Below are 115,343 nucleotides of genomic sequence, written 5' to 3'. Positions count from 1 at the left end.
TCCGGCACGGTGGGCGACGGGAAGGCCAGCGACTGGACGACGCCGTCGTCGCCCTTCTTCGTCACCACCTTCCAGCGGACCAGATAGCCCTTCCCGCCCGCGACCTCGACCGCCGACTCCTTCAGCTCCTTGTGGGAGGTGATCCCGCCGTACGCCTTACGGTCGTTGTCCTCGTCGGTGCCGTAGGACTCCTCGGCGTTCTGCGCGATGTCCTCCTTGGCTATGCCCTTGGCGGAGGTGGCCTTGTAGCCCTCGGCGGTCCGGGAGAAGGCGCCGCCGCGCACACATTCGGTGGACGGGTCGCCCGGGCAGGGGTAGCGGGAGGTGGTGACGCCCGCGCCGCCGGAGCTGCTGCGCCCCGCCTGCCAGCCGGTGAGCACGGGCAGGCTGATGCCGTTGCCGGGGTCCGGGGCGGTGTCCGGGTCGTAGCTGGGCGGTGCGCTGGGGGCGTCGCTGGGCCCGTCCGAGGGGCTGTCCGGGCTGGGCAGGTCCGGGGCCGGGTCGCCGCCGTCCGGCGAGGCGGAGTCGCTGGGGGCGGCGGGCCCGGTCTGGGCGTTGCCACCACCGCCGTCGCCGCCGTCGCCCAGCAGCACGATGCCACCGACGATCGCGGCGACCACGACGCCCGCGGCGACCGAGACCGCCGCGATCCGCGGGCCGCGGCCCCGGCCGCCCTGCCGCCCCGGAAGGTAGGGCGGGGGCGGCGGGCCGAAGGCCGGGTCCGCGGCGCCCGAGGCGTCACGGGTGTACTCGGTCCAGGCGGAACCGTCCCACCACCGTTCCATGGCGGGGCCGTTACCTGCGTAGCCGGGATCGGGGTACCAGCCGGGGGGCGTGTTCATGGTCACACGGTCAGCCTATGGCCAGGGGTGCGGTCCGTACACCGCGGATGGCGGGACTGCGCACAGGACTACAACGGAGTGACGTACGCCCCGGCGATCCCGCCGTCCACGAGGAACTCGGCGGCGTTGACGAAGGAGGCGTCATCGCTGGCCAGGAAGGCCACGGCGGAGGCGATCTCCTCCGGTTCGGCGAACCGGCCCACCGGCACATGGACCAGCCGCCGCTGGGCCCGCTCCGGGTCCTTGGCGAACAGCTCCTTCAGCAGCGGGGTGTTGACCGGCCCCGGGCACAGCGCGTTGACCCGGATGCCCTCGCGGGCGAACTGCACGCCCAGTTCGCGGGACATGGCCAGCACTCCGCCCTTGGAGGCGGTGTAGCTGATCTGCGAGGTGGCGGCGCCCATCACGGCCACGAAGGAGGCGGTGTTGATGATGGAGCCCCTGCCCTGCTGCCGCATATAGGGCAGCGCGGCCTTGCAGCAGAGATAGACGGAGGTGAGGTTGACCTCCTGGACGCGCTTCCAGGCGTCGAGTCCGGTGGTGAGGATCGAGTCGTCGTCGGGCGGCGAGATTCCGGCGTTGTTGAAGGCGATGTCCACCGAACCGTAGGTGTCGAAGGCGGTCTTGAAGAGCGCCTCGACCTCCTCGGGGTCGGTCACGTCCACCCGGACGAAGAGCCCGCCGACCTCGTCGGCTGCGGCCTTGCCCGCCCTCTCGTCGATATCGGCGCAGACGACCTGCGCGCCCTCGGAGGCCAGGCGGCGCGCGGTGGCCAGGCCGATGCCGCTGCCCGCTCCGGTGACGACGGCGGTACGGCCCACCAGACGGCGGCACACGGGGGTCTCGGTCACGTCACTGCTCCTCGGTGCTGATGAAGACGTTCTTGGTCTCGGTGAAGGCGGTAAGGGCGTCGGGGCCCAGCTCCCGGCCCAGGCCGGACTGCTTGTAGCCGCCGAAGGGGGTGGCGTACCGCACGCTGCTGTGCGAGTTGACGGACAGGTTCCCGGCGGCGACGGCGCGCGAGACCCGGACCGCGCGGCCCACGTCGCGGGTCCAGATCGAGCCGGACAGGCCGTAGTCGGTGGCGTTGGCCAGCCGTACGGCGTCGGCCTCGTCCTCGAAGGGGAGGACGACGGCGACGGGGCCGAAGATCTCCTCCGCGGCGGCGCGGTCCCCGGGCCCGGTGGCCTCCAGCACGGTGGCCGGGTACCAGAACCCCTTGCCCTCGGGGGCCTCGCCACGGATCGCGGCGGGCGCGTCCTCGGGTACGTAGGACCGTACGCGCTCCCGCTGGGCGGCCGAGATCAGCGGGCCCATGGCGGTGGCGGGGTCGGCCGGGTCGCCGACCGCGAAGGAGGTCACGGCGGGCGCCAGCAGCTCCATGAACCGGTCGTAGACGCCGCGCTGGACCAGGATGCGGCTGCGGGCGCAGCAGTCCTGGCCGGTGTTGTCCAGGAAGGAGCCGGGGGCGGCGGCCGCGGCGCGCTCGATGTCGGCGTCGGCGAAGACGATGTTCGGGCTCTTGCCGCCGAGTTCGAGGGTCACCCGCTTCACGCCCGCCGCGCATTTGGCCATGATCGCCTTGCCGACGGCCGTGGAGCCGGTGAAGACGACCTTGGCCACGCCGGGGTGCTCGACCAGCGCGGCGCCCGCGACCGGCCCGGCCCCGGGCAGCACCTGGAAGAGCCCCTCGGGAAGGCCCGCCTCCAGGGCGAGTTCGGCCAGCCGGAGCGCGGTGAGCGGGGTGGTCTCGGCGGGTTTGAGGACCACGGCGTTTCCGGCGGCCAGGGCGGGCGCGGTGCCCCAGGCGGCGATGGGCATGGGGAAGTTCCACGGTGCGATGACCGCGACCACGCCGAGCGGCTCATGGAAGGTGACGTTCAGGCCACCGGCCACCGGGATCTGGGCGCCGTTCAGCCGCTCCGCTCCCCCGGCCGCGTAGTCCAGCAGATCGCGCACATTGCCCGCCTCCCAGCGGGCGTTGCCGATCGGATGGCCCGCCTCGCGGACCTCCAGCGCCGCGAGCTCCTCGATGTGGCCGTCCACGACGGCGGCGAAGCGGCGCAGCAGCCGGGCGCGGTCGGCGGGCGCGAGCGCGGCCCAGCCGCGCTGGGCCTCGGTGGCGCGGGCGACGGCGGCTGCCACGTCCTGCGGGGTGGCGGCGGGGACGGTGGCGATGACCTCCTCGGTGGCCGGATTGAGGACCTGGTGCTCGTGGGGGTGCTGGGGGGAGGGTTCGTTGCTCACTCGGTCGTTCCTCACATGCGCTCGAAGGACCGGAAGCGCTCCCAGTCCGTGACGGCGGTGTCGTAGGCGTCCTGCTCCACTCGCGCCATGTTGAGGTAGTGCTCGACCACCTCGTCGCCGAAGGCGGCCCGCGCTATGGGGCTGTTCCGCCACAGCTCGGCGGCGTCGCGCAGCGAGGTCGGGACGTGCTCGGCGTCGCCGGTGTAGGCGTTGCCGGTACAGACCTCGGGCAGCTCGAGCTCCTGCTCGACGCCGTGCAGCCCGGCGGCCACCATTCCGGCCACGGCCAGATACGGGTTGACGTCGCCGCCGGGGAGCCGGTTCTCCAGCCGGTGGGAGGGGCCGTGACCGATGACGCGCAGCGCGCAGGTGCGGTTGTCCGGGCCCCAGGCGACGGCGGTGGGCGCGAAGGAGCCGGGGCGGAACCGCTTGTAGGAGTTGATGTTCGGGGCGTAGAGCAGGGTGAAGTCGCGCATCGCCGCGATCTGTCCGGCGAGGAAGTGGCGCATGGTCTTCGACATGCCGTACGGGCCGTCGTCGTCGGCGAGCACGGGGTGCCCGGCCTCGTCGCGCAGCGAGAGGTGGATATGGCAGGAATTGCCCTCGCGCTCGTCGTACTTGGCCATGAAGGTGAGCGCCATGCCCTCCTGGGCCGCGATCTCCTTGGCGCCGGTCTTGTAGACGGCGTGCTGGTCGCAGGTGGTCAGGGCGTCGTCGTAGCGGAAGGCGATCTCGTGCTGGCCGAGGTTGCACTCCCCCTTGGCCGACTCGACGGTCATCCCGGCGGCGCCCATCTCGTTGCGGATGCGGCGCAGCAGCGGCTCGACCCGGCCGGTGCCGAGGACGGAGTAGTCGACGTTGTACTGGTTGGCGGGGGTCAGCCCGCGGTAGCCGGTGTTCCACGCCTGCTCATAGCTGTCCCGGAAGACCATGAACTCCAGCTCGGTGCCGGTGTACGCGGTCCAGCCGCGCTCGGCGAGCCGGTCGAGCTGGCGGCGCAGGATCTGGCGCGGGGAGGCGACCACGGGGCTGCCGTCGTGCCAGGCGAGGTCGGCGGTGAGGAGGGCGGTGCCGGGGTTCCAGGGGGTGCGGCGCAGGGTGGCGGTGTCGCCGTGCATGGCGAAGTCGCCGTAGCCGCGCTCCCAGGAGGACATGGCGTAGCCGTCGACGGTGTTCATCTCGGTGTCGACGGCGAGGAGGTAGTTGCAGCCCTCGGTGCCGTGTGCCAGGACGTCGTCGAGGAAGAAGCGGGCGGCGAACCGCTTGCCCTGGAGCCTTCCCTGCATATCGGTGAAGGCCAGGACGACGGTGTCGATCTCCCCGGCGGCGACCAGTCGGGTCAGCTCGTCGACCGAGAGCGGGGGCGTGCGGTCTGCCACGGTGGGGCCTCCTGCGTCGGAGAAGCGTCGGAGAATTCAGCGGGACGGAGGTGCGGAGCGGGGTTGGGGGGCGCGGGGTGGCCTTAAGGTAATACCGCAGACCATTGATTGGGAAGTAGGTGCGGACGGTTCGATGAGCGAGAGCGGGAGTGAGCACGGGAGCGCGGCGGACGACCGGCTGGCGCCGGTGCTGCGCCCGGTGCGGGCGGGGAACGGCTTCGAGGAGGCGCTGGAGCAGATACTCCAGGTGCTGCGGCTGGGGCTGGTCCCCGACGGCGGCCGGCTCCCGGCCGAGCGGGAGCTGGCCGACCGGCTGCGGATCAGCCGGGTGACCCTGCGCGAGGTGCTGAAGGTGCTCCAGGACCAGGGGCTGGTGGAGAGCCGCCGCGGCCGCTACGGCGGCACCTTCGTCCGGGCCAGGCCCGAGCCCGCCCAGGGCGGCGAGGACGAGCTGCGGCGCCGGGTGGCGGCGGTCGACGTGGAGGACACCCTTCGGTTCCGCGAGGTCCTGGAGGTGGGCGCGGCGGGGCTGTGCGCCGCGTACGGGCTCGGGGACGGGCAGGTACGGCGGCTGCGGGCGGCCCTGGACGCCACGCGGGACGCCCCGCTGGCCGACTACCGCCGCCTGGACACGATGCTCCATCTCACGCTCGCGGAGCTGGCGGGCTCACCGTCGCTGGCCGCCCAGTACGCGGCCGTCCGCGCGACCGTCAATGACCTGCTGGACTGCATCCCGCTGCTGGTGAAGAACCTCGAACACTCCCAGGCCCAGCACGGGGCGCTGGTCGAGGCGGTGCTGGACGGGGACGCGGACGGGGCGCGCGAGGTGATGCGGGAGCACTGCGAGGGCACGGCGGCGCTGCTGCGCGGCTTCCTGGTCCGGCCGGCCCGCGGCTGACCGGGCCCCGCGTGGCCCGTCCGCGCCCGGCCCGTCCGCACCCGGCCCGTCCGCCCGGGCGCGGGGCCCGGCGAGCACCGGCGCTTAACCACGGTTTTACGCAGAGGTCTTGCGCATCGCCGACCGGCAGACAAAGGTATGGCCCCACACCTTTGCCATCGCCCCCTCGTGTGGAGCAGGAGTCCCCCCATGGCCGACGGAACCGAGTCCGCCCGCACCGAATCCGCCCGCGCCTCCGTCGGCGGCGCCCCGCCGGGCGGCGCCCAGGCGCCGTCCCCCGAGGACGCGTATCTGGAGCGCCGCACCCTGCGGCGCGGCAGCGCGGGCCCGCTGCTGCTGACCGGCCTCGGCGTCGCCTATGTCGTCTCCGGCGACTTCTCGGGGTGGAACTTCGGCCTGTCGGAGGGCGGCTTCGGCGGGCTCGCCATCGCCGCCCTGCTGATGGGCCTGATGTACGCCTGCATGGTGTTCGCCCTGGCCGAGCTGGCCGCGATCCTCCCCACGGCGGGCGGCGGCTACGGCTTCGCGCGGCGCGCCCTCGGCCCCTGGGGCGGCTTTCTCACCGGTACGGCCATCCTCATCGAGTACGTCCTGGCCCCCGCCGCCATCTCCATCTTCATCGGCGACTACGTCGAGTCGCTCGGGCTCTTCGGCCTGGAGTCGGGCTGGCCGGTCTATCTGGCCTGCTTCGTCCTCTTCATCGGCATCCATCTGTGGGGCGTGGGCGAGGCCCTGCGGTTCAGCCTGGTCGTGACCGCCATCGCCGTGGCCGCGCTGCTGGTCTTCGCCATCGGCGCCCTCACCGACTTCGACGCGGGCTCGCTCAACGACATCCCGGTGGACCATTCGGCCGCCGGTGCCACGTCCTGGCTGCCGTTCGGGCTGCTCGGCATCTGGTCGTCGTTCCCCTTCGGGATGTGGTTCTTCCTGGGGGTGGAGGGGGTGCCGCTGGCGGCGGAGGAGACCCGGGATCCGGCCCGTACGCTGCCGAAGGCCATGGCCTGGTCCATGGGCATCCTGCTGGTCCTCGCCCTGCTCACCTTCCTCGCGGCCACGGGGGCTCGCGGTTCGGGCGCCGTGCAGGATGCGGGCAATCCGCTGGTCGAGGCGCTTCAGCCGGACGGCAAGGCCACCGTGCTCTCCCGCATCGTCAACTACGCGGGCCTCGCCGGGCTCGTCGCCTCCTTCTTCTCCCTGATCTTCGCCGGTTCGCGCCAGTTGTTCGCCCTCTCCCGGGCCGGTTATCTGCCCCGCTTCCTCTCCCTGACCAGCAGGCGCAAGGCCCCGTTCCTGGGTCTGCTGGTGCCGGGCGCCATCGGCTTCGCCCTCGCGGCCTGGACCGGCGACGGCGCCCGGATGCTCAACACCGCGGTCTTCGGCGCCACCATCTCGTACGCCCTGATGTCGCTCTCCCATATCGTCCTGCGCCGCCGCGAGCCGGGCCTGGACCGCCCCTACCGCACCCCGGGCGGCACGGTAACGTCGTCCATCGCCTTCGTCCTGGCCTGCTCCGCGCTGGTGGCCACCTTCCTGGTGGACAAGGACGCGGCCTTCATCGCGCTCGGCGTCTACGCGGTGGCGCTGGCCTACTTCGCCTTCTACAGTCGCCATCGCCTGGTCGCGGCCGCGCCGGAGGAGGAGTTCGCCGCGCTGGCGGAGGCCGAGGCGGAACTGTCCCGCGATTGAGCGCACATCGAGCGCACATTGAGCACACTTTGAGTGCACAGATCTTCGAAGAGCGGAGTCCCCGGTGTCCAAGCCCCTGATCGGCGTCAGCACCTATCTCGAATCCTCGGCGAGCTGGGGTGTCTGGAACCTCCCCGCCGCGCTGCTGCCCGCGGGCTACCACCGGCTCGTCCAGCGCGCGGGCGGCCTGGCGGCGATGCTGCCGCCGGACGAGGACCCGGCCGCCGCCGCGCGGATCGTCTCCCGCCTCGACGGGCTCGTCATCTCCGGCGGCCCGGATGTGGAGCCCGTGCGGTACGGGGCCGAGGTGGACCCGCGCACCGGGCCGCCCGCGCGGGAGCGGGACGCCTGGGAGCTGGCCCTGATCGACGCGGCCCTGGCGTCGGGCACTCCCCTGCTGGGCATCTGCCGCGGCCACCAGCTTCTGAACGTCTTCCTCGGCGGCACCCTCGTCCAGCACCTGGACGGCCACGCGGGCCGGCCCGGCGTCTTCGACCACCACGAGGTGAAGCCGGTCCCGGACACGCTCCTGGCCGAGATCCTCCCGGACCCGGTATCCGTCCCCACCTTCCACCACCAGGCCGTGGCCCAGCTCGGCGAGGGCCTGGTCCCCTCGGCCCACTCCGCGGACGACGGAACGGTGGAGGCGGTGGAACTGCCCGACGTGGAGGGGTTCGTGCTGGGCGTCCAGTGGCATCCGGAGGCGGGCGACGACGTACGGATCATGCGCGCCCTGGTGGAGGCGGCGGGAGGCTGAGAGGCGACCGGCGCGGCGCCTGGTCCCGGCCGTCGGTGCGGCCGGGGCCGGGCGAGCGGGTCAGCCGAGCTTGAGCAGCAGTTCGGTGAGTTCGCCCGGCATGGTGACCATGCAGTCGTGGCCGGTCTCCAACTCCCACACCTGTGCCGGGGAGCCGTTGGGCTGGATCGCGGGGACGGGCCGCCGGGTCATGCCCGGCGGCACATTGGCGACGCAGTGGATATGCGTCCGCGGGATCGTCTTCACGGCCGGGTTGTCCAGCCGGACCGGTTGCTGGAGGCAGCGCACCGACTGATCCGACAGCATCGAGCGCAGCCACGCCACGTCCGCCGGATCGGTGACCCCGAACAGATCCGCGGACGGCTCCATCCCGACCAGGGGCGGAATCCGCCAGCCGCTCTCGGACGCCAGGGCCTGGTCGATCATGCCCTGGGCAAAGGGCATGACATCGGCCGCGCTCTCGCCGTGCTCCGGGACCATCGCGTCGAGATAGACCAGATGCGAGATCCGGTCCGGGACCTGGTTGGCCGTGGACGAGATGACCAGCCCGGCATAGCTGTGCCCGACGAGCACCACATCGGTGAGGTCTTCCTCGGTGATCAGCCCGACGATGTCGTCGACATGTGTATCGAGCCCCACCTCGGGCCCGAGCAGATGTGCCGTGTCGCCGTAGCCGGTCAGCGTCGGCGCGACCACCCGGTGTCCGGCCGCCGCCAGCAACGGGACCGCCCGCTCCCAGCACTCGCCAGTGTGCCAAGCACCGTGCACCAGCAGATATGTCGACATATTTCCGCTCCATCCGCATCAAAAATAAACGGGACGCTGTCCCGGTTAAAAATATGGGACAGCGTCCCGCTTAGCAAGCGGGGACCGGTGCGGCGGTCAGGAGTTGATCTCGAACGGGTCGCCGTAGACCTTCCACTTCAGCGGAGGCGCCAGGTCGAAGTTCTTCTCGTTGAGGAACTTCCGCTGCTCGGTGTCGACGCGGCTGGTGTCGCTGTGCGCCTCCTCGCTCTTCATGGCCTCCTTACGGGCGTCGAGGAAGGCGTTGAGGTACGTGGTCTCGTTGCCGCCCTGCGCCGGGGACTTGGCCTTGGACAGGGCGGTCTTACGGATGCCGCCGAAGCTGTACTTGCTGTCGCCGGGGCCGTGCATCACGATCGCGTCGTAGTAGATGAACTGGCCGAGCGCGCCCACCCCGTCGCTCTTGCCCTGCTTGACGGCCGGGTTGAAGTAGACGCGGTCGCGCTCATGCTCCTGGGCGTCCTGGAACGCCTTGTCGGCGGCGGCCTTCTTCCAGTCCTTGGTGAAGTTCGGGTCCAGGCCGTCGTGGGAGTCGGTGCCGTCGACGTCGCGCAGCGCGGGGAGGTACTTGGCCAGGACGTTGCCGGGCTTCTGCTCGGTGTAGTACTCGACGAGGTCCAGCATGTCGCCGGTGCCGGAGCAGAATCCGATGATGCCCGCGGTGTAGCCGCGACCGTCGCCTATGTCCTCGATGTACTTGAACTGGGCGCGCCAGTCGAGCGAGGAGTTCTCGGCACTGGAGACCAGCTTCATGGCGATTTCCTTCTTCGCCGGGTCGTCCAGGTTGCTCGCCGCGGTGGCCTTGTGCGCCGAGTGGCGGTGCGTGTGCGCCGGCGACGGCAGGTGGTCGGACGCCTGCCCGACTCCGACACCGGTGAAGACGAGCGCGGCCGGTACGGCGACGGCCACCGCCGCGAGACCGATCCTCCGGGGCATGGGGGACATGGGGACTCCGTTCCCTGTCGACTGTGGGGGAAGTGCGCGCGGCCGCCCCAGGGCACACCGGGGCAGCCCCGGGCCCTGAGACGATCCGTTAGGAACCTTTCCTAACCATTCAAGCGAGCGCGTCGTGTCCACCACAAGGGTTTCGACACCATTCGACAAAGAAGCCCGGTGCCGGTCCGCCTCCGGGAGGCGGCACCAACTCCCTTGCTACGACTGGGGTATGGGCATCGCGGGGTCAGCGCCACCAGCCGTCCCGGACGCTCCGGACGAGCCCGTGAGGGCGGTCGGCTCGGCCGCGCCCTCGGCCCCGGCCGGTGTCTTCGTCACCGGCCGTGCCGCGATCGCCCGCCACCACGGCTCCAGCGGCAGCCCCGGCCCCGGCTCGAACGGCTGGCCCGGACGCGGAACGGCCACGGTCGCCCCGGCCTCCTCCGCCGCCGACACCGTGCCCTCGGCGGGCTCCTCCCACGGATGCGGGGCGAGGTTGAAGGTGCCCCAGTGGATCGGCAGCATGATCCCCTTCGCCGGGTCCCCGCCCTGGAGATCGAGGTGGGCCCGCATGCCCTCCTCGGGGGTCATATGGATGTCCGGCCAGTAGTCGGAGTACGCGCCGATCTGCACCATGGTCGCGTCGAACGGCCCGTACGCCGCGCCGATCTCCGCGAAACCGGGGAAGTAGCCGGTGTCCCCGCTGTGGTAGACCCGGTGCTCGGGGCCGGCCACCACCCAGGATGCCCACAGGGTGTGCTGGGTGTTGCGCAGCCCGCGCCCGCAGAAGTGGCGGGCCGGAGTGGCGGTGAGGGTGAGCCCGGCGACCTCGGTGGACTCATGCCAGTCCAGCTCGGTCATCCGGTCGGCCGGGACGCCCCAGCGCTCCAGATGGGCGCCGACCCCGAGCGGGACGACGAACATGGCGTGGCCGCGCACCAGCGCCCGGATCGTGGGCATGTCCAGATGGTCGTAGTGGTCATGGGAGATGACCACCGCGTCCACCGGCGCCAGCTCCCGCAGCGGCACCGGCACCGGATGCAGCCGCTTGGGGCCCACCATCGAGAAGGGCGAACAGCGCTGCCCCCATACCGGGTCGAACAGCACCCGCCGCCCGTCGATCTCCGCGAGCACACTGGAATGCCCCATCCAGGTCAGCCGCAGCCCGGAGGCGGGAGGGGCGGCCAGATCGGCGACGGTGGTGGGGTGCACCGGCACGGCCCCGGCCGGGGCCCGGCGGATGCGCTCCTCCTTGCGGAAGTAGGTGGACGCGAACTTCAGCATCGAGCCGGACGGGCCGGTGCGGGCGCCCACCGGGTTGACGAACACACCGTTCGCGAAGTTCGGCGACCGTCGGATGCGCTCCATCCGCTCCCCGGCGGGATCCGCCCCGAAGGCGGCGGGGCGCAGGGCGGCGGCGAACCGGGAACGTGTCGGATGGGAGCCGGTCACGGATCCTCCAGGGTGAGAGGGCGGGGGCACTCCAACGCGCGGTGCCGTTGGGCTGCAATCACACAACTCTTACGAGGGGTGACCTTGTTCCGGAACGGTGCGCTCGGCCGAGGTGAACGACAACACCAGGTGGTCCTCCAGCGGGCGGTAGCCGAGACGCTGGTAGAGGGCGTTGCTGGTGGGATTGCCGAGATCGGTGAAGAGCAGGATCTCCCGCACCCCGGCGGCCCGCGCGGCCCGGCTCACGGCGGCCGTGGCGGCGCCCGCGTAACCGCGTCCGCGCAGCTCAGGTGGGGTGTAGACGAGGGAGACCCGGGCCATGCCCGCGACCGTACGGCTGATCCCGGCACAGGCCACCGGCCGGCCGTCGAGTTCCCACAGGGTGATCCCGTCGTGGCTGAGCTTGTCGTCCACCAGGGCGGCGACATCGCCCCTCAGCGCGTCGGTCTCGCGGGCGAACCCCTCGAACCAGGTGAGCAGCAGATCACGGTCGGCCGCGGTGGCGGTCCGCGGGCGTCCCGGGGGCGCGGGATCGGGCGGGGTGAGGGTGGCGAGGCGATAGAGCCGGTGGCTCTGCTCGACGTCGCTCCGCGCGCCGGTGAGCTCCGTCCAGGCGGTGGCGAAGGTCTCGGCGGTCTCGCGCCCGGCGTTCACTCCGGTGATCTTCTGCTCGCCGTCGCCCGCGAGGGTGCGGGCGAGCGCCCGGGCCGCCTCGCCGGGCAGCGGGGAGAGCAGCGGAGGGTAGGGCGGGGTGCACAGAAAGGCGCCCTCCACCGAGCCCTCCCCGGCCCACCATCCGTAGACCGGCGGCTGCTCGCCGTATCTGCCGCTGCCCCCGGCCACCAGGGAGGAGACCACTGTGAGCAAAGTGGTGTGCCGGGCCGGGCGGGCGCCCAGAAAGTCGCCCGCCGCGGCCCGGAACTCATCGAGGTCGTACGTCACCGTCCACGCCATGTGCTCCAGGCTGGCGCGGAGCGGCGGAGCGCCGCACCTCAATTTCCTCGCTTCCGACCGGATGACCGCTCGGCGGCCCGGTCAGCGGCCGGTCAGTGGCCGCTCAGCAGCCGGTCAGCAGCTCAGGTTGGAGCCGGGGGTGGTGCCGAGTATCTGGACGAACCGCTGGTAGGCGTCGATCCGGCTCTGCACCTGGCCGGGGTTGCCGCCGTTGCACTCCAGGCTGCCGTTGATGGCGCGGATGGTCTCGCCGAAGCCCCGCTGGTTGACCATGGCGTCGTGCGGGGTCATCGAGCCGGCCCCGGTCTGGGTGTTCCAGAACCACAGGGCGGTCTTCCAGGACACCGCGGCGTCCCGCTCCACCAGCCAGGGGTTGCCGAGCAGATCGATGCCGAGTGCGTCGCCCGCGGCCTTGTAGTTGAAGTTCCAGCTCAACTGGATCGGTCCACGGCCGTAGTAGGCCGCCTGGCCCGCGGGGCAGCCGTAGGGCTGGTTCCAGTCGCAGTAGTGCGGGTAGTTGGAGGTGTTCTGCTCCACGATGTGGACCAGGCCGCCGGTCTCGTGGTTGACGTTGGCCAGGAAGGCGGCGGCCTCCTGCTTCTTGACGGTGTCGCTGCCGGTGTTGGCGAAGCCGGGGTAGGCGCTCAGGGCGGCGGTCAGGCCCTGGTAGGTGTAGAACGAGTTCCGGTTCGGGAACATCTGGTTGAACTGCGCCTCGCTCACCACGAAGCCGCTCGGGTTCTGGCCCTCGCCGCCGCAGTTGAAGGGCTCCCAGTACCAGGTGCTGATCACCGGGTCATAGCCCGGGTTGTCGTGCTCCGCGCGGTAGTACTTGCCGTCGGTGTACCGGACGATGTCGCCGGTGACGTACGCCCTGCCCGCGACCCAGTTCGGGTAGTCGCAGGCCGCCTGGGCGGTCGTTCCCGCCGCCGAGGCGGTCGAGGCCATGGGCATGACAAGCACACTCGCACACACCGCCGCGGTCGCCGCGAGCGGCGCCAGAACACGTCGTCTCCACATGGGGCCGATCTCCTTCGCGTGGGGGGCCCTGCAATGCTGAGGGACACTCAAGCGGCTTGGTCTATACCAGTCAAGGTATAGACCAAACCTTGTGGCGGAATGAGCAATCGGGCCATCGCCGGAGCAAGTCCGGGAGCAGTGCGCCGAGCTGACCCGCGATCAGGTCTCGCGCTCGGGCCGGTAGGTGTCGGCGTCCACCCCGAAGGTCCAGGCGACGCCCTCGCGGGCGGTCCGGACCCGGGGCGGTACGCGCAGCCAGTAGGTGCGGTGCGTACCGTCGGGCTCCGGCGTGGAGTTGACCACCTCGACCATCACCACCGGCTCGTCCCCGTCCAGCGCGATACGCCACAGCACCCCGGTCTCGTCACGGTGTACCGGCTCGGCCCCGGACTCCTCGAGATAGCGGTCATAGCCGTAGTGCTCCAGCATCACCCGGCGCAGCTCCGCGTTCTCCTCCGCGCGGATGCGGTCCGGGGTCAGCTCGCCGAGTTGCCGGAGGAATTCCGCGGGCACCGGCATGCCCCGCCAGGCGTACAGCGCGAAGCCGTCGGGGAAGGCGAGCGCGGGGCCGTCGCCGCGGTCGAGACGGCCGGCCTCGTCGCGGTGCAGCTCGACCGGGCGCTCGGCGACGATCACGGCCTTCTCGTACGGCCACCACCAGCCGGTGGCGCGGGCGACCGCGGCGACACCGGCCAGCGGGCCGGGCTCCGCCCCGTCCGCGACGGCGGCCAGCCAGGGCGCGTCATGCTGCCCCAGCACCGCGTCGAGCAGGGCGAGCCGGACGGCCGTCCCGCGGTCCGGGTCCGGCGCCAGGGCCTCGACGACCCCGGTGCGGACGCGCTCGGTCAGGGCGCGGGTGATCTCCCACAGCGGCGCCGCCGCGAGCGCCCACCGCCCGGCCCAGCCCGCCGGGCCCAGCTCGTCATGGAGCCGCTGCCGGGCGCGCGCCCACGGGTGGGTGCGCACGGCCTCCCGCACCGACGCGCCCGCGCCGCCCGCGACCGGCTCGACCCCGGCCGCCCGCAGCGTGCCCGCCGCCTGCTCGGCGAACTCCCGGGGCAGCCGGTCCTCCTGCCCGGTCAGCAGCATCACGGCCGCCGTGGCGGCCAGCGGGGAACCGGTCCATACGATCCGCTCGGGCGCGGTGAGCCCGGCCTGCTCATAGGCGCGGCGGATGCCCGCCTCGGCCGCCTCGCGGTCGGCCGGGCCGGTGGCCGCGGCGACCGTGCGCCAGTGTGCCGTCCGGTCCTCGTCCGCGAGCACGTTCACACCACTCATGCCGTTCCCCACCGCCATCGCCATCGCCGTCGCCATCGCCGTTGCTTTCGCCGTAGCCGTTGCCGTTGCCGCCGTCATCGGTCGCTCCCCCGCCCTCAGTCCGCCACGACGCGCACGGCGCCCGGCACGTACTCCCGCTGGCGCACCACGCGGTACCAGCCCTTGGGCAGCGGTATCGCCGCATGCTCCTCGTGCACCACCCGCCCGCCGTCGGGGAGATGGAGATACGAGACGCCGAACGGGCCCGACTCGCGCATCAGCGCGCCCGGTCCGACCACCGCGTGGGCGTGCCCGGTCACCTCGCCGAGCGCCAGCACCAGCCGGCCCCGCCCGTCCCTCGGCTGCCGCGGCAGCGCGTCGATGCCCTGCGGCAGCGCCTCCGCGGCCACCGGAACGATCAGGACGTCGCCCTGTCGGTACATGCCAATTCCCTTTCACCACAGCCGTGTTGGACCCACCGGGCCCAGCGGGCCGGTCGATGGTCATGACGCTACGGGGAGCCACCGACAACGCCGTCCGACAGCCGGACGGTGTCCGCCAACGCCCGCCGGAGCGGCTGTCGGTGGGGCTTGGTACAACTCTTCGCACGCCATTCGGAACCAGGCACACCCACGCGAACACTTCGGAGATACCACCCATGTCGGTCTACCACCTGGACGACCTGTACGGCCTTCCGGCCTTCGACTTCCCGTTGCCCGACGAGGCCACCGAGCTGCCCGAGCCGGGCGCCGTCGCCTGGCGGATCTCCTACGACCCCTACCGCGACCAGTCGGACGAGAACTTCGACGAGCGCTTCCAGCGCTTCCTGACCTCGGTGGACCCCTCCCTGGTGCGGGCGCTGATCATCGGCCAGTGGGGCGAGACCTACGAAGGCGACGCCGACGACGCCATTGAGCAGCTCCTCATGGCCAAGGACCGGCTGACCTCGCTGGAGGCCGTCTTCATCGGCGACATCACCGCTGAGGAGTCGGAGATCTCCTGGATCCAGCAGTCCGATGTGACACCGGTCCTCCATGCCTACCCCACCCTGCGCGAGCTGGGCGTCCGCGGTGGCAGCGGGCTGTCCTTCCCCGCCGTCGCCCATGCCCATCTGCGCACGCTCCGCTTCGAGACCGGCGGGCTGCCCGGTGCGGTGGTGCGCGGGGTCGCCGCCAGCGACCTGCCCGCGCTGGAGCGCCTGGAGATGTGGCTCGGGGTGGAGGAGTACGGGGGCGATGCCACCGTCGCCGACCTGGCTCCGATCCTGAGCGGCGGCCGGTTCCCCGCACTGCGCCACCTGGGCGTGCAGAACAGCGAGCTCCAGGACGAGATCGCGGCCGCCATGGCGGCGGCCCCCGTGGTCGCCCAGCTCGCGTTCCTCGACCTGTCCATGGGCGTGCTCACCGACGAGGGCGCGGCGGCACTGCTCGACGGCCAGCCGCTCACCCATCTGACCTGGCTCGATCTGGACCACAACTACTTCTCCGCGGCCATGGAGGAGCGGCTGCGCACGGCCCTGGAGCCGTCCGGGGTGAAGGTCGTGATGGCCGAGAAGGGCGACGAGGACGAGTACGACGACGAGGTGTCGCGCTACACGGCCGTCGCCGAGTGATGCCCCTGCCCCATCGAGAACACGACCGGGAGGCTTCCGTCCATGCATGAGACGCGCTTCGCCGTGGTCGGCAATCCGGGCGGCCGCCGGGTGGAGATGTTCTCCGACGCCGCCGTGGCCGCCGGACTGCCCGCGCCCCGGGTGCTGGCCTGGCACGAGGTGCTGACCGTCGGCGCCTCGTTCGGGCCCGCCGAAACCGTGCGGATCGACTCGCCGGGCGAGGACGAGGAGGTGGAGTGGCTGCTGCGCGGTGCCTTTGACCCCACCCGGGTCGAGGGCACCGGCCGCTGGTACGCGCGGTTCACCGAGGCCGTCCGGGGCATCGCGACGGCGGCACGCACGGCCGGTGCCACCCTGCTGAACGACCCCGGGGAGCTGGCCGTCCTGTTCGACAAGCGGCTGTGCCACGGGGTGCTGGACGGCGCGGGCGTCCCGGTCCCGCCCTCGCCGACCTCCGGGCCCCAGGCGCCGCCCGTCCGCGGCTGGGACGATGTGCGCGCGGCGCTCGGCACCTCGGGGCTGCGGCGCGCCTTCGTCAAACCGGCCCACGGCTCGTCCGCGTCCGGGGTGCTCGCCGTGGAGACGGCGGGCCCCGGCCGGGTACGGGCCACGACCTCCGTGGAGCGCATGGAGGACGGCCGACTGTTCAACTCGCTGCGGGTGCGGCGGTACGACACCGAGGCGGAGATCGCCGCGATCATCGACACCCTGGCGCCGGACGGGCTGCACATCGAGCGCTGGCTGCCCAAGGCATCGCAGGACAGGCGCGTCGCCGATCTGCGGATCGTGGTGGTGGCGGGCAGGGCCACCCATGCCGTGGTGCGCACCAGCCGCTCCCCCATGACCAATCTCCACCTCGGCGGGGTGCGCGGTGATCTGGCCGCCGCCCGCGCGGCGGCGGAGGCTAGCGGGGTGGCCTGGAGCGAGGTGCTGGGCACCGCGGAACGGGCGGCCGAGTGCTTCCCGCGCACCCTGTGCGTGGGGGTGGATCTGCTGCCCGGCCCGGGGTGGCGGCGGTTCGCCGTCGGCGAGGTCAACGCCTTCGGCGATCTGCTGCCCCGGCTGACCGGTCTGCCCGGCAGCGGCGCGGAGGGCTTGGACACCTATGCGGCCCAGGTCGCCGCCGTACTGCGCACCCGGAAGGACGCCCGCTCCGATGCCGCCCCCTGAGCCCGCCACGCCACTGCCCGAGCCCGCCACGCCGCTGCCCGAGCCCGATATGAACGACGTCGTGGGCGGCCATGATCTGCTGCTGATCACCCTCGACACCCTGCGCTACGACGTGGCGGCCGAGCTGGCGGCCACCGGCCGGACGCCGAATCTCAGCGCCCGGATGCCCGGCGGCGCCTGGGCCGAGCGGCACGCCCCCGGCAGCTTCACCTACGCCTCCCACCAGGCGATGTTCGCGGGTTTCCTGCCGACCCCGGCCACCCCCGGACCGCACCGCAGGCTGTTCGCGGCCCGCTTCGCGGGCAGCGAGACCACCGCGGCGGGCACCTATGTCTTCGAGACGCCCGATCTGGTGTCGGGGCTCGCGGCGGCCGGGTACCACACGGTGTGTATCGGCGGGGTCGGCTTCTTCAACAAGCGGGGGCCGCTGGGCTCGGTGCTGCCCGGCTACTTCCAGGAGAGCCACTGGGAGCCGGAGTTCGGGGTCACCTCCGCCACCTCCTTCGAGGCGCAGATCGACCGCGCCGAGAAGGTGATCGCCGGTCTGGACCCCGGCCGGCGGCTGTTCCTCTTCATGAACGTCTCCGCGCTGCACCAGCCCAACTGGTTCCATCTGCCCGGCGCCACCCGCGAGGCGGGCGATACCCGCACCACCCACGCCGCCGCCCTGGAGTACGTGGACCGCCATGTCGAGCGGCTCCTGGCCGCCCTGAGCGCCCGCGGCCCCGCCTTCGCGATCGTCTGCTCCGACCACGGCACCGCGTACGGCGACGACGGCTACACGGGCCACCGGCTCGGCCACGAGGTCGTCTGGACCGTGCCGTACACCCACTTCTTCCTCGAGGCCCGATGAACATCAGCACGCTCGGTTCGACCGTCCGCCCCTATCAGTCGTACGTCTACGCCTATCCGCACAAGACCGCCTACCGGCCGCTGGTGGACCGTCCCGCGCTGCGCGAGCTGTGGGCGGCCGAGCCGAAGGACGCGCTGTCGCTGTATCTGCACATCCCCTTCTGCGAGGTGCGCTGCGGCTTCTGCAATCTCTTCACCCGGATCGGCGCCCCCGAGGGGCTGGTGACCGCCTATCTGGACGCGCTGGAGCGGCAGGCGGGTGCGGTGCGCGAGGCGCTCGGCGAGGACGCCCGGTTCGCCGCCGCGGCGTTCGGCGGCGGCACCCCCACGTTCCTGGAGGCGGCCGAGCTGGAGCGGCTCTGCGATATCGCGGAGAAGGGGATGGGCGCGGACCTGGCCGCCGTGCCGCTCTCGGTCGAGGCGTCCCCGGCCACCGCCACGGCCGACCGGCTCGCGGTGCTGGCCGGGCGCGGCACCACCCGGCTGAGCCTGGGGGTGCAGAGCTTCGTCGAGGCGGAGGCGCGCTCGGCGGTGCGGCCGCAGCGCCGGGCCGAGGTGGAGGCGGCGCTGGGCCGGATCCGGGACGCGGGAATACCGGTGCTCAACATCGATCTGATCTATGGCATCGACGGTCAGACCGAGGACAGTTGGCGCCGGTCCCTGGACGCCGCCCTGGCCTGGCACCCGGAGGAGCTGTATCTCTATCCCCTCTATGTCCGCCCGCTGACCGGGCTCGGCCGTAAGGAGGCCAGAGAGCCGGAGGCGGAGCGGGCGGCGGAGGCGGAGTGGGACGAGCGGCGGCTGCGGCTGTACCGCGCGGGCCGCGACCATCTGCTCGCCCACGGCTATGAGCAGGTCTCGATGCGGATGTTCCGCGCCCAGGGCGCGCCCGTGACCGGGGATGAGGACTACGCCTGCCAGACGGACGGCATGGTGGGCCTGGGCTGCGGCGCCCGCTCCTACACCTCCGCCCTGCACTACTCGTTCGACTACGCGGTCGACATGCGGGAGATCCGCGGCATCATCGACGACTTCGTCTCCCGGCCCGCGGCCGACTTCGCCCGCGCCGAGCACGGCCGGAGGATGACCGGCGACGAGGCCCGCCGGCGCCATCTGCTCCAGTCCGTCCTCCAGGCCGAGGGGATGGCGGCGGCGGGCTACCGGGCCCGGTTCGGCACCGATCCGGCCGAGGACTTCCCCGAGGAGCTGGCCCGGTTCGCGGCACGCGGCTGGCTGGACGCGGCGGCGGCTCCCGGACGGCTGCGGCTCTCCCCCGAGGGGCTGGCGCACTCCGACGCGCTCGGCCCCGAGCTGTTCTCGCCCGCCGTGCGCGCCGCCATGGCCGCGTACGACCTGAAGTGAGGGGTTCAGGCGTGGACTTGACCATTCTGTACCGGGGTCCGCTCGCCTCGTGCGACTACGACTGTCCGTACTGTCCGTTCGCCAAGCGACGGGACAGCCCGGAGCGGCTGCGCGCCGACCGCGCCGCGCTGGAGCGGTTCACCGCCTGGGCGGCGGAGCAGACCGGCGACCGGCTGTCGGTGCTGTTCACCCCGTGGGGCGAGGGGCTGGTGCGCTCCTGGTACCGCCGCGCGCTCATCGAGCTGAGCCATCTGCCGCAGGTCCGGCGGGTCGCCATCCAGACCAATCTGAGCTGCCGGACCGGCTGGACGGCCGAGGCCGACCCGGCCACCCTCGCCCTGTGGTGCACCTACCACCCGGGCCAGACGCCGTACGACCGGTTTCTCGCCAAGTGCGGGGAGCTGGCCGGGCGCGGGGTGCGCCACAGCGTCGGCATCGTGGGGCTGCCCGCCCATCTGGACCGGGCCCGCCGACTGCGCGCGGATCTCCCGAACCAGGTGTATCTGTGGGTGAACGCGGCCGAGGGCCATACCTATACGGACGCCGAGGCGGCCGAGTGGACCGCGCTGGACCCGCTCTTCGGCTACAGCCGCCATCCGCACCGAAGCGCCGGTCTGCCATGCCGGACCGGCGCCTCGGTGATCTCGGTGGACGGCGACGGCACGGTGCGCCGCTGCCATTTCGTCCCGACGGAACTGGGCAATCTCTACGACGGGTCGTACCGCGCGGCGCTACGACCCCGTCCCTGTCCGCTAGCCGTCTGCGACTGCCATATCGGCTATGTGCACCTGGAGTCGCTTCCCCTGTACGACGTGTTCGCGGGCGGTGTGCTGGAACGCGTCCCGGCGCCGCCCGCGCCGGTCGGTTCGTGGTCGGTCGGTCACACGGTTTCCCCCTCGATCCCCCTGGTCACGAGCGTCGCGGAACCGGACGTCACAGAAACAGGAAGTCCGCTTCCCCGGACTTCGCCCCCTGGATGAAGCGTTTCATCTCCCCCGGGGTGTAAATCAGTGCCGGTCCGTCCGGATCGGTCGACTGGCGCAGCGCCACCCGCCCGTCCTTCAGCCTCATCGCCTCGACGCAGCTTCCCCCGTTGCCGCCACTCCAAGGCTTGTGCCAGCCCTCGCTGCCGAGGTCCCTTGCCGGCATGCCGCTGTAGACGCGGCTCCCGCATATGCGATCCATCGTTCAGATCTCCTTGCGAATGCGACTCAGAATGGCCTGAGTCGTCTGTGCAGGCGCGGCCTGCGCGCACATCCGGTCCAGGGCCTCCAGGAATGCCGATACATCATCGCGCTGGTCGAAGTAGGAGCCGCTGACCAGCGACTCCGTGTACGCGATATCCGGCAGCTCCGGGATCGGGAACCGGAAGATATGGAAGGGGCCGTACATCGCCGGGTGCGGGCCGGCGTCGAACGGCATGATCTGCAACCGGATATGAGGGGCCTCCGCCTCCTCGATCAGCCGCGCGATCTGGGCCCGCATGGTCTCGGAACCGCCGATGGGACGGCGCACCACCGTTTCGTCCATGACCACCCACAGCATCGGCGGGTTGTCCCGGGTGAGCAGGGCCTGACGTTCCATCCGGAGGGCGACATTGCGCTCGATCTCCGACTCGGGCGCATGCGGCATGCCCGCGCGGAGCACCGCGCGGGCGTAGTCCTCGGTCTGGAGCAGCCCGGGAATGTAATGCGGCTCGTAGGCCCGGATCAGATTGGCCTCGACCTCCAGGCTGACGAAGGTGTTGAACCACTCCGGCAGGACGTCGCGGAACCGGTGCCACCAGCCGGCCTTGTTGGCCTCGCGCGCGAGGGAGAGGAACCCCTCGACCTCCTCGGGGTCGGCGACGCCGTATGTACGCAGCAGCTTCTCGACGTACGGGAGCTTCAGGCCGACCTCGGCCTTCTCCATCCGGCGGATCGTGGCATGCGTGACGTCCAGGGCGCGCCCGGCCTGCTCGAACGACAGCCCGGCCTTCTCCCGAAGGTCCTGGAGCCGTTTGCCGAGCACGACTCGCAGGACGGTCGGGGCTCCGCCCGCCCGCGCATCCGCCACTACCGTTCCCCTCCAAGTACCTTCACGACACAGCAGTCTGGCATGGGCTCAGCATTCCGAACAGCCTGCGCTTGCGATTCTGTAATTTACAGATTGAACCTTGCCATACGCGAGTGTGACAGAGCATAGTGTCGGCGTGGCTCCTTCCTATGAGGCTCTCCGGTTAGGGCGCGGCGGCACCGTGGTCGCTCCGCCCCGCCACGACGTGTTTCGTCTGCCGGCGCTGAGCACGTCCGTCGCCGAGGCGAGAAGGCATGTCGTCCGGCGGCTGCGCTCATGGGGCATCGACCAGGACACCCGGGACAGCGCGGAGTTGATCGTCTCCGAGCTGTTCACCAACGCGGTGCGCCACACCTCCAGCGAGGAGGTTCGCTGCTCACTCCAGCTCATAGGGACCCGGCTGCGGCTCGAGGTGGCCGACCAGGGGTGCGCCCGTACGGTGCCGGAGGCCAGGTCGGTGACCGCGGACCAGGAGGGCGGCCGCGGGCTGATGCTGGTGGAGGCACTCTCGGAGGCTTGGGGGGTCAGGCCGAACCAGGGGGGAGCGGGCCGCGCCGTCTGGGCCTATCTGGCGACGTAGCGGCCCTGCGAGGGCACGACCGTACGGACGGGCACGGACGAGTACGACCCATCCACGACGTACGCACGATCCAGGCACGACCTACGTGCGAGCGGTGCCGAGGGAATAGGGGCAGCGACAGCGCACGAGGCGGTCAGCCTCGGGGCGCCAACGGGGGTCTGCCCCTATTCCTCCGGGACCGCTTCGGGTCACGGAACGTTCAGGGCCGCAGCGGCAGCAGATCCGGCCGCTTGGGCTCCACATGGTCACCCGACGACTCACCGCGCAGTCGCCGGCCGATCCAGGGCACCAGATACTCGCGCGCCCAGTGGATGTTGTCCCGGCGCACCTCGGCGGCGGTGCGCTGCCCCTCCGGGGGCCAGGGCTGATCGGGGTCGGCGGGTACGTCGAGCCCGAGCACCTGACCGGCCCTCAGCGCGACCCGGGTGTGCCCGTCCGGCGACAGATGCAGCCGGTCGGCGTCCCAGGCCCGGCGGTCCTGCACCGAGCGCAGCGACCACAGGTCGAGCACCGGGCAGTCGTAGCGGTCGGCGATCGCCCGCACATGCGCCGTATACGTGGCGATCTTGCCCCGCAGATGACGCAGCACCGGCACCCCTCTGGTGTCGAAGCCCGTGCACAGCAGCACCGTGCCCACCCGCGCCTTGAGGTCGGCGACGGCCGCCTCGTAGCGCTCGGCGACATCGTCGGGGTCGCTGCCGGGGCGCAGGATGTCATTGCCCCCCGCACAGAAGGTGACCAGTTCCGGGCCGAGCTCGATGGCGCGCGCCACCTGCTCCGCGACAATCTGGTCAAGGAGTCGACCGCGTACGGCCAAGTTGGCGTAGCGGAAATCGTCGTGAGGTCGTTGGTCGGACAGCAGGACCGCGAGCCGGTCGGCCCAGCCGACGAACACTCCATCAGGACCGGGGTCGCCGACGCCCTCGGTGAAGCTGTCGCCGACGGCTGCGTACGACCCGATGGATCCGTTGCTGAATCTCTCCTTATCGTCTGCCACGTCGGGACATCATTCACCCGACGGCGTGACTTACGCCACCGTAACCAGGGCTTGACGTGGGGTGATCTATCCCACCTGGTCAGTTTCGGCGAAGGTGGAATACGGCGGCGTCGAGGTCGCCGCCCAGCCCGGTGCGCAGCCCCCGGTGCGCGAGCACCGCTCCCCGGTGCACCTCCCCGGTCTCCAGATCCCGGTAGGTGGCCGCCGGGTCGAGCCCGCGCAGCCGCAGCGGAAGCTGTGCGTCGCCGTAGTGCTGCGCCTGGATCCAGGCCAGCACCACGGTCTCCTCGCCGCGTACGTACTGCACCGCGCTGAGCCCGTCGCCCTCCGGCGGCCGCAGCCGGTACAGCTCACCGTGCTGGACGACCGGGCGCACCCGCTTGTAGAGCGCCACCCAGTCGCGGGCCTCGGCGAGTTCCGCCTCGCTCCAGCGGGTCAGATCGCCGCCGACGCCCAGCACTCCGGCCATCGCGCTGATGAAGCGGAAGCGCAGCGAGCTGACGCGTGCGTTGCCCATGGCGTTGGGGCTGTCGGTGACCCAGGCGGCCATCACCCGGGCCGGGTGGAGCTGGCTGAAGCCGTGCTGGATGGCCAGCCGGTCCAGCGGGTCGGTGTTGTCCGAGGTCCACACCTGGTCGGTGCGGCCCAGGACGCCCAGGTCGATCCGGCCGCCGCCGCCCGAGCAGGACTCGAAGGCGACCTGGGGGTGTGCCGCGCGCAGCCGCTCCAGCAGTTCGTACAGCCCGCGTACATGGTCGATCCACAGCCGCCGCGGATAGGCGTCACCGGGCCAGCCGGCGTCCGAGAAGGAGCGGTTGAAGTCCCATTTCACATAGTCGATGGGCGCGCCGCTCAGCAGGGTGTCCAGCCGCTCCCACAGATATTCGCGCACCTCGGGGCGGGCGAGGTTGAGCACGAGCTGGTTGCGGAATTCGGCGCGGGCCCGGCCGGGGTGGTGCTGCACCCAGTCGGGGTGGGCGCGGTAGAGGTCGCTGTCGGGGTTGACCATTTCCGGCTCGACCCAGATGCCGAACTGCATCCCCAGCGCGTGCACCTCGTCGGCCAGCGGCTTCAGCCCGTGCGGAAAGCGCTCCGGGTTGGCCGTCCAGTCGCCGAGCCCGGCCCGGTCGCTGGTGCGCGCCCCGAACCACCCGTCGTCGACCACGAACAGCTCGACGCCCATGGTGGCGGCCAACCGCGCGAGCGAGCGCTGCTGCTCCTCGCCCACCTCGAACTCGGTGGCCTCCCAGGAGTTGTAGAGCACCGGCCGGGACCGGTCGGCGCCGGGGACCACCCGGGCGAGCTGCCAGGCGTGCCAGGCGCGGCTGGCGGCCCCGAAGCCGCCGTCGGTCCACAGCCCCGCGAAGACGGGGGTGGTGAAGGAATCGCCGGGCGCGAGGAGGAGCTGGCCCGCGTCGTCGTGGCCGACCCCGCCGACCGCCTGGACGGCGCCGTCGGCCAGCCGCTGGACGGCGATCCGCCAGGCCCCGGACCAGGCGAGCGCGCAACTGTGCACCTCGCCGCTCTCCTCGGTGGCCTCGCCGCCGTCCAGCGCGATCCAGGGCAGATGGTGGTGGCTGGTGTGGCCGCGGCGGCTGCCGATCACCTTCTCACCGGGGGTGAGTTCGGTGCGGGCCAGTCGGCTCTCGGCGGCCCAGCGGCCGTGCAGATGGGACAGCCGCCAGCGGTCGCGCGCCGGGAGCGACCAGGCGGCGGAGTCGGCGCGCAGCAGCTCCACGGGCTCCTGGCCGGCGTTGCCGGTGTGAGTGAGGGTGGTCCAGCGCTCGATGACATCGCCGTCGTCCAGCATCCGGTAGTGGAGGGTGATGTCGAGGTGGTGCAGCGGGTCGTGGAAGCGCAGCCGCAGCTCCTGGCCGGTGCCGGGGTCGAGGACGGTGCCGCTGCTGAAGCGCCACTCGGTGCCGCGTACGCCCCCGGCGTGTACGGACAGGGCGGGGCGGGCGAACCGCGGGCCGCCCTCCACCGGGTACTCCTCGCGCCCGTCCAGCGGTGATTCGAACGGCCGCTGCGGCGGCCCGGGCTCGGCGGCGAGGGCCTCGGCGTCCTGGACCGCGATCCTCGGCCCCCAGTGGAGATGGAGCAGTTCATCGCGGTCGGTGACGTACAGGGCATAGCTGCTGTGCCGCCCCGAGAGCACCCAGAGCCGACCGCTTCCACCGGTTTCGATCATCGAGCTCCCCCAATTCTCCACAGGTGTCAACATGATCGGGGAGGGCGGGCCGGTGCGGCAATGCCCACGCACCGGCGGCAGACCGATTGCCCGTTGCACCCATGTCGTATGGTCGGCTTCAGCCCGCCTCGTCGACGAGCCGCGTCGGCGGCCGATGGTGAAGGAGAGCCCGTGACGCAGCAGTCGCAGTCGCCGCAGGTCCCCGAGGCCGAAACTCGGCTTGTGGGGGTACGCAACTTCCGTGATCTCGGCGGACTGCCGGCTGCCGACGGCCGCCGTGTGCGGCCCGGCGTACTGTTCCGCAGCGGCCATCTCGCCCATGCCACCGAGGCGGACACGGCCTTTCTCGACGCGCTCGGCCTGCACACCGTCTTCGACTTCCGCAACGCCGCCGACATCAAGCTGGAGGGCCCGGACGTCACGCTCAGCGGGGTCCGTAACGTCAACTTGCCGCTCTCCGACCCGGCCGACGGCGCCGGGTTCTGGACGATGGTGCGCGAGGGCGATCTGGACACCCTGCGCAAGCTGCTCGCCGAGGGCCGGGCCGAGAAGCGCATGATCGGCTCCTATCGCGGGATCATCACCACCCGGATCGTCGAACACGGCCGGATCCTCGGCGATATGGCGGAGGACAGCTCGCCGGTGCTGATGCACTGTTCGGCCGGCAAGGACCGGGCGGGGCTGTCCATCGCGGTGACCCTGCTGGCCCTCGGCGTCGAACGGGAGGCCATCGAGGCCGACTACCTCGCGTCGGCCGCCGCCCACCGGCGCTACAAGATCTGGCGCAAGGGCGATCCGGGGGACGGCACCGACCCGATGTCCCCCGAGGTCATGGCGCTGCTGCTGCCGCTCTTCGACGCACGCGCCGAATATCTGGCGGCGGCCTTCGCGACCATCGAGGAGACCTGGGGAGGCACCGACCGCTATCTCGCCGAGGGGCTCGGGCTCACCCCCGAGCGGCGCGAGCGGCTCCGCGAGCGGCTGCTCACCGGCTGACGGCACCGCGCCCCGGGGCCGACAGCGCCAAGCCGCGCCCGCCCCGGGGCCGACGCTCCGGGACCGACAGCCCGCCCCGGGGCTCACGGCTCACGGCTCACGGCTCACGGCTCACGGCTCACCACATGGTGTCGGCCCCGGCCTCCGGCTCGGTGACCCAGCCCGCCGTCAGCACCAGACCGGTGGCGCGATGCACGGCCAGGAAGGCGAACGGCCGGTCGTACCGCACACTGATCAGCTTCGCCTTCTGCCGCGGCGGCGCCGAGCCGGGCGCCATGGAGAACGCGGTCACCGCCGCCGCCCAGAACCCCTCGGCGCTGAACGAGGCGGTCATGGACTGCTCCCCGGAGGACAGCGCCAGCGCGGCCGGGCTGATCCCCGGGAAGTGGCCGCGCGCGGTGTCCTGGGCGGTACGCAGCCCGAACAGCTCGGCCCGGCGCAGCAGATCGTGCCGTGCCGCCACGGTGAACTGCGGGGTGGTGAGCGTCACCCGGGGCGTGGGGTCCCAGCTCTCGACCTCCATGACCTCGACTCCGGGCCCGGCCGCGCCCGGCGGCAGCGCCGAGCCGGGCCATCCCGCGTACCGCCCGGCCACCGCCCCGATCCCGGCCTCCAGCACCTCGCCGCCCGGTGCCTCCTCGGCGCCGAGGACCAGATGCACATCCAGCCCGTTGCCGCCCGCGATCCCGGAGAGGGTGAGCGGACCGGCCGGGGTGTCGGGGACGACCCGCAGCACCCCGTCGAGGTCGTCCGTGAACCGGGTCAGCCCGGCCAGCGACCGGCCCTGCCACGGTCCGCTCCCGGGCATCAGCCAACCCGGCTGGAAGGGCTGGAGCCAGGCCGTCCGCACCGTGAGCGCCCCGGCCAGCACCAACTGGGTGGCGGGGCTGAGCGGCACCGGCATCTCGGCGATCGCGCCCCGGGTGCACCGCGACGCCCAGGCGTCCAGCTCCTTGCGGTCGTGCTCGGTGTCCCCGGTGAGCGCACCCCGTACGCCCGGCGGCAGCGCGGCCTCCCACTCGGACCGGATCGGCAGGTCCTGGCGGGTCCACAGCCCGGTGGCGCCGTCGACACCGGCCATGCCGTCCAGCGCCCGGAGCAGCTCGCCGCCGAGCGCCGTGGCCCGGTCGGCGCCGACGCCCAGCGCGTCCTCCAGCTCCTGGCGGGCCGGGCCGCCGGCGCCGCCCGCGAGCAGGGCGAGCAGCGGCCAGACCCCGGTGGCGGCGAAGACCGTGCCCTGGTCCGCCACGGCGGCCCGCGCCCACCTCGCCGTCATCGTGTTGACGGCCTGTACGGCGGTCGCGTCGATCATGCCGGGTCCCCCATCGGTCAGCGGTTGGCCACCGCCTGCTTGACGAGAGTCCGGCCGAACTCCCACATCAGGCCGCCGCCCTGGTGTGCGTCGTCCATGACCGCGGTGAACGCCTCGACGAACCGGTCGACTTCCCGCTCGCCGATGATCAGCGGCGGGATCAGCTTAATGACCTCCAGATGGTCCCCGGACACCTGGGTGAGGATGCGATGGCGCCGCAGCAGCGGGACGACGACCATCTGCGCGAACAGCCCCTTGCGCGCCGTCTGGAGCATCGCCCACCGGCTGCGCAGCCCCAGCGAGCTGGGCCTGCCGAACTCGATGCCGATCATCAGCCCCCGGCCGCGGACGTCGTGCAGCAGCTCGTAGCGGTCCACGAGCGCGGCGAGGCGCTCGCGCAGCAGGTCGCCGGTGCGGCGGGCGTTGGCCACGATCCGCTCGTCCTCCATGACGGCGAGGACGGCGAGCCCGGCCGCCATGGCCTGGGCGTTGGCGCCGAAGCTGGCGGAGTGGACCAGCACCCGGTCCATCGAGGAGTAGACCTTCCGGAAGATCCAGTCCCTGCCGAGGGTCGCGCCGACCGGTACGTAGCCGCCGGAGAGCGCCTTGGCCACGCACACCAGATCCGGTTCGACGCCGTCCTCGTGGCTGTAGGCGAAGAAGTCGCCGGTGCGACCGAGGCCGGTCTGCACCTCGTCCGCGATGAGCAGCGCCTTGTGGCGGTGGAGCAGCTCCTGCGCGGCGCGCAGAAAGCCGGGCGGGGTCTCGTGCACCCCCTTGCCCTGGATGGGCTCCACCACGAACGCCGCCACGTCCCCCCGCGCCAGCTCCCGCTCCAGCGCGTCGAGATCGCCCATCTCGATGGCGGTGTCGGGCAGCAGCGGGGCGAACCCCTTGCGGAAGCCGTCCTCGCCGTTGACCGACAGCGATCCGGTGGTGAGCCCGTGGAAGGCGTGGGCGCAGTAGAGGATGCGGGGCTTACGGGTGGCGTAGCGGGCGAACTTCAGGGCCGTCTCGACGGCCTCGGTACCGCTGTTGCCGAAGAAGACCCGGTCCAGATGGGGGGCGTGGGCCAGCAGCCGCTCGGCCAGCAGCCCGGGCAGCGGCTGGCAGTCGAAGCGGGTCAGATCGGCCAGGTCGGCGTCCAGGACGTCGTGCAGCGCCTTGCGGACGACGGGGTGGTGGCGGCCCAGGCCCATCACCCCGAAGCCGGCGAGCATATCGAGGTAGTCCTGGCCCTCGTCGTCCCAGAAGTACGCGCCCTCGCCCCGTTCGTAGACCTTGTCGAATCCGATGGTCTGGAGCATCCGGGGCAGTTGGTGGTTGAGATGCCGGGTGTGCAGGTCGTACCGCTCCGAGGCACGCTCGGCCAGCAGCTTCCCGAGGTCGAAGCCCGAACGCGGCTGCTGCTCGGCTGCTGTCATGCCTGGCTCTCCTTGGCGGCGACGGTACGGGCCCGGGCGGCGGTACGGTCCTCGGCGGCCGTGCCCGCCCGCTCCTGGCGGACCGCGACACGGGTCAGGGCCGCCCCGATCCGGCCCGCGATCTCGGCGGGGGTGAGCCCGATGTCGGCGAGCACCTCACCGCGCTTGGCATGGGCCAGGAACTCCTCGGGGATGCCGAACGTCCGTACCGGCAGGTCGACTTCGGCGTCCCGCAGCGTCTGGGCGACCGCCGCGCCCACCCCGCCGGTGCGCACATTGTCCTCGACGACGGCCACCAGCCGGTGGCGCGCCGCCAGGCCGGGCAGCTCGGGGTCGACGGGCTTGACCCAGCGCGGATCCACCACCGTGCAGCCGATACCGCGCTCGGCCAGCAGCTCGGCGGCGCGCAGCGCGACGCCGGCCATGGCCCCGGCCGCGACGAGGAGGACGTCCTCGCCCCGGCGCAGGACGTCCATCCCGCCGACGCGGTCGATCGCCGCGATGGGCTGCCCCACCGACTCCTTGGGGAAGCGGATGACGGTCGGCGCGTCGTCCACGTCGATCGCCTCGCGCAACTGGGCGCGCAACTGGTCGGCGTCGCGCGGGGCGGCGATCCGCAGCCCGGGCACCACCTGGAGGACGGACATGTCCCACATGCCGTTGTGGCTCGGCCCGTCGGTGCCGGTGACACCGGCCCGGTCCAGGACGAAGGTCACCCCGCAGCGGTGCAGGGCGATATCCATGAGCAGTTGGTCGAAGGCCCGGTTGAGGAAGGTGGCGTAGACGGCGAAGACCGGGTGGAGCCCGCCGGTGGCGAGCCCGGCCGCCGAGACCGCCCCGTGCTGCTCGGCGATGCCGACGTCCCACACCCGCTCGGGATACGCCTCGGCGAACCCGGCGAGGCCCACGGGGTGCAGCATCGCGGCGGTGAGGGCGACCACATCGGGCCGCTCGGCGCCGATCCGCACCATCTCCTCCCCGAACACCGAGGTCCATGAGCGGCCGCCGGAGGGGATGAGGGGGGCGCAGGTGAGCGGATCCATCGCGGCGACGGTGTGGAAACGATCCGCCTCGTCCTCCAGCGCGGGCCGGTAGCCGCGCCCCTTCTCGGTGAGGCAGTGGACGAGGACCGGGCCGTGGAACCGCTTGGCGCGGCGCAGGGCCGACTCGACCGCCTCGGTGTCATGGCCGTCGATGGGGCCGACGTACTTCAGCCCGAGGTCCTCGAACATGCCCTGCGGTGCGAAGGCGTCCTTGAACCCCTTCTTGGCGCCGTGCAGCGAGCCGTACAGCGGCTGGCCGACCAGGGGGGTGCGCTGGAGCACCTCCTTGCCCCAGGCCAGGAAGCGCTCGTAGCCGTCGGTGGTGCGGAGGGTGGCGAGGTGGTTGGCGAGCCCGCCGATGGTCGGCGCGTAGGAGCGCTCGTTGTCGTTGACGACGATGACCAGCGGGCGGTCCCGGGCGGCGGCGATGTTGTTGAGCGCCTCCCAGGCCATCCCGCCGGTCAGCGCCCCGTCCCCGATGACGGCGACGACATGGTCGGTGGCGCCGCGCACCTCGTTGGCCTTGGCGAGGCCGTCGGCCCAGCCCAGCACGGTGGAGGCATGGCTGTTCTCGATGATGTCGTGCTCGGATTCGGCCCGTGACGGATAGCCGGACAGTCCGCCCTTGTGGCGGAGCTTGGAGAAGTCCTGGCGGCCGGTGAGCAGTTTGTGGACGTAGGACTGGTGCCCGGTGTCCCACAGGATGCGATCGGCGGGCGAGTCGAAGACGCGGTGCAGGGCTATGGACAGCTCGACCACGCCGAGATTCGGTCCCAGATGGCCTCCGGTCCTGGCCACCGCGTCGATCAGGAACTCCCTGATCTCCTGGGCGAGCACGTCCAGTTCCTCACCGGTCAGCGCCTTGAGGTCGTGCGGGCCCCGGATGTTCTCCAGCAACGGCATGTCGGTTCCCCTCCTCGGTGTATCAGCCCACGGTGACGTCGGGGGTGCCCGACGGGACCCCCTCGTCTTCCATGCGCCGCGCGATGTTCATGGCCTCGTCGATCAGGGTCTCCACGATCTTCGACTCCGGCACCGTCTTGATGACCTCACCCTTGACGAAGATCTGCCCCTTGCCATTGCCCGAAGCGACACCCAGGTCCGCCTCACGCGCCTCACCGGGGCCGTTCACCACACACCCCATGACCGCCACGCGCAGCGGAACCTCCATGCCCTCCAGACCGGCCGTCACCTCGTCCGCCAGCTTGTACACATCCACCTGCGCCCGCCCACACGACGGACACGAGACGATCTCCAGTCGCCGCTGCCGCAGATTCAACGACTCCAGAATCTGGATCCCGACCTTGACCTCCTCCGCCGGAGGCGCCGACAGCGACACCCGGATCGTGTCCCCGATCCCCTCACTCAGCAGCGCACCGAACGCCACCGCCGACTTGATCGTCCCCTGGAACGCCGGACCCGCCTCCGTCACCCCAAGGTGCAGCGGATAGTCACACTGCGCCGCGAGCTGACGGTAGGCATTGACCATCACCACCGGATCGTTGTGCTTCACCGAGATCTTGATATCCCGGAAACCATGCTCCTCGAACAGCGAGCACTCCCACAACGCCGACTCCACCAACGCCTCCGGCGTGGCCTTCCCGTACTTCTCCAGCAGCCGCTTGTCCAGCGACCCCGCGTTCACCCCGATACGGATCGGCACACCCGCGTCCGAGGCCGCCCTCGCGATCTCCTTGACCTTGTCGTCGAACTGCCGGATGTTCCCCGGATTCACCCGCACCGCCGCACACCCGGCATCGATCGCCGCGAACACATACTTCGGCTGGAAATGAATGTCCGCGATCACCGGGATCTGCGACTTCTTCGCGATCACCGGCAACGCGTCCGCGTCATCCTGCGACGGACACGCCACCCGCACGATCTGACAGCCCGACGCCGTCAGCTCCGCGATCTGCTGGAGCGTCGCCCCGATGTCCGCCGTCACCGTCGTCGTCATCGACTGAACCGAGATCGGAGCGTCGCCACCCACGGCCACCGGACCGACCTGGAGGCGGCGGGAGACCCGGCGTGGTGCGAGCGGCCTGCCCGGCATGGCGGGCAGGCCGAGTGCGACCGGTTGCGCTGAGCTCATCCCGTCACCCGTTGCTTCCGGCGGCGGTCTCCCGGGCGGCGCGCAGCGACTCCTTGAGGGAGCCCATGGTCGCCAGCACCGCGGTGGGCTCATAGCCGCAGTGGGCCATGCAGTTGTCGCAGCGCGGGTCCTTGCCGCGGCCGTACTTGTCCCAGTCGGTCTCCTCGACCAACTCGCGGTAGGTCGGGACATAGCCGTCGCTCATCAGATAGCAGGGGCGCTGCCAGCCGAAGAGCGAGTAGTTGGGGATGCCCCACGCGGTGCACGGGAAGTCCGCCTTGCCCTCGAGGAAGTCGAGGAAGAGCGGGCTGTGGTTGAGCCGCCAGCGGCGCCGGTTGCCTCCGGCGAACGCCTTGCGGAACAGCTCGCGGGTCTGCTCGACGCCCAGGAAGTGCTCCTGGTCGGGCGCCTTCTCATAGGCGTAGGCGGGCGAGATCATCATCTCGTCCACCTCGAGCTCGTCATTGAGGAAGTCGAGCACGTCGACGACGGTCTGCGGGGTGTCGGTATTGAAGAACGTGGAATTGGTGGTGACCCGGAAGCCGCGCCGCTTGGCCTCCTTGATGGCCTCCACCGCCTCGTCGAACACCCCCTCCTTCGCGACCGATTCGTCGTGCCGCTCCCGCAGCCCGTCGATGTGCACCGCGAAGGCGAAGTACGGGGAGGGGGTGAACAGATGCATCTTCTTCCGCAGCAGCATCGCGTTGGTGCACAGGAAGACGTACTTCTTCCGCTGCACCAGTTGCCGTGCGATCTCGTCGATGTGCGGATGCATCAGGGGCTCGCCGCCCGCGATGGACACCATCGGCGCACCCGACTCCAGCACCGCGCCCACCGCCTGGGCGACGGGCATGCGCTGCTTGAGGACCCCTGCCGGATGCTGGATCTTTCCGCAGCCCTCGCACTTGAGATTGCATGCGAACAGCGGCTCTAGCTCGACGATCAGCGGGAACTTGTCCCGCCGCTTGATCATCTTCTGTTCAAAAAGATACGTCGCGACCCGGATGGTCTGGCGGAGAGGCATGGCCATCTAGCTCACCTCCTGGGAGCAGCGAAGAACGGTGCCAGTGAAAGAAAGCGGGAAGAACGGTCCGCAGTACCCGGAAAGCTGATATTCCACCGCGCAGCGTGCCGATACGGACGAGTTCATGTTCAGGAGCGTCCACGACCACCCGGACGGCCGCAACCGGACGGACGCCGTGGCCTACCGCGGTGCGCAGGGTCGCGGCGGACTCCATGTCCACCGCGATGGCGCCGGTGCTGTGCAGTGCGGCCCGTTCCGCACCGCGCACCACATGGTCGGAGCCCACGACGGGGCCGATGTGAACTCTCCGGCGGGGGCCGCCGGGGATCAGATGTGACAGGGCGTCGGCGAGGATCCGGGTGCCGGTGCATTCGGTGCGGCCCGCCGGATCGCGGGTCTCGTCGGCGACAACGATGTCCCCGGGGTGTATGCCGGGGGCCAGTCCGGCGCAGAAGCCGGTGGCGATGACGGCGGTGCGCGGCTGCCCGCACACCTCTGGCTCTCCGGGCTGACCGGACCTTCCGGTCAGCGCCCGGGTCACGGCGCGCTCGGCGGCCTGCGGCCCCATGCCCGTACGGAGCACGGACACGGGCCCGGCGGCGGCGCCGGTCCCGGCGCCGCGCAGGGCGAACCGCTCGATGCCGAGCGCACAGGCGATCAGCAGCGGAGCACCGCCGGCCTCCGGGGCCGGATCGGCGGACATCAGCCGCTCCGCGGTCGCGCCCCGGTGGGCTCGCCGTGGACATACCGGCCGAGTGCCGTGACCGGGAAGACCTGCCGGTACAGGTGGTAGTTGATGGAGAAGTCCCAGGGGAAGCCGGTGCCGGTGAAGTACGGCTCGTCCCAGGAGCCGTCCTCCCGCTGGGTCTCGGCGAGCCAGGTGACCCCGCGCTCGACGGCCGAGCCGTCCCGCTCCCCCGCCGCCAGCAGCGCGAGCAGCGCCCACGCCGTCTGCGAGGCAGTGGAGGCGCCCCGGCCCATCCACTCGGCGTCGAGGTAGGAGCGCTGGTCCTCGCCCCATCCGCCGTCCTCGTTCTGGACGCTCTCCAGCCAGCGGACGGCCCGGCGGACCGCCGGATGGGAGGCCGGGACGCCCGCGGCGATCAGGGCGGGGACGACGGAGCCGGTGCCGTAGACGTAGTTGGTGCCCCAGCGGCCGAACCAGGCGCCGCTCGGCTCCTGCTCGGACAGCAGCCAGGCGATACCGCGCCGGGTGCGGGCGTCGTACGTCCTCCCTTCGTGGGCGAGCATCTCGACCACATGCGCGGTGACATCGGCCGACGGAGGGTCGACGACCTCACCGAAGTCGCAGAACGGCAGCTTGTTGGGGAGCGGGCTGGTGTTGTCGACGTCGAACGCGCCCCATGCCCCGTTCTTGGACTGCATGCCCAGGGTCCAGCGCATGGCGCGCCGCACGGCCGCCTCGATCCGCTCGGGCTCGGGGTGGTCGACCCGGCGCAGCGCCAGGACGACCTCGGCGGTGTCGTCGATGTCGGGGTAGTTGTCGTTGTGGAATTCGAACGCCCAGCCGCCGGAGGGGAGGCCGGGCCGCCGCACCGACCAGTCGCCGGGCCGGTCGATCTGCTCGGCCAGCATCCAGTCGGCGGCCTTGACCAGCGCCGGGTGGTCCGGGGGGAGCCCGGCGTCGGCGAGCGCGATGGCGGCCAGGCAGGTGTCCCAGACCGGGGACTGGCAGGCTTCGATCATCCGGCTGCCATCCTCGCGCCACACCGCGAAGCGGTCGAGCGACTCCAGACCGGCGCGCATCACCGGGTGGTCGAGGTCGTAGCCGCACAGATGGAGGGCGATGACGGAGTAGACGGCGGGGGGCTGGATGCCGCCCCAGCAGCCGTCGTTCTCCTGCCGCTCGACGATCCAGCGGGCGCAGGAGCGCAGCGCGGCCCGGCGCAGCGGGCGGAAGGCGACCTTGTGGTAGGCGTGCAGGGCCCGGTCCAGCCGCTGGAAGGCGCCGTCCCAGGAGGCGATGGGGGCCGGTGGGTGGGGCGGGTTGGGTCTGCGGGCGTCGGTGTGGAGCTCGTCGAGGGGGAAGGGGGCCGGGCGCACCGGGCGTTTGGCCGAGACGATGGTCAGCGGCACGATGGTCTGCCGGGCCCAGCAGCCGAAGTCGTAGATGTTGAGCGGCAGCCACTTCGGGAAGTAGATGATCTCCGGTGGCAGCTCGGGCAGGTCCTCCCAGCGCCACCAGCCGAAGAGCGCCAGCCAGATCCGGGTGAACACCCTGGCGGCCGCGATGCCGCCGCGGGAGCGCACCCAGGCGGAGGCGGCGGCCATATGGGGGGCGTCGGGCTCGTCCCCGGCCAGCCGCAGGGCGACATACGCCTCGATGGTGGTGGAGAGCTCGGGCGGGCCGCCGTGGAAGGAGGCCCAGGTGCCGTCGGCGCCCTGCTGGGAGCGGAGGAAGCGGGCCGCGGCGTCGAGGGTGTCGGGGTCCTGGATGCCGAGGAACTGCCGGAGCATCAGATCCTCGGCGTCCATGGTGACGTTGGTCTCCAGGTCGCCCTTCCACCAACCCCGCTCGTCCTGGCGGGACAGCAGGTGCTCCACCGCACGGGCCGTCGCGTCACGGGCGACACTTAAGGTTTTGGACTCGGATGACTCGGAGGGTTGGACGGTCGGTGTCGCTGTCATGGCTTCCCCTCTGCAGTGTGGTCATCTGCCGTCTTTGGGGCTTCCGTCGGCCGGCACCCCGGCTGGGTGCCGGCCGGCGACTGCGAACTAGCGGTCCATGGCGATCATCTCTCTCGTACGACGACGAAGTCGGCGAGCGCCACGAACCGCGCCCGGATCTCGGCGGGCATGTCCACCGAGTCCAGCGCCGCCAGGGCGGTCGCATGCTGTCTGCGGGCCTCCTGGGAGGTCCAGTCCCGGCCACCTGCTTCCTCGATCAACGCGGCGCGGACGGCGAACTCCTCCTCCGAGAAGTCGGCGAACTCCTCTTCCGGCTTGTGCGCGTCGGCGGCGAGGATCTGGGCGAGCCGCTCGGAGTCGGGGCCGCCGGCGGCGAGCGCGGCGACCACGGGGAGGGACTTCTTGCGCTGGCGCAGATCGCTCCAGGTCCGCTTGCCGGTCGTCTCCGGGTCGCCCCAGATGCCGAGCAGGTCGTCGACGGCCTGGAAGGCGAGGCCCAGGTGGTAGCCGTAGCGCTCCAGGGTGTCGGCGGTGTGGTCGTCGGCACCGCCGAGCACGGCGCCGATGGAGGCGGCGCAGGCGAGCAGGGCGCCGGTCTTGTTGCCCTCCATCTCCAGGCACTCCTCGACGGTGACCCGCTCGCGGTGCTCGTAGGAGATGTCCTGGGCCTGGCCGTCGATGAGTTTGCGGGTGGCGGCGGTGAGCCGGCGGGTGGCCCGCCCGGCGTCCGCGGTGCCGAGCTCCAGCAGTATCTCGTTGGCCAGGGCGAACAGGGCGTCACCGACCAGGATGGCCTGGGCCGGGCCGTGCACCTTCCAGACGGTGTCGCGGTGGCGGCGCTGCTCGTCCCCGTCCATCAGGTCGTCGTGGAGCAGCGAGAAGTTGTGCACCAGCTCGACCGCGACCGCGCCGGGCACCCCGGCCTCGGGGGCGGCGCCGGCCGCCTCGGCCGACAGCAGGGCGAGCGCGGGGCGTACGGCCTTGCCGCCATCGCCCTCCGCCGGGTTGCCCTCGGCGTCGATCCAGCCGAAGTGGTAGGCGGCGACGGTGTCCATGGGCGGGGCCAGCCGGTTCACGGCGGCGCGCAGCACCGGCGTGGCGAGCGTGCGGCCGCGCTCCAGCAGCGCCATGACTCCTGCGGTGTCGACAGCGGGGGTCGCCGGGGTCACGGTCTCTCCTCTGTTCTTGGTGGTGGTGCTCATGCCGCCTCCTTGGGCGTCTCCCCGCCCGGGGCGGGGAGCGAGTTCACATGCGGGCGGCCGAGATGGCCGAGAGCCGCCCGGGCGGCGGAAAGACCGCTGCGCACGGCGCCCTCCATGGTCGCGGGCCAGCCGGTGGCGGTCCACGCGCCGGCCAGGTAGAGGCCGGGCGCGTCGGTCGGGGCGGAGGGCCGGAGGAGGCCGACGCCGGGGACGGGGGCGAAGGTGGCGGTGCGCTCCCGGGTGACGAAGAAGTCGCGCACCGCTGCCCCGCGGGCGACCGGAAGCAGCCGCTCCAGCTCGGGCAGATAGCGGTCGCGCAGCTCGGCCACCGGGCGGTCGATGTCGTCGTACGCGGCGGACTGCGACACCGCCAGATACTGGCTGTCCCCGGCCCCGGGCGCGGCCCTGAGCCCCGAGGCGTCCGTACGGTCGAAGACCCACTGGACGGGGGAGCCGAGCGCGGCGAAGAACGGGCGGCGCAGCACGGTGCGGTCGTAGATCACATGCAGATTGAGGATCGGCGCGGTGCCGATGCGCAGCAGCTTGCCGGGGTCCTTCAGGGCGCCGTCGGGCAGCAGGGCGTGCGCCTCGCGCTGCGGTACGGCCAGGACCAGCACGTCCGCCTCGGCCGGTGGCTCCTCCCCCGGCCGCCCGGCCATGGCCACGCTCCAGCGGCCCTCGGGGGTGCGAGTGACGGCGGTGACCCGGGTGCGCAGCTCGGTCGTCACGCCCGCCGCGTCCAGGGCGCGGTGGGCGTGGGTGTGGTGCAGCTCGCCGAGCGGGGCGCGGGCCCAGCCGATGTCGGCGGCGTCGGGCCGGGAGAGCAGCCCGGTCTTGAAGACCATCGCGGCAAGGCCCAGCGAGGCGTTCGGCGCGGTGGCGTTGAGCGTGGCCACGCCGACCAGGTCCCACAGCGCCTCGACGGCGCGCGGCGACTGGCCGTGGCGGCGCAGCCAGCCGGCGAAGTCCACTCCGTCCAGCGCCGGGTCCTGGGGGTCGAGCCGGCCCAGCGCGAGCGCGGCGCGGCCCACCTGGGCACGCTCGGCGAGGGAGAGATGGGGGTAGGTGGCCAGGCTCCTGGACAGATGGAGCGGCACCGGCAGGGCGGTGCGGCGCAGCCGGCCGAGCCGCCGCCCGCCGCGCCCCTGGGCGTCGAGGACGGGGATGTCCAACCGGCCCTGGAGCGGGGCGAGTCGGGCGGCGCCGACCCGGTCCAGGAACCACTGGTAGGCGGTGCAGCAGCGCAGGTGGACATGCTGGCCGTTGTCGACGGTCAGCTCGCCGGCCGGGGAGGAGCGGTGGAAGGAGAAGGCAAGGCCGCCCAGCCGGGGGCGGCCCTCGACCAGGGTGACCCGCAGCCCGGCGTCGGCCAGCTCGAGCGCCGCCGCCGTACCGGCGAGCCCGCCGCCGATCACCAGCGCGCTGCGCCCGGCGGCGCCGCGTCTGGCGGCCGGGGCCGAGCCCAGGGTCGAATGGGTCACACCGGCCTCCCGGTGCCGCGGCGCTCGACCGCGCGGGCGTCAAGACCGGCCAGCCCGCGCACCGCCACATACGCCTTCTCGTGTCCCGGCAGCGAGACGCGGCCGCGCAGGACGGCCGCGGGATCCTTGGCGATCCGGTCCAGGAGTCTGCTGTAGATGCCCGCCATGGCGGACACGCACGCCCCGCTGCGCCGGTCCAGCAGCGGCAGCAGCCGGAAGCCCTCGGCGAAGAGCGCCCTGGCCCGGCGCACCTCGAAGTGGACCAGGCCGGTGAAGTCGGCGTCGGGCGGTGCGGTGGAGCCGCGGAACGCGTCGGCGCAGCCGAATTTGGCGAGGTCGTCGGCGGGCAGATAGGTGCGCCCGGTGGCGGCGTCCTCGCGGACGTCCCGGAGGATGTTGGTGAGCTGAAGGGCGAGCCCGAGGGTGTCGGCGTAGTACGGGGCGCGCTCCAGCTCGTCCTCGCTGTGGCCGGTGCCGGGGGCGGTCCCGAAGACGCCCAGCGACAGCCGTCCGATGGCGCCCGCCACACAGCGGCAGTAGACCTTGAGGTCGTCCCAGGTCTCGTAGGTCTGCCCGGCCACGTCCATCAGCACGCCGTCGATCAGCTCGTCCAGTGCGTCGAGCGGGATCGGGAAGCGGTGTGCGGCATGGGCGAGGGCGACGGCGACGGGGTCGGTGTCGTCCTCCTCGATCCCGCCGCCCCGCATCCGGTCCAGCAGGGCACGGGTGTCCGTCAGCCGGGCCCGCTTGGCCTCCGGGTCGAGGGGGCCGTCGCCGATGTCGTCGACCCGGCGGGAGAACGCGTACAGCGCCGACATCGCATGGCGCTTCTCCGTCGGCAGCAGCCTGATGCCGTAGGCGAAGTTGCGGGCCTGGTGCCCGGTCACGGCCTCGCAATAGCGGTACGCCGCGAGCACTGGCGCGGACGCGTGCGGAGATCCCTTCACGGTCCGGCTCACCCCTCTCTTCGCAGTGTCGCCCCCACCTCGCGCAGCAGGCTGAGCTTGGTGGGCCTGGGCGGTCCAGGGAGTACGTCATGTCCCGCGGCCGCGACCGCCCGCAAGGCGGCCCGCCCCCCGGCCACGAATCCGGCGAGCAGCACCTTGAGCCTGCCGTGGACGCTACCCACCAGGGGGGTGCCTTCATTCAGCAGGGCAGCGGCGCGTTCCGCCTCCTTCGCGACCAGGGCGCGCAACCGTACGCCGCCCCTGAGGGCGGCGAGGTCGGCCTCGGTCACACCGAAGCGTTTCATGTCCTCGGCGGGCAGATAGACGCGGTCCCTGCGGAGGTCCTCGACCACGTCCTGTAGATGCTCGATGATCTGGAGGGCGGTGCAGATGGCGTCCGAGTGGCGGATCCGCTCGGGGCTCGCGGTGCCGGTGATGCCGAGGACGAGCCGTCCGACCGGGTTGGCGGACAGCTCGCAGTAGTCGAGCAGCTCCTGGTAGGTGGCGTACCGCCGGATACGCTGGTCCTGGCGGTTGGCCTCGATCAGGCCGCGGAAGGGCTCGGGGGTGAGCCCATGGCGGTGGACGGTGGGGCGCAGGGCCGCCAGCAGCGGATGGCGCGGCTCCCCGAAGGGCTGGAAGACCCGCTGGAGGTCGGCCTCGAAGGCGTCCAGCATCGCGAGCGCGTCGCCCGCCTGGTCGCGGTCGAGTCCGAGCAGCTCGGCGTCGGCGCCGCCGGGGGCCAGATCGCCGTCGCCGATGTCGTCGACCAGCCGGGCGTAGCCGTAGACGGCCATCAGATCGGTGCGCCAGGCGCGGGGCAGGAAGAAGGGGGCCACGGGGAAGTTCTCGTGGGCGGCCTTGTCCAGCACGGCACGAGCGGCTTCCTGCCCGCCGCTTCGGCTGCTCGACGTGGTATGGGACCCGCTGCGCTCGTCCTCGACGGTCACCGTGGACAGCCAGGCGTACGGGCGAGACCCAGGACGCCACGTGGATCCCGGCGACCGGGCCCCGCGGGAGCGCTGGAGATGGGCCGTCTAGCCAATGCCGTCACATCCCCCGTTCTACACCGGTTACCAGGGTCGGCACGATCCGGACACGCCGCTCCGTCTTGTCAACGGGCTCCGGCCCCTGGCCCCCGAACAGGGGACAACGGCCGGCTCCGGCATGATCCGGACGGTGATTGCCACAGCTTACGCCTCTCGGTGTACAGGCGTACGGGGCGATACCCCTATGTGACCTCCGACGTGGCGCCGGGCGGGTGACCGGCCAACGCCCCCGGGCCGGTCTCCGGGGGGCCATCGCGTGGCCTCAGACGACCTCTTCGTAGAACTCGGCGATGTCCAGCACCCGGCACAGATCGCGGAGCTCGAACTCGAAGAAGTGCTGGCCCTCGGAGAGGGCGAAGGACATATGGCCGAGCGCCTCCATGGAGATCACCCCGTACAGCCGCACCCAGCAGCGGAGCATCACGGCGATGGCGCCGGGGGGCATGTCGACGTCCTGGTCCTCGCTGAGCGCGGTGAGGGTGGTCGCGAGCCCGGGGTCGAGCTCCTCGACCTCCGGGGCGGGGAAGCCGCGCACCCGCCACAGATCGGCGACCAGATCGGAGTAGACGGAGCCGAAGACCCAGCTCATATGGCGCTCGGGCTTGGTCTCCTCGCGGCCGAGCCCCGGGGCCCACGGGCCGAGGATGAGCCCGAACTCATGGGGATGCTTGATCGCCCAGACGCGCAGCGCGCGGGCGCCGCTGATCCACCGGCGGCCCGGCTCCTCCTCGGGGTGCTGACCGAGGACCCCGCGCATGAAGCGGGCCATCTCCTCGAAAATGTCCACACGCAACTGAAGGATCAGCGCATCCCGACTACTGAAGTAGCGGTAGACGGCCGGCGCGGTCATGCCCATCTCACGCGCGATGGCGCGGATGGTCACATTTTCCGGGCCCTCCTGAACCAGGAGCGTCCGGGCGACGTCCTTGATTTCACGGATGGTCGCGATGCGCAGGCGCTCGCGCCGTGAGTACGGTGCGACGTGCGCTTCCCCTGGCGACACGCGTCCCCCTCCCTGATGCTGCGCCGCTCGACAACCCGGCGTACACGCACACGATACAGCGCCTCCGTTTAGTGAACAGCGGCAGCGACAGTGGCTCTGGTTCAACTGCTAGTCCTCCGACCCTGCCACAGATCCGTGGGGTTGCCCCGCCGGTTGGCTCAGCGACCACCGTCCGGGTCAGCGGACGGCACGGGGGAGCGTCCGTACATACGTCGGACATTCATTCGGGAAGAAGGCGCGGGAGTGCTCTCGCGACGGCCGGGGAATCACCGGTCTCCGCACTCGGAGCCACTCTGCGGTAAACGCGCTCAGCGGAGGTGGGATTGCGTTCTCGCCCGACTCGGCAGATGCGGGGAAACGGCCCGCCCCACCCGTTTCACCAGGAGCGGAGAGAAAACCGACCGGTCGGCACCGTGGATTTCCACTTCGGCCCGCCGGGAGAGCCCCGAACGCCGGGACAGAACGGGTCACGGCATTCCGGTCGGCGGCGCCGGGGCGTTCGGCCGTCCGGGGTTTCCGCGGCTCAGCCGGAGGATGTCGCGGTGACACGGGATCACCGCCGCGTGGTTCACCCGGGGCAGATCCACTCACACCATCCGGTCCATAACGAATACGATGCGCCGGAAGCAAGGGTGGTTACCTCAAGAGCGATACCGCCCTTGTCTCCCATATCCGGGCAGCCGGGCCACGGGCTTTCGCGATGCGGCCAGGTCGGCTCCGAGAAGCCCGGACCGGGCGGTTCCCGCGGACCTCGCCCCCCGGGTCCTCCCGTACCGGGTCTGTTTTCCCGTCAACATCACGACGGGACGCGCTTTCCCCGAAAAGCGTCCGCGCCCCGTCGATAACGATCTCCCACCCCGGCTCCCCGCCGCTGGTGCGGGCGCGTTTCTCACCACGCCTGTTCGGTTCGTATTCGATCAGCGGTTCACTCCGCGAAAGTTCCTGACGCGCTTTCCCGGGCGAGATCGTCCGCACGCCATCGGGGAAGGCGACGGGGTCCCGCCCGGCCCCGAAATCAGCTTCCGCTTACGCCTTCGGACCGCGACTTGAAGGGGGTGCGCACGTCCATGATCACCGCCTTGCGCGCGCCCGCCGCCTTCTCCGCGACGGCCGCGGCGCACACGCCGGCGGCCGGTCGCCCATAGGGGCGCGCTTCCCAACTCGCCCTCCCCCAAGGCGTTTACGGATTTTTTACCACCCGTACAGCCTTCCGGCGGATGGGAAAGGGCGGGTACGGCCACCAACGGGTGGATCGGGCCGGATCCGGGTGACGGCGGGGCCTACGGGTGGTGGGGGCAGGCGGCGGGGGCGGCGGGGGCGGTCCGCCGGGACGGGCGGGGCGCGGCGGTGCTCCGCTCGCGCGGGGTCACCGTCACCATCACGTTCTCCAGCGGCCGCAGCGAGATCACCGGCGAGCCGTACCTCAGCTCGGTCCCCGGGATCCGGCTGATCCGGAAGCGCTGGTTCACCATGGCCACGATGATGCGCAGCTCCAGCAGCGCCATGAAGTTGCCGACGCACTGCCGGGGCCCCGAGCCGAACGGGAGGTACGCCATCCGCGGCCGCTCCTTGATGGCCTGCGGGGTGAACCGGTACGGGTCGAAGGCCAGCGGGTTGTCCCAGTGGCGCGGGTTGTGGTGGGAGACCAGCGGGGACAGCAGCACCGAGGAGCCCGGTTCGACGTCATAGCCGCCGAGGGTGTCCGCGTCCACCGCCGCCCTGGGGAAGATCCAGATGGGCGGGTGCATCCGCAGGCTCTCGTCGACGACCATCTTGGTGTACGTGAGCGACTCGGCGCTCGCCACGTCCGGCAGCCCGCCCCCGAGCACCGTGGCGATCTCGGCGTCCAGCTCCTCCTGGACGCCGGGGTGGCCGGCGATCGACAGCAGCGTCCAGCACAGGGATACGGCCGTGGTCTCATGACCGGCCAGATAGACGGTGAGCAGCTCGTCCTTGATCTGCTGATCGGTCCAGGGCTCACCGGTGGCCGGGTCGGTGGCCTGCTCCATCAGCGCGATCAGCGGCCCCTCCCCCGTCTCCGCGTAGCTTCGGCGCACATCGGCCACGATGCGGTCGAAGACCCGGTGGATCCTGAGGATCTTGCGCTGACGGTCCGTCGGCACCCATGAGGGCAGCATCTCGGTGGCGGTGCCGCGCCGGAACATCACCTCCACCACATCGTCCACGATCGTCTTGAGCATGGCCGAGTCCGGCCTGATGTCGTAGGCGAACAGCGAGCGGCTGAGGGTGACCAGGGTCAGCCGCAGCATGTCGGTCATCAGGTCGACCGGCTCACCGGCGGCGGCCTTCGCCTCCCAGCTCTCCAGCATCTCCTCGGTGGCCCGGATGATGTTGGGGATGATGTCGGTGATGGCGTTCTTCAGGAACACCGGCTGCACCGCCCGCCGGTGGGCACGCCAGAACTCGCCGTCGGTGGTGAGCAGTCCCTTGCCCATCACCACGCCGAACTGCTCGTAGAGCGGGCCGCGGACGTAGTTGCCGTTGTTCTCCACCAGCACCCGGCGCACCGCCTCGGGCTCGGTCACCTGGTGCACCAGGAAGGGGCCGAGCCGCATCCGGACGATCTCGCCGTGGTCGCGCTGGAGACCGAGCAGGAATTCGGCGGTGTTCCGCTTCCAGGGGCCCAGACTGCCCATCAGCGGGACGCCCTTGGGGCCGGGTGCCAGGCGCGGTGCGGAGGTCGCTGTGCTCATCGGTGGTCTCCTTGCTTTCGCGGCCGCGGCTCGCGGGGCACCGGAAAGAGGCGGCGCACGAAGAGATGGTCGAAAAGGGCGTCGGGCGCCAGGCGCCGCAGGGCGATCGTGCTGTGGGCGAGCAGTCCGACGGGGTAGCGGGCGCGCGGCCGGGAGCCGCGGGCGCCCTTGGCCACCACCTTCGCCACCCGCCGGGCCACGTCGTCGGACTGGATCGCGAAGGTGCCCGCCAGGGTCCGGCGGCTGCCGGTGTAGATCGCCTCGAAGTACTCGGCGCTCTCCCGGCGGAAGGTCTCGTACGTCCGGCTCACCGGCCGCAGATTGGCGACGTAGGTGGCGCCGAAGCGGGTGGTGCGCACCGGGCCCGGCTCGACGAGGACGACCCGCACCCCGAAGTCGGCCACCTCGTTGCGCAGCGAGTCGCTGAGCGCCTCCACGGCGTGCTTGGTGGCGTTGTAGAAGCCCGAGCCGGGGACGGCGTAACGGCCGAAGATGGAGGAGATGTTGACGATGGTGCCGCCGCCGTGGGCGCGCATCGCGGGCAGCACCAGTTGGCTGAGCCGGACCAGTCCGTACACATTGGTCTCGAACTGCTCGCGCACCTCGGCCATGGAGGCTTCCTCGATACAGCCCGACATGGCGTAGCCGGCGCTGTTGATCAGCGCCCCGACCGCGCCGTGCTCCGCCTCGACCTTGGCGACGGCGGTGGCCATGGACTCCTCGTCGGTGACGTCGAGCGCCAGGGTGCGGAGGCCGAGCGCCGCCAGCTCGTCCAGCGTCTCGGGCCGCCGCGCGGTGGCGTATACGGCATGCCCGGCCCGGTGCAGCCGCAGCGCGCACGCACGGCCGATGCCGGAGGAGCAGCCGGTGATGAGGACCGGGAGGCCGGCCCCGGGTCCCGGGGCCGGCGAGCGGCCGGTCACGCGGGGGGCGCGTCGAACGCCCCGAGCTGGGTGGCGAGGTCGTAGCTGTCCATGGAGAACCAGCTCTCCACGATCTTGCCCTCGTTGTTGAACTCGTCGATGACGATGCCGGGGATCTCCAGCGCGCGGCCCTGCGCCGGGATGATGCCCGCGTAGGCGTCGCCGGTGTGGGTGCCGCGTGCGGTGAACCGGCTGACGACCTTGTTCCCGTCCAGGATCCAGTCGTCCACGGTGACCTGGAGGTCGGGGAAGGAGGCGCGCTGGAGCCGCACCCACTCCTTCAGGTGCTCCACGCCTTCCTTGCCGTTCTCGGCGGTGCCGTGGCTGATGTGGTCCTCGGTGGCGCCCTCGTAGATGACGTCCAGATTGCCCTTGTTGAGGCACTGCTCGTAGTAGCGCTCGAGGACGGCCTTGTTCTGTTCGGGAGTGGACATGCGGTTCCCTTTCTATCGCGTGGTGTTTCCCAGCGGGCCGGAGAGTCCCGAGACGGTCGCCACGGGGTCTCCGGAGTCTGTGTCGGTGATCCGCCAGACGCCGAGCGAGGGATCGCCCTCGACTCGGGTGGGTCCGCGCTCGGCGGAGTGCGGTGTGATGCGGCCGAGGATCAGTGGGTCGGCGGTGACCGAGAGGCCGTCGCCCTGGGTGGTGCACCGCCGCACCACGTTCTCCAGCGCGGCGACCGGCAGCGCCGTCCCGGGTACGAGGGGCGTCGCCCACAGGTCGGCCGGCAGGCAGCGCGGCACCTCGGCCACCGGCCGGCCCTCCGGCCCCGCTCCCCATGCGCACAGCGGCACCACGGCGCCGCGCCAGTGCAGGAACGGCGGCCCGGAGCGGAGGGTGGTGGTCTGCCGGGCGGTGGGGCTCGGCGGGGCGGGCGGCCGTGGCCCGCCGGTCTCGTGGACGATGCGCAGGCTCGCCTCGGGGCCGCCTACGGCCCCCTCGCGGCGGTAGCGGACCTCGACGATCCAGTTGTGCCCCTCGTGGAAGCCGCGGGTCTCACGGACCAGCCGGATCGCGGGGCCGTCCAGGCGCAGCAGCGACAGCGGCACCACGATCTCCTCCGGAACACCGGCCGTGAGCGCCGGGAAGTCCTCCGGGACGATCCATTCGGCGGCCCGCACGGCGTTCTCCAGCAGGAGGGAGAGCGGCAGCGCCGGGGCGCCGTCGATGCGGAAGTCGCCGAGCGCGGGGGTGTGTTCGGGATCGAGGACGACGCGTGCCGTCATCCGGGCGTGCGGCTGGTAGGCGGTCACCTCGCCGAGGTGGAAGATCTTCGGATAGGCGGTGGCGAAACCGGGCAGCGCGGGCACCACCGGATAGCCGATGGCCTGGCCCGGGTCGATGGCCTGGCCGAGTGGCCCGACGAAGGTGACCTCGCCCTCGGAGGCCCCCAGCAGTTCGGCCCGCCAGCGCTCCAGCCCGTCCGCCACGTCGATCGCGGCCATGTAGCGCAGGGTGGCGGCGAAGTTGGCGATCAGGCCGATGCGGTCCCAGGTGGGCCAGGCGAGGGTCATCACGGGGAACGCGGCCCGGCGGGCGGCCCACTGGCCGAGCCGGGCCAGCCCGTCGTTGGCCGCGGCGTATTCGAGCTGGCCGACCATGCCGCCGAGCCGTCCGGTGAGGGAGCCGACGCTGCAAAAGAACTTCAGGTCGCGCCCGCGCACCTCCTCGAAGACATTGAGGAAGCCCTCGATCTTGACCTCGACGGTGCGCAGGATCTCCTCGTCGGTCTTCTTCGGCAGCCGGGCGGAGGTGTCCACTCCGGCGTTGTGCACCACTCCGGCGAGCCTGCCGCCCTCCAGCGCGTCCTCGCGCCGGATGAGCTCGCGCACCTGGGCGCGGTCGGTGAAGTCGCAGCGCGCGTACTCGATGCGCAGCCCCTCCCGCCGGGCGCGGGTCAGATGGGTGGCCAGCTCCCACAGCCGGTGGGTGCGGGCGAGCCGGGCCCGGGTCCTCGCGGGCGACTCGCCCTTCGTACGGCCCGCCCAGACCTCCTTCTCGTACCGCTTCCACCCGGCCTCGTCCACGCCGAACCAGGGCTCGTCCCCGCTCGGGAACGGCTCCCGGCCGGTGACCACGACCCGTACGCCGTGCCGGGCGGCCAGTGAGCGGGCCAGCTCCCAGCCGATGCCCCGGCCGCCGCCGGAGATCAGCACGGTGTCCTCGGGGCCGAGGGTGAGGGCGGGCGGGGCCACGGGCCGGTCCTCGGGGGTGAGGGTGAACCGGCGGCCGTCCCGGTGGCCGACCTCGATCTCGCCGGTGCGGCCCAGCTCGGCGGCGACGATGCCGGGCAGGTCGGCGGAGGCGGCCAGGTCGATGTCGACGACGCGGGCGTTCACATTGGGGAACTCCCGGTGCAGGCTCTTGGCGAGCCCCGCCCAGATGCCGCCCAGGGGCTGCTCCAGACCGTCCCGCGGATGCCGGCCCATCCCGCCGCCGAGGTAGCTGACGGCGAGATAGAACAGCCGGTCCGCGGCCGTCTCGGCCGCCCAGTCGTCGTAGACGCCGCGCAGCGCGGTCACGGTCCCGGTCAGCGCCTGACGCCAGGCCCCGGCGAAGGCGGCGGGGTCCGGGTCGTGGGCCCGGCCCACGGTGAGGTCGACGATGGCGTCCACCGGGCCGGGGCCGTCCGGCTCCCGGCGCACCAGCGCGCCGTGTTCCTTCAGTTCGCGCTCCACACCGGCGGCGATGTCCTCCTCGCCGCCGATCAGCAGCACCCGCATCCCGGCGAGCCGGGGGTGCGGCCCGGCGGGGCGCGGCAGCTCGGTGAGCCGCCACACCATCCGGGTCACCGGCTGGACCGGCGCGCCGTCCTTCGCCACGGTCATGTCCGGTCCTCCCCCGCCGACGCCTGTTCGACGGGGACGGCCTCGCCGGTCTCGGCGTCGATATAGCCGATGAGGGTGGCCCGCATGTCCTTCATCTGGAGGAGCATCCGGCCGTCGGGCCGCACCGCGACGAAGCGGTTGCTGATGGCGTCGGCCGTCAGATCGAAGCCGGGCGGGGTGACGAAGAGGTCGACGGGCTCGCCGGAGGCGGCCAGATCGTGGTCGCTGATCTCCTCGTACAGATCGATCCGGCGGATCGACAGCGGTGCGGCCACCGGCACCAGATGCCCGTCGAGCAGCTCCAGCACCCCCACCCGGGCCAGCCCGTCGAGCAGGATGGACGGCACGGTGAACCGGGACCACACCGGATCGCCGGCCGGGATGTCGGGCGCGTAGCGGGCGCGCTTGCCCCGGGGGTGGATCCGGGTGTCGGTGGTGGAGACGAACGGGCCGGTCAGCCGCACCGGGGAGCCGGGCTGGTGGTACGGGTCGGGGACCGGGGTCTCCTCCCCCACCGGCCACTCCTCCCAGCGCGGCGCGGTGGGCGCCTCGGTGTCGAGCAGCACCCGGGCCAGGAAGTGGACCCGGTCCTTGACCAGGACCACTCCGCTGGGCGCGACCACGTCCTCGGTGATCCGCACCTGGACGACGGTCACCTCCCCGGGGCTGTCGACCAATTCGGCGCGGATGCGCCGCGGACCGGCCGGGAGGTCGCGGTAAACCCGCAGGAAGTGCTCGAAGCGCAGATCCTCGAAGGCGATCACCCGCTTGCCGGGGACCAGGGCGCGGGCGGCCTCGGCGGCCAGTTCGGTGACGAACGTGCCGGGCAGGGTGGCCTCGCCGCGCACCGTGTGGTGTTCCAGATAGCCGTCGGTCGCAAGGTCGAAGGGGCACTCGTAGACCAGCGACCGCTCATCGGACTCCAGCAGCCGGCGCAGGAAGAACCCGGGCCGCTCCGCCTCGCCCGTGGTGGCCAGATAGCCGGGGTAGAAGCGCTCGACGGTGGCGCGCTCGGCGTCGCCGAGGTGGACGACGGAGGGGCGCCGCACGGGGGCGTGCAGTTCCTGGACGAAGTGGTGGATGCCCTCGGCGACGGCCATGTTGCTGTACGACCCGGCGCGTTCGTAGTACGCCTTCGTCAGCTCGTTGGCGCCCATGCCGACGCCCTCCCACAGCGTCCAGCCGATGGTGAACTCCTCCGTCCGCGCATCGGTGGCCCGGGTGTGGGTCGCGGCGGCGGCCAGGAAGTCGTTGGCCGCCGCGTAGTCGGCCTCGCCGAGCTGTCCGAAGTACCCCAGCAGCGAGCCGAAGTTGCACCACAGCCGGGGCGGCGCGGTGCGCAGGGCGCGCTTGAGGTGGAGGTAGGAGTCCAGCTTCAGATCGCGGATGGCGGTGAACTCGGCGAAGCTCTTGTCCTTGATCAGCCCCGAGCGCTGGAGCCCGGCGGCGTTGACCAGCAGGTCGATCCGCCCCTGCTCGGCCAGGACCCGGCCGATCGCCCCGTCCACCGCGTCGCCGTCGCGCATGTCGCAGGCGAGGTAGGTGACCCGGCCGGGACCGCTGTGGGCGGCCATCTCGTCCAGGTTCCGGCGCGCCCAGCGGGCGTTGACCATGCGGTCGAAGGCGCGGTTGATGTCGGCGACGGTGCGGCCGTCGCGCCGGGCGATCTCCGTCTTGATGTAGCCCGCGCGGCGGGCGGCGAACTCCTCGTCGGTGCCCTCATAGGTCTCCGGCGGCCAGTCGTCCAGGGAGTTGCTGCCCAGGACGTAGATCCGGGGCCGGAAGTGCTCGGCGACCGCCTTGACCACCTCGGCGGTGATACCCCGGGCGCCCCCGGCGACCACCACGACGGAGTCCGGGCCGAGCACGGCCCGCGCTTCCTCGCCCGGGGCGCCCGGCTCGTCGCAGAGCAGATACGTCCTCCGTACGCCGTCGATGTCGAACACCGCGGGGAAGACCCGCTCGGCCGCGCTCTCCTCCTCGGCCAGGTCCATCGCCTCGGTGAGGCCGGTGGCGGAGGTGCACAGCGTGAAGGCGAGGCAGGCGTCACGCTCCAGGGCCGCGGTCTTCCACAGCCCGGTGAAGAGCCCGGTGTACGGATGCGGGGTGCCGCCGGGCGCGGCGCCCAGCAGCAGCGCCACCGCCGAGGAGCCGGGGTCGCCCAGGTCGTCGTAGACGTGCTGGAGGGTCAGATAGGCGGCATCGTGCAGGGCGGTGAGGCGGAGTGCGGGGCCGTTAGTGGGCGCCCGGCCGAGGTCGGCGACCACCCTGAGGTGGATGGTCCCGGGGCCCGCACCGGCAAGGGCCCGGCGGACCGACTCCTCGGTGACCTCGGGCAGATGGTGCCAGCCGGGGCGCGGGGCCCCGAGCGGCGCCGTGGACAGGACGGTGAGGTCCGCCTCCGGCGGCACGGCACCGGTGAGCAGCTCGGGCGCGTCGGTGAGCACCACCGCGCCCGCGGGGAGGAACGGGGTGCGCTCGCGCACGGTGCGCGCGGGCAGCTCGGTCAGCACGGGCACCTGGCGGCGGACCCGTACGGGGGTGCCGTCCGCGAGCCGTCCGTCGGTGGCGAACGCGGCGGGCAGCGCGGCCGGGGCCGCCTCGGCGGGCCCGGGCCCGGCGTCCGCACCGGTCCCCGGGATGGTCAGCCGGAGCCGGGCCCCGGCGGCGCCCTCGCTCTCGTCGGTGGCGATCTCCACACTGCCCGCGGGCCGGTGCAGCGCCTTGAGGACGGCGAGCCCGCCGGCCGCGCCAAGATAGCGGGCGTGCTCGGGGGCGGGCGCGCCGCACAGCAGGATCTCGTCCGGGGCGGCCTCGCCGCGTCCCGCCTCGACGGCACCGAGCGGCTCGTCCACGTACGCGAGCACCTCGAGCCCCGCGGCGCGGGCCCGCTCCTCGGTGGTCAGGGCGAACAGGAAGGCGCCTTCGGCGAGTTCCTCGGCCTCCGGCGGCAGCAGCTCGCCGATCAGCGTGCGGTACTCCGGGAGGCTGTTGCCGTTGATCCCGCCCGCGAGCGCGAAGTCGAGCTCCCCGGTGCGCAGATAGCGGCCCGCGGAGGTGATGGAGGAGACGGCGGAGGCGAAGCCGGAGTCCATCGTCATGTTCGGGCCGTTGAGGTCGAAGTAGTTCGCCACCCGGGCCGAGATGATGTTGGGCATCTGGCCGGGGAAGGAGTCCTCGTTGGAGGCCGGGATCATGTCGCGTACCCGGTCGCCGAGCCGCTCCAGAACACCCGGCAGGGCATCGGAGTCCAACTCGCCGATCGCCTCGGCGATGTCGTCGAGATAGCAGCGGTTGGCGTAGAGCATCGCGGCGCGGGTCGGGCCCATATGGCCGACGAACACCCCGGTCTTGAGCGCCCGCTCCTGCCAGAAGTCCGGTATCTGGTCGCGGAGTTGATGGGCGCACTCCACGATCATGAGCTGGCAGCGGTCCAGGGCCCGGATGGTCTTGGGAGGCAGCCGCACCTTGTTGAACGGCGGCGCCGGATACTGCTCGCCGAAGCTGTCGCCGGGGCGAGGACCGCCGCCCAGCCAGCGGGTGACCTCCTCGCGGCCCGCCAGCCCCGGCAGATGGGCCGACCAGCCGACGATCGCCACCCGGCTGCCGGGGTCGGGGACCTTGGTGACGGTCGCGGGGGCCCGGTCGGTGGTGGTGGCGTTCGCGGCGGCGGGGCGCGGCCGGTGCTCGGAGACGATCAGATGGGCGTTGGTGCCGCCGAAGCCGAACCCGGACACGGCGGCCAGCCGGGGGCCGTCCGGCTTCCCCGGCCACTCCTTGTGCTCGGGGGTGATCTCCAGTCCGGTCTCGGCGAGCCGGAAGTCCTCGCGGGGCCGGGAGAAGCGGAACTGACCGGGGATGGTGTGCTCGGCCAGGCCCAGCAGGTTCTCGATGAGCGAGACCACGCCCGCCGCCCAGCCGGTGTGGCCGATCAGGGACTTGTTGGAGGTGACCGCGGCCGGTCCGGCGGTGCCGTAGTACTCCCGCAGCGTGGTGAACTCGGCGAGGTCACCGGCCGGGGTGCCGGTGGCGTGGGCGTTGACCCAGCTCACCGCGTTGCCCTCGACCTCGCCCGCCTCCAGGGCGCGCCGCACGGCCAGGCTCTGACCGGCGGCGTTGGGCGCGTAGATGGCCTTGCCCTTGCCGTCGGAGGACGAGCCGAACGCCCGGAGCACCCCGAGCACCTCGTCCCCGTCGGCCCGCGCCCGGCTCAGCCGCTTGAGGACGACCAGCGCGGCGCCGTCGGCGAAGATCACCCCGTCCGCGTCCTCGTCCAGCGCGTGCACCTCACCGCGCTTGGAGAGCCCCTGGAGCTTGGAGAAGAGCACGGTGCCGCGCGGCGCGAGCGCGAAGGCGCCACCGCAGACCGCGATGTCCTGCTTGCCCATGAGCAGGCCCTTGGCGGCGATGTCGATCGCGTACAGGGAGGAGGAGCAGGCGGTGTCCACCATGTGCAGCTCGGTGGAGGGCGGCAGCAGCCCGCGCATCGCCAGCTCGCCGACGCGGTGCGGCAGAAAGCGCGAGCGGTCCTGGCCGGCGCGCCAGTAGCGGCGGGCCAGAGCCGCCTCGATGTCGCCGCCGAGGGCCGTGCGCTCGCCGTCCTCCAGCGGCAGGTCCCGGAGGATGTCGTGCGTCATCCGGGTGACGCTGTCCAGCACCCCGGCCTCTTCGAGGTGCTGGCTGCCGTCGGGGGTGTAGCCGACGACGAAGGAGCAGCGGTCGGTGTCCTGGTGGCGCACCCCGTCCAGGGCCTGGACCAGGCTGTGGCGCAGCCACATGGTGGTCAGCTCATGGTCGTCCGGGCCGTCGGCCATGCTGTCGACGGAGCCGGGGGCGGCCTCGAAGTCCGTGATGAAGACGCAGCGGTCGGCGTACGCCTTGTCCTCGGCGGCGGTGTCGGCGGCGTGGAAGTTCTCATGCCGCCAGCGGTCCCGGGGGATCTTGACGAACAGCTCGTCACCGGCCGTACGGAGCTTCCAGAACTCCTCGGGGCTGTTCGCCCCGGCGACCGCCAGGCCCATGCCGACGACGGCGATCGCGTCGTCGGGGACATCGGGGGGCAGGTCGGGGCCGGGCGTGTCCGGGGTCTCGGTGACGGCCTCGGCGACGGCGGCGGCCCGGGGACGTGCGGGCTCGGGCGCCGCGACGGGCTCGGCCTCGGGCGCTTGGGCCACGATGGGCTCGGGCTCCGGCACTTGGGCCACGATGGGCTCGGGCTCCGGTGCGGCCTCTTCCCGTACGGGACCGGCGGCGGGCGGGGACAGGAGGGCGGCGCCCAGCGTCAGTCCCCCGTCCGCGAGCACCAACTGTCCGGTGATCCAGCGCGAGGCGTCGGAGGCCAGGAAGGCGACGACGTCGGCGAACTCCTCGGCGGTGCCCAGCCGTCCGAAGGGCGTCGCCCTGGCGATCACCTCCTGCATCTCCCGGGCCCGGGGGAACTTGTCCGCGACATCGCTTTCGAGCATCGCGGCCGAGGCGGTGTTCACCCGGATGCCGAGCGGGGCGAACTCCACCGCGAGATAGCGGGTCGCCGCCTCGGCGGCCGCCTTGGCGGGGGCGCAGGCCGAGTAGTTGGCCATCACCATCTGCGAGCCGCCGAGCGCCGAGACGGTGACGATCGACCCGCCGCCGGTGCGCGCCATCAGCGGGGCCGCGCCGCGGGCGCAGCGCAGTCCCCCCTTGTAGTTGGTGTCGATGGCCTTGGCGATGTCCTCGTCGGTCACCTCGGCCAGGGGCAGCAGGGCCCCGTTGGCGGCGCTGTTGACCAGGATGTCCAGCCGCCCGTGGCGCTCCTCGATCTCGGCGAACATCCGGTCGACCTGCTCCTGCCGGGCCACCGAGGCCCGTGCGAGCTCGACCCGGGCGCCGGTTGCCACCAGTTCGTCCCTGGTGCGCTTGGCCTGGTCGTGCGAGTGGAAATAGTTGAGGACGATGTCGGCGCCGCGGGCCGCGAGGGTGCGCGCGATCGCCTTTCCCACGCCCTTGGAACCTCCGGTGACCAGGGCCACCTTCCCCGTGAGGTCTTTCATGGAACGACTGACTCCTTCTGCGACGAGGGGGTGGGCGGTTCAGCCCGTGGCGGAGGCGGGCGCATGGGCCCCCTGGTCGTTCATCTGCTCCAGCACAAAGTCCGTGATCTTGCCCATGGTGTTGTAGGTGGCCAGCCGGAAGCCGGACTCGCGCGGCGGCAGCCCGTACCGACTGGAGACCCTGGACAGCAGCTCGACCTGCTTGACGGAGTCGACTCCCAGCTCGGCCTCGAGCTGTACCTCGTCCTCGAAGACGTCCTCGGGGTATTCGAGCGCCTCGGCGTAGAGGGTCCGCAGCTCTTCGAAGAGCCGCTCACGGTCGTACCCCTCCGGCCGCGGCTCGGACGCGGACGAGGACGAGGCCGGCGATGCCGGGGCCTGCGGCGCGGGCTCGGAAGCGGCCTCGGGCTCCGCGGCGGGCTCGGGCTCGCCTCGCCCGGTCTCGGCGGACTTGCGGAAGGCGTCCAGTTCGGTGCGAACCAGCTCCAGCACCATATGGCCGCGCTCGCTCCAGTACGCCGCGAAGACGTCGGAGGGCACCGAGGGGGCCAGCAGCTCGGCGAGCCCGCCGCGCTCGGGCGCGGCCAGACCGGCCTCGCGCAGCGCCTCGAGGGTTCCGTCGAGCGCGAGCCGTCCGCCGGTCAGGGCCAGCGTGGGCAGCGACCGCACCTCGGCGCCGTCGGTCACCTTGGCGACCAGCTTGGAGAGCGCGGCGCGCCCGCCCGCCTCCACGAACACCTCGGCGCCGCTCTCCCGCAGATGCCGTACGGCCGCGGCGAATCGCACCGGCCGGGTGAAGTGCTCGGCCAGCAGCTCGGCGAGCACATCGCCGGGCTCGTAGTAGCGCTGAAGGATCGGCGAGTAGACCGGTCGGTTCAGCGGATGCTGGTCCAGCTTCCTTACGTAGGCGGCGAATTCGGGGGCGGCGGGGGCGAGCGCCGGGGTGTGGAAGGGGAAGGGGGTGTCGATCTCGATGGCGCCGACGTCGAGCTGTCCGGCGATCGCCACGACCCGGTCCAGGATCTTGGCGGGACCGCTGACCACGGTCTGTTCGTCGTGGTTCTCGGTGGCGACGGCCAGCAGCGGCTCGTCCACCAGCTCCAGCAGCTTGCGGGTGCGCTCGGCACTCGCGGCCAGGGCCACCATGCGGCCGTCGACACCGCCCTGCCGCTCGATCACGGCGACGCGCTGGGCGACGATCCGGACCCCGTCCTCGACCGAGAAGGCCCCGGCCGCCACCAGGGCGGTGATCTCGCCGAGGCTGTGCCCGGCCAGGACGTCGGGGGTGGCGCCCTGGGCGGCGAGGATCTCGTAGGCGGCCAGGCCCGCGCCGTAGATGGCGACCTGGGAAGCCCAGGGGTCGTTGTCGAGCAGATCGCGCAGATCGGCCTTGCGCTCGCCGAAGAGCACCTCGGAGATGCGGCTGGCGTAGAGCTCCTCGGTCACGGCGTCGAGCCGCTCGAAGACCCGGCCGATCTGGGGATGGCGCTCCTTGGCCCGGCGGAGCGCCTCGCCGTCGAAGCCGCCTTGTCCGGGGAAGAGAAAGGCCGTCGTGACGCCTGTGGACGGATTGCTGGGCATGCCGATGCCTCCATGGGTGGGGTGGTGACGGTGAATGAGGTGCGTCACCCGCGCGGGTGACGCGGCGCTGTGGGCGGCCAATGGCCGTTATGAGGTCGCGGCCGTGCCGAACGGGCCTGCCGCGGGAGGGCCGGGCTAGACGGCGCCGGCGGCCGGGGAGTCGAGCAGGAAGGTGCCCATGCTCCCGAGGTTGGCGGCGATCAGCCGGTCGGCGAGCCGGGTCGCCGGGGGCAGATGCCTGGGGGCGCCGCGGACGAGCCAGCGCACCATCCGGATCTTCCAGCCCGGCTCGGGGCCCGGCGGGATGTGGTCGAAGAGGGCGTGGATATTGGCCGGGGAGTAGAACTCGGCGGGCGGCACGATCGTGGCGAACATCCCGACCATGCCGCTGCCGTGGTGCGGGCTGCGCGCCATCGCCCGGATGAACTCCAGCTCCTCGCGGTTGTAGTCGCCGATCTCGGCATGGTCGCGGGTGTACCGGAAGTGGCCGCCCACCAGGGCGTCCCGGCGCCGGGCGTAGTCGGCGAGCGCGGCGGCGAGGTCACGGTCGCCGGACAGGGCGGGCTCCACGGCCTCCACGAGCAGTTCGGCACCGCGCAGGGAGTCGGTGATACCGGCGGCGGTGATGGGGTCGCGGGTGTAGCCCGCGTCGCCGACCAGGGCCCAGCCGGGGCCGTGGCAGTGGCGCAGGAAGTTGGGGACCGCGCCGGTCATCCACTTGTCGACGCGCCGGGTCTCCCGCAGCCGCGCCGCGAACTCGGGGTCGACGTCCTCGAAGGCGGCGATGACCGTGGCATCGCGCTCCTGGTCGGGGGACGCCTTGAAGTCCCCCACCGGCAGGGCCACTCCGACGATGGTGAGGCCGTCGTGGGTGGGCCAGGTGAAGGCGTGCTGATGGCGGTGGCGGTAGGTGCGCACCTTGCCGTCGTGCGGCAGATCGGCCCAGTACGACCAGTGGCTCTTGTTGAGCACCGGGTGGGAGTCGTATTTCTCGGCCCCCACCAGCCGGGCGACGGTGGAGTTGGAGCCGTCGGCGCCCACCACCAGCCGGGCGTGCTCGACCAGCGGCGTGCGGTCCTCGGTCTCGGCCCGGACGCCGATGACGGTGCCCTGGGCGTCCGTCAGCAGTTCCCGCAGCGCCACCTGTTCCCGCAGCTCCGCCCCGGCCTTGACAGCGGCCTCGAGCAGGATCTCGTCCAGCTTGGCGCGCTCCGGGGAGTACGCCTCGGCCACGCCCTCGACGGCGGGCAGCTTGGCCATCAACTGGACGGGGCCGCTCTGGAGACCGTACGAGTGAATGGGCGGGCAGCCGGTGGCCGCCACCTCGTCCAGCAGTCCCCAGCGCTTCAGCCGGAGAATTCCCGGCGGGTGGACCAGATTTGTGGCGGCCCCCTTGCCGCCGGGGAATTTGGCCCGGTCCAGGAGAAGGACCCGGTATCCAGCTCTTGCCAGGAGCATCGCCGTCGATGCCCCGCTGATGCGCGCTCCTACCACAATGACGTCGTACATAGCGACCCCCATACCCAACGGTCACCCGGGATCCGGGGAACCGGTGGATCATCTTTTTCGCTCTGTCTTCGCTCTGTCGAATTTAATTACGCGATCGACTCGGGAGGTTTCCCGTGTATGAATCCTCGGCGGCGCCCGAAGAGATCACCTTCGTTTCGCCGGGTCCGGTGCGGCCGCGCGGTGCCGTGAGAATGGCGAGACAACCGAGGGCGGCGATTCCGGCGCCGATCCAGGCGGCGGGCCGCAGCCCGTCCACGAATTCCTGGGGCGAGCCGTATCCGCCCAGTGTGGTGAATACGGAGGTGAGCACCGCGACGCCGAGTGCGCCGCCGAGCTCCCGGAAGGTGTTGTTGGCGCCCGAGGCGATTCCCTGGTCGCGGGGGGCGACGATGCTCATCGCCATTTCCGCGACGGGCGAGAAGAACAGCCCGAGGCCGATTCCGCCGAGCACCAGACCGGGCACCTGGTCGGCGTAGGCGGTGTCCGCGCCGACCACGGACGCCAGCCAGCCAAGACCCACGGCCTCGAACAGCAGGCCCGCGGCGACCACGAGACGGTTGCCGAGCCGGGCGGTCAGCAGCGCCGCCAGCGGGGCGACCACGACCGGCATCGCGGTCCACGGCAGCATCTTCACGCCCGCCTCCAGCGGCGAGAAGCCCTGGATGTTCTGCATGAACTGGGTGAGCAGGAAGACCAGGCCGAACATGGCCGCGAACATCAGCAGGCTGGCCGCGTTGACCGCGCTGAACGCGCGATTGCGGAACAGCCGCATCGGCAGCATGGGTTCGGCGGTGCGCAGCTCCCAGCCGACAAAGAGCGCGAGGACCACCAGGCCGCCGGCCAGGAAGCCGATCACCCGGCCGCTGGACCAGCCGTGTTCGGTGGTGGACACCAGCGCGTAGACCACACCGAACACCCCGAGGCTGACCAGGACGGTGCCCACCGGGTCGAGCGAGGTGTCCGGGCGGGTGGACTCGGCCAGCTTCCAGAGGCCGAGCGCCAGCACCAGCACGCCGATCGGCACATTGACCCAGAAGATCCACTCCCAGGAGATCTTCTCCACCACGGCCCCGCCGATCAGCGGGCCGAGCGCGACCGCGAGACCGCTGAGCGCGCCCCAGACGCCCAGCGCGAGACCGCGCCGGCGCTCGGGGACGGCGACGGTCAGCAGCGTCAGCGTCAGCGGCATCACCACGGCCGCCCCGAGGCCCTGTACGGCCCGGGCGGCGATCAGGGCGTCCGCACTGCCGGACAGCGCCGCGGCGGCGGAGGCCCCGGTGAAGACCACGAGGCCGGCCAGGAAGACCCGGCGGCGCCCGAACCGGTCCCCGGCGGCCGCACCGGCCATCAGGAAGACCGAGAAGGTGAGGGTGTAGCCGTTCACCGTCCACTCCAGGTCCTGGAGGCTGGTGCCCAGGTCCTTCTGGATGGCGGGCAGCGCGGTGATCACGACGAGGTTGTCCAAGGCGGCCATGAAGACGGTGAGTCCGGACACCACCAGCGTCCACACGGGGTTCATTCCGCTCGGGCCGGAACGGTCAGACATGAATACCTTTCCTATGACGGCGCGTTTGCTGTGTGGCGGGTCGGGTCAAGTCGATATCCGGCCGAGGGATAAACGGGCAGACGCGGGCAACGCTATCCGGCCACGATCCTCCCGGAAACTGTACTTTGGTACAGGTATCGGTAGCTGAGGGCGACGAGACCGGCCTGAAGCCGCGATTCCACCTGGAGTTTCGCGAGTATTGACGCCACATGCGCCTTCACTGTGCGCTCGGTCACCTGGAGCCGCAGCGCGATACGGCGGTTGGACCACCCCGCGCCGAGCAGCACAAACGCCTGGGCCTCCCTGGCCGATAACAACGGCACACGCTCAAGCTCCCGCGTCCAGTTCGGTGCGGGAATATCGGGCACGACGGCAAGACCGCCCCTGTCGGACACGGTGACATTTCCCCCTAGTGTGCGGCGCTTCGAGCCACCGCTCATGCAAGAATCAGACTGGATTGCCCTCTTGATTATTGCGGCCGTACACCCGTACGAGTCAAGGATTTCCGACCCTTTCTCGCCTCGCGAGAAAGGGCTGGTGAAGCGCGGGAAATGCACTTCACGTTTACTCGTGTTACCGTAAATTTACTTCAGTCTCGAATCATTTTCATCCGGCTCGGACGGACTGCCGCGCCCCAGATCGGCCAGCGCCGCCGCCGTCTGCTCCACCGCCCCGATGACGGTCACCGGACACCGCGTCATGACCTGTTTGGGCTTCATCACCAGCACCGATCCCATGACCAGTCCGTCCCAGGTGACCGGCGCCGCGCACTCGTTCCACCCCGCCGCGCACTCCTCATGGCCCAGTGCGTAGCCCCGCGTCCTGATCCGGTCCAGCGAGGCGAGAAGCCGCACATCGTCCCGGAAGGCCCCCGGTCCGGCCTCGACGGGCACCGGCCGGTCCAGCACCTCCGACTGGATCGTCTCCGGCAGATACGCCAGGATCGCCCGCCCCGCGGCGCCCACCCGCAGCGAGTGCTCGACGGTCTGCACCGCACGCGGCGTCATCCCCAGCTCCGTCAGATCGGAGTCGCCCACGGCCATATCGGCGCACTGCCGGTGGGCGCCGCCGAACGGCGCCAGCAGATAGAGGAAGGCCAGCCCCCCGGTGGCCCGGCGCAGCGCCTCCAGCAGGGCATGGGCGGCCTCCGGCGCGGGCGAGTGAGCCAGCGCCTTCAGACCGAGCTGCGGGGCCGCCGAGCCCAGCCGGTAGAGCCCCCGGCCCTCGCGGACGAAGATGCCCTGGTGCACCCCGGACTGGAGAATCCGGTAGACGGTCGAATCGTCCAGCCCCGCCGCTCTGGCCAGTGCCCCGGGCCCATGGGCCCGTCCGCCGAGCTGGGTGAAGGCCCGCTGCACGCGGAACACCCTCTCGGCATGGCTGCTTCCGCCCACGGCCCCGTTCTTGGCCACCCCGTCAGCCCCCCGTGCAGATTCCCCCGTTGCCCTCCCCAACGTGCCATGCGTCCACACCCATTCCTGATCCGGGGTAAGTGGTCCGGTTGTGGACAACTAGGCCCCGCCGGGTTGCCCGGCGGGGCCTGATGGTTTATGGAGTCGGCGTTCGCGGAGCGGCTACTTGCCGGTCTCCTTCTCGTACGCCTTGATGACCTCGTCGGTCGGGCCGTCCATCAGCAGCTCGCCCTTCTCCAGCCACAGCACCCGGTCACAGGTGTCCCGGATCGACTTGTTGTTGTGGCTGACGAGGAAGACCGTGCCGGCCTCCTGGCGGAGCTCGCGGATACGGGCCTCGGAGCGCTTCTGGAACTTCCGGTCGCCGGTGGCCAGCGCCTCGTCGATCATCAGCACATCGTGGTCCTTGGCCGCGGCGATGGAAAAGCGCAGCCGGGCCGCCATACCGGAGGAGTACGTGCGCATCGGCAGAGTGATGAAGTCACCCTTCTCGTTGATGCCCGAGAAGTCCACGATGCCCTGATAGCGCTCCCGGACCTGCTCACGCGACATGCCCATGGCCAGACCGCCGAGGATGACGTTCCGCTCACCGGTGAGGTCGTTCATCAGCGCCGCGTTCACCCCGAGCAGCGACGGCTGGCCGTTGGTGTAGACCTTGCCGCGCTCGGTGGGCAGCAGCCCCGCGACGGCCTTGAGCAGGGTCGACTTACCGGAGCCGTTGGACCCGATCAGGCCGATCGACTCACCCTTGTACGCCACGAAGGTGACCCCGCGCACCGCGTGCACCTCGCGCATACCAGGGGCGCCCTTGCGGCGCATGATGCGGCTCAGGGCGGCGGTGGCGCTGCCCCGCCCCTTGGGGCCGCCGTTGACGCGGTAGACGATGTGGACGTCGTCGGCGATGACGGTCGGCACACGCGACAGTGCGGGAGCCGCCTGGGCGGCCTCGGCAGTCTTGTCCAGAGTTTGCTCAGCCACGGCCGTACTGCTCCTCTGCCTTCCAGAAGTACACGAATCCCCCGGCGCCGAAGAGGACCGCCCAGCCCACGGCCAGCGCCCAGACGTGCGGCGGCAGGTTCGCCCCGGTGTAGTCGTCGATCAGCGCGTACCGCATCAGATCCATGTACACGGCCGCCGGGTTCCCCAGCATGGCGTCCGAGATCCACTTGCTCGCCCCGGCGTGTTCAAGCGTACGGGCCAGCGGGAACATCACGCCGGACGCGTACATCCAGGTGCGGAGGATGAACGGCAGCAACTGGGCGAGGTCCGGGGTCTTGGCCCCCATCCGGGCCATGATCAGCGAAAGCCCGGTGTTGAAGACGAACTGGAGCGCCAGCGTGGGAATGATCAGCAGCCACGCGAAGGCCGGGTAGTGACCGAAGCCCACCAGCACGATGCCCAGCACGATCATCGAGAACAGGAGCTGCTGGAGCTGCTGGAGCGCGAAGGAGATGGGGAGCGAGGCCCGAGGGAAGTGCAGGGCCCGCACCAGCCCCAGGTTCCCGGAGATCGCCCGTACGCCCGCCATGGCGGACGCCTGGGTGAAGGTGAAGACGAACACACCCGTCACCAGGAACGGGATGTACATGTCATTCGCCATACCGCGACTGCTCTTCAGCAGCAGGCCGAAGATGAAGAAGTACACCGCCGCATTGAGCAACGGGGTCGCCACCTGCCACACCTGGCCCAGTTTGGCCTGGCTGTACTGGGCGGTGAGCTTGGCCGACGAGAAGGCCACGATGAAGTGACGCCGGCCCCACATCTGGCGGATGTACTCGCCGAGGCTCACCCGGGCGCCGCTCACCGACAGCTCGTACTTCCGCGCCAGTTCGGCCGGGGACAGGCCCTCGTCGGCTGATGGCGGGCCACTCACGGCTACCGCACCGTCGTGCGTAGTCTCGCTCACAGTTGACACTTTCGTCTTCAGGGTGCGCTGAGCGGGGCCGCGCCCCGGGTCGCGCCCGATGCTCTTCGATACGAGCTTGTCAGATGACAGGAGGTCGGCCCAGTCGGGTCAGGCGCCATACCGTACGCCACTTCATGGGTCGGCGTGCACCACACGGTGTCTTCCAGCCCTCCCTGAAGCCCCCGAACCAGGCCCGAAGTGCGGTTTTCGACGGACGCCTGGCCAGTGTGAGCAGCAGCCAGACGCCCAGATAGACGGGCACGAGCAGCGCAGGAAGGTTACGCCGGGCCAGCCAGACCCGGTTGCGGGCCACCATCCGGTGGTAGACCGCGTGCCTGCTCGGCGCGGTGGTCGGATGGTGCAGGACCATGTCCGACCGGTAATCGATCATCCAGCCGGCGTCCAGCGCCCGCCAGGCCAGATCGGTCTCCTCATGCGCGTAGAAAAAGTCGTCGGGCAACCCTCCGACCTGCTGGAACACCGCGGTACGGACCGCGTTGGCACCGCCCAGGAAGGTGGTCACCCGGGAGGACCGCAGCGGGTCGGAGGCACGCAGCCGGGGCACATGGCGACGCTGGGTGACGCCGGTGTCGGGGTCGGCGATGCGGAACGAGATGATGCCCAGCTCCGGATCGTCGGCGAACGCCCGGCGGCACAGCTCGGCCGTGTCGGTGCCCGGCAGCAGCCCGTCGTCGTCGAGGAAGAGCAGTACGTCGACGTCCGAGCCGCCGGGTCCGAACGCCTCGATGCCGACATTGCGGCCCGCCGGGATGCCCACGTTCTCGGGCAGCTCGATGGTCCGTACGCCCTCGGGGAGCGTGGGCAGTGGCGAGCCGTTGCCCACGACGACCACCTCGACCGGGTCGCCGTCCTGCTTGGCGACCGAGTCGAGGAGTTCGCGCAGCTCCTCGGGGCGATTGCCCATCGTGAGGACGACCGCTCCGACCTTCATGGCGCTCATGCTCACTTGAGCCTGCTCGACGCGAGGATGGACACGAGGTGAAGCAGGGTTTGCAGCAGGGCGATACCGGCCAGTACGGCAACGCCCAGCCGGGTGAAGAACAGGTCCCCGCGCACCTGGTCCACGATCGCCAGCACGAGGATGAGCAGCGACGCCTCGATCCCGAGGATCAGCCGGTGGAACTGCAGCGCCGCGGCCGCCCTGCGGGCCAGCGCCACACCGGACGAGCGCGGCTCGGCGGCCGCCTCCTTGACCGGCGGCAGACCGCCCTGGTGCCGGGCGACCCCGACGAGGTCGGTCTCGGCCTTGATCAGGATGGCGCCGAGCGCGGCGAGGGTGCCGAGGAACGCCCACAGCCAGTCGATCCGCCCGGAGCCCCACAGATCGGCGGCGCGCAGGCCGAAGCCGACGAGCACCGCAGCGTCGCACAGGTAGGCGCCGACCCGGTCCAGATACACCCCGCCCAGCGAGAATTGCTTCTTCCAGCGGGCTATCTCGCCGTCGACGCAGTCCAGCAGCAGGTAGAGCTGGACCATCAGCACCCCGAGCACGGCGCCCGCGATCCCCGGCACCAGCAGGGCCGGGGCGGCGAGGGCGCCGAAGACGGTCATCAGATAGGTGAGCTGGTTGGGCGTGACCCGGGTGTTCACCAGGTGCCGGTCGCAGCGCAGCGAGATTTCCCGCATATAGAGGCGCCCGGCCCAGTGCTCACCGCTCCGCCGGTCCTTGACCCCCGCGGGGTGGACGACCGGGCGGAGTTCAGCCACTGATGGCTTGACTGACTGCTTTGGCATAGTCGGCGTATGCGTCCCTGATCGCGTCGGTTGACAGGTCGAGGTGCTCGAGGATCGTGTAGCGGCCGGGGCGCGTCTTCGGAGCGAACTCCACGACCTGGACGAACTCGTCCACGGTGAAGCCGATCTCCTCGGGCAGCACGGGCAGACCGTGCCGGTGCAGCACCTCGGCCATGTGCGCCGACTCCTCGTGCGCCCCGCGCAGCCGCATCGCGAAGGCGGCGGCCAGGCCGCACTGCTCGCCGTGGCTGGCAGCACGCTTGGGGAAGAGGAGGTCGAAGGCGTGGTTGATCTCGTGGCAGGCACCGGAGGCCGGGCGGGAGTCCCCCGCCACCGACATGGAGATGCCGGTGAGCACCAGCCCCTCGGCCAGCACCTGGAGGAAGCCGTCGTCGCCGACCCCGCCGGGGTGGCGCAGCACGGCCTCGCCCGCCTGGCGCGCCATCGCGGCCGCGAGGCCGTCGATCTGCTCGCCGGTCTCGCGGTGGGACAGCTCCCAGTCGGCGACCGCGGAGATATTGGACAGGGCGTCGCCGATACCGGAGCGGACGAAGCGGACCGGCGCCTCACGGATCACATCGAGGTCGATGACCACCGCGATCGGGTTGGGCACCCCGTACGAGCCGCGTCCGGCGTCGTTGTCGAGGGTGGCGACCGGGGAGCACAGACCGTCGTGCGAGAGGTTGGTGGCGACGGCGACCAGCGGAAGGCCGATGCGCGCCGCGGCGAACTTCGCACAGTCGATGATCTTTCCGCCGCCCAGCCCCACGACCGCGTCGTAGTGCCCCGACTTCATGGCGTCGGCGAGCTTGATCGCGTCATCCAGCGTGCCGCCGCCGACCTCGTACCAGCTCGCGCCCGGCAGTGCCGGGGACAGCCGCTCGCGCAGCAGGGCGCCGGAGCCGCCGCTGATGGCGATGGCCAGCTTGCCGGAGGAGGAGATCCGCTGATCGGCAAGGACCCCCGCGAGATCGTCCAGGGCGCCCGCGCGGATGTCGACGACGAGTGGCGAGGGGATGAGCCTCGTCAGTACTGGCACGCGATGTCACGGCCCTTCGCCAGATCGTCGTGGTTGTCGATCTCGACCCACTTGACGTCGCCGATCGGGGCCACGTCGACCTTGAAGCCGCGGTTGACCAGCTCCTGGTAGCCGTCCTCGTAGTAGAGGTCGGGGTCGCGCTCGAAGGTGGCCTTCAGCGCGTCCGCGAGATCGGCGGCGGCCTCGCCCTCGATGAGGGTGACGCCGATGTACTCGCCGGTCGCCTCGGCCGGGTCCATCAGCTTGGTGATCTTCTGGACGCCCTTGGCGGGGTCGGCGACGACCTTCATCTCCTCGTCGGCGAGCTGCTTGACCGTGTCCAGGGCCAGGATGATCTTCTGGCCGTTGCCGCGCGCGGCCAGCAGGGTCTTCTCGACGGACACGGGGTGCACGGTGTCGCCGTTGGCGAGGATCACGGTGTGCTGGATCGCGTCGCGGGCGCACCAGAGGGAGTAGGCGTTGTTCCACTCCTCGGCCTTGTCGTTGTCGATCAGCGTGAGCTTGAGGCCGTACTTCTGCTCCAGGGCCTCCTTGCGCTCGTACACGGCCTCCTTGCGGTAGCCGACGACGATGGCGACCTCGGTCAGACCGATCTCCGCGAAGTTGCCGAGGGTCAGGTCCAGGACGGTGGGCTCGCCTTCCTTCCCCTCGGGTCCCACGGGCACCAGGGCCTTGGGAAGCGTGTCGGTGTAGGGGCGCAGACGCCGTCCGGCGCCGGCCGCGAGCACGAGGCCGATCATGCGGGTTCTCCTGTTTCGTCGTGTACAGCGGGTGCTCCTGAGGACACCCAGAAGCGGATGCTCTCGATGAGCACCGCCAGCGCGAGGACCGCCGCCAAAGCGGTCAACGCGATGGTGAAACCTTGGTTCTGGTGGTGCAGCAGGGCAGCGGCGGCCGTGACCACCACCGTCCGCCCCTCGTGCCCGCCGATCGCCCGCACCAGCCGGCGCGGGGGTGCCCCCGTGCCGCCGCGGATGCGGTACACCGTGTCGTAGTGATGGTAGGCGACCGCCGCAACCAGCCCGAAAGCAGCGGGCAAGGCGCCGTTCACCTCCGCGTAAGCCGCCAGGATCAGGATGGTCCCGTATTCGGCGGCGCGGAAGAGCGGCGGCACCAGCCAGTCGAGGGGGCCCTTGAGGGGCGCGGCGACGGCGACGCCCGCGAGGACCGCGTAGAGCACGGCGCATCCGACCGGCACCCAGGAGCCGAAACCGGCGGCCGCGGTGCCGGCCAGGACGGCCGCGGCTCCGAGGGCGGCCGAGAGCGGGGCGAGGTACGAACTCGCCTTGCGGGGGGCGGCCTTGGCGACCAGCTCGGCCGGCGGACCGGAGTCCGCCAGCTCGGCGAGGGCGAGGGCCGCGCGGTCCGTGCGCTTCGCGCGGCGGGTCAGCGAGCGCAGCACCCGCCCCGCGGTGGTGTAGCAGGCGGCCAGCGCACAGCCGATGAGCAGCACATAGAAGGTGATACGGGGCGTGGTGAACGCCGTCAGCACCGCGATCATCGCCCAGCGCTCACCGATCGGCAGCACGATCATGCGACGCACCCAGACCGTCCAGCCGACGCTGTCGAGGCGGCCGGAGAGGGCGGCGGTGGGGCTGGTGTTGCCGGTGGCGTCGTGGTTGGCCTCGTTGAAGGCGAAGTCCACCACATGGCGGCAGGTCTGGAGCACCATCGCGCCGAGCGCGAGGGCCCATACGTCATCACCGCCGCCACCGGCGCGGGCGGCGCCGAGGGCGAGTCCCGCGTAGTAGGCGTACTCCTTGGCCCGGTCGAAGGTGGCGTCCAGCCAGGCGCCGAGCGTGGAGTACTGGAGCGAGTAGCGGGCGAGCTGCCCGTCGGTGCAGTCGAGCACGAACGAGGCGATCAGCAGCACACCGGCCGAGACGAACCCGGGCCGGGTTCCGGTGGCGGCGCAGGCCGCGGCGATGAGCGCGGTGAGGAGGGAGGCGGTGGTGACTTGATTGGGAGTCAGCCCGCGCCGGGCGCACCAGCGGGCGATATAGCGGGAGTACGGGCTGATGCAGTAGGTCGTGAAGAAGCCGTCCCGCGCCTTCACGGCGGACCGCAGCCGCACCCGCTCGTCGTCCACCGCGGCCACGGCGTCGCACGCGGCAGCCCGCGCCTCCGCGTCCGCGGGGACGTCGGCCACGAGCACACCGAGCTCGGGGCGGTGAACGGTGACGCCTTCGGCGTCGAGGGCGGCGGCGAGGTCGTCCACGCTGGAGTGGGCGTCGGTGACACCGTCGGCGGTGGGCGCGTCGGCGGCGCCTCGGGCGGTGGCGGTCCCGGACGGCCGCGTCCGGCTTCCGCTCCCCGTGCCGCCCGGCGCGTACGCCTCGCCGGAGGCGCGCACGGCGGCGTCGGCGACGCGGTCCGGCGCGGCCGTCCCGACAGCACCGGCGGTGGCGTGCGCGTTCGGGTCCGTCTCGGCCGCCGCCTCCGTGGCGCCGGTGCGGGCCACCTGGCCCGGGGTGCCGGCGGCGGTTACGGCGCCCGTGCCCGGCGCGGTCCCGGTTCCGGTCCCGGCGGCGCCGAGGGGCGCGGGGGCGGCGGGCGCCCCACTGCCATGCCCGGGGGCCCGCGCCGTGGCGGCCGTAGCCGTCACCGCGCGGGCCAGCGCCGTACGGGCCTCCGGCTGGACGCTCAGCGCGCCGCGCACCGCGGCGGCGGGGAAGCGGGGGTCGGTGAGGGCCAGCCGCAGGGCATGGACATGGCCGACGAAGCGGGGGTCCACGAGGGCCACCCGCTCATGCGCCGGGACGGTGGCGAGCTGCGCCGTGACCGCGGCGGCGTCGGTCGCCGTACGCACGTCGAAGCCCAGCGATCGCAGGCCGTCCTCGAGGGACGAGCCGGCGACCGGCGCACCGGTGAGAATCGCGGTCGACAGACGAACTCACTCCTTGGCTGCTGACATGGTGGCCGCGCCGCTGATGGCACTGGCCGGGGCCTCCGGGCCATGGGCATCGCACGCCCTGGCCCCGCGGGGCCGGCGGCACGTCCGGCAGAGGCTATCGGATTGATGGAAGCCGCCGTTCACCGCACATTCACCACACGATCGGGGGAACGACCACTTCCGCGTGCCGCGGATCATCATGGTGGATGGCTGCTGTCCTCCACAAACGGCGACCGTCCCGCCACGGATAGGGTGCGGGGCATGACATGGCTGATCACAGGTGGTGCCGGATATATCGGGTCGCATGTCGTGCGGGCCATGGCCGAGGCGGGCGAGTCCGTGGCCGTGCTCGACGACCTGTCCAGCGGGGTCCGGGCGCGGCTGCCCGAGGACGTACCGCTGGTGAGCGGCTCCATCCTGGACCGTGAGCTGCTGGACCGCACCCTCGCCGACCTGCGGGTTACCGGTGTGGTGCATCTCGCGGCGAAGAAGCAGGTCGGGGAGTCCGTGGAGCAGCCGCTGCGCTACTACCGCGAGAATGTGCACGGGCTCACGGTGCTGCTGGAGGCGGCGGTCGCGGCCGGTGTCGGCCGCTTCCTCTTCTCCTCCTCCGCGGCCGTCTACGGCATGCCCGATGTGGAACTCGTCACCGAGGACACCCCGTGCCTGCCGATCAATCCGTACGGGGAGACCAAGCTGGCCGGAGAATGGCTGGTCAGAGCGGCGGGCGCGGCCCACTCCCTCTCCACGGCCTGTCTGCGCTACTTCAATGTGGCGGGTGCCACGCGCCCCGAGCTGGCCGACACCGGAGTGTTCAACATCATCCCGATGATGTTCGAGCGGATCACCGAGGGAGAGCCGCCCCGGATCTTCGGTGAGGACTACGACACCCCCGACGGCACCTGTGTCCGCGACTACATCCATGTCGAGGATCTGGCCTCCGCCCATCTGGCCGTGGCCCGCCGGCTGGCCACACAGCGGGAGCCGGGCGACCTCACGGTGAACATCGGCACCGGTCAGGGCGTCTCGGTGCGCGAGATGTCCGATCTGATCGGGGAGGTCACCGGCCGCCCGGAGCTCACCCCGGTGGTCGGGCCGCGCCGGGCGGGCGATCCGGCCCGGGTCGTCGGATCCACCGAACTGATCGCCAAGGAGCTGGGCTGGAGCGCCCGGCACGATGTGCGCGCGATGGTGGAGTCGGCCTGGGAGGGCTGGTGCCTGCACCACCCCGAGGCCCGGCGCGGCTGAGGGGGCACGGGTGGCGCTGACCGGGCGCGGGTGCCACTGCCCGGCCGGGCACCGGCGCGGCTGATCCGGCCGCGCCCCGGCGCCGTAGTTCACTGGTGAGCAGGGGACCGCGCCGCCGGGAGGAGGGCCGTACGCACATGGGCGCAGGTCATGACCACGCGCGCGGCCACACCACCGCAGGCGGCGCCCACCGGTGGCGGCTGCGGATCGCCCTGGCCATCACGGTCACGGTGATGGCCGTGGAGATCATCGGCGGTCTGCTCGCCGACTCCCTCGCCCTGCTCGCGGACGCCGGCCATATGGCGACGGACGCGCTCGGGCTCGGGCTGGCGCTGCTGGCGATCCACTTCGCGGGCCGTCCCCCGAGCCCGCACCGCACCTACGGCTATGCCCGCGCCGAGATCCTGGCGGCCCTCGCCAACTGTCTGCTGCTGTTCGGCGTCGGCGGCTACATCCTCTCCGAGGCGGTGCTGCGGTTCCTCACCCCGGCCGCCACCGAGGGCGGCCTGACCATCGTCTTCGGCGCCATCGGCCTGGCGGCGAACCTGGTGTCGCTGGCCCTGCTCAGGGGCGGCCGGCGCACCAGCCTGAACGTCCGGGGCGCCTTCCTGGAGGTCGCGGCGGACGCGCTGGGCTCGGTCGCGGTGCTGGTGTCCGCCGGGATCATCCTCGCGACCGGCTGGCAGACGGCCGACCCCGTCGCCTCCCTGGTGATCGGCCTCATGATCGTCCCGCGGACGTACAAGCTGCTGCGCGAGACGCTGAACGTGCTCCTGGAGGCGGCGCCGCGAAATGTCGACATGGCGGCCGTACGCGCCCACATCCTCGGCCTGCCCGGGGTCGAGGGGCTGCACGATCTCCATGTGTGGACCATCACCTCGGGGATGCCGGTGCTCTCGGCGCATGTGGTGGTCGCCCCGGGGGCTCTGGACGCGATGGGCCACGAGCGGATGCTGCATGCCTTGCAGGGATGTCTGGGGAACCACTTCGACGTCGGGCACTGCACGTTCCAGCTCGAACCGGGTGGGCATGCTGATCACGAAGCCAAGCTGTGCCACTGACACAGACAGGGGGCACATGTGCGGCAGACTTGGATGTTCACGAGTCGGAACTATGAGGATGGTCATGCCGATCACACCTGCCAGCGGCGCCTCCGCCGAGACCGCCGCGCCCTCCGCGCCGAGCGGTTCCGCAGACCCGATCATGCTCGAGCTGGTCGACGAGGACGGTACGACGATCGGCACCGCGGAGAAGCTCTCCGCGCATCTCGCGCCCGGCAGGCTGCACCGGGCGTTCTCCGTCTTCCTCTTCGACGACCGGGGGCGGCTGCTGCTCCAGCGCCGTGCGCTGGGCAAATACCACTCCCCCGGGGTCTGGTCCAACACCTGCTGCGGCCATCCCTACCCCGGTGAGCCGCCCTTCGTGGCCGCCGCCCGGCGCACCGGTGAGGAGCTGGGCGTGGCGCCCGCGCTGCTGCGGGAGGCGGGCACCGTCCGCTACAACCACCCCGACCCCGCCTCGGGCCTGGTGGAGCAGGAGTACAACCACCTCTTCGCCGGGCTGGTGCGGGCGACCCCGCGCCCGGATCCCGAGGAGATCGGCGAGATCGCCTTCGTCACCCCCGATGAGCTGGAGAAGCTGCGCGACGAGGGACCGTTCTCGGCGTGGTTCATGACCGTGCTGGACGCGGCCCGCCCGGCGGTCCGGGAGCTCACCGGGACGGCGGCCGGCTGGTAGCCGCGCCGGGCAGCGGAAGGGCGGCCCAGACGATCTTGCCGCCGCTCGCCGTGTGGTCGACGTCGTAGACCCCGCCCGCCGCCTCCGTGATCGCCGTCACCAGCAGCAGTCCACGCCCGCCGGTCCCGCCCTGGTCCGCCATCAGCGCGACCGGCCGGTAGGGGTGGTTGTCCTCGACGGCGATCCGGACCCGGTCCCGGCTCAGGGAGAGCTCGACGGCGATCTCGGGCGAGAGCAGCGCGGCATGCCGTACGGCGTTGGTGACCAGCTCGGAGACGATCAGAAGCAGACTCTCCACCAGGTCGTCATCGACCGGCACGCGCTGATGGGCCAGCAGATCGCGCACCGCGTGCCGGGCCTGCGGCACGGAGGAGTCCAGGGCCGGTGCGGTGAACCGCCAGGTCCCCTCGTAGGGGGCCGGTGGCGGGGCCGGGGGCGGGGCATGTCCCGTTTCGGAGGGGACTCTCCCGAGGATCTCCATGTCCGATACCCACCCCTCGCCGCGCCCGACCACTCGTACCGAGTGTTGAGAAGCTTTGGTACGGACCGATGGAGTACGCACAACTTGACGCTTATCGAGCGTTTTTGATCGTTGGCGTATGCCACGGTCACGCGCTCGACTGTTCCTGCCCACCAGGGTTCCGACCATGGTGACTCCGGCGTGACCGGCCCGGATACGATCCGCCACATGGAGCCCTGTCTGGAGCACGAGGTCGCCGACGGCATAGCGACCGTCGTCATCCGCCATCCCGCCAAGCGCAACGCTATGACCCCCGGGATGTGGCGCGCGCTGCCCCCGCTGCTGACCCGGCTCGCCGCCGACCCCGCCGTACGCGCCCTGGTGCTCACCGGCGAGGGCGACACCTTCTGCGCGGGCGCCGACATCGGCTCGCTGAGCGCCACCTACGAGGAGTCCACCGGGCTCGCGCTGCCCGCCGAGGAGGCGCTGGCCGCCTTCCCCAAGCCGACCCTGGCCGCGGTGCGCGGCTACTGCGTGGGCGGTGGCTGCCAGCTCGCGGCCGCCTGCGATCTGCGGTTCGCCGAGGAGGACACCCGCTTCGGGATCACCCCGGCCAAACTGGGCATCGTCTACGCCCCCAGCTCGACCCGCCGGCTGGTCGAGCTGGTGGGACCGGCCACCGCCAAGTTCCTGCTGTTCTCGGGCGAACTGATCGACGCCGAACGGGCGCTGCGCACCGGGCTGGTGGACGAGGTGCTGCCGGCGGGCGGACTCGACAAGCGGGTGGCGGAGTTCACCCGCTCGCTGGTCTCCCGGTCGCAGCTCACCCAGGCGGCGGCCAAGGAGTTCGCGGCCGGGCCCGTCGAGCCGGACCGGGCGGCGTACTGGCGGGAACAGGCGCGGCACAGCGAGGAGGCCGGCGAGGGCATAGCCGCCTTCCTCGAACGCCGCACCCCGCGCTTCCGCTGGACCCCACCGGCCGGATGACCGTGGCCGGATGACGGCGGCCGGATGACCAGGGCCGGAAGATGGCCGGATCGAGCGGGCAGATGGGGTTTGGCGGGGATCGCGACGGCGTACGGGTGGCCGGATCCCGCGGGCCCGATGGATCTTGGGGATACCCGGGCTACCGGGGGTCACTACCTGTCGGTAGCGTGCGGCCATGACCACACTTCCCGAGCTTGCCGCCCGTCGCTGTTACAGCGTCGTCAACCCGCTCCACTCCGCCATCTACTTCGCCCCCGACTTCGGCCAGGAGCTCGCCAAGCTGGGCCTGGAGGACAGCGCGGCCGGCTACTTCGTCGGACGGGCGGCGCCGATGGGCCGAGCGACCGCGGGCACCATCACCGCGACCTTCTTCAATTTCAGCCATGACCTGATCGCCCGCCACATTCCGGCCGCGTGGGACGTGGTCTCCCCCGAGGCCGCCCTGGAGGCCCGGCTGCGGGCCGCCGACTCGGTGCTGCGGCGGGTGCTGGGCGAGGACGTCATAGCCTCCAAGGAGATGGCCGAGGCCGCGGAGCTGGCGCTGCGCGCCACCGAGGCGTGCTCGCGCCCGGCGCGCCCCCTGTACGCCGCCCACGCCGATCTGCCCGTCCCGGACGCCCCGCATCTGGCGCTGTGGCACGCCGCCACGCTGCTGCGCGAACACCGCGGCGACGGCCATCTGATGACCCTGGTCAGCGCCGAGCTCGACCCGGTCGAGGCGCTGGCCTCCCACACCGCGACCGGACAGGGCATGTCCACCAAGTGGATCCTGCGGACCCGCGGCTGGAGCGCCGAGCAGTGGGAGGCGGGCCGGCAGCGGCTGCGCGACCGGGGGGTGCTCACCGCGGACAACGAGCTGACGGAGGCCGGTGAGCAGTTGCGCCAGCACCTCGAGAAGGAGACCGACCGCCTGGACGCGGCGCCGTACGAGCACCTGGGCGCCGAGGGCGTGGCCCGGCTGACCGAGCTGGCCACCGCCTTCTCCACCACCGCCCGCGAGAACGGCGCCTTCCCGGCGGACCTCCGCGGCAAGAGCTGACGGTCGGCCCCCCGGCCCGCCCGTCCGGGGCCGCACCTCCCGGCGAGGCCCGGCCCCGGACGCCTGCCCGCAGTACGGCGGCCGTGGCCGCCGACGCCCGCCCCGCGGCGACCGGAAGCGCGGGCGCGACACGCCTTCACCTCCGGGCCGCTCCCCTCCCCGCCCCTTCCCGGCTCCTGTCGATATGCGGCTCCGCCGCGCGTGGGGCTGCGCCCCAGACCCCGGACGGGGGCCGCGCCCCAGACCTGGCCCCACCGGTATGGCACGCCCGCAGGCACCCCCGGCGGCGGCCAGGGCGGCCCGGCCGGACGTTGTCCGCCCGGCCCCGGCGGGGGCCCGACGGGCCCGGCCGGGGGTCGGGTTTGGCAGGAGCACATCGGGATACCCGCTTGTCGTGCGCGATCGGCCGTCTGACAACCGGGCGCCCACACCGCGCGCCGCGTACGCCGGCACCAGCCCGTGCGCCGCGTAGCGAACGGTGCCCGGCGGCCGCCGCCGAGCCGCCACCGACCGACAGGAGGTATCCAGCGTGTTCCGTGCCATCGCCGACGTGCTCCGTGCCATCGGTGCCGCCATCGCGACCGTGGTGACGCTCCCCTTCCGCGCCCTGGCCCGCCTCTTCGGCGGCGCCTCCGACGTGGCGAGCGGACCGCGTCGCAGGCGGGTGTGATGACCGTTTCCGGCTGATACCGGTGTTCGCCCGGCCCGTATCCCGACCCTCCCGGCCCGCCGAAAGCGTCGGCCGCGACCGCTTCGTCAGTGCCACCTGCCACAATGCAGGAGCAGTGCATACCGAAAGCGGAGCGTGATCGTGACGACGTCCATCGAAGGCAGGATCGCCGAGGAACTCGGCGTACGGGAACGGCAGGTCAAGGCCGCCGTCGAGCTGCTCGACGGCGGCTCCACCGTGCCGTTCATCGCGCGCTACCGCAAGGAAGCGACGGAAATGCTCGACGACGCGCAGTTGCGCTCCCTGGAGGAGCGGCTGCGCTATCTGCGGGAGCTGGAGGAGCGGCGCGCCGCGATCCTCGAGTCGATCCGCTCCCAGGGCAAGCTGGACGAGTCGCTGGAGGCGCAGATCCTCGCCGCGGACTCCAAGGCCCGGCTGGAGGACATCTACCTCCCCTACAAGCCCAAGCGGCGCACGAAGGCGCAGATCGCCCGCGAGGCCGGGCTGGAGCCGCTGGCGGACGGGCTGCTGGGCGACCCGACCGTGGAGCCCACGGCCGCCGCGGCGGCCTTCGTGGACGCCGAGAAGGGCGTCGCGGACGCCGCCGCCGCGCTGGACGGGGCGCGCGCCATCCTCACCGAGCGGTTCAGCGAGGACGCGGACCTCATCGGCGAGCTGCGTGAGCGGATGTGGGAGCGCGGCCGGGCGGCCACCAAGGTGCGCGAGGGCAAGGAGGAGGCGGGCGCCAAGTTCGCCGACTACTTCGACTTCGCCGAGCCGTTCACCGAGCTGCCCTCGCACCGGGTGCTGGCGATGTTCCGCGGCGAGAAGGAGGAGGTCCTCGACCTCACCCTGGAGCCGGAGGAGCCCTCCGAGGAGACCGGCCCCACCTCCTACGAGCGCTCCATCGCCCACCGCTTCGACATCGCGGACCGCGGCCGCCCCGCCGACAAGTGGCTGGCCGACACGGTGCGCTGGGCCTGGCGCACCCGCGTTCTGGTCCATCTCGGCATCGATCTGCGGCTGCGGCTGCGGCAGGCCGCCGAGGACGAGGCCGTCCGGGTCTTCGCCGCCAACCTCCGCGATCTGCTGCTCGCCGCCCCGGCGGGGACGCGCGCCACAATGGGCCTCGACCCCGGCTTCCGTACGGGGGTGAAGGTGGCCGTGGTCGACGCGACCGGCAAGGTGGCGGCCACGGACACGATCTATCCGCACGTCCCCCGCAACCAGTGGGACCAGGCCCTGGACAAGCTGGCCGGGCTGGCGCGTGAGCACAATGTGGAGCTCATCGCGATCGGGAACGGCACGGCCTCCCGCGAGACCGACAAGCTGGCGGGCGAGCTGTGCGGCAGGCACCCCGAGCTGAAGCTCACCAAGGTGATGGTCTCGGAGGCGGGCGCCTCGGTGTACTCGGCCTCCGCCTTCGCCTCACAGGAGCTGCCGGACCTCGATGTCTCGCTGCGCGGCGCCGTCTCCATCGCGCGCCGGCTCCAGGATCCGCTGGCCGAACTGGTCAAGATCGACCCGAAGTCGATCGGCGTCGGCCAGTACCAGCACGATCTGTCCGAGGTGAAGCTCTCCCGTTCGCTCGACGCGGTCGTCGAGGACTGTGTGAACGGTGTCGGGGTGGACGTCAACACGGCCTCCGCCCCGCTGCTCAGCCGGGTCTCGGGCATCGGCACCGGCCTCGCGGAGAACATCGTCTCCCACCGCGACGCCAACGGTCCGTTCGTCAACCGCAAGGCGCTCAAGGACGTGGCCCGGCTCGGCCCCAAGGCGTATGAGCAGTGCGCGGGCTTCCTGCGCATCCGCGGCGGCGACGACCCGCTGGACGGGTCCAGCGTGCACCCCGAGGCGTATCCGGTGGTGCGCCGGATGGTCACCAAGGCGGGCGGCGACGTGTCCACCCTCATCGGGAACACGACGGTGCTGCGGGACCTGCGGCCGGACGAGTTCGTGGACGACGCCTTCGGTCTGCCGACGGTCACCGACATCCTCAAGGAGCTGGAGAAGCCGGGCCGCGACCCGCGTCCCGCCTTCAAGACCGCGACCTTCAAGGAGGGCGTCGAGAAGATCGGCGACCTGTCGGCCGGGATGATCCTGGAGGGCGTCGTCACCAATGTGGCGGCGTTCGGGGCGTTCGTCGACGTCGGTGTGCACCAGGACGGCCTGGTGCACGTCTCCGCGATGTCCAAGACGTTCGTCAAGGACCCGCGGGATGTGGTCAAGCCCGGCGATATCGTCCGGGTGAAGGTCCTGGACATCGACATCCCGCGCAAGCGGATCTCGTTGACGCTCCGGCTCGACGACGAGGCGGGCGCGGCGTCCGGCGGCGGCCGGGACCGCAACCGCTCCGAGGACGCCCGCGGCCAGCGCGGCGGGGGCCGCCGCGGTGCGCCCCAGCAGCGCCAGGGCGGTGCGCCTCAGCAGCGTCAGGGCGGCGGCGGCCGTGGCCAGCGCGGTGGCGGCGGAGGCCGCGACGCGGCCCCGGTGAACGGCGCGATGGCCGACGCCCTCCGGCGGGCGGGCCTGCTGGACCCGAAGAAGCGCTAGCCCTCCGGGCAATACCGGTTCGCCCCTCCGCCCGGCCCCGCCATGACGCGCGAGGCCGGGCGGAGGCGGCTTTCCCCAGCCCGTCCCTTCCGCCCCTTCCCGGCTTCTGTCGATATGCGGCTCCGCCGCGCGTGGGACTCCGCCCCGGACCCCGGTCCTCGATCGCCGGACGGGCCGAATATCAGCCCGTCCGGCGATCGAGGACCCTCCAGGGCGTGGGGGCGGCGCGCGCCGTCACCGTTCTACGGGTGTGACCCGTACCGCGTCGCTTGTGCGGGCTGTCAGGAAGGACCGGCCGCGGGTGGCGCGGGGGTCCAGGGGGATGTGGTGGGTGCCCGGGTCCAGGACGGCGTCGAAGAGTTCGCGCGCATGGGGCCGGGACAGCCGGTCGAGGCGGTGGGCCGCCAGCCTCACCCGGCAGGCGGACGCGACCTCGACCATCGCCTCGGCGCCGCCCGCCACCGCCGTCAGGCCGAGGAGGCGGCGGCGGTCGTGCGGGGTGCGGTCCAGGGCCTGTTCGACCTGGGCCACGAGCAGGGGGACGATCGGGGCGAGCGCGGTGACGCACACCGCGTCGGAGCGCGCCGCCGCGAAGGCGTCCCGTACCGCGTCGCGCTCGCCCGGGCCCACCGTCCGGCCGAAGACCACCGCACCGTATTTGCGCAGCTCATCCGCGTGGGCACCGACCGCGTCCAGCGTGATCTCGGCGCCGATGCCGATGGTGCGCAGCGCGGCGGCCAGCTTGGCGAGGACGGCGGCGCGCTGTCCGATCAGCAGCGCCCTCGGGCCCGTCGGGACCTCGGGCGCGGGCGCGCCGTCGGCGGTCAGCAGCCGCTTCAGCGCGGCCCGGTACTGCTCGCCGTGGAAGCGGTAGGGGCCGATGTCGTGGTAGCCGTCGCGCTCGACGTCCGGGGTCTCGCCGGTCTGCCAGACGAAGTCACGCCAGACGATGTCCGGCCCGTCCCGCTCGACGACGGCGGTGACGGCCCCGCACTCCGGCTCCTCGCACTCCGGGCAGCCGTAGATGACGCACCGGTTTCCCGCCAGCGGCGTCCCCGCCTCCAGCAGCAGCCTTCGCACCTGTTCGGCGAGGGCGGCGGGCCCGAGGTCGGCGGCGAGCGGTGAGACCGCGTCGAGATCGGCGAGGCGCGCCAGCAGGGGCCTGCCGTCCACCACGAAGTCCAGGAAGTCGCGGTGGGTTTGGTACGTGCCATCGGCCAGCACACCGCCCGCGCGCATCGCCGGCGCCAGCCCGAACGTCACGTACTCGGAGGTCATGCCCCAAGTATTCCCGTTACGGGGCGGTATCAGGGGGAAACCGGCGGTGCGCCGGGCGGCCCGGGTCGCCGCTTACGCCGTGGCGCAGTTACCCGGACCGACACGATGCGCCGCCCGGACCGATCGGGTCCGGGCGGCAGGTGTCACGGCCGCGCCGGGCGGCCGGAGCGGCTAACCGCGCTCGGCCGCGGCGGCCCGATCGCCCGATCGGTCCGCGCCGTCCCCGTCCCCGGACGAGGAGTCGGCGTCGGAGGTGGTCGCCGGGCCGATACGGATCTCGAACTCCCCGTCGTACTTCTCATGACCGGCGATGACCGCCATCTCGACGGCCTCCTCGCCCCGCTCGCCCCGCACGATCAGCGGGTCGCGGCGCAGATCCTTCAGCAGCGCCCAGCACAGCCCCACCATCACCAGCGTGAACGGCGCGGCCACCAGGATCGTCAGGTTCTGCAACCCGGTGAGGGCGTCGCCCCCACCGCCGCCGATCAGCAGCATCACGGCCGCCACCGCGCCCGTGATCACGCCCCAGAAGACGACGACGAAGCGGGTCGGCTCGAAGGCGCCCTTCTGCGAGAGCGTGCCCATCACGATGGACGCCGCGTCGGCGCCGGAGACGAAGAAGATGCCGACCAGGATCATCACCAGGACGCTCATCACACCGGCGATCGGGTACTGGTCCAGCACCCCGAAAAGCTGCCCCTCGGGGGTGGATTCCTTCCCCAGCTTGCCCGCGGCCTGGAGCTTCATCGACGAACCGCCGAAGATGGCGAACCAGAGCAGGCTGACGGTGCTCGGCACCAGGATCACGCCGCCCACGAACTGCCGGATGGTGCGGCCGCGGCTGATCCGGGCGATGAACATGCCGACGAACGGCGTCCAGGAGATCCACCAGGCCCAGTAGAAGACCGTCCAACTGCTCAGCCAGTCCGCGACGGACTTGCCGCCGGTGGCCTCGGTGCGGCCCACCAACTGCGGCAGATCGCCGATGTACGAGCCGATCGAGGTCGGCAGCAGGTCGAGGATGATGATGGTCGGACCGGCCACGAAGACGAAGACCGCGAGGAAGAGCGCCAGCACCATATTGATGTTGGACAGCCACTGGATGCCCTTGGCGACACCCGAGACGGCGGACGCGATGAAGGCGACGGTCAGGATCGCGATGACGGCGACCAGCAGCCCGGTGCCCACGTCGCTCTTCCAGCCCAGCACCTCGATACCACTGCCGATCTGAAGCGCGCCGAGGCCGAGCGAGGCGGCGGAGCCGAAGAGCGTGGCGAAGATCGCCAGGATGTCGATGACCCGGCCGCCCCAGCCGTTGGCGTTCTTCGAGCCGATGAGCGGGGTGAAGACCGCGCTGATCGTCTGCCGGCGGCCACGGCGGAAGGTGCTGTACGCGATGGCCAGGCCGACGACCGCGTAGATGGCCCAGGGGTGCAGCGTCCAGTGGAAGAGCGTGGTGGACATCGCGGTCTGCATCTTCTCGGCCGCGCTGCCGGGGTCGGTCCCGGGCGGCGGGGAGACGAAGTGCGACAGCGGCTCACTCACGCCGTAGAACATCAGCCCGATGCCCATGCCCGCGCTGAACATCATCGCGACCCATGAGACGGTGCGGAATTCGGGTTCCTCGCCCTCCTGTCCGAGGGTGATCTTGCCGTAGCGGCTCATGGCCAGCCAGAGGGCGAAAATGACAAACCCCGACGCGGCCAGGACGAAGGCCCATCCGCCGTTGTGTATGAGCCCGGAGAGCATGCTGTCCGAGACTCTTTCCAGGGTGTCGCTGGCTACGGACCCCCAGATGACGAAGGCCAGCGTGAGCGCGGCGGAGACGCCGAACACCACGCGGTCCGTCCGGGGGGCCGCATGGGGCCCGGCGGAGTCGGCGCCGGGAGTATCCACGGTGGCCGGGGGATCGCCGCCGACGTCCCCCGCGCTTGTACCTGTCTGCGGCACGCAAAAAACCTTTCACTGGGGGTTTGGCTGACGGATTTCCGGCTACCCAGGACCCTGAGATGCATGCCAACCGGCCACGTGGCCGGTGCTTTAGTATGCCACCAATGCGTCATGTCAGCATTTGTCCACCGGCTGCCCGGTGGTGAGGTGATATGCGGCGCGGCCGTCCAGCAGCAGCGGTACGAGCGCGCGGGCCGACTGGCGCAGCGGTACGAACGCGCCCCCGTCGCCCTTGACGTGACGGGCCGTCACCCCGTGCAGCGCCAGTTCGTCGCGCACCTCGCCGTATTGGGCGGCGTCCAGCCGATAGCCGCACGGCGGATCGTTCAGGACCGTGTCCTCCTCCGGCGGTTCGTTGTCCGCGCCGCCGAGGTGGACCGGGCCCCGGTCGGCGTAGCCGGCCAGCCGCGCCGCCGTCGTGGCCGCCTCGATCCGGCCGCGGCGCTCGGTGATGAAGTCGAAGGCGCCGTTCAGGGCGGCCAGATGGGAGCCCACCCGGCGGCGGTTGTTGACGGCGGGGTCGGCCTTCTCGGCGTCGGTGAGCGGGTCGACGCGGGTCTCGACCAGCAGCCCTATGGAGTGCTTGACGCCCGCGGTGTTCCGCAGGATCCGCTCCTGTCCGTCGCCCGCCACCTGCTTGACCGGCTCCCCGGTCCCGGGGTCGGTCCAGATGCCGTAGACGCCGGTGGTGTGGCCCGCGGCCTCGACGCTCGGGCGCACATAGGTGTCCGACAGGGTCCGCGCCTCGTGGTGCACCGGATCCTGGGTGTTGAGGTTGCGCGGCCACAGCGCCAGCAGGTCCTTCATGTAGTACGGGACGGTCGCCCCGTACTCATGCAGGTCGTAGACGGTGTCCGGGCGCCAGTCGCGGATGACGCCCGCCATCGCGCGGGACTCGGCGGTGGTGAGGGCGACATGGTCGCGGTTGATGTCCACGCCGTCGGAGTTGCCGCGGGTGTCGGCGGCGCGGCCGTCGGGATTGGCGGTCGGGACGACGAGCACCTGGGTGCGCTCCAGGAAGCGTCGGGTCCGGCGGTCCTTGGCGTAGGCGAGGTCGCGGACGGTGGACAGACACGCCTCGCGGCCGGAGGGCTCGTCGCCGTGCTGGGAGCAGATCAGCAGCAGGACGTTGCCGCGCGCCGCCTTGCCCGGGTCGGCGGGCGCGGCCGGGGCGCCGATCCGCACCAGCCGCAGCGGGCGCCCCTGGGCGGTGGCGCCGATCCGGTCGACGGCCACGCGCGGGGCGGACTCGTCGACGGCGGCGAGGAAGTCCGCCTCCTCGGCCTGGGTGGTCCACCGTGCGCCATGGCTGATCTCGAACCCCGTACGCGGCGGACGCTGCTCGGCCCGCGCTGGCGCGCTGAGGAACGACCCGGTCAGCAGCGCACCGATCGCGCCGCAGGCGGCGCTGCGGATGAGGGGTGACCGCGTGAACACGAAGGACCTCCTGGGGGGAGAGGGATACGTGGGGCGATGTCGGTGATGGCGTCCTGCCGGGCCGCCGCCGGTGGGCCCCCGCGCGGCGGCGGGGGCCCACCGGCGCGGGTCAGTCGTGGGTGGACGTGGACGGGAGCGGGGTGCGGTGCTGCGGGGCCCGTACGCCCTTCAGGGGCGCTGTGGCCGCCGTACGCGAGGGAGCGGCCGCGGCCTTCGGCGCGCCGCCGACCAGCGGCAGCCGGGCCGAGGTGCGGGGCAGGTCCAGCGTCAGCCGCGGGGTGGTGGACGGCGGTTCGAGCAGGCCCGCGTCGGTGCCCGCGATGATCAGGCCGAGGCGGTGGCCGGCCGGGACGACATGGTCGGTGGCGGCGAGGTCCAGGGTGATGGTGTACGCCTTGCCCGGGGTCAGCGGGCGGCCCTTGCCGTCGTCCGCGAAGTTGCCGAGGTCGGCCCAGCCCCGGCTGAAGACCGTGTAGTCGACGTTGGCCCGGTCCGCGGCGGTCTCCTTGAAGCAGGCGCTGTCGCCCGCCGTGCTGCTGCCCCAGCAAGTGCGCCGGTCGAGGGTGGTGATGCCCTCGCCGCTCGCCGTGTAGTTCCGGATGGTGGCCGGGCCGAGGTCGACCAGGACCGCGGAGAGATGGGCGCTCGCGGTGGAGGGCGTGGCGGTGACGGTGACCGTGCCGGAGCCGGACAGCCGCAGGTCCTTCTTCAGCGCACCGGTGGTGAAGCCCGCCTTGCCGGGCGTCGAGGTGTCGATCGCCGCGGACCAGTCGGCCTCGCTCAGCGCGGGGTCGTCGGTGAAGGTCTCCGTGGCGCCGGGCTCGGCCCGTTCGGTGCCGAGCACACCCACTCCTGCCGTGGCGCCGCCGCGCGGACGCAATGTGGTCTGCCGGGTGCCGGACGGGGGCCAGACCTGGTCGGTGGACCACTGGTCGGGGGCGCGCTCGACATCGGCCATCGGCTCGCGCTCGATGCCGTTGTCGATGCCGAGCAGGTAGTGGTCGAACCAGCGGTGCAGGGTGCGCACCCACTCTGCGCGCCGGAAGTCGAACGGGTCGACATGCCCGGTCTGGGAGAGCCAGATCTTGCGCTCGACGCCCGCGTCGGCGAGCGCGTTCCACCACTGTCCGAGGTGCTTGGTGCGGACGTTGAGGTCCTGTGCGCCGTGCACGGCGAAGACGCTGGCCCGCACCTTGTCCGCGGCCGGCACATAGTCGCGCTCGCTCCACGGCCCGGTCCAGTCGCCGCTGCGCGGGGCGCCCTCGACGAGACGTTTCTGTACGGCGGCGCAGTGGGCGCGGGCGTCATCGCTCTCGACGGCGTCCGAGAGTCCGTCGGGGCCGGAGTCGTAGAGCGCGGCGCCCTTGGCGAAGTAGTAGTCGTACCAGGAGGAGATGCCGCCGATCGGCACGATGGTCTTGAGGCCCTTGACGCCGGTGGCGGCGACCCCGTTGGCGACGGTGCCGTCGTAGCTCTTGCCGATCATGCCGGTGGCGCCGTTGGACCAGCTCGCCTTGACCGGCTGCCCGCCGGTGCGGGTGGAGTACGCGGTGGCGCGGCCGTTCAGCCAGTCGACCACGGCCTTGGCGGAGAGGATGTCGGAGCGGCCGCCGACGTCCACACAGCCGTCGGAGCGGTTGGTTCCGGCGAGGTCGACCAGGACGGTGGCGTAGCCGCGCGGTACGAAGTAGTTGTCGTAGAAGAGCGGGAAGAGGACCGGCTTCCCGGCGGCGTCATAGGTCTTGGTCTGGCTCTCGTTGCCGCGTCCGCAGCAGGAGTAGTAGGGGCTGGCGTCCATGATGACGGGGATGCGGCGGCCCTGTGCGGCGGGTTCGCGCGGCCGCACGATGTCGACGGCGACCCGGTCGGTCCTTCCGTCCGCGTCGCCGTCGATCGTGGTGTCCACCCATACCGATTCCCGGATGGCGTTCTCGTAGGAGTAGACGGGTCTGCTCTCGGATCCGCTGCCCGGTGCGCTCGGCGCGGCGGAGGCGGCGTGGGCGGCCGGGGCGCCGAGCGGTGGCAGCAGGGATATGGCGGCCGCGACGAGCGCGGTGACCGCCGACAGCACAAGCGTGGTCCAGGGGATGCGGGGTGTCCGCGTCTGTAGCAGCACGGCCGGACGGTAGCGCGAGTCAACTCCCGTACAGAAGAGGGCGATACGTGTCGCGATCGTGTCCGAGTCGATTCGCGTTGCGGCCGGATGTCGATTGGATGTCGGACGGCGTGATGGACGTGAGGTGCGTGTGAGGAGTACATAAGGTCACGAGTGATCGTTCTCCCCTACGAGTTGGAGGACTCGTGCGTCACCACAGACTTCTCGTCCCGGGCGCGGCCGCGGCCTGCCTGCTGCTGGCGATCCCGGCGTCGGCGGCCGATGCCACGCCGGGCGCCCCCGGCATCGGGGACTCCTACTACCCCTCGTACGGCAACGGCGGCTACGACGTCTCCCATTACGACCTTCGGCTGAAGTACCAGCCGAAGACCGACCGGCTAGAGGGCACGGCGACGATCGTGGCCGACGCCCGGCAGGATCTGTCCCGGTTCAACCTCGACTTCGCGCTCGATGTGAGCGAGGTGCTGGTGGGCGGGAAGAAGGCCGCGTTCGCCAGGACCGGCGACCATGAGCTGGAGATCACCCCGGCCGCGCCGCTGACCTCCGACCGCCCCTTCACCGTGGTCGTGCGCTACAGCGGCACCCCCTCGAAGGTGGTGGCGAGCGGGTTCACCTCATGGCTGCGCACCCCGGACGGCGGGATCGCGGCCAATGAGCCGGAGTCGGCGTGGTGGTGGTACCCGAGCAACGACCATCCGCTCGACAAGGCCACCTACGACGTGTCGGTGGCGGTGCCGGACGGAACGCAGGCGATCAGCAACGGCACCCTTCAGTCGACCAGCTCCCAGCTCGGCTGGACGCGCTACAACTGGCGCTCCGGCAAGCCGCAGGCCACGTATCTGACCACGCTGGCGGTCGGCAAGTTCGACATCACGACGGACACGACCGCGAACGGTCTGCCGGTGATCAACGCCTACAGCAAGGACCTCGGGGCCAACGCGGGGGCGGCGCGGGCGAGCGTGGAGCGGTCGGCGGAGATCGTGGACTGGGAGTCCACCGTCTTCGGCCCGTACCCCTTCGACGCGCTGGGCGGCTATGTGCCCAATGTGCCCACGGGCTACGCGCTGGAGACCCAGACCCGGCCGTTCTACAGCCCGAAGGGGTTCGCCAAGGGCGCGAACACCTCGCTGATCGTGCATGAGCTGGCCCATCAGTGGTTCGGCGACAGCGTCTCGCTGAAGGACTGGCGCGACATCTGGGTCAACGAGGGTTTCGCCAGCTATGCCCAGTGGCTGTGGTCGGAGAAGGAGGGCGAGGGCACCGCGCAGGAGCTGGCGGACTACACCTACGCCTCCTACCCGGCCGACGACCCCTTCTGGAAGGTCGAGCCGGGCAACCCGGGGCCGGAGAACCAGTTCCATGACGCGGTGTACGACCGGGGCGCGCTGGCCCTCCAGGCGCTGCGGAACCACATCGGCGACAAGGACTTCTTCGCGATCCTCAAGGGCTGGACGGCGGAGAACCGGTACGGAAACGCCTCGGTCAAGGACTTCGTGACCTACGCGGAGAAGGTGTCCGGCAAGCCGCTGGCCACGCTCTTCGACACCTGGCTGTTCACCCCGTCGAAGCCCGCCGCGGCAAAGGCGCGGGCGGCCGAGCTGAGCCCGGCCAAGGCGCCGGTGCGGCCGAAGTCGTGGCAGCGGATCCAGGACACGCACAGCACCCACGGCCGCTGAGCCAAAAAGCCCCGGCCGGGTCCCCCAGCCCGGCCGGGGCCCGGCGGCGCCGCCGTGCTGCCATGGCGCTCGGCATATCCCCTGGTCACGGCCGTACGGCTCGGGCGCGGCGCCGGGCCTCACGCGCGATGGGCAGATAGCGCAGCCGCTCGGGCAGCAGCGGGACCACCACCCGGACGACCCTCCCGAACCACCGCAGCCGCCGCTCCTGCCCCCGCGTCCACCCCAGCCCGATCGCCTCCCGCGCGTCCGGCGGCATCAGCCCGACGGTGAGGAACGCGCGGAAGCGGGTGAACAGCGGGCGCAGCAGCGGCCACAGCAGCCGGAGCGGCAGCGGGCCCGGCGGAGGGACGGGCGCGTCGGGCGCGGCCAGTTCACGGGCGACGACGGTCGGCTCCAGCCGTTCGCGCACCATCGCGCGGTAGTAGGGCCAGAACTCCTCGACGGATCCCGGCATCTCACGGTCGCCGATGCCCAGCACGCGTCCGATCCGCAGCCATTCCCGGTACAGTTGCCGCTCCTCGGCGGCGGTGAAGGGGCGGGTGCCCAGATAGCGCTGGGCGCGCAGATAGACCGGATAGCCGGTGGCGTGCACCCAGGCGTAGACGGGCGGGTCCAGCGCGCGGTACGGGCGGCCGTGCGCGTCGACGCCCTCGATGGCCGCGTGGAGCCCGCGCAGCCGGCGGCCCTCCGCCTGGGCCCGCGCCCCGCCGTACACCCATAGCTGCACCGACCGCAGGGAGCGCTCGCCGCGCCCCCAGGGGTCGGTGCGGAAGACGGAGTACTGGTCCACGCCCGCCCCGACGGCCGGATGCGCCACCTGCATGGTCATCGCGGCCGGCAGGGCGAGCAGGCTGCGCAGCTCCCCCGCCACGGCCCACAGGATGCCGCCGGCGGGCGGCGGGTCGTGGCCTTCGGTGCGGCGGCGGGGGCGCTGCGTGCTCATGGGGCCATCGGCGTGCTCATGGGGCCATCGGTGGTGCGGTTACCTCCCTCCTGTTCCAGTGTGCGCCCCCGCGCCGCCGGTGAGCGGGCGCAGGGTGAGCGTGTAGTCGTAGGCGCTGTCGGCCTTCACCCGGTACTGGTCGCGCACCGGGTTGGGGGTGTCGCCGGCGCCGGTGACCGCGTGGTCGGCGTGCAGGGTGTTCCAGCCGTCGTTGCGCTTGAGGAAGTGCGGATAGGCGGCGCGGTCGAGTTCGTCGTACGCGCTGGCGCCAGCCTCCAGATCGCCGGAGACCAGCAGTCCGGCACCGCCGCGGTCGGTGAGGGACGCCCAGCGCACATCGTCGTGGTTGCCGTGGTCCTGGGGCTTCAGATACTCCACGTACTGGTCCTCGACCGAGGAGGACCAGACGCCCATGGGCGTGCCGTCCTTACGGTCGTTGAAGTTCTCCACCGGTCCGCGCCCGTACCACCGGAAGGTGCCGTACCGCTCGGGCACCTTGAGCTGGAGACCGATCCTGGGCAGATAGGACAGGGTGCGGAAGTCGCCGCGCGCCTCGACCTGATGCCGGATCCGGACCTGGCCCGCGCCATCGACCCGGTAGGCCACGGTCTGGCCGAAGGACGCGCCGGTCACATCGGGCGCGGCGGCCGTGGAGCGGACGGTGACGGTGACCGTGCCGTCGTCGCCGGGGGTCACCTCGACCCCGTCGACGGTGGTGCGCAGCCGGTCGAGGCCCAGGGTCCGCCAGCGCTTGCCCTCGGCGGTGCCCCAGTCGGAGCGCTCATTGCTGATCGGGGCGCGCCAGGCGTCCAGTTCGGGGCCGGAGCGGAGCAGTTCGCGGCCCGCCACGCGCATCGAGGTGAGCGTGCCCGCCTTCTTGCCGAAGGTGTACTGGAAGTCCTCACCGCTGACCCGTATGGTGTCGCCGCGCTCTTCGGCCTTGGCGGGCTCGCCTGCGGCCGGGGCGGGGGCGGGCTCGGGCACCTTGTCGCCGCCGACCGCGAACTGGCCGAAGGACACCACATGCCCGGCCTTGGCCCAGTCGGTGGAGTGCGCCGTGACGGCCCGCACGGTCAGATGGCGCTCATAGCCCCCGGGATTGGCGGGCGGCGCCGGGAGCTGGACCGTGGCGCTCTCACCGGGACCGACGTCCAGGGCGCGGGTGCCGCCGGCGACGGTCCGCGCGCCCTCGGTCACCGTCCAGCGCAGGGCGAGATCATCGGTGCCGGTGAAGGCGCGCTCATTGGTGACCTTCACCTTGCCGGTGCGGGCGCCCTCGCCACCCGGGTCGGTGATCCGGATCGGCGCCTGCACCCAGGCGAGCTGGGCGGTCTCCGGCTCCGGGTCGCGGTCGGCGGTGACCAGGCCGTCCACACCGGATTCATAGAGCCCGTAGGAGAGATAGCTGCCCTTACGGGTGAAGTCGTCGAAGTCGAGCGCGATCAGGGCGTCGCCGCGGGGGTCCTGGTCCTGGGCGAGCCGCTCCGCGCCGAGCGCCGTGTCATAGACCCGGACCTGGTCGATGGTGCCCTTGGAGGTGCGGCCGGTCCAGCCGTCCTCCATGGTGTCGTTGTTCCGGCCGACGCCGAGGTCGAAGCCGGTGTAGTCGATACGGCCGCTCCACGCGGTCTCGGCGAGCTCCTTACCGTCGGCATACAGGCGCAGCGCGGAGCCGTCGTAGGTGCCGGTGACCCGGTGCCAGGCGCCGGTCCAGCCGTCGGGCACGGGGGCGGTGACGGTGCGGGGCTTGCCGCCGCTGGTGATCGTGAATTCGAGGGTGTCCTCGTCCTTCATCCGCAGGACGTACTGGTCGCCCTTGCTGACGATGGTGAAGTCCCCGGTCCACGGCTCGGCCGGTTTGACGCGGGCGTCGAGGGTGACGGCGCTGCCGGTGAGGTCGAGCCTCGGATCGCGGTAGACCTCGACGAAGTCGTCAAGACCGGACAGATACAGCGCCTTGCCCTTGCCGCCGTACCCGTCGACCACCTTGGGCTTGCCGGAGAGGGAGGCGGCGATGTCGTTGCCGGAGGAGTCGGGGGTGGTGATCAGCGGACGGCGGATGTTCTGCTCGGCCCAGTCCCAGATGAAGCCGCCCTGGGCGTTCGGGTAGGCGCGCATCACCTCCCAGAACTCGCGGAAGTTGCCGAGGCTGTTGCCCATGGCGTGGGCGTACTCGCCCATCACGATGGGCTTGGTGAAGGTCTTGGCCTTGGCTTCGAGGGAGGCCGGGGTCGGATAGCGGGGTCCGGCGATATCCGCGTAGGGCGCGTCGCCGTCGGGGCTGTTGGACTGGTGGTACAGCGGGCGGGTGGGCTCGTTCGCCCGGGTCCACCGCGCCATCGCGTAGTGCGCCTTGCCCAGCCCGGCCTCGTTTCCGGTGTCCCACATGATGACGCTGGGGTGGTTCTTGTCGCGTTCCACCATGCCCTGGTGGCGCTCCAGGAACGCCTTCTGCCATTCGGGGCGCTCGGCCAGGCAGTCGTTCGGGCAGTTCTCGTGGCTGTGGGTCTCGACCTCCATCTCGTCGTCGATCAGGATGCCCTCGCGGTCGGCGAGTTCATAGAGATACGGGTCCGAGGGGTAATGGGAGGTGCGGATCGCGTTGACGTTCAGCCGCTTCATCAGCCGGACGTCCTGTTCCATCCGGGCGCGGGTGGCATGGCGCCCGGTGGTGGGGTCGGTCTCGGCGCGGTTGACGCCGCGGATCAGGACGCGCTTGCCGTTGAGCGTGAGCTGCTTGTCCTTGACCTCGATCTCGCGGAATCCGACGCTCTGGCGCACGGTCTGGATCGCCTTGCCGTCCGGATCGCGCAGGGTGAGCACCAGAGCGTAGAGGTTCGGCGTCTCGTCGGACCATTTGGCGGGGCTGGCGATCTGCCCGGTCAGCTCGGCCTTCCCGGCGTTCTCCTCGGCCGTCAGCCGCCGTACCTCACGCCCCTTGGAGTCGTAGAGCACACCGGTGACCTGATGGGGTCCGCTCTTGTCGCTTCCGGTGCGCGCGATTTCCACTTCGGTGCGCAGCGTGGCGTCCCGGTAGGAGGCGTCGAGATCGGTGGTGACGTACGCGTCCTCCATGCGGGTCGTGGGCGTGGAGTACAGCGATACGGAGCGGAAGATGCCCGCGTAGCGCCACTGGTCGTAGTCCTCCAGATACGATCCCGCGCTCCAGCGGTGCACCTGGACGGCGATCCGGTTGGTGGCGCCGGGACGCAGATAGTCGGTCACATCGAACTCGGCGGGCACATAGCCGCCCTGGTCGTAGCCGACGTAGTGGCCGTTGATCCACAGGAACCAGCCGGAGGTGACCCCGTCGAAGCGGATCACCTGCCGGCGCCCGTCCCAGTTCCGGGGCACCGTGACGTCCCGGACGTAGGCCCCGGTCGGATTGGTGTCACGGGGCACCTTGGGCGGATCGTCCGGCGCCACCTCGCTCTGCACGTTGCGGAAGACCGGATGGTCGAGGTCGTCGGTCTGCCAGGTGTGCGGAACCTGCACGCGCTGCCACGCCGAGGCGTCGTAGCCGTCCTTCCAGAAGCCGCTCGGCGCGTCCTCCGGCCGGTCGGCCATCGCGAACCGCCAGGATCCGTCCAGGCTGCGCTCCCACGCCTTGCGGTCGGGCCCGTCCGGCCGCAGCCGGGTGTGCGGGGGTTCCTGGCCCTCGCCGGTCCGCTCCGGGTCCTCGAGGTACGTATGCACATCGGCGGGGAACTTGCCCGCGTCCGACGGCCTCCCGACGGCCGTGTCCGCGGCCGTGAGACCGAGGCCGACAGCGGTGGTCATGGCGAGCACCGCCCCGATCAGTCGCCGTATCCCATATCTGCCGCGTTCCGAGCTCAATCCGACCCCACCTCACAGATTCGGAAGGAAACCAACAGAGCTGAACAGCGAGGCACGCTATTCATCGGTAAAGAGATCGTCAACAGGTCGTGCTGAACCCGGTGTTGAGCCGGTGGCGGGGAGAGGTTTCACAGCGGTGCTGCGACAGCAATACTGATGAACCCGATCGGGCAGCGGCCCGGCGGAGCAGGACGACGCGGAGAGCGAGGCACGGCCGATGACCACCCCCGGCACCGAGGAACCCACCCTCACCGTCGATGAACTGGCGGCCCGCGCCGGGGTGACCGTGCGCACCGTGCGCTTCTACAGCACCCGCGGACTGCTTCCGCCGCCGGTGATCGGCCCGCGCCGGGTCGGCCACTACGGCCCCGAGCACCTATCCCGGCTCGCGCTGATCGAACAGTTGCAGCGCCACGGCATGACCCTGTCCGCCATCGAGCGCTATCTGAGCCAATTGCCACCGGATCTGAGCGAGGACGATCTGGCGCTCCACCGGGCCCTGGTCGCCTCCTGGGGCCCGGACGCCCCCGAGGAGACGACCCGCGAGCAGTTGGACCGGCGGGCCGGGCGGGAGCTCACCGACGAGGACATCGACCGGCTGGCCGCACTGGACGCCCTGGAGCGCACCGACGACCCGGATCGCTTCCGGATCGATCCCAAGGTGCTCCATCTGGGGCTCCGGCTGCTGGACGTGCCGATCGAGATGGAGACGATACGCACGGCCCATACGGTCGTCCTCGAACACACCCGCTCCGCGGCACGCGAGCTCGGCCGGCTGTTCCGGGACGAGGTGTGGGGGCCCGACCGCGATCACGAGTCCGGGAGCGGACCGGAGCGGGTGCGGGCGAAGAAGTCGCTGTCGGCCGATATGCAGCCGCTGGTGGTGGAGGCGCTGGTGATCGCGTTCCAGCGGTCGATGAAGCATGAGCTGCGGGCCTGGTACGGGCAGGACGCGGACTGAGCGGGCCCGGGGCGGCGCGGCGAGCGGCCGGCCGCCCCGGGGCACCGGCATCGGTCATGCGCCGCCGGTGAGCGCGGCGGCCAGCTCCTCGGGGCGGGCGGCGAACGGCGAATGGCTGCCCGGCAGCGACCGCACGGTGAAGGGCTGGTCCGGCATGGCCGCGTCGGCCTCCGCGATCATCAGGTCCTGCAACGCGGGGGTGCACGCCCAGTCCTCGGCGCACCGGATGAAGGTGCGCGGAATCCGGCCCCACCGCTCCCGGGTCAGGGCGATCAGGGTGGTCGGCACCGCGAAGGGCAGATCCGGGCTCAGGGCCTGGTACCAGCGGGCGAAGGACCCGGCCGGGACGTCGTGGTAGTAGGTCAGCCGCAGCTCCTCCACATACGCCGGATCGACGGAGAACGGATTGATCCGGAACGCGCCGATGGCCTCCGGGTCGCCCAGCATCAGCCCCTGCCCCCGTCCGGTCGCGGTCTGCTCGGGGGCTGCCAGATAGTCGGCGAAGCGGGGGCGCCCGGCGGGGACGAACGACGACAGATGGATCAGCTCGTCGACGAGTTCGGGGGCCCGCTCGGCGGCCAGGGAGGCCGAGGCGCCACCGGCGCTGTGCGAGACCAGGGCGACCTTCGGATACCGGCGCACCGATCGCAGCGCGGTGACGACCGCCCCGGCGCACTCCTCCAGGGTCAGCCCGGCCAGCGCCGACTTCTCGGTGGCGAAACCCGGCTGGCCGGGGAGGTGGTGGCCCGAGGGCAGCGGTGCCTCGAAGCCATGCCCCGGCAGATCGACGGCGAGGCTCGCCGCGCCGAGCCGGGCCAGGGCGCGCTGGGTGGCCGCCCACTGCCAGGAGGCATGCCAGGCGCCGTGGACCAGCACGAACACGGTGCCGGAGGGGGCGGGGGCGGAGTGGATCTCGCTCACGGGATGGTCATCGCCCGAGGGCGTTCTGGAACTCATGGCGCTCATGGAGAACAGTCCACCGCCACGGCGTGGCGTTATCCACCGCCATATCTGACAACCCCGCCGCCGATATCTCCTGGATATCGGCTCGGCTATCCTCGGTCCGATGGAGTCACGACATCTGCGGTACGCCCTGGCGGTGGCCGAGCACCAGCATTTCGGACGGGCGGCCGCCGCCCTCGGGATCGCCCAGCCCCCGCTGTCGCAGCAGATCGCGGCGCTGGAGCGGGAGCTGGGCGCACGGCTCTTCGACCGTACGGCGCGGGGCGTGTTCCCGACCGCCGCGGGCGAGGCGTTCCTGGCCAGGGCGCGCCGGGCGCTGGCCGAGATGTCGGCCGCCGTATCGGACGCGGGCCGGGCCGCCCGGGGCGAGACGGGACGGCTGCGGCTCGGCTTCATCGGCTCGGCGCTGCTGGAGCTGCTGCCGTCCGTGCTGGGCCAGTTCATCCGGGACCGGCCCGACGTGCGGCTGGGGCTGGAGGAGATGTCGACGCGCCGGTCCACGGCGGCGCTGCTCGCGGGCGAGCTGGACATCGCCATCGGTCGCGGCGCGCCCCGGGGCGCGGGTGCCGAGGATCTGGTGTCGGTCACGGTCGGCAGGGACCATCTGGTGGCGGTCGTAGGCGCCGCCCATCCGTTCGCCGGGCAGTCCAAGGTGAGCGTCGAGCAACTCAGGGGGCAGCACCTGATCTTGGCACCCGCGGATGAGGAACCGGTGGTCGCCGCCTGGCTGGCCGCGCTGCTGGACGAGGGCACGGAGGCGTCGACCCCCACGCGGTCAGGTGGGGTCACCGAGGCGTGGGACGCGCACACCATCATCGGGCTGGCCTCGTGCGGGGTCGGGGTGGGGCTCGGCCCGGCATGTCTGCGGGTGGCGGCGCGACCGGACGTCCAGGTGTGCGAGGTGAGCCCCCGGGTGGAACTGCCGGAACTGGTGATGTCCTTCCGCACCCAGGACCGCTCCCCCGTACTGGCGGCCTTCCTGGACATCACCCGAGAGCGGTGCCCAGGGGTAGCCGAGCAGCTCGAACGCCGCCTGGGCCCGTCCCGTCAATCCAGCCCCTCCGGCGATTGAGGAGCCGGGCCCAGGGGCAACCCAAACCAGCCCCTCCGGCGATTGAGGAGCGGGGTCCAGGGGCGGAGCCCCGGCGGGGGCCGGGGCCGGGCCCCGGTTGTGGGAAGGGGCGGGTAGGGGAAAGCCTCGACATGCGGCGCCGCCGCGTGGCCCGCCCGACACCCCCTAGTCCGTGAAGCGCTCCCCACGCTCAGCCTTCTCCAACAGCAGCTCAGTCGGAGCAAACCGCTCCCCGTACGCCGCCTCCAACTCCCGTGCACGGGCGACGAAACCGGCCACGCCGCCCTCGTAGCCGTTGATGTACTGCAACACCCCGCCCGTCCAGCCGGGGAAGCCGATGCCGAGGATGGAGCCGATGTTGGCGTCGGCGACGGAGGTCAGCACGCCCTCCTCCAGCAGCCGCACCGTGTCGATGGCCTCGCTGAAGAGCATCCGCTCCATCATGTCCTCGAAGGGGACACGGGTGCCCTCGCCACCCGAACCACCAGACCCGCCCGACCCCCCGGTCCCACCCCGCCCAAAATGCTCCCGCAACCCCGCCCACAACCGCCCCCGCTTGCCGGTCGCCTCGTCGTAGTCGTAGAAGCCCGCCCCGCCACTGCGGCCGGGGCGCCCGAACTCCTCCACCATGCGGTCGAGCACCGCGTCGGCCGGATGCGGCCGCCACTCGCCGCCCGCCTCCTCGGTCGCCCGGCGCGTCTCCTCGCGGATCTTGCGCGGCAGGGTCAGGGTCAGCTCGTCCATCAGGGAGAGCACCCTGGCCGGGTATCCGGCCTGAGCCGCGGCCTGTTCCACGGAGGCGGGGTCGACACCCTCCCCCACCATCGCCACACCCTCGTTGAGGAAGTGGCCGATGACGCGGGAGGTGAAGAAGCCGCGGGAGTCATTGACCACGATCGGGGTCTTGTTGATCTGCCGCACCAGATCGAAGGCGCGGGCCAGCGCCTTGTCGCCGGTGCGCTCGCCCTTGATGATCTCGACCAGCGGCATCTTGTCGACGGGCGAGAAGAAGTGCAGTCCGATGAAGTCGTCGGCGCGCTGCACCCCCTCGGCGAGCAGGGTGATGGGGAGGGTGGAGGTGTTGGAGCACAGCAGGGCGTCCGGGGCGACGACGCCCTCGATCTCCTGGAACACCTTGTGCTTGAGCGCCGGGTCCTCGAAGACCGCCTCGATGACCGCGTCACAGCCCTCGAGGTCGCGCAGATCGCCGGTCGGGGTGATCCGGGCCAGCAGCTCGTCCCGCTTGGCCTCGGTGGTACGGCCCTTGGTGAGCGCCTTGGCCAGCAGCCCCTCGGCATACGCCTTGCCCTTGGCGGCGGCCTCCGCGGACACGTCCTTGAGGACGACCTGGATGCCCGCCTTGGCACATGAGTACGCGATGCCCGCGCCCATCATCCCGGCGCCCAGCACCGCGACCTTACGGACCTGACCGGGCTCGATCCCCTGGGGCCGGTTGGCCCCGGAGTTGACCGCCTGTAGATCGAAGAAGAACGCCTGGATCATGTTCTTGGCGGTCTGGCCGACGACCAGCTCGGTGAAGTACCGGGCCTCGATGGTCTGCGCGGTTTCGAAGTCCACCTGGGAGCCCTCGACGGCGGCGGCCAGGATGTTGCGCTGCGCCGGGTAGGGCGCGCCGCCTAGCTGCTTGCGCAGATTGGCGGGGAAGGCGGGCAGATTGACGGCGAACTTCGGCTGCGCCGGGGTGCCGCCCGGAATCCGGTAGTCCTTGTCGTCCCAGGGCTGTGCCGATTCGGGGTGGGCGTCGATGAAGGCCCGCGCCCGGGTCAGCATCTCCTCAGGGGTGGCCACGACCTCGTGCACCAGCCCCGCCTCCTGGGCGCGCCGGGGGCTGTACCGCGCCCCCTGGAGCAGCCACTTGAGCAGCGCGTCGGTGACGCCCAGCAGCCGTACGGTACGGGCGACGCCCCCGCTGCCCGGGAGCAGGCCCAGGGTGACCTCGGGGAAGCCGATCCGGGCCCCGGGAGCGTCGAGGGCGATGCGGTGGTGGCAGGAGAGCGCGATCTCCAGCCCGCCGCCGAGCGCGGCGCCGTTGATCGCGGCGACCACGGGCTTGCCGAGGGTTTCGATCCGGCGCAGCCCGCGCTTGATGCGGAGGTTCTTCTCATAGACCTCCTGGGCCTGGTCGGGCCCGATCTGGAGGAGGTCGTTGAGGTCGCCGCCGGCGAAGAAGGTCTTCTTGGCGGAGGTGACGATGATGCCGCGAATGGTGTCCCGCTCGGCCTCGACGCGGTCGGCGATCGCGTCGAGGGAGTCGATGAACGCGGCGTTCATGGTGTTGGCGGACTGGTCGGGGTCGTCGAGCACCAGGGTGACGACGCCCTCGTCGTCCTGCTCCCAGCGGATGGTCGAGGCGGTGGTGGGGTGGCTCATCTGAGGTCTCCAGGGCGAAGAGGAAGGGCGCGGGGAGGGGGCGGGAAGGAGGGGGAACGGCGGCGTCTGAGAGCCGCTCGGCTCTACGAGGGCGTCCGGCGGATCTCAGGACCCCGGGGCCTGGGGCCGAGCCCCGCACGCGGCGGAGCCGCACATCGTCAGGTGCCGGAAGGGGCGGGGAGGGGAACAGCCCGCCGCAGGCGTCACGATCCGTCGGCGCCCCCCTAGAGCCGCTCGACCACCGTCGCGATGCCCATTCCGCCTCCCACGCACAGCGTCACCAGCCCGAACCGCCCGTCGCGCCGCTCCAGCTCGTCGATCACCGTGCCGAGGATCATCGCGCCGGTCGCGCCCAGCGGATGACCCATCGCGATCGCGCCGCCGTTGACGTTGACCTTGTCCATGCTCAGCCCCATGTCGTCCACGAAGCGCAGCACCACCGCCGCGAACGCCTCGTTGATCTCGACCAGATCGATGTCGTCGATGGTCAGCCCGGCCTTGGTGAGCGCCTTACGGGTGGCCGGAGCCGGGCCGGTGAGCATGATGGTGGGGTCGGCGCCGGAGACGGCGGCGGAGACGATCCGGGCGCGCGGGGTCAGCCCGAAGCGCTCGCCGACCTCGCGGTTGCCGATGGCGACCAGGGCGGCGCCGTCCACCATGCCCGAGGAGTTCCCGGCGTGGTGGACGTGGTCGATGGCCTCGATCCAGTGGTACTTCTGAAGCGCCACCGCGTCGAAGCCGCCCGCCTCGCCGATGGTGGCGAACGACGGCTTCAGGCCCGCCAGGGTCTCGGCGGTGGTGCCGGGGCGGATGTGCTCGTCCCGGTCGAGGACGGTCAGCCCGCTGCGGTCGCGGACCGGGACCACGGAGCGGTCGAAGTACCCCTCCTTCCAGGCCCGGGCGGCCCGCTCCTGGGAGAGCGCGGCGAAGCTGTCCACGTCATGGCGGCTGTAGCCGCCGGTGGTGGCGATGAGGTCGGCCCCGATGCCCTGCGGTACGAAGCCGGTCTCGTAGTTGGTCATCGGGTCGGCGAACCAGGCGCCACCGTCGGAGCCCATCTTCACGCGTGACATCGACTCGACGCCGCCCGCGAGCACCAGGTCCTCCCAGCCGGAACGGACCTTGGCCGCCGCCAGGTTGACGGCCTCCAGGCCGGAGGCACAGAAGCGGTTCTCCTGGACGCCCGCGACCGTGTCCGGCAGCCCGGCCGCGATGGCCGCGATCTTGGCGATGTCGGAGCCCTGGTCGCCGAGCGGGCTGACGACGCCGAGGACCACATCGTCGATGGCCGCCGGGTCCAGCTCGGGGAACCGCCGCCGCATCTCCTGGATCAGGCCCACCACCAGGTCGACGGGCTTGGTGCCGTGCAGGGCACCGTCGGCCTTACCGCGCCCGCGCGGGGTGCGGATGGCGTCGTACACATACGCTTCGGTGCTCACTTCAGCGGCCTTTCAGGGGAGGGTTCGGGCGGGACGGCTCAGGGGGCCGGCGGTAAGCGGACGGGCGCTCAAGGCGTTCATGTCGTTCATGCCGTTCATGCCGTTCCTGACGGGTTTCCCTCGACGAGCGAGGTGACTCCCCAGTCGCGGGCCACCTCGGCGGTGTCCGCCCCGGGCCGGACGGGCGCGCGGCGCACCGTGCCCGGGGTGGCGGAGAAGCGCGGGGCGGGCGCGGGCTGGGTGATCCCGCCGTGGTCGACGAAGGTGGCGCGGGCGGCGAGGTGCGGATGGGCCGGGGCCTCCCGCAGCGACAGCACGGGGGCGACGCAGGCGTCCGTGGCGCTGAAGACGGCGGTCCACTCCTCGCGGTCGCGCTGCTTGAAGCGGTCGGCGATGGCGGTGCGCAGCGCGGCCCAACTGTCGAAGTCATCGCGGGCCGGGGCCTGGTCGGCGATCCCCAGCAGCTCGATGAACTCCGCGTAGAACTTGCGCTCCAGGGGCCCGACCGCCATATAGCCGCCATCGGCGGTCTCATAGGTGCCGTAGAACGGGCAGCCGCCGTCGAGGAGATTGGTGCCGCGCTGGTCCCGCCAGCCACCGGCGGCCATCATGCCGTGGATGGCGGCGGTCAGATGCGCGGTGCCGTCGACGATCGCGGCGTCCACGACCTGGCCGGGGCCGCCCGCGCGGGCGTGCTGGAGGGCGGCCAGGACCCCGATGACGAGGTAGAGCGAGCCTCCCGCGTAGTCCCCCAGGAGGTTGGCGGGGGCGATGGGCGGGCCGTCGGCGGCGCCGATCATGCTGAGGGCGCCGGTGACGGCGATATAGCCGATGTCATGGCCGGCTGTGCGGGCGAGCGGGCCCTCCTGCCCCCAGCCGGTCATCCGGCCGTAGATCAGCCGGGGGTTCCGTGCCAGGCAGTCCTCCGGGCCGAGGCCCAGCTTCTCGGTGACCCCCGGGCGGTAGCCCTCGATGAGGATGTCGGCGCGCTCCACGAGGTCGAGCACGGCGGCCACGCTCCCCTCGGCCTTCAGGTCGAGGAGCACCGAGCGTTTGTTGCGGTTGGCGAGGTCGTAGTCCGGGTCGATCCGCAGGCCGCCGGTGCCTCCGGGGCGGTCGACGCGGACGACATCGGCGCCGAGGTCGGCGAGGACCATGGCGGCGAACGGACCCGGCCCGATCCCCGCCAGTTCCACCACCCGCACTCCGGCCAGCGGACCGGCCGCCGTCGCCCCGTCCTCCGCCGCCACCGTCATGACGTCCCCCAATCGTGTGACACCACCGCTGTAACACCGCCGATGCTAAGAACGCGTCCGGCATTCCACAAGCCCTCCCATGAGCCTGTGGATAACCAAGCCCCTTGCCCGGCAAGCGGGTTTGGCCCCTGCGGCGGTACGGCGGGCCGGGTGTGGCGCCGACCGGCCTTCCGGGTCAGGTCTTCTCCACATCGGGCCGGGTCGTCGACAGCGGCTGTTCGGGCACCAGATGGTCCTCGTCGCCCGACGGATCGGTGAGCCGGCCCAGTCGGCGCGGCAGATCGGAGCCGACCAGCACGATCACCACCAGCGTCAGTCCGAAGGTGAGCACCGCCAGCGCCCGCCCGAGGGACATGCCCTCGGCGAGATGGGCGCCGAGCACCGGCGCCACCGCGCCGCCGAGCGCCCCGGTGTTGTAGACGAAGCCGAGCGAGGCAGCCCGCGTCTGAGTCGGGAAGTGACCCGCGATGTACTTCGGCAGGATGCCGGAGATCCCCTGGCTCAGCGCGAGCAGGAAGAACAGCAGCACGCCGAGTCCGACCAGGGTGTCCTGCACCGCGAACACCGGGAAGACGAAGGCCAGCGAGGCGATCAGGGTGTAGACGTAGGCACGCCGGGTGCCGAGCCAGTCGCCCGCGAACCCCGCCAGCCAGCAGCCGGCCATCGTCCCGAACCCGGCGTAGAACATCACATCGGTGACCTCGGACGGGGTGTACCCGAGCTGTTCCTTCAGATAGGTGGGCAGCAGCGCCTGGATCGGCCAACTGTAGAGGAACGCGCAGAAGACGGTGCAGGTCAGGGCCACATACAGCGGCCAGCGGCGCCGTCCGCCGAGCTGGGCCGCGAAGGCGATCAGGCATCCCGCCGCCAGGAGCGACAGCGGCCGGCGCCAGCCCGCGCCCATCGGGGTGAAGACCAGGAAGAGCGCGACGCTCGCGGCCACGGTCAGCGCCGTGTTGACGCTCGCGCGGGAGCGTCCGGCGAACAGCGGCCGGAAGGGGTTGGGCCGCGCCTGCGCCGTCGCCACCTCCTCGTGCCAGTCCCCGGCCTCCGGAAGCGCGCGCCGCACCCACAGCGCGACCAGCACCGGCAGCACGCCGATCCAGAACATCCAGCGCCAGCCCCAGTGGGGCACCACCCACTTGTAGAGCTCGGAGGCGATGATGGTGCCGCCCGAGTAGCCCGAGATGAGGAAGCCGGAGGCGCGGTTGCGCAGCCGCGCGGGCCAGCTCTCCAGGACATAGGTGGCGCTCGCGCTGTACTCGCCAGCCATGCCCATGCCAATCACTAGGCGGGCCGTGAACATGCTGATGTGGTTCCAGGCGAACCCGCAGGCGAAGGTGCCGAGCGAGTAGAGCAGAATGCTGACGATCATGGCGGCCTTACGGCCGTAGCGGTCACCCAGCGCGCCCAGTACCGCCCCGCCGAGCCAGCGGGTGATGAACGCGCCCGATACCAGGCTCGCCGCCGACGCCGTGCTCAGGTCGAACTCGTCGGCTATCTCGGTCAGCACGAGCGTGATCAGTACGAAGTCGAAACCGTCGAGCAGATAGCCGATCCAGGCGGCGAACATGGACTTCCACTGGCCCCGCGAGACCTCTCGGTACCAGGGCACCGTGGTGGCTTCGGTCACGGCAACAGCCCTGCCTCCTCGAGGAGTTGACGTACGGTCTTGACGGCCGCCTCGCCCAGTGGCACCTGGGGCGCGGCGGTGTCCGCGCACTCGATCACGCCCAGCAGCCGCAGCGCGGCCTTGAAGCCGCCCAGCCCCGCCGAACTGCCGCCCATCAGCGCCGGGTCCCCGGCGTCGGTGATGGCGAAGAGCGCCGCCAGCCGGTCCTGTTCGGCGGCCGCCTGCTCCCAGCGCCCCGCCCGCGCGTGCTCGTACAGCCGGACGAACCCGGCCGGATCGACATTGGCCAGCCCTGGGACGACGCCATGGGCCCCCGCCAGCAGGGCGCCGTCCACCGACAGTTCGGAGCCGGTGAGCACCGTGAAGGAGTCATTGAGGCCGCGGCGCCGGACCTCGACGAGCATCCGCCGCAGCGCCCCGTCGTCCCCGCTGCTGTCCTTGACCCCCGCCAGGGTGGCGTCGGCGGCCAGCGGAAGCAGGATCGAGGGCGTCAGCTTGGAGTGGACGGAGACCGGGATGTCATATGCGAACAGCGGCACGTCCATCCCGTCGCGAAGCCGCCGGAAGTGGTCGGCGATCTCCAGGGGATGGGTGCGGGTGTAGAAGGGCGCGGTGGCCACGATCGCGTCCGCGCCCAACTCCGCCGCCGTACGGGCGTGATCGAGGACCCGCGCGGTCGTCATGTCGATCGCGCCCGCGAGGACGGGCACCCGGCCGCCTGCGGCCTCGATGACCGCCTTAAGGGCCGTGACGCGGCTTCGGTCGTTCAGATAGGCGGCCTCGCCGCTGGAGCCGAGCGCGAACAGCGCGCTCACCCCCGCGTCGATCAGCCGCTCGGCGAGCGCGGCGAGGGAAGAGGTGTCGACCTCGCCCGCGGGCGTGAGCGGGGTGCACAGGGGCGGAACGACACCGGTGAGGGGAGCCGGAAGACTCATCGACACCCAGCCTTCTGGATAGCAGGGCAATTAGGACGTGGGACGTCCTATGTTCGGGGCCGAATCTGACGGAGTGCCACCGCCCTGTCAAGTACATTCCCGCCTCAGCGCCCCGTCCGAATCCCGCCAGCACTCCAGGAGCCCACCGGCCAGTCTGGAACGCATGAGCGAGAACTACGAGATGCGGGCCATCGCGCCCGAGGTGCTGAAGCAGTTGCGGATCACGGACGACGCGGGAAACCCGCCGCGCGTGGTGGTGGACGACGAGGAGGGCGGCAGCCCGATGCGCTGCTGCCTGGGCCGGAGCCGGCCGTACGAGACCATCGCGCTCGTCTCCTACGCCCCGCTGCGCCGCTGGGCGCAGGAGACGGGGGCCAGGCCCGGCCCGTACGACGAGGTCGGCCCGGTCTTCATCCACCCCGACGAGTGCGACGGCTGGAGCGGCCCCGGGATCGCGGACGGCATCCCGGGCGAGCGGCGGGTGCTGCGGGCGTACTCCGCCGAGGGCAACATCCTCGGCGGCCGACTGCTGAACGACGGCGAACCGACGATCGAGGAGGGGCTGGCCGAGCTGTACGCGGACCCGCGGGTGGCGGCGGTGCATGTGCGCGCGGTCGAGTTCGGCTGCTTCCTGGCCGAGACGCGACGGGTCTGAGGCATCCGGCACCCCGGGGGCAGGCGACGCCGGGGGGTACAGGGGTTCGCCCGGCGCCGTGCTCGAAGTACCGCGTGCACCGCCGCCACGTTCGGACGTCGGACTCACCACACCGCGTTCAGAGCGTGGCGGCCTTCAGGGCCCGGCGGCACAGCGCGTCCGCGCGCCGTGTCGTCTCGGGCTGCCGGAAGTCGCGGGCCAGATGCAGGGTGTACGCGCAGGCGTCCGCGACGGTCGCCCGATGGCCGACGGAGACGAAGAGCGGCTTCACACCGTCGCGGGTGCGCAGCGCCCGGCCGACCTCCTCGTCCCCGTCGAGCAGCGCCGACCAGTCGCCGCGGCGCGGCCCCGGGTCGGCGTGGCGGAAGCCGAAGGGGTTCTTGGCGACGCCGATGGTGGGCAGCCCGGTGAGCACCCCGAGATGGCTGGCCAGCCCGAACCGGCGGGGGTGGGCGAGGCCGTAGCCGTCGCACACCACCAGGTCGGGGCGGCGGCCGAGCCGCAGGGCGAGGTCGCCGAGCGCGTCGAGGACGGCCGGGATCTCACGGAACGCCAGCAGCCCGGGGACGTACGGGAAGGTGACCCGGCCGACCGCGGTCGCCTCCGCGACGACGGCGAGGTCACGGGCGTCCAGGGCGACGGCGGCGGCCGCGACGAGGTCGTGCTCGTCGTCGTACGCCACGTCCACCCCGACGAGCGCGCCGGTGCCGGTGCCCGGCTCGGGCAGCTCCCCGCCGACGACCACGGACGCCCGCGTCCGCTCCTGGACGGCGATGGCCTCGGCCTCGGTCGAGGGCCAGTCCCGGGGCAGCTCATAGCGTGGATCGACGGCGCTGGTCATCGTGTGGCTCACGTTACTAGCCTGCACGTCATGTTCGTACTGGAGATCACATACACCGCCTCGGCCGACCGCGTCGAGGCCGCCCGCCCGGAACACCTCGCCTGGGTGGACGACCACTTCGCGAACGGCGCCTTCCTCGCCTCCGGCCCCAAGAATCCCCGCGACGGCGGGGTCATCCTGGCGCTCGGCGACGACCGGGCGAGGATCGAGGAGATGGTGGCGAGTGATCCCTTCATCGTCGCGGGCATCGGCGAGTACACGATCACCGAGTTCCTGGCCACCCGCACGGCCCCGGCCCTGGCCGAACACCGCCAACAGCAGCCGTAAGGACCGCGCGGGACGGCCGCGGGGTCCTTACGGACCTCTGAAAGGGGCAGCAGTGTCCTTACGGACCGCTCGTCGGCTCCATCCGGGCGATGCGGCCCTGTTCGCCCGCCGCCCAGCAGGCGAGGTCCGGAGTGCAGTCGACCGTGTCGTAGGAGCCCTGGTCGACGGGGCGCCAGGTGCGGCCCGCGTCGAGGGTGAGGTCGGTGCCCGTCGGGCCGACCGCGAGGGCCGCGCGGGCGCTGTACGGGAGCCAGGTGACGCCCGAGCGGTACGCGGGTGGCGGCTGGGCGGACGGGGTCCAGTGGGCGCCGCCGTCCCCCGTGACGGCCGCGGCCCGCGGGGACGGCTCGCCGGGGCGGTAGTCGCCACCGACGGCGATGCCCTTACGGTCGCCGCGGAAGGCCAGCCCGAAGACCCCGCGCGCGGGGTCACCCGCCGGGATCGGCGCATCGGTCACCGTCCAGGTGCGACCCCGGTCGGTGGAGTGGAACACCCGGGCGGTGGCGGCGCCACCCGTGGCGAACCACGCGCCGCGGCTCCCGGCGGCGACCAGGCACTGCCCGCTCGCCGCGAACGACGCCTCGCCCGGCTGCGCCGCTGGCATCCCGTCCGACGGCAGGACGCGCCAGTTGCGGCCGCCGTCGCCGGTGGCCAGGATGCGGTACCGGCCGTCCACCGGGTCGCTCAGCGCGATCCCATGGCGGGCGTCGAAGAACGTCATGCAGTCGTAGAAGGCGCGTGGATCGGTGTTCCGGAAGCTCTCGCTCCAGGTGGCGCCGCCGTCCTCCGTGCGGAAGACCCGTGACGCCTCGCCCTCGCCGATGGCCAGCACCACCGCCCGGCGCGCGTCGAACGCCTCCACATCGCGGAACTCCAGCCCCTCCGCACCGGGCGGCGAGACATTGGCCCAACTGCGCCCGCCGTCGCGCGTCCGCAGCACCGTGCCCTTGGTGCCCGCGACCCACGCCGTCGTACGGCTGATCGCGGCCAGCCCACGGAACCGGGCGTCGGTGCCGCTCTCCTTGAGCTGCCAGCCCAGCCCCAACCGGCCCTCGCCGCCCGCCGGTCGCGCATGGGCGGGCACGGCCACCACGGCGGCGAGCGCCGCCCCGCAGAGCCCGGCCGCCACCGCACGTCTCATCATGCCCACGATCCCCATGCCCCTCATGGGCCTGGAAGCTAGCCCATGCACGGGATCGACGTCCATGGACGCGTGAACGGACGATCGGGAAGGCGGCGGACGGCGCCGACCATAGGGCGCGGCGGACGGTGCCAACCGTAAGGCGCTCAGGACGACCCGCGACCCTCCCTAGTGGGAGACGCAGAGCCGGACCACGAGCGAGACGCAGCCACGGGAGTCGCCGGAGCCGGGGTCGGTCGGCTTGGCCGTGGGCCGCTGCGTCGGCTCGTCCGTGGGCTGTCCGCTCGGGGTGCCCTCCGGGTCCTTGGTCCCGCCGTCCGTGGGCTTCCCGGTCGGCTCGTCGGTCGGCCGGTGCGACGGGCTGCCCGACGGGGAGGAGGAGGCGGATGAAGAGGGCGAGCCGGACGACGGCGGCCGGGACGAGGGCGAAGCGGAGGAAGCGGACGACGGCGCCTTCCGCGAGGGGCGAGACGGCACTGGACGGCACATCCGCCGGGGAGTGCCCCGTGGGCACACTCGACGTGGACGGCCGGTTCCGGGACGCCTCCCCCGGGGCACCCGCCCGCGACCCGTCCGAGTGCCGCGAGGCCCCGGACGTGGCGGACGCACCCGAGGCCGACGAGGAGCCGGATGGAGCGGAAGAGTCGGATGTGTCCGATATGGAAGGCGCTGACACCCCGGCCGGTTGCTGGGCCTCCGCCGAGCCGCCGTCCGTCAGGGCGAGCCCCGTCATGACCGCCGCCCCCGCGACCAGGAGCACCCCGCCCGCGGCCGCCGCGACCGCCACCGGCCCCGCCTGGCGTACCTGCCCGCGGACGAGATGGTGCATGGAACGGCGGGAGGAGACCAGCGGGCCGTTCGAGGGGGCCGCGTGCGCACCACCGGCCGCCAGGGCGCCCACTCCGGCCACCCCTGCGTCGCTCACCGCTGCGGCGCCCACCGCTGCGGCGGCCGCCAGGGGCGCCAGGAAGCGCGCCATGCCGCGGTCGTACAGCGCCAGCAGCGCCGGGCCGGTCAGTGCGGGCAGCCGGTCGTCGGCCGCGACGAGCTGCTCCATCCGGCCCCGGCAGTCCCGGCAGCCGTCGATGTGCACGGCGATCAGCTCGGCCTGATGCGGGGAGTCCGTGCCCTGCACATGGCCGGGCAGCCGCTCCCAGTGCTCACCGCACGCGGCGCTCGCCGGATAGCCGGGCTGGGCACGCAGGAACTCCTGGCGCACGCTCCCCCGGACCCGCTCCACCAGGGCCGCCGCGCCGTCCGGGCTCACCCCGGTGCGCCACGCCACGTCCTGGGGCGGCAGCCCGTCCACCTCGGCGAGCCAGAGCACCTTCACCCAGCGCTGCGGCAGCTCATGGAGGACCTCCACGAGCGGTTCGAGGTACGACGCCTGCTGTGCCGGGCCCCAGCCCCCCGCCCCGGCCGACAGCTCCCTTACGGCGCTCGTCAGCTCGGCGGGGACGGCGTCGGCGCCGAGCCGATGCCCGGCACGCAGCCGGCGCCACACGCTGTAGTGCGCCTCGGCCACCAGGTCCCCGGCAACCCAGGGGTTACCGGTAAGAGTTCGGGCATATCCGCACAGACGCGAATATTCGGCTTGGTAGATACGGGTGTAGGCGGCCGCGTCGAGCGGTGCGTGACCTTCGGTCATGGTGGAACAACCCCTGGGGTGGGTGCCTCGTCAATGCCGCCGTTCTGTAACAGCTCCGCACGGCGCCCCGAGACCTTGCATGGTTTGGCAAGCCTAAATGCCCTATGTCCCCTCGAAAAAACACTCGTGACGCACGTCACGTCGAAAGCGGGTGCACTGCCCTGATCGCCCAAACGTCTTAACCAACGAAAGGGCGACGCGCCCCGCACCTATCGCAAGGGAGCCGACGTGACCACTGTCATCGATCAAGCCGTCCAGGCACAGCTCATCGCGTCGACGCCCGAGTCACGCGCGATTCCGGCGTGCCTGCGCTATGAGCGGGACGACCCGTTCGCCGTCCGCGTCTCGTTCCCGCCCTCCGCGTCCCTCGACGGCTCCGCGGTGGAGTGGACGTTCGGGCGGGAGCTGCTCTCGGCCGGGCTGCGCGGCCCGGCGGGCAGCGGGGATGTGCAGATGTGGCCGTGCGGACCGCGGCGGACGGTCCTGGAGTTCCACGCCCCCGAGGGCATGGCCATGGTCCAGTTCGACACCGCGGATCTCCGCAGATTCCTCGGCCGCTCGTTCGCCATCGTCCCCGAGGGCAGTGAGGCCGGGGAGCTCGACCTGGACCAGGGCCTGGCGTCACTGCTGAGAGACGCCTGAGCCGGAACGGATATCCGTGAGCCCGCCCGCCCGTACGGACGCCTGGAGCCCGTACGTACGGATACCTGTGAGCCCGCCCTTACCGACCTTACGGACACCCGTGAGCCCGTACAGGCGCTTGAGCCCGCCCTTACGGTGAGAGGTCAGGTGGCGGTCGCGGTCGTGGTCGCCGCCAGCATGGCCGTGGCGACGGCGGCGGCGAGCGCCGTCCGCACCTGGGCGATCACCTTCTCCAGCACCGGCCCCATGCCCCCGCAGCGCTCCCCCAGTTCGAGGATCCGGTGCTTGCGGACCTTGGCGTCCGTGGCCGTCACCACGGCCCTCAGCTCGCCCGCCGCCGCCAGGGTGACAAGCGCCGCGTCCCGTTCGGACACTTCGGCCGCCGGCTGCTCGCCGTGCAGTACACGCACCGCGTCATCCCGCATCCCGGCCACCTGATCGGGCCGTTCCAGCGTGTACTCCTTTGCCGGGAACAGCCCCAGCACCCGCCTCCCCTTCGCCCGCACATAACCGGCCGCCACCATCTGGTCGCGGACCGCGTGTTCGGTCAGCCGCGGCTGATGTCCCACCCAGATCTGCCAGCTTCGCGGCCGGGATTCGCCGATCAGCTCCAGCAGCCCGTCGAGCGCCCGGTCTCCGGTGGCGGCGTCGGCCACCGGGCAGGGGCTGCCGTCGGTGTCGGTGAGCATGCCCCGCTGAACGAGTTCGGTCAGGGCGGCGGCGCGGACCAGGAGGGCGGTGTGAGCGCCGGTGGGCATGCCGGTCTCGGGGTCGTAGGAGAGCAGGTAGAGGGAGGCGGCGAGGGAGAGCGAGCCGTTCGGCATGGGAACCTCCGACGGTCGGGCGTCCGGTGGGGCGGCGTACCTCGACCATATCGGCCACGCGCCCCCATGATCGACCCTCCGCCCCGAGGTCCCGGCGGCGCCGGACAGGTCATCCTCCCCGGGGCGCGGCCGCCCCGGGGGCCCGTCGCCTCCGTACGGGATAGGGCGGGCCCGGCCCCGGGTCCGGACCGTCCCGGGGTCCGTCGCCTCCGTACGGGATACGGCAGCCCGGCCCCGGGTCCCGGCCGGTTCGGGGCCCTTCGCCGTACGGGGCACAGCAGGCCCTGAGCCCGGCCGTCCCGGGGTCCTTCGCCCCCGGAGGGCCCCGGCTGGCCCCGGACACGCGGAGATGGCGGCCACGCGTACCCCCGTGTGTACGCGTAGCCGCCACCGGCCCCATTCCCCCGTTGGCCCCTCGGGCCTGTCACCCCCGTCGGCCCGTCGGCCCCTCAGGCCGTCTCATCCCCCGTCAGCCCCCTCGGGCCACGTCCCCCATAAGCCCCCGTCTGGCTATGCCCCCGTCGGCCTCCTTGGGCGTGTAACCCTCGTTGGCCGTAGACCGCATGGCCCCCCGTTCGCCCCGTCGGCCCCTCAGGCCGCATCGCCCCCGTCCGGCCCTCGGGGCCGTCACCCTCGTGGGCCCGTCTGCCCTCGGCCCCCGCACCGCCCCCGTCAGGGCGCCGTCAGGGCCTGCTCAGGGGTGGTACAGCTTCACCACCGCGGTCGTGGTGGTGCGCTTGAAGTCGGCCACCGGGGCCTGGTCGTAGCCGCCCATCTCGCCCCACGACACGACCGTGACGGTCCGGCCGTCGCGTCCCACGCCGAAGAGGTGGATGCCCGGCTCCGAGTCCGGGTACGAGGTGTGGACGCCGTAGACATGGGCGCCGTCCTCGGCGGTCAGCGCGCCGTAGTCCCGCCCGGAGGCGGTGCCCTCCGGATAGTCACGCACCCAGTCCGCGGCGCAGTTCTGGATCTTCTTCTCGGCCGCGGCGGCGAGCTTGCGGGCCGCCTCCACCGTGCCGGTCCTGACCACGATCTGCGTGGCGCTCGTGTCGTACTCGGTCCAGAACGTGCGATGCGTCGCCCCGGCCGACGGCAGGGTCTTCTCCACGCAGAACGGAGCGGTCTCGGGCAGGCCCCGAGTGACATCACCGGCGTACCAGTCCGAACTCCGATGCGGCGGCAGCTCCCTCGGCACGAGGTGGCCGGGGGTGCCCTGGAGCACGGCCGCCTGCGCCTCCGCCCGGGCCGATGGTGCGTGGGCCTGGGCCGGCCCGGTCCCGGCCACGGCCACGACGGCGGCCGCGGCCACGACGCCTGGCGCGGCACCGCGGAAGCGGAATGAGTGCGTGGGCTTGCGCATGAGGTGTTTCCCCGTCTCTTCACGATCTCAGCATCTGTGCAGGTCCGCCGCCGCACCGGGAGGTCGCGGCGGCAGGACAAGCGTGTGCGCCACCTGGCCGTGGCCGCTACGACCGGCGGGGCATACGGGACGCTGGAACGCCTGCACGTACGCTGACTTGGGGGTATGACAGCACCCTGGAACGCGCCCGTGGAACGCCCACGGGACGAAGTCGCGGTGCCGGGGACGAAATGGGGGGTGGTGGGCGTGGGGAACGCCAAAGAGGTTGAGGATTTCGCCGAGAGACTGCGGGCGCTGAAGGAGCGATCGGGCCGCAGTTACGGCTCGCTGGCCACACGACTGCACGTCAGCACGTCCACGCTGCACCGCTACTGCAACGGCGACGCGGTCCCGGCGGAGTACGCCTCCGTGGAGCGCTTCGCCCGGCTGTGCGGCGCCACCCCGGAGGAACTGCTCGCCCTTCACCGCCGCTGGATCCTCGCGGATGCCTCCAGACGCCGCGCACGCGAGGCCGACCGCGAGAGCGCGACCGGCCGCGCGGCGGGCGGCGGCACGGCGTCGGCCCCGCGCGGGGGCGGGGCCGACCGCCCGGCGACGGGCGGCGCCGCAGCGCGGGAGACGGACGCGCGGCCTGCTGACGGCGCCGCGTGGGAGGCGGACACGCGATCCGCAGACGGCACCGGGCTGGAGGCCGATCGCGAGAGCGCGGTCGGCCGCCCGGCCGTGGACGGCGCAGCGCGGGAGGCGGACCCGCGGTCCGCTGACGGTAAGTCACGGCGAGCAGCCGACAGACGAGAAGGCGCCGAGGACTTGTCGGCGACGTCGGCCACCTCCGAAAGCGCCGCCTCGCCCGACGCCCACCCGGCCGCCGACCGCCGTCCGGGGCTCGCTGCCACGTCGGGCCCGGACTCGGTGACGGCCCCTCCTCCGGGTGGGACCACCGAAGTCGGGTCCGAACACCGCACGAAGGCCGCCGAAGCCGGGGCCGCAAACCTCGCGCAGATCACCACTGCCCGTCCATCCACACCCGCCGAAGCCGCCTCCACGACCGGCACCCCGAACGGCCGCACCACGGCCGCCAGCGAGCCCGACCTCTCACCGGGTCGCCCCGAAGGGGCCACCGGGCCGGATCGGGCGGTCCTCGGCCAAGGTGGCGCGCACCAGGGCGGCACCGGGCAGCAGCCCGGGCACGCCACCGAACGGACCGGCGACGGCAAGCCCCTGTCCGCGTCGGCCGGACACGCGCCACCGCCCGGCGCGCCTACGGGCGACGCCCGGTCCACGCCCACCGGTAACACCCAGTCCACGCCCACCGGCAACGCCCCGTCCACGCCCACCGCGCGGCGGCGGTTGCGGGCCGTGCCCGGGAGCGACGGCGGCAGCGCCGTCGTGTCACGGGCGCGGCGGCCATGGGCGTTACTCGCCGGGGCCGCCGCCGTCGTCGTGCTCGCCGTCACCGCGGTCGAGGTACGGCCGCCCGGCGAGGACGGCCGTAAGGACGCGGCGGCCTCACCGCCCTCCGCCGCCCCCTCGTCCACGCCTCGCTCCGGGCCGAGCGCCCGCGGGCATCTGGACCGTCAGAAGACGGACGGCGACGACGCGTCCGGCGCACCGCACGGCGACGACAAGGACCGTAAGGGCGAGCGCGGCAAGGAGCAGAGGGCCAATGGGGGCGCCTCCGGCTCTCCCGCGCCCGGCGCCTCCAAGGGCTCGGACGGCGGCGGCTCCACCCAGGTCCCGCTCACCCTCTCCACCCGTTCCCATGTCTGGGAGAACGGCTGCGGCCACCGCTATCTCATCGACCGGTCCCCGTCCGAGGTCGCCCCGCCGCCCACCGAGCAGGACGCCCCGACCTGGGCCGCCGCCCATGGCGCGGTGCACGGCGGGACCACCAATGTCGAGGTCACGGTGCAGGGCCGGGCCTCGTCGGCGGTCGTCCTCCAGGCCCTGCATGTACGGGTCGTGGGCCGCCGCACCCCGCTCGCGTGGTCGTCGTTCGCCATGGACAACGGCTGCGGGGGCTCCCTCACCCCGCGCGCCTTCTCGGTGAATCTGGACGCCGCCCGTCCGCTGGCCCACCCCACCGAGGGCAACGACGCGGGCAAGCCGATCCCCGCCGTCCGCTTCCCCTACCGCGTCTCGGCCTCCGACCCGGAGGTGCTGCTGGTCAACGCCCGTACGGCGGGCTGCGACTGTAGCTGGTACCTGGAGCTGGACTGGGCGAGCGGTGGCCGCTCGGGGACGCTGCGGATCGACGACCAGGGCTCGCCGTTCCGCACCAGCAGCATCAAGGGACGCCCGCAGTACGCCTACGACTACACCGACGGCTCCTGGCACACGAGCGAGTGAGCCACTGAGCGAATGAGCCACTGAGCAAGTGAGCAAGTGAGCAAGTGAGCACCCGGCGGCGACACCCGCCTCACGCCACCGGCGACACCCGCCTCACTCCACCGTCGTCGTCAGCCGCAGCGCCGCGTCCCGCACATCCGCGTGCGGGTGTCCGCGCAGCGAGCGCAGCCGCTCCCGCCAGGGCTCCGCCCATTCCGTACGTGCCCCGCCCACCTCGGTGAGGGTCGCGGCGAACAGCCCGGAGGCGTGGCCTCCGTCCTCGTCGAGTTGGCCCGCGGCACGCAGCAGACCGGCGTCGGAGCCCGGCCGCAGCGCGGTGTTCAGCCGTCGGCGCAGGGCGTCGGCGGTGTGGACGGCGAGCGCGGGGCGGGTGGTGTGCAGCCGGGCGAGGCGGGCGAGCCCGGCGGACAGCGGGCCGGGGCGGGCGTCCAGGTCGAGGGCGTTCACCAGCACATGGGCGGCCTCCGGGATGAACGTCTCGTATCCGGCGAGGAGTTCACCCGCGGCCCGCGCGGTGCGCCGGGTCACGCGGGGCCGCATCCGGGCCCGGGTGGCGAGCCGGTCGGCGAGGTGCTGGATGCGGCGGCGGGCGGGGCGGTCGCGGTCCGGTTCGGCGTCGGGGCCGCCGGGCCGGGCGTCGGCGGTGACGAGGGCGGCGAGCGCCCAGGCCAGTGGGTTGTCGCCGGGCGACCCGTCGGGGGCCGCGGCCATCAGGTCCAGCAGGGCGTCGGCGGCGGGCCGCCAGCTCGCCCGGTTGCCCAGGTCGGTGACGGCCTCGACCAGCACGGCCGCCGCGTCCGGCGCCCACGGTGACCACCCGGCCAGCGCCCCGTATCCGGCCGCCGCCACCTCGGGGTCGTCGGTGTCGCAGACGACGCGTATGAGCTGGGCGTAGCGGCCGCGGTGCGCCTCGGGGAGGTCCAGGGGGCGGGTGCGCAGCACGGCGTGGCGCAGTTCGCGCCGTCCGCTCGCGGCGGCGGTCAGCAGCTCCCAGGAGCGTTCGGCGTCGAGCGGCCGGGTGGCGAAGGCGACGCAGGCGGCCTGCACATCGGGGTGCTGGCCGGACAGTTCGAAGGCGTCGGCGAGCAGCGCGGCGGCGTCGGTCACCGGGAGCAGGGTGGCGGCGAGCCGGACGGCCTCCTTACGGCTGGTGACCTTCGCGGGGACGGGCGGTACGGCCGTGGCGACCCCGTCCGGTGCGAGCACCCCGCGCACCAGCCGCCCCAGCCGTGATGGCTCGGCGTACCGGGCCGCTCTGGTGGCCGCGTACACCGCCACCCGGGCCCGGTCGCCGCCCGCGTGGGCCAGCAGGGCGGGCAGAGCGTCCCCGGGGCGGTCGGTCCGGGCGAGGGCGGCGAGGGCGGCCTCGGCCAGGACCACATCCGAGGCGTCGGCCGGGACCACGTCCGGGGCATCGACCCAGGTCCGGACGGTGGCCGCGCCGGTGCCGGGGATCGGCGCGGCGTCGGTGACGGCCGCCGCCCGCTGCCGCGGCCGCAGGGAGGTGTCGGCGGCGGCGCGGTCCAGGAGGCGGGCGGCGGCGGCCTGTTGGCGGGGCAGCCAGCGGCCGGTGTTCCGGCCGGTGGGCGGGGTCCAGTGGGTGCCGGGGGTCAAAAAGCGCCCGTACGGCGGGGTGTCGTCGAGGACGAGGTCGAGCAGATCGGTGCGACGGCGGGTCAGCACGGCCAGGACGGGCGGCAGCACGGCCGCCGAGGGCTCATGCGTCAGCAGCTCGGCCACGCGGGCGTCCCGCTCCGCCGGCGGTTCCAGCCACAGCCCGATGGCGGTGCGGACCGTCGTATCGCTGCCGAACGAGATGGCCTGCCACAGGAGTTCCTGGAGCTCGGGCAGGGTGTGGGCGCGCCGCCCGAGGGAGCGGGCGAGGGCGAACGTCAGCTCGTGGTCGACCCGTTCGGCGCCCGCCTCCAGCCAGGGCCGCAGCGCCTCGAACACCGCCTGCTCCTGGCCGCGCCGCAACTGGTGGTCGAGGCGGCCCAGGTCGGCGGCGCCGACGCTGCCCGCGAGCCGGGTGAGGGTGCGCAGCGCCCAGCCCAGCAACTGCCGCCGCCCGGTGACGGCGTGTTCGCGCAGCAGCGCCACGGCGAGGTGGCGCAGCGCCTGCCGGGTGGCGGAGGAGGAATCGCGGGCGGAGATCGCCTCGGCCGCGATGCGGTCCAGATGCTCGGCGGCGTCGTCGGTGAACAACGCGGGGTGGGTGCGGGCGAGCGCGCCGAGCGCCGCGGAGCGCACCGGGTCCTGTTCGGTGCGCAGCCGCTCCAGCAGCTCCAGCAGGTCGGTGAGGGCGTCCGGGTCACCGGAGCGGGCGACGCACCGGATCAGCAGCGGATAGGCCAGGGCGCGGTCCTCGGCCGAGGAGCGGCGCACGGCGGCCAGCAGCTCCTCGCGCGCCTCCTCTACCGGCAGATGAGCCACCGACTCCAGCACGGTGGTCCAGGGCGCGCCGCGCTCGCGCGCCCGGGCGGCCATCCGGCGGGCCTCGGCCTGGCGGCGGGGGCGCGGCAGGACTTCGAGTACGGCGGGTTCGATGACGGCGTGGGCAGGGTCGCGTCCATCGGTGGCCGCGTCGTAGAACGCGGCGCGGCGGGCGGGCGGCAGCGCGGCCAGCAGCCGGGCTAGCGCGTCCGCGTCGGCGTCGTGCCGCAGGGCGCGGCCCAGTTCGGCCAGCTCGGGCGGGTCGGCGCGGACGATCCGGCGCAGCACGGCCCGGTCCAGCCGGCGCCGGGTGCCGCTGTGCTCGGGGGCGAGCAGCAGCCGTAGCGTGCCGCCGGGCTCGGCCGCCACCAGCGCGGACAGCCGGGCCCGTACGGAGGCGGGCAGTGGGCCCTGGCAGTGGTCCTCCAGCAGCTCCAGCACCCGCTGGGGCTCGGCGGGCGCGGCGAGCGCGACACAGGGCGCGTAACGGGTCCACCAGTCGGTGCGCAGCGGTGCGGGCAGCGCGGTGAGTTGGCGCGCCGCCTCGTCCAGGACGGCCACCGGATGACGGGAGACGAGGGGCCGCCAGGCGCGGACGGCGTGGAACAGCCCGGGCAGCAGCCGCGCCACGGTCTCCGGCCCGCATCCGGGGAGCAGGCGGGCGGCCTCGCCGTCGCCCCAGCGATCCCGGTACGGCTCGATCAGCCGGTCCGCGAGCGCGGTGCGCCGCCCGGCCACGACGGTGCGCACCAGTTCGCGCCGTACGGTGGCGGGCGCGTCGTCGAAGGCCGCCTCCAGGGCGCCGTCCGCGACGGCGGCGGGGCCGCCGCGGCGGGCGGTCTCGAGGGCGCGGTGCCGCACCACGGGGTCCGGATCCGCGAGCCGCGCCGCGAGATGGGCGGTCCGCCCACCGGCGGCCGCGGCCACGGCCGCCAGCCGCCGCTCGTACGTCCCCCGCCGCTCCAGCTCCTCGATCAGCGCCCCCAGCCGCCCCTCGACACTGGCCGCCCTCGCCCGCCCGGCCAGCTCCCGCATCCGGCTGGGGAAGGGCAGCGGATCGAGGACGGCGAGCAGCTCGTCGACGAGGGCGCCGTGGAATTCGGGGCCATGGTGGACTTCGGAGCCCACCTGGGCTTCGAGACCACGGTGGGGCTCGGGGCCATGGTGGACTTCGGGGCCGCGGTGGGCTTCGGACGCGTTGACCATGCCAGGGATTGTGCCGCTCACACCTCCGGTCACACGTATCGCCGGGAAATGGTTTCCCGGAGCACCCGCCACCCCGGCCCCTCGTGCCCGGCCGCGGTCGCTCGGGCCCGGCCGCGGTCGCTCGCGTCCCGCCCGCGCGTGCCGCGATCCGGGCCGCGATGCACACGGCCCCGGCGACCCGCAGCCGAGTGGCGACCCCCGGGCGCGACCCGGCCGAGCCCAGCACGGAGCACGCGGCGTCCGAGGTACGGCGGCAACCCTGGGCGCGACCCGACCGGGCTCGCCGGGATCGCCGGGATCGCCAGGACCGCCAAGGCCACCGGGCCACCGGGCCACCGGGCCCACCGGGCCACCGGCCCACCGGACCACCAGGGCCGCCAGAGCCACCGGGACCACCCGGGCCGCCAGAGCCACCGGGGCCGCCAGAGCCACCGAGGCCACCAAGGCCGCCGGGGCGCCCGCTCGCGTCCCCTTCGCACCCGCTCACCCCCCGCCGCACCCGCTCGCGCCCCGCCGCACCCGCCGCACCCCCGCCTCCCCCACGCCGTGCGAGCGTGACCCGTGCCGCTTACGCTCAGTGTGTGGGCCGGCCGGGTGCGTCGACGGATCCGCCTTGGGACCGGCCCTGTCGTCCGAGCCCGGAGGAGCCCATGCCGGAGCTGTTCATCGGCGGCCACTGGACGACCGCCCTCGACGGACACAGCCGCGAGATCCGCTGTCCGGCGGACGGCTCGCTGGTCGCCGTGGTCGACGAGGCGGGGCCGGGCGACGCCGCCGCCGCGGTGGCGGCCGCCCGGGACGCGTTCGACCGCGGATCGTGGCCCGGCACCCCGGCGGCCGACCGGGGCGGGCTGCTGCTGCGGGTGGCCGATCTGCTGGAGCGCGAGAAGCCGACGCTCGCCCGCGCCGAGTCTCTGGACACCGGGAAGCGGATGGTCGAGAGCGAGTACGACCTCGACGACATCGCGAACTGCTTCCGCTACTTCGGCAATCTCGCCTCCTCCGCCGGGGCCGGCCGGGTGATGGAGGTGGGCAGCGCGGAGATCGACAGCAGAGTGGTGCACGAACCGGTCGGGGTCTGTGCGCTGATCACGCCGTGGAACTACCCGCTGCTCCAGACGGCCTGGAAGGTGGCGCCCGCGCTGGCCGCCGGGAACACCTTCGTCCTCAAGCCCAGCGAGCTGACCCCGCACACCGCGATCCATCTGATGCGGCTGCTGACGGAGGCCGGGCTGCCCGGTGGCGCCGGCAATCTGATCCTGGGTTCGGGGGCCACCGCGGGCGCGCCGCTGGTCACGGACGAACGGGGGGACATGGTGTCGTTCACCGGCGGGGTGGCCACCGGGCGCTGGATCATGTCGGCCGTCGCGCCCACGGTGAAGAAGCTGGCCCTGGAGCTGGGCGGCAAGAACCCCAATATCGTCTTCACCGACTGCGATTTCGACACCGCGGTCGACTACGCGCTCACGGCGGTGTTCCTGCACTCCGGACAGGTCTGCTCGGCCGGCGCCCGGCTGCTGGTCCAGGAGCAGTTGCATGACGCGTTCGTCGACGAGATCGTGCATCGCGCCCGGAACATCCGGCTGGGCGGGCCGTTCGACGAGAACGCCCGCACCGGGCCGCTGATCTCCGCCGGGCACCGCCAGAAGATCGTCGACTATGTGGCGGCGGGGATCGACGAGGGGGCGGTGCTGCGCTGCGGCGGTACCCCGCCCGACGATCCGGAACTGGCGAAGGGCTACTACTTCCTGCCGACCGTCCTGGACGACTGCACCCCGGACATGTCCGTGGTGCAGGAGGAGTCCTTCGGCCCGGTGCTCACCGTGGAGCGCTTCCGGGACGAGGACGAGGCCATCGCGCTCGGCAACGACACGGTGTACGGCCTGGCGGGCGGGGTGTGGACGCAGGACGCGGAGAAGGCGCAG

At 72.2% G+C, this 115,343-nt stretch carries 89 protein-coding genes (2 of these 89 cut by a window edge); 26 read left to right on the top strand and 63 right to left on the bottom strand.

The window, feature by feature from the left end:
* From ACK1X7_RS38490 to ACK1X7_RS38475, 4 genes are all read right to left on the bottom strand, one after another.
* A protein-coding gene (locus ACK1X7_RS38490; protein ID WP_413116363.1) for a DUF2510 domain-containing protein crosses the window boundary here: on the bottom strand, nucleotides 1-842 show its 5' portion. Its footprint begins 118 nt before the window's first position; 842 of the gene's 960 nt are visible here — the first part of the coding sequence; the start codon lies at nucleotides 840-842; its stop codon lies beyond the left edge, outside the window.
* Nucleotides 843-910: 68 nt separating this feature from the next.
* The gene (locus ACK1X7_RS38485) at nucleotides 911-1,693 is read right to left on the bottom strand and encodes a 3-oxoacyl-ACP reductase (RefSeq protein WP_361510956.1); all 783 of its coding nucleotides are present in this window, start codon (nucleotides 1,691-1,693) and stop codon (nucleotides 911-913) included.
* 1 nt (nucleotide 1,694) lies between these two features.
* The gene (locus tag ACK1X7_RS38480) at nucleotides 1,695-3,089 is read right to left on the bottom strand and encodes an aldehyde dehydrogenase family protein (protein WP_390795561.1); all 1,395 of its coding nucleotides are present in this window, start codon (nucleotides 3,087-3,089) and stop codon (nucleotides 1,695-1,697) included.
* Nucleotides 3,090-3,100: 11 nt separating this feature from the next.
* Nucleotides 3,101-4,468 carry a glutamine synthetase family protein gene (locus ACK1X7_RS38475; protein WP_078639983.1) on the bottom strand — a complete coding sequence of 456 codons (1,368 nt, stop codon included), beginning with the start codon at nucleotides 4,466-4,468 and terminating at the stop codon, nucleotides 3,101-3,103.
* A 133-nt stretch (nucleotides 4,469-4,601) separates the two neighbouring features.
* Between ACK1X7_RS38475 and ACK1X7_RS38470 the strand changes: the two genes are divergently transcribed.
* The 3 genes from ACK1X7_RS38470 to ACK1X7_RS38460 all read left to right on the top strand — a co-directional run bounded on the left by ACK1X7_RS38470 (nucleotide 4,602) and on the right by ACK1X7_RS38460 (nucleotide 7,809).
* Nucleotides 4,602-5,366 (top strand): FadR/GntR family transcriptional regulator, encoded by a 765-nt coding sequence (locus tag ACK1X7_RS38470; protein WP_385149147.1) that lies wholly within the window; start codon nucleotides 4,602-4,604, stop codon nucleotides 5,364-5,366.
* A 189-nt stretch (nucleotides 5,367-5,555) separates the two neighbouring features.
* Nucleotides 5,556-7,052 carry an ethanolamine permease gene (gene eat / locus ACK1X7_RS38465; protein WP_390795562.1) on the top strand — a complete coding sequence of 499 codons (1,497 nt, stop codon included), beginning with the start codon at nucleotides 5,556-5,558 and terminating at the stop codon, nucleotides 7,050-7,052.
* A 64-nt stretch (nucleotides 7,053-7,116) separates the two neighbouring features.
* Nucleotides 7,117-7,809: a gamma-glutamyl-gamma-aminobutyrate hydrolase family protein gene (locus tag ACK1X7_RS38460; protein WP_385118362.1), complete on the top strand. Its 693-nt coding sequence runs from the start codon at nucleotides 7,117-7,119 to the stop codon at nucleotides 7,807-7,809.
* A 60-nt stretch (nucleotides 7,810-7,869) separates the two neighbouring features.
* Here ACK1X7_RS38460 and ACK1X7_RS38455 read toward each other — a convergent pair whose 3' ends face one another.
* The 7 genes from ACK1X7_RS38455 to ACK1X7_RS38425 all read right to left on the bottom strand — a co-directional run bounded on the left by ACK1X7_RS38455 (nucleotide 7,870) and on the right by ACK1X7_RS38425 (nucleotide 14,672).
* On the bottom strand, nucleotides 7,870-8,595 hold the full coding sequence (locus tag ACK1X7_RS38455) for an alpha/beta fold hydrolase (RefSeq protein ID WP_385149152.1): 726 nt from the start codon (nucleotides 8,593-8,595) through the stop codon (nucleotides 7,870-7,872).
* Nucleotides 8,596-8,691: 96 nt separating this feature from the next.
* Nucleotides 8,692-9,558: a chitosanase gene (locus ACK1X7_RS38450; RefSeq protein WP_385149155.1), complete on the bottom strand. Its 867-nt coding sequence runs from the start codon at nucleotides 9,556-9,558 to the stop codon at nucleotides 8,692-8,694.
* A gap of 207 nt (nucleotides 9,559-9,765) precedes the next feature.
* Entirely contained in the window at nucleotides 9,766-10,998 is a 1,233-nt protein-coding gene (locus ACK1X7_RS38445; RefSeq protein WP_385153584.1) for an MBL fold metallo-hydrolase, read from the bottom strand.
* A 69-nt stretch (nucleotides 10,999-11,067) separates the two neighbouring features.
* Complete coding sequence (locus ACK1X7_RS38440) at nucleotides 11,068-11,952, bottom strand: GNAT family N-acetyltransferase (protein ID WP_390795563.1); 885 nt, start codon at nucleotides 11,950-11,952, stop codon at nucleotides 11,068-11,070.
* A gap of 114 nt (nucleotides 11,953-12,066) precedes the next feature.
* A complete protein-coding gene (locus ACK1X7_RS38435; protein ID WP_216345774.1) occupies nucleotides 12,067-12,972 on the bottom strand; it encodes a glycoside hydrolase family 19 protein in 906 nt (301 codons plus the stop codon).
* A gap of 159 nt (nucleotides 12,973-13,131) precedes the next feature.
* Entirely contained in the window at nucleotides 13,132-14,250 is a 1,119-nt protein-coding gene (locus ACK1X7_RS38430; protein WP_413116945.1) for a DUF6745 domain-containing protein, read from the bottom strand.
* A gap of 95 nt (nucleotides 14,251-14,345) precedes the next feature.
* Nucleotides 14,346-14,672, bottom strand: a complete 327-nt coding sequence (locus ACK1X7_RS38425) for a hypothetical protein (RefSeq protein ID WP_385153592.1) — start codon at nucleotides 14,670-14,672, stop codon at nucleotides 14,346-14,348.
* A 215-nt stretch (nucleotides 14,673-14,887) separates the two neighbouring features.
* Here ACK1X7_RS38425 and ACK1X7_RS38420 point away from each other — a divergent pair, with 215 nt between their 5' ends.
* The 5 genes from ACK1X7_RS38420 to ACK1X7_RS38400 are packed head-to-tail and all read left to right on the top strand — an operon-like array spanning nucleotide 14,888 to nucleotide 20,205.
* Nucleotides 14,888-15,841 carry an STM4015 family protein gene (locus tag ACK1X7_RS38420; protein ID WP_413116362.1) on the top strand — a complete coding sequence of 318 codons (954 nt, stop codon included), beginning with the start codon at nucleotides 14,888-14,890 and terminating at the stop codon, nucleotides 15,839-15,841.
* Nucleotides 15,842-15,883: 42 nt separating this feature from the next.
* Nucleotides 15,884-17,011: an STM4014 family protein gene (locus tag ACK1X7_RS38415; RefSeq protein ID WP_385153597.1), complete on the top strand. Its 1,128-nt coding sequence runs from the start codon at nucleotides 15,884-15,886 to the stop codon at nucleotides 17,009-17,011.
* A 49-nt stretch (nucleotides 17,012-17,060) separates the two neighbouring features.
* Complete coding sequence (locus ACK1X7_RS38410; RefSeq protein WP_398158714.1) at nucleotides 17,061-17,864, top strand: STM4013/SEN3800 family hydrolase; 804 nt, start codon at nucleotides 17,061-17,063, stop codon at nucleotides 17,862-17,864.
* Nucleotides 17,861-19,225 (top strand): STM4012 family radical SAM protein, encoded by a 1,365-nt coding sequence (locus tag ACK1X7_RS38405; RefSeq protein WP_413116361.1) that lies wholly within the window; start codon nucleotides 17,861-17,863, stop codon nucleotides 19,223-19,225. The genes ACK1X7_RS38410 and ACK1X7_RS38405 overlap by 4 nt, the downstream gene beginning before the upstream one ends.
* 11 nt (nucleotides 19,226-19,236) lie before the next feature.
* Nucleotides 19,237-20,205: an STM4011 family radical SAM protein gene (locus ACK1X7_RS38400; RefSeq protein WP_385153603.1), complete on the top strand. Its 969-nt coding sequence runs from the start codon at nucleotides 19,237-19,239 to the stop codon at nucleotides 20,203-20,205.
* Here the strand turns inward: ACK1X7_RS38400 and ACK1X7_RS38395 are convergent.
* Nucleotides 20,159-20,410, bottom strand: coding sequence for a DUF397 domain-containing protein (locus tag ACK1X7_RS38395; protein ID WP_216345773.1), 252 nt, complete (start codon nucleotides 20,408-20,410; stop codon nucleotides 20,159-20,161). The genes ACK1X7_RS38400 and ACK1X7_RS38395 overlap by 47 nt on opposite strands.
* Before the next feature lie 3 nt (nucleotides 20,411-20,413).
* Nucleotides 20,414-21,280 (bottom strand): helix-turn-helix domain-containing protein, encoded by an 867-nt coding sequence (locus ACK1X7_RS38390; RefSeq protein WP_093465983.1) that lies wholly within the window; start codon nucleotides 21,278-21,280, stop codon nucleotides 20,414-20,416.
* A gap of 136 nt (nucleotides 21,281-21,416) precedes the next feature.
* Between ACK1X7_RS38390 and ACK1X7_RS38385 the strand changes: the two genes are divergently transcribed.
* Nucleotides 21,417-21,860, top strand: coding sequence for an ATP-binding protein (locus ACK1X7_RS38385; RefSeq protein WP_237298680.1), 444 nt, complete (start codon nucleotides 21,417-21,419; stop codon nucleotides 21,858-21,860).
* 199 nt (nucleotides 21,861-22,059) lie between these two features.
* On the opposite strand, the gene ACK1X7_RS38380 is transcribed toward ACK1X7_RS38385, so the two are convergent.
* Both ACK1X7_RS38380 and ACK1X7_RS38375 read right to left on the bottom strand, forming a co-directional pair.
* Nucleotides 22,060-22,857: an SGNH/GDSL hydrolase family protein gene (locus tag ACK1X7_RS38380; RefSeq protein WP_398158696.1), complete on the bottom strand. Its 798-nt coding sequence runs from the start codon at nucleotides 22,855-22,857 to the stop codon at nucleotides 22,060-22,062.
* Nucleotides 22,858-22,936: 79 nt separating this feature from the next.
* Nucleotides 22,937-25,048, bottom strand: coding sequence for an alpha-galactosidase (locus ACK1X7_RS38375; protein WP_390795567.1), 2,112 nt, complete (start codon nucleotides 25,046-25,048; stop codon nucleotides 22,937-22,939).
* 171 nt (nucleotides 25,049-25,219) lie between these two features.
* Between ACK1X7_RS38375 and ACK1X7_RS38370 the strand changes: the two genes are divergently transcribed.
* The gene (locus tag ACK1X7_RS38370) at nucleotides 25,220-26,044 is read left to right on the top strand and encodes a tyrosine-protein phosphatase (RefSeq protein ID WP_413116360.1); all 825 of its coding nucleotides are present in this window, start codon (nucleotides 25,220-25,222) and stop codon (nucleotides 26,042-26,044) included.
* Between the two features lie 118 nt (nucleotides 26,045-26,162).
* On the opposite strand, the gene ACK1X7_RS38365 is transcribed toward ACK1X7_RS38370, so the two are convergent.
* The 29 genes from ACK1X7_RS38365 to ACK1X7_RS38225 all read right to left on the bottom strand — a co-directional run bounded on the left by ACK1X7_RS38365 (nucleotide 26,163) and on the right by ACK1X7_RS38225 (nucleotide 67,321).
* Nucleotides 26,163-27,356, bottom strand: a complete 1,194-nt coding sequence (locus ACK1X7_RS38365) for a serpin family protein (RefSeq protein ID WP_413116359.1) — start codon at nucleotides 27,354-27,356, stop codon at nucleotides 26,163-26,165.
* 17 nt (nucleotides 27,357-27,373) lie between these two features.
* A complete protein-coding gene (locus tag ACK1X7_RS38360; RefSeq protein ID WP_385156941.1) occupies nucleotides 27,374-28,780 on the bottom strand; it encodes an aspartate aminotransferase family protein in 1,407 nt (468 codons plus the stop codon).
* Nucleotides 28,777-30,726 carry a 1-deoxy-D-xylulose-5-phosphate synthase gene (gene dxs, locus ACK1X7_RS38355; protein ID WP_413116358.1) on the bottom strand — a complete coding sequence of 650 codons (1,950 nt, stop codon included), beginning with the start codon at nucleotides 30,724-30,726 and terminating at the stop codon, nucleotides 28,777-28,779. Before dxs ends, ACK1X7_RS38360 begins: the two co-directional genes overlap by 4 nt.
* Before the next feature lie 22 nt (nucleotides 30,727-30,748).
* Nucleotides 30,749-31,876 (bottom strand): flavodoxin-dependent (E)-4-hydroxy-3-methylbut-2-enyl-diphosphate synthase, encoded by a 1,128-nt coding sequence (gene ispG, locus ACK1X7_RS38350; RefSeq protein WP_232546110.1) that lies wholly within the window; start codon nucleotides 31,874-31,876, stop codon nucleotides 30,749-30,751.
* 43 nt (nucleotides 31,877-31,919) lie between these two features.
* Nucleotides 31,920-32,945 (bottom strand): adenosyl-hopene transferase HpnH, encoded by a 1,026-nt coding sequence (hpnH, locus tag ACK1X7_RS38345; RefSeq protein WP_385158054.1) that lies wholly within the window; start codon nucleotides 32,943-32,945, stop codon nucleotides 31,920-31,922.
* Nucleotides 32,896-33,642 (bottom strand): 1-hydroxy-2-methyl-2-butenyl 4-diphosphate reductase, encoded by a 747-nt coding sequence (locus ACK1X7_RS38340; RefSeq protein ID WP_390794451.1) that lies wholly within the window; start codon nucleotides 33,640-33,642, stop codon nucleotides 32,896-32,898. Before ACK1X7_RS38340 ends, hpnH begins: the two co-directional genes overlap by 50 nt.
* Nucleotides 33,642-35,588: a squalene--hopene cyclase gene (gene shc / locus ACK1X7_RS38335; RefSeq protein WP_385158050.1), complete on the bottom strand. Its 1,947-nt coding sequence runs from the start codon at nucleotides 35,586-35,588 to the stop codon at nucleotides 33,642-33,644. The genes ACK1X7_RS38340 and shc overlap by 1 nt, the downstream gene beginning before the upstream one ends.
* Before the next feature lie 104 nt (nucleotides 35,589-35,692).
* Complete coding sequence (locus ACK1X7_RS38330; RefSeq protein WP_216345466.1) at nucleotides 35,693-36,790, bottom strand: polyprenyl synthetase family protein; 1,098 nt, start codon at nucleotides 36,788-36,790, stop codon at nucleotides 35,693-35,695.
* Nucleotides 36,787-38,271: a hydroxysqualene dehydroxylase HpnE gene (hpnE, locus tag ACK1X7_RS38325; protein WP_385153076.1), complete on the bottom strand. Its 1,485-nt coding sequence runs from the start codon at nucleotides 38,269-38,271 to the stop codon at nucleotides 36,787-36,789. Before hpnE ends, ACK1X7_RS38330 begins: the two co-directional genes overlap by 4 nt.
* Nucleotides 38,268-39,230 carry a presqualene diphosphate synthase HpnD gene (hpnD, locus tag ACK1X7_RS38320; protein WP_382960219.1) on the bottom strand — a complete coding sequence of 321 codons (963 nt, stop codon included), beginning with the start codon at nucleotides 39,228-39,230 and terminating at the stop codon, nucleotides 38,268-38,270. The genes hpnE and hpnD overlap by 4 nt, the downstream gene beginning before the upstream one ends.
* The gene (gene hpnC, locus ACK1X7_RS38315; RefSeq protein WP_390794527.1) at nucleotides 39,227-40,090 is read right to left on the bottom strand and encodes a squalene synthase HpnC; all 864 of its coding nucleotides are present in this window, start codon (nucleotides 40,088-40,090) and stop codon (nucleotides 39,227-39,229) included. Before hpnC ends, hpnD begins: the two co-directional genes overlap by 4 nt.
* A gap of 439 nt (nucleotides 40,091-40,529) precedes the next feature.
* Entirely contained in the window at nucleotides 40,530-41,270 is a 741-nt protein-coding gene (locus ACK1X7_RS38310) for a TetR/AcrR family transcriptional regulator (protein ID WP_014056063.1), read from the bottom strand.
* Nucleotides 41,271-42,550: 1,280 nt separating this feature from the next.
* Nucleotides 42,551-43,984 (bottom strand): cytochrome P450, encoded by a 1,434-nt coding sequence (locus ACK1X7_RS38305; RefSeq protein ID WP_390794453.1) that lies wholly within the window; start codon nucleotides 43,982-43,984, stop codon nucleotides 42,551-42,553.
* On the bottom strand, nucleotides 43,981-44,907 hold the full coding sequence (locus ACK1X7_RS38300; protein WP_385153072.1) for an SDR family NAD(P)-dependent oxidoreductase: 927 nt from the start codon (nucleotides 44,905-44,907) through the stop codon (nucleotides 43,981-43,983). The genes ACK1X7_RS38305 and ACK1X7_RS38300 overlap by 4 nt, the downstream gene beginning before the upstream one ends.
* On the bottom strand, nucleotides 44,904-45,341 hold the full coding sequence (locus ACK1X7_RS38295) for an ester cyclase (protein WP_385153069.1): 438 nt from the start codon (nucleotides 45,339-45,341) through the stop codon (nucleotides 44,904-44,906). The genes ACK1X7_RS38300 and ACK1X7_RS38295 overlap by 4 nt, the downstream gene beginning before the upstream one ends.
* Nucleotides 45,342-45,353: 12 nt before the next feature.
* On the bottom strand, nucleotides 45,354-47,735 hold the full coding sequence (locus tag ACK1X7_RS38290) for an SDR family NAD(P)-dependent oxidoreductase (protein WP_413116357.1): 2,382 nt from the start codon (nucleotides 47,733-47,735) through the stop codon (nucleotides 45,354-45,356).
* Nucleotides 47,732-53,764 (bottom strand): SDR family oxidoreductase, encoded by a 6,033-nt coding sequence (locus tag ACK1X7_RS38285; RefSeq protein WP_413116356.1) that lies wholly within the window; start codon nucleotides 53,762-53,764, stop codon nucleotides 47,732-47,734. The genes ACK1X7_RS38290 and ACK1X7_RS38285 overlap by 4 nt, the downstream gene beginning before the upstream one ends.
* Before the next feature lie 39 nt (nucleotides 53,765-53,803).
* Nucleotides 53,804-55,345, bottom strand: coding sequence for an acyltransferase domain-containing protein (locus tag ACK1X7_RS38280; protein ID WP_385150541.1), 1,542 nt, complete (start codon nucleotides 55,343-55,345; stop codon nucleotides 53,804-53,806).
* A 135-nt stretch (nucleotides 55,346-55,480) separates the two neighbouring features.
* Nucleotides 55,481-56,854 (bottom strand): NAD(P)/FAD-dependent oxidoreductase, encoded by a 1,374-nt coding sequence (locus tag ACK1X7_RS38275; protein WP_385150544.1) that lies wholly within the window; start codon nucleotides 56,852-56,854, stop codon nucleotides 55,481-55,483.
* A gap of 82 nt (nucleotides 56,855-56,936) precedes the next feature.
* Nucleotides 56,937-58,400 (bottom strand): MFS transporter, encoded by a 1,464-nt coding sequence (locus ACK1X7_RS38270; RefSeq protein WP_385150547.1) that lies wholly within the window; start codon nucleotides 58,398-58,400, stop codon nucleotides 56,937-56,939.
* A gap of 92 nt (nucleotides 58,401-58,492) precedes the next feature.
* The gene (locus tag ACK1X7_RS38265) at nucleotides 58,493-58,723 is read right to left on the bottom strand and encodes a response regulator transcription factor (protein ID WP_216345856.1); all 231 of its coding nucleotides are present in this window, start codon (nucleotides 58,721-58,723) and stop codon (nucleotides 58,493-58,495) included.
* A gap of 261 nt (nucleotides 58,724-58,984) precedes the next feature.
* A complete protein-coding gene (locus ACK1X7_RS38260) occupies nucleotides 58,985-59,758 on the bottom strand; it encodes an IclR family transcriptional regulator (protein WP_413116355.1) in 774 nt (257 codons plus the stop codon).
* 216 nt (nucleotides 59,759-59,974) lie between these two features.
* Nucleotides 59,975-60,790: an ABC transporter ATP-binding protein gene (locus ACK1X7_RS38255; protein ID WP_385150553.1), complete on the bottom strand. Its 816-nt coding sequence runs from the start codon at nucleotides 60,788-60,790 to the stop codon at nucleotides 59,975-59,977.
* On the bottom strand, nucleotides 60,783-61,718 hold the full coding sequence (locus ACK1X7_RS38250) for an ABC transporter permease (protein WP_385150556.1): 936 nt from the start codon (nucleotides 61,716-61,718) through the stop codon (nucleotides 60,783-60,785). Before ACK1X7_RS38250 ends, ACK1X7_RS38255 begins: the two co-directional genes overlap by 8 nt.
* Before the next feature lie 79 nt (nucleotides 61,719-61,797).
* Nucleotides 61,798-62,670, bottom strand: coding sequence for a glycosyltransferase family 2 protein (locus tag ACK1X7_RS38245; RefSeq protein WP_413116944.1), 873 nt, complete (start codon nucleotides 62,668-62,670; stop codon nucleotides 61,798-61,800).
* Between the two features lie 11 nt (nucleotides 62,671-62,681).
* Nucleotides 62,682-63,473: a CDP-alcohol phosphatidyltransferase family protein gene (locus ACK1X7_RS38240; RefSeq protein ID WP_361505477.1), complete on the bottom strand. Its 792-nt coding sequence runs from the start codon at nucleotides 63,471-63,473 to the stop codon at nucleotides 62,682-62,684.
* Nucleotides 63,439-64,512, bottom strand: coding sequence for an iron-containing alcohol dehydrogenase family protein (locus ACK1X7_RS38235; RefSeq protein WP_385150559.1), 1,074 nt, complete (start codon nucleotides 64,510-64,512; stop codon nucleotides 63,439-63,441). The genes ACK1X7_RS38240 and ACK1X7_RS38235 overlap by 35 nt, the downstream gene beginning before the upstream one ends.
* Nucleotides 64,500-65,252, bottom strand: coding sequence for a sugar phosphate nucleotidyltransferase (locus ACK1X7_RS38230; RefSeq protein ID WP_216345862.1), 753 nt, complete (start codon nucleotides 65,250-65,252; stop codon nucleotides 64,500-64,502). Before ACK1X7_RS38230 ends, ACK1X7_RS38235 begins: the two co-directional genes overlap by 13 nt.
* Nucleotides 65,249-67,321 (bottom strand): DUF5941 domain-containing protein, encoded by a 2,073-nt coding sequence (locus ACK1X7_RS38225; RefSeq protein WP_413116354.1) that lies wholly within the window; start codon nucleotides 67,319-67,321, stop codon nucleotides 65,249-65,251. Before ACK1X7_RS38225 ends, ACK1X7_RS38230 begins: the two co-directional genes overlap by 4 nt.
* A gap of 345 nt (nucleotides 67,322-67,666) precedes the next feature.
* On the opposite strand from ACK1X7_RS38225, the gene galE reads away from it, so the two are divergent.
* The 3 genes from galE (at nucleotide 67,667) to idi (ending at nucleotide 70,390) form a co-directional block, all read left to right on the top strand.
* Nucleotides 67,667-68,653, top strand: coding sequence for a UDP-glucose 4-epimerase GalE (gene galE / locus ACK1X7_RS38220; RefSeq protein ID WP_413116353.1), 987 nt, complete (start codon nucleotides 67,667-67,669; stop codon nucleotides 68,651-68,653).
* A gap of 137 nt (nucleotides 68,654-68,790) precedes the next feature.
* Entirely contained in the window at nucleotides 68,791-69,714 is a 924-nt protein-coding gene (locus tag ACK1X7_RS38215; RefSeq protein WP_385150568.1) for a cation diffusion facilitator family transporter, read from the top strand.
* A gap of 64 nt (nucleotides 69,715-69,778) precedes the next feature.
* A complete protein-coding gene (idi, locus tag ACK1X7_RS38210; RefSeq protein WP_385150571.1) occupies nucleotides 69,779-70,390 on the top strand; it encodes an isopentenyl-diphosphate Delta-isomerase in 612 nt (203 codons plus the stop codon).
* Here the strand turns inward: idi and ACK1X7_RS38205 are convergent.
* The gene (locus ACK1X7_RS38205) at nucleotides 70,365-70,871 is read right to left on the bottom strand and encodes an ATP-binding protein (RefSeq protein WP_385150574.1); all 507 of its coding nucleotides are present in this window, start codon (nucleotides 70,869-70,871) and stop codon (nucleotides 70,365-70,367) included. The two genes, idi and ACK1X7_RS38205, sit on opposite strands and share 26 nt — an antisense overlap.
* A gap of 207 nt (nucleotides 70,872-71,078) precedes the next feature.
* Here ACK1X7_RS38205 and ACK1X7_RS38200 point away from each other — a divergent pair, with 207 nt between their 5' ends.
* The 4 genes from ACK1X7_RS38200 (at nucleotide 71,079) to ACK1X7_RS38185 (ending at nucleotide 76,099) form a co-directional block, all read left to right on the top strand.
* Nucleotides 71,079-71,837 carry an enoyl-CoA hydratase/isomerase family protein gene (locus ACK1X7_RS38200; RefSeq protein ID WP_385150580.1) on the top strand — a complete coding sequence of 253 codons (759 nt, stop codon included), beginning with the start codon at nucleotides 71,079-71,081 and terminating at the stop codon, nucleotides 71,835-71,837.
* Between the two features lie 175 nt (nucleotides 71,838-72,012).
* Nucleotides 72,013-72,876 carry an SCO6745 family protein gene (locus ACK1X7_RS38195; protein ID WP_385150577.1) on the top strand — a complete coding sequence of 288 codons (864 nt, stop codon included), beginning with the start codon at nucleotides 72,013-72,015 and terminating at the stop codon, nucleotides 72,874-72,876.
* Nucleotides 72,877-73,405: 529 nt separating this feature from the next.
* Nucleotides 73,406-73,546, top strand: coding sequence for an LPFR motif small protein (locus tag ACK1X7_RS38190; protein ID WP_162953156.1), 141 nt, complete (start codon nucleotides 73,406-73,408; stop codon nucleotides 73,544-73,546).
* A 141-nt stretch (nucleotides 73,547-73,687) separates the two neighbouring features.
* The gene (locus tag ACK1X7_RS38185) at nucleotides 73,688-76,099 is read left to right on the top strand and encodes a Tex family protein (protein ID WP_385149803.1); all 2,412 of its coding nucleotides are present in this window, start codon (nucleotides 73,688-73,690) and stop codon (nucleotides 76,097-76,099) included.
* A gap of 234 nt (nucleotides 76,100-76,333) precedes the next feature.
* Here the strand turns inward: ACK1X7_RS38185 and ACK1X7_RS38180 are convergent, their stop codons facing one another.
* The 4 genes from ACK1X7_RS38180 to ACK1X7_RS38165 form a co-directional block, all read right to left on the bottom strand.
* On the bottom strand, nucleotides 76,334-77,377 hold the full coding sequence (locus ACK1X7_RS38180; RefSeq protein WP_413116352.1) for an oxidoreductase: 1,044 nt from the start codon (nucleotides 77,375-77,377) through the stop codon (nucleotides 76,334-76,336).
* 171 nt (nucleotides 77,378-77,548) lie between these two features.
* Nucleotides 77,549-79,273 carry a BCCT family transporter gene (locus ACK1X7_RS38175; protein ID WP_413116943.1) on the bottom strand — a complete coding sequence of 575 codons (1,725 nt, stop codon included), beginning with the start codon at nucleotides 79,271-79,273 and terminating at the stop codon, nucleotides 77,549-77,551.
* A 168-nt stretch (nucleotides 79,274-79,441) separates the two neighbouring features.
* Nucleotides 79,442-80,764, bottom strand: a complete 1,323-nt coding sequence (locus tag ACK1X7_RS38170; RefSeq protein WP_390794462.1) for a M14 family metallopeptidase — start codon at nucleotides 80,762-80,764, stop codon at nucleotides 79,442-79,444.
* Between the two features lie 109 nt (nucleotides 80,765-80,873).
* The gene (locus tag ACK1X7_RS38165) at nucleotides 80,874-82,880 is read right to left on the bottom strand and encodes a Xaa-Pro dipeptidyl-peptidase (protein ID WP_390794463.1); all 2,007 of its coding nucleotides are present in this window, start codon (nucleotides 82,878-82,880) and stop codon (nucleotides 80,874-80,876) included.
* Nucleotides 82,881-83,065: 185 nt separating this feature from the next.
* Between ACK1X7_RS38165 and ACK1X7_RS38160 the strand changes: the two genes are divergently transcribed.
* Nucleotides 83,066-84,556, top strand: coding sequence for a M1 family metallopeptidase (locus tag ACK1X7_RS38160; protein ID WP_390794464.1), 1,491 nt, complete (start codon nucleotides 83,066-83,068; stop codon nucleotides 84,554-84,556).
* Between the two features lie 85 nt (nucleotides 84,557-84,641).
* Here the strand turns inward: ACK1X7_RS38160 and ACK1X7_RS38155 are convergent, their stop codons facing one another.
* Both ACK1X7_RS38155 and ACK1X7_RS38150 read right to left on the bottom strand, forming a co-directional pair.
* On the bottom strand, nucleotides 84,642-85,502 hold the full coding sequence (locus tag ACK1X7_RS38155) for an oxygenase MpaB family protein (RefSeq protein ID WP_413116351.1): 861 nt from the start codon (nucleotides 85,500-85,502) through the stop codon (nucleotides 84,642-84,644).
* 39 nt (nucleotides 85,503-85,541) lie between these two features.
* Nucleotides 85,542-89,282, bottom strand: coding sequence for a glycoside hydrolase family 2 TIM barrel-domain containing protein (locus ACK1X7_RS38150; protein ID WP_413116350.1), 3,741 nt, complete (start codon nucleotides 89,280-89,282; stop codon nucleotides 85,542-85,544).
* Between the two features lie 274 nt (nucleotides 89,283-89,556).
* On the opposite strand from ACK1X7_RS38150, the gene ACK1X7_RS38145 reads away from it, so the two are divergent.
* A complete protein-coding gene (locus ACK1X7_RS38145; RefSeq protein ID WP_382957825.1) occupies nucleotides 89,557-90,300 on the top strand; it encodes a MerR family transcriptional regulator in 744 nt (247 codons plus the stop codon).
* A gap of 54 nt (nucleotides 90,301-90,354) precedes the next feature.
* Here ACK1X7_RS38145 and ACK1X7_RS38140 read toward each other — a convergent pair whose 3' ends face one another.
* On the bottom strand, nucleotides 90,355-91,257 hold the full coding sequence (locus ACK1X7_RS38140) for an alpha/beta fold hydrolase (protein WP_413116349.1): 903 nt from the start codon (nucleotides 91,255-91,257) through the stop codon (nucleotides 90,355-90,357).
* A gap of 109 nt (nucleotides 91,258-91,366) precedes the next feature.
* Between ACK1X7_RS38140 and ACK1X7_RS38135 the strand changes: the two genes are divergently transcribed.
* Entirely contained in the window at nucleotides 91,367-92,335 is a 969-nt protein-coding gene (locus ACK1X7_RS38135; protein WP_413116348.1) for a LysR substrate-binding domain-containing protein, read from the top strand.
* A gap of 165 nt (nucleotides 92,336-92,500) precedes the next feature.
* Here ACK1X7_RS38135 and ACK1X7_RS38130 read toward each other — a convergent pair whose 3' ends face one another.
* The 5 genes from ACK1X7_RS38130 to ACK1X7_RS38110 form a co-directional block, all read right to left on the bottom strand.
* Nucleotides 92,501-94,726 (bottom strand): 3-hydroxyacyl-CoA dehydrogenase NAD-binding domain-containing protein, encoded by a 2,226-nt coding sequence (locus ACK1X7_RS38130; protein WP_413116347.1) that lies wholly within the window; start codon nucleotides 94,724-94,726, stop codon nucleotides 92,501-92,503.
* A gap of 224 nt (nucleotides 94,727-94,950) precedes the next feature.
* Nucleotides 94,951-96,165 (bottom strand): acetyl-CoA C-acetyltransferase, encoded by a 1,215-nt coding sequence (locus ACK1X7_RS38125; RefSeq protein WP_208521525.1) that lies wholly within the window; start codon nucleotides 96,163-96,165, stop codon nucleotides 94,951-94,953.
* 95 nt (nucleotides 96,166-96,260) lie between these two features.
* Nucleotides 96,261-97,421 carry a CaiB/BaiF CoA transferase family protein gene (locus ACK1X7_RS38120; RefSeq protein WP_385140493.1) on the bottom strand — a complete coding sequence of 387 codons (1,161 nt, stop codon included), beginning with the start codon at nucleotides 97,419-97,421 and terminating at the stop codon, nucleotides 96,261-96,263.
* 175 nt (nucleotides 97,422-97,596) lie between these two features.
* Nucleotides 97,597-99,054 (bottom strand): sialate:H+ symport family MFS transporter, encoded by a 1,458-nt coding sequence (locus ACK1X7_RS38115; RefSeq protein WP_413116346.1) that lies wholly within the window; start codon nucleotides 99,052-99,054, stop codon nucleotides 97,597-97,599.
* Nucleotides 99,051-99,989, bottom strand: coding sequence for a dihydrodipicolinate synthase family protein (locus ACK1X7_RS38110; protein WP_413116345.1), 939 nt, complete (start codon nucleotides 99,987-99,989; stop codon nucleotides 99,051-99,053). The genes ACK1X7_RS38115 and ACK1X7_RS38110 overlap by 4 nt, the downstream gene beginning before the upstream one ends.
* A 163-nt stretch (nucleotides 99,990-100,152) precedes the next feature.
* Between ACK1X7_RS38110 and ACK1X7_RS38105 the strand changes: the two genes are divergently transcribed.
* Nucleotides 100,153-100,644 carry a DUF1203 domain-containing protein gene (locus tag ACK1X7_RS38105; protein ID WP_385140502.1) on the top strand — a complete coding sequence of 164 codons (492 nt, stop codon included), beginning with the start codon at nucleotides 100,153-100,155 and terminating at the stop codon, nucleotides 100,642-100,644.
* A 118-nt stretch (nucleotides 100,645-100,762) separates the two neighbouring features.
* Here ACK1X7_RS38105 and ACK1X7_RS38100 read toward each other — a convergent pair whose 3' ends face one another.
* Nucleotides 100,763-101,485, bottom strand: a complete 723-nt coding sequence (locus ACK1X7_RS38100; protein WP_385140612.1) for an endonuclease V — start codon at nucleotides 101,483-101,485, stop codon at nucleotides 100,763-100,765.
* A gap of 30 nt (nucleotides 101,486-101,515) precedes the next feature.
* Between ACK1X7_RS38100 and ACK1X7_RS38095 the strand changes: the two genes are divergently transcribed.
* The gene (locus ACK1X7_RS38095) at nucleotides 101,516-101,812 is read left to right on the top strand and encodes a YciI family protein (RefSeq protein WP_385140505.1); all 297 of its coding nucleotides are present in this window, start codon (nucleotides 101,516-101,518) and stop codon (nucleotides 101,810-101,812) included.
* Between the two features lie 58 nt (nucleotides 101,813-101,870).
* Here ACK1X7_RS38095 and ACK1X7_RS38090 read toward each other — a convergent pair whose 3' ends face one another.
* Entirely contained in the window at nucleotides 101,871-102,956 is a 1,086-nt protein-coding gene (locus ACK1X7_RS38090; RefSeq protein ID WP_385140508.1) for a WD40/YVTN/BNR-like repeat-containing protein, read from the bottom strand.
* A 165-nt stretch (nucleotides 102,957-103,121) separates the two neighbouring features.
* Nucleotides 103,122-103,430 carry a hypothetical protein gene (locus ACK1X7_RS38085; RefSeq protein ID WP_413116344.1) on the bottom strand — a complete coding sequence of 103 codons (309 nt, stop codon included), beginning with the start codon at nucleotides 103,428-103,430 and terminating at the stop codon, nucleotides 103,122-103,124.
* A 29-nt stretch (nucleotides 103,431-103,459) separates the two neighbouring features.
* Between ACK1X7_RS38085 and ACK1X7_RS38080 the strand changes: the two genes are divergently transcribed.
* The gene (locus ACK1X7_RS38080; protein WP_413116343.1) at nucleotides 103,460-104,065 is read left to right on the top strand and encodes a hypothetical protein; all 606 of its coding nucleotides are present in this window, start codon (nucleotides 103,460-103,462) and stop codon (nucleotides 104,063-104,065) included.
* Nucleotides 104,066-104,829: 764 nt separating this feature from the next.
* A complete protein-coding gene (locus tag ACK1X7_RS38075; protein WP_093465876.1) occupies nucleotides 104,830-105,243 on the top strand; it encodes an SsgA family sporulation/cell division regulator in 414 nt (137 codons plus the stop codon).
* 143 nt (nucleotides 105,244-105,386) lie between these two features.
* Here ACK1X7_RS38075 and ACK1X7_RS38070 read toward each other — a convergent pair whose 3' ends face one another.
* Nucleotides 105,387-106,067, bottom strand: a complete 681-nt coding sequence (locus ACK1X7_RS38070; RefSeq protein WP_385140515.1) for a GOLPH3/VPS74 family protein — start codon at nucleotides 106,065-106,067, stop codon at nucleotides 105,387-105,389.
* A gap of 694 nt (nucleotides 106,068-106,761) precedes the next feature.
* Nucleotides 106,762-107,430: a hypothetical protein gene (locus ACK1X7_RS38065; protein WP_390794472.1), complete on the bottom strand. Its 669-nt coding sequence runs from the start codon at nucleotides 107,428-107,430 to the stop codon at nucleotides 106,762-106,764.
* Nucleotides 107,431-107,676: 246 nt separating this feature from the next.
* Between ACK1X7_RS38065 and ACK1X7_RS38060 the strand changes: the two genes are divergently transcribed.
* Nucleotides 107,677-109,779, top strand: a complete 2,103-nt coding sequence (locus ACK1X7_RS38060) for a transcriptional regulator (protein ID WP_413116342.1) — start codon at nucleotides 107,677-107,679, stop codon at nucleotides 109,777-109,779.
* Between the two features lie 93 nt (nucleotides 109,780-109,872).
* Here the strand turns inward: ACK1X7_RS38060 and ACK1X7_RS38055 are convergent, their stop codons facing one another.
* On the bottom strand, nucleotides 109,873-113,418 hold the full coding sequence (locus ACK1X7_RS38055; protein WP_413116341.1) for a hypothetical protein: 3,546 nt from the start codon (nucleotides 113,416-113,418) through the stop codon (nucleotides 109,873-109,875).
* A gap of 650 nt (nucleotides 113,419-114,068) precedes the next feature.
* Here ACK1X7_RS38055 and ACK1X7_RS38050 point away from each other — a divergent pair.
* On the top strand, nucleotides 114,069-115,343 hold the 5' portion of the coding sequence (locus ACK1X7_RS38050; RefSeq protein WP_413116340.1) for an aldehyde dehydrogenase family protein. 195 nt of this gene lie beyond the right edge of the window; only the first 1,275 of its 1,470 coding nucleotides appear in the window; it begins with the start codon at nucleotides 114,069-114,071; its stop codon lies beyond the right edge, outside the window.

The organism is Streptomyces sp. CY-1, assembly GCF_047218265.1.
Lineage (GTDB): Bacteria > Actinomycetota > Actinomycetes > Streptomycetales > Streptomycetaceae > Streptomyces > Streptomyces niphimycinicus.
Note: the sequence above shows the minus strand (reverse complement) of the source record. Positions and strands in the feature narration are given on the sequence as shown.

What these genes read in the sequence shown, in the direction of transcription:
- ACK1X7_RS38120 (WP_385140493.1), bottom strand. Translation starts at nt 97,421, where the DNA reads ATGACGGTGGCGGCGGAGGACGGGGCGACGGCGGCCGGTCCGCTGGCC.
- ACK1X7_RS38305 (WP_390794453.1), bottom strand. Translation starts at nt 43,984, where the DNA reads ATGAGCACAGCGACCTCCGCACCGCGCCTGGCACCCGGCCCCAAGGGC.
- ACK1X7_RS38055 (WP_413116341.1), bottom strand. Translation starts at nt 113,418, where the DNA reads ATGGTCAACGCGTCCGAAGCCCACCGCGGCCCCGAAGTCCACCATGGC.
- ACK1X7_RS38110 (WP_413116345.1), bottom strand. Translation starts at nt 99,989, where the DNA reads ATGAGTCTTCCGGCTCCCCTCACCGGTGTCGTTCCGCCCCTGTGCACC.
- ACK1X7_RS38415 (WP_385153597.1), top strand. Translation starts at nt 15,884, where the DNA reads ATGCATGAGACGCGCTTCGCCGTGGTCGGCAATCCGGGCGGCCGCCGG.
- ACK1X7_RS38430 (WP_413116945.1), bottom strand. Translation starts at nt 14,250, where the DNA reads ATGAGTGGTGTGAACGTGCTCGCGGACGAGGACCGGACGGCACACTGG.
- ACK1X7_RS38145 (WP_382957825.1), top strand. Translation starts at nt 89,557, where the DNA reads ATGACCACCCCCGGCACCGAGGAACCCACCCTCACCGTCGATGAACTG.
- ACK1X7_RS38435 (WP_216345774.1), bottom strand. Translation starts at nt 12,972, where the DNA reads ATGTGGAGACGACGTGTTCTGGCGCCGCTCGCGGCGACCGCGGCGGTG.
- ACK1X7_RS38365 (WP_413116359.1), bottom strand. Translation starts at nt 27,356, where the DNA reads ATGATCGACGCGACCGCCGTACAGGCCGTCAACACGATGACGGCGAGG.
- idi (WP_385150571.1), top strand. Translation starts at nt 69,779, where the DNA reads ATGCCGATCACACCTGCCAGCGGCGCCTCCGCCGAGACCGCCGCGCCC.
- ACK1X7_RS38340 (WP_390794451.1), bottom strand. Translation starts at nt 33,642, where the DNA reads ATGTCCGCCGATCCGGCCCCGGAGGCCGGCGGTGCTCCGCTGCTGATC.
- ACK1X7_RS38375 (WP_390795567.1), bottom strand. Translation starts at nt 25,048, where the DNA reads ATGATCGAAACCGGTGGAAGCGGTCGGCTCTGGGTGCTCTCGGGGCGG.
- shc (WP_385158050.1), bottom strand. Translation starts at nt 35,588, where the DNA reads ATGACAGCGACACCGACCGTCCAACCCTCCGAGTCATCCGAGTCCAAA.
- ACK1X7_RS38195 (WP_385150577.1), top strand. Translation starts at nt 72,013, where the DNA reads ATGACCACACTTCCCGAGCTTGCCGCCCGTCGCTGTTACAGCGTCGTC.
- ACK1X7_RS38270 (WP_385150547.1), bottom strand. Translation starts at nt 58,400, where the DNA reads ATGTCTGACCGTTCCGGCCCGAGCGGAATGAACCCCGTGTGGACGCTG.
- ACK1X7_RS38230 (WP_216345862.1), bottom strand. Translation starts at nt 65,252, where the DNA reads ATGATCGGCCTCGTGCTCGCGGCCGGCGCCGGACGGCGTCTGCGCCCC.
- ACK1X7_RS38405 (WP_413116361.1), top strand. Translation starts at nt 17,861, where the DNA reads ATGAACATCAGCACGCTCGGTTCGACCGTCCGCCCCTATCAGTCGTAC.
- ACK1X7_RS38090 (WP_385140508.1), bottom strand. Translation starts at nt 102,956, where the DNA reads ATGATGAGACGTGCGGTGGCGGCCGGGCTCTGCGGGGCGGCGCTCGCC.
- hpnH (WP_385158054.1), bottom strand. Translation starts at nt 32,945, where the DNA reads ATGGCCATGCCTCTCCGCCAGACCATCCGGGTCGCGACGTATCTTTTT.
- ACK1X7_RS38455 (WP_385149152.1), bottom strand. Translation starts at nt 8,595, where the DNA reads ATGTCGACATATCTGCTGGTGCACGGTGCTTGGCACACTGGCGAGTGC.
- ACK1X7_RS38440 (WP_390795563.1), bottom strand. Translation starts at nt 11,952, where the DNA reads ATGGCGTGGACGGTGACGTACGACCTCGATGAGTTCCGGGCCGCGGCG.
- ACK1X7_RS38140 (WP_413116349.1), bottom strand. Translation starts at nt 91,257, where the DNA reads ATGAGTTCCAGAACGCCCTCGGGCGATGACCATCCCGTGAGCGAGATC.
- ACK1X7_RS38105 (WP_385140502.1), top strand. Translation starts at nt 100,153, where the DNA reads ATGAGCGAGAACTACGAGATGCGGGCCATCGCGCCCGAGGTGCTGAAG.
- ACK1X7_RS38470 (WP_385149147.1), top strand. Translation starts at nt 4,602, where the DNA reads ATGAGCGAGAGCGGGAGTGAGCACGGGAGCGCGGCGGACGACCGGCTG.
- ispG (WP_232546110.1), bottom strand. Translation starts at nt 31,876, where the DNA reads ATGCCGGGCAGGCCGCTCGCACCACGCCGGGTCTCCCGCCGCCTCCAG.
- ACK1X7_RS38330 (WP_216345466.1), bottom strand. Translation starts at nt 36,790, where the DNA reads ATGAGCACCACCACCAAGAACAGAGGAGAGACCGTGACCCCGGCGACC.
- ACK1X7_RS38095 (WP_385140505.1), top strand. Translation starts at nt 101,516, where the DNA reads ATGTTCGTACTGGAGATCACATACACCGCCTCGGCCGACCGCGTCGAG.
- ACK1X7_RS38420 (WP_413116362.1), top strand. Translation starts at nt 14,888, where the DNA reads ATGTCGGTCTACCACCTGGACGACCTGTACGGCCTTCCGGCCTTCGAC.
- ACK1X7_RS38215 (WP_385150568.1), top strand. Translation starts at nt 68,791, where the DNA reads ATGGGCGCAGGTCATGACCACGCGCGCGGCCACACCACCGCAGGCGGC.
- ACK1X7_RS38295 (WP_385153069.1), bottom strand. Translation starts at nt 45,341, where the DNA reads ATGTCCACTCCCGAACAGAACAAGGCCGTCCTCGAGCGCTACTACGAG.
- ACK1X7_RS38150 (WP_413116350.1), bottom strand. Translation starts at nt 89,282, where the DNA reads ATGACCACCGCTGTCGGCCTCGGTCTCACGGCCGCGGACACGGCCGTC.
- ACK1X7_RS38155 (WP_413116351.1), bottom strand. Translation starts at nt 85,502, where the DNA reads ATGAGCACGCAGCGCCCCCGCCGCCGCACCGAAGGCCACGACCCGCCG.
- ACK1X7_RS38395 (WP_216345773.1), bottom strand. Translation starts at nt 20,410, where the DNA reads ATGGATCGCATATGCGGGAGCCGCGTCTACAGCGGCATGCCGGCAAGG.
- ACK1X7_RS38425 (WP_385153592.1), bottom strand. Translation starts at nt 14,672, where the DNA reads ATGTACCGACAGGGCGACGTCCTGATCGTTCCGGTGGCCGCGGAGGCG.
- ACK1X7_RS38100 (WP_385140612.1), bottom strand. Translation starts at nt 101,485, where the DNA reads ATGACCAGCGCCGTCGATCCACGCTATGAGCTGCCCCGGGACTGGCCC.
- ACK1X7_RS38065 (WP_390794472.1), bottom strand. Translation starts at nt 107,430, where the DNA reads ATGCGCAAGCCCACGCACTCATTCCGCTTCCGCGGTGCCGCGCCAGGC.
- ACK1X7_RS38290 (WP_413116357.1), bottom strand. Translation starts at nt 47,735, where the DNA reads ATGACCGTGGCGAAGGACGGCGCGCCGGTCCAGCCGGTGACCCGGATG.
- ACK1X7_RS38205 (WP_385150574.1), bottom strand. Translation starts at nt 70,871, where the DNA reads ATGGAGATCCTCGGGAGAGTCCCCTCCGAAACGGGACATGCCCCGCCC.
- ACK1X7_RS38130 (WP_413116347.1), bottom strand. Translation starts at nt 94,726, where the DNA reads ATGAGCCACCCCACCACCGCCTCGACCATCCGCTGGGAGCAGGACGAC.
- dxs (WP_413116358.1), bottom strand. Translation starts at nt 30,726, where the DNA reads ATGCCGTTGCTGGAGAACATCCGGGGCCCGCACGACCTCAAGGCGCTG.
- ACK1X7_RS38240 (WP_361505477.1), bottom strand. Translation starts at nt 63,473, where the DNA reads ATGCCAAAGCAGTCAGTCAAGCCATCAGTGGCTGAACTCCGCCCGGTC.
- ACK1X7_RS38410 (WP_398158714.1), top strand. Translation starts at nt 17,061, where the DNA reads ATGAACGACGTCGTGGGCGGCCATGATCTGCTGCTGATCACCCTCGAC.
- ACK1X7_RS38285 (WP_413116356.1), bottom strand. Translation starts at nt 53,764, where the DNA reads ATGAAAGACCTCACGGGGAAGGTGGCCCTGGTCACCGGAGGTTCCAAG.
- ACK1X7_RS38070 (WP_385140515.1), bottom strand. Translation starts at nt 106,067, where the DNA reads ATGCCGAACGGCTCGCTCTCCCTCGCCGCCTCCCTCTACCTGCTCTCC.
- ACK1X7_RS38200 (WP_385150580.1), top strand. Translation starts at nt 71,079, where the DNA reads ATGGAGCCCTGTCTGGAGCACGAGGTCGCCGACGGCATAGCGACCGTC.
- ACK1X7_RS38275 (WP_385150544.1), bottom strand. Translation starts at nt 56,854, where the DNA reads ATGTACGACGTCATTGTGGTAGGAGCGCGCATCAGCGGGGCATCGACG.
- galE (WP_413116353.1), top strand. Translation starts at nt 67,667, where the DNA reads ATGACATGGCTGATCACAGGTGGTGCCGGATATATCGGGTCGCATGTC.
- ACK1X7_RS38135 (WP_413116348.1), top strand. Translation starts at nt 91,367, where the DNA reads ATGGAGTCACGACATCTGCGGTACGCCCTGGCGGTGGCCGAGCACCAG.
- ACK1X7_RS38450 (WP_385149155.1), bottom strand. Translation starts at nt 9,558, where the DNA reads ATGTCCCCCATGCCCCGGAGGATCGGTCTCGCGGCGGTGGCCGTCGCC.
- ACK1X7_RS38180 (WP_413116352.1), bottom strand. Translation starts at nt 77,377, where the DNA reads ATGACCTCCGAGTACGTGACGTTCGGGCTGGCGCCGGCGATGCGCGCG.
- ACK1X7_RS38280 (WP_385150541.1), bottom strand. Translation starts at nt 55,345, where the DNA reads ATGCCCAGCAATCCGTCCACAGGCGTCACGACGGCCTTTCTCTTCCCC.
- eat (WP_390795562.1), top strand. Translation starts at nt 5,556, where the DNA reads ATGGCCGACGGAACCGAGTCCGCCCGCACCGAATCCGCCCGCGCCTCC.
- ACK1X7_RS38245 (WP_413116944.1), bottom strand. Translation starts at nt 62,670, where the DNA reads ATGAAGGTCGGAGCGGTCGTCCTCACGATGGGCAATCGCCCCGAGGAG.
- ACK1X7_RS38360 (WP_385156941.1), bottom strand. Translation starts at nt 28,780, where the DNA reads ATGACAGCAGCCGAGCAGCAGCCGCGTTCGGGCTTCGACCTCGGGAAG.